Here is a 115,343-nt window from a genome sequence, read left to right as displayed (position 1 = left end):
TAATTTTGGATGATTGTTTATCAGCGGTAGATGCAAAAACAGAAGAGACGATTTTAAGTGCCTTAAAGAGGGAGAGAGCAGGGAAAACGACGATTATTACTGCACACCGATTAAGTGCAATTCAGCATGCCAATCTTATTCTTGTTGTTGATGAAGGTAGAATTGTACAAAGAGGTACACATGAGGAATTAATGAAGGAAAACGGCTGGTATAAGGAAATGTATGAAAGCCAGCAATTAGAAGCTTTAGTCGAGAAAGGAGGCGTATGATGGTAGAGAAGAAGCGAAGTGATTTAAGTAGATTGCTTTCCTATATGAAGCCATATAAAGGGTTACTATCTTTAGCATTTATCTTTTTAGTTGGTGCGACAGTAACGGAAATGATGGGTCCTTTTTTAATTAAACAATTCCTCGATGAACACCTAGTACCGCGGGATTTTGAACGATCAGCGCTCGTTACTTTATTTGTAATTTACATAGTTGCTCATTTATTAAAAGTACTATTTACGTATTTAAATCTATTGTACTTTCAGAACATTGCTTTTAAGATTGTTCAAGATATGCGAGTTGAAGTATATGAACATGTTCAAAAGCTATCATTAAGTTTCTTTGATCGTACGCCGATTGGTACACTTGTATCGCGTATAACAAATGATACGGAAGCGATTAAAGATTTTTATGTCAGTGTATTATCAACATTTGTAAAAAATGTAGTCTTTTTAGTAGGTATTTTAGTAGCGATGTTTTTATTAGATGTAAAATTAGCGCTATTTTCTCTCGTATTAATTCCGATAATGTTTGCGATTATGGTATTATATCGCCGGAAAAGTGCAGCTTTTTATTTAGAAGTACGTAATCAACTAAGCGTGTTAAATGCAAAGTTGAACGAGTCCATACAAGGAATGAATATTGTTCAAGTGTTCAGACAAGAAAAACGTATGAGAAAAGAGTTTGAAGAAGTGAATAATAAACATTATAGTGCAGGGCGACGTACTTTGAAGTTAGACGCATTACTTTTACGACCAGCTACGGATTTAGTACATATTGTAGCTATTGCGTTAGTACTAGGTTTATTTGGGATTGATGCTTTAAAGAGCCCTGTTGAAGTAGGAGTTTTATATGCTTTTGTTAACTATATACATCGTTTCTTCCAACCTGTAAATGAGATGATGATGAAATTGTCCTTCTTCCAACAGGCACTTGTTTCGTCATCACGTGTATTTCATTTAATGGACGAGAAAGATTTAGCACCGGTTCAAAAAGGCAATGAGAATCCTCAAATCGTGGATGGAGATATTGAATTTAAAAATGTTACTTTTTCATATGATGGAAAGCGTGACGTTTTAAAAAATGTATCATTTCACGTGAAACAAGGGCAAACGGTTGCTTTTGTTGGGCATACTGGTAGCGGAAAAAGTACGATTATGAATTTGTTAATGCGATTTTATAATATTAAGTCAGGAAATATTGTAATAGACGGTGTAGATTTAGAAAAATTTGAAGAACGAGAAATTAGAAAGAAAATAGGACTCGTATTGCAAGATGCATTTTTATTTGCTGGAAATGTAAAGCAAAATATTCGTATGTATAATGAAGAAATTACGGATGAAGAAGTAAAAGAAGCTGCTCGATTTGTGCAAGCGAATACGTTTATTGAAAAGTTACCAAAACAGTATGAAACAGAAGTAGTAGAAAGAGGTGCAGCATTTTCAAGCGGTCAACGACAATTAATTGCTTTTGCTAGAACGATAGCAACGAATCCGAAAGTATTAGTATTAGATGAAGCAACAGCTAATATCGATACAGAAACAGAAGAGGCTATTCAAACAGCGTTGCAACAAATGCGAAAAGGTAGAACGACGATAGCCATTGCGCATAGGTTATCTACAATTCAAGATGCGGATCAAATTTTTGTGATGCATGATGGAGAGATAGTAGAGAGAGGGACACATCAAGAATTATTAAGTGAGCAAGGTTTGTATTATAATATGTATTTGCTACAAAATAAAGTGAGTTTGCAAAAGGCCTTGTAATACAAGGTCTTTTTTATTTTGTATACAAAATATGTTTACTCTTTGTTTCTATAGCATAAATGTCGTGTCCTCTTATGAAACTTGTACATATTGTATGTATACGAAGTAAAAAAATGATAGGAGATTTTATATGCAAAACAGATCAAGTTCAAATGTTACGTTTATTGATGTGTCTCATTGGGAAGGGAATATTGATTGGAATGCAGTGAAGGCATCTGGAATTCCAGCAGCGTATGCAAAAGCGACAGAAGGTGTAAACTACATTGATCCTACTTTTACTAAGAATGTACAAGCAGCACGAAATGCGAATGTATTAATTGGTGCATACCATTTTGCGCGCCCAGAACAAAATGATGCAATTTCAGAGGCAAAATATTTTGTGAGTATATTACAAAATAACCAGACAGACTTAATGCCAGTTCTGGATTTAGAATCACCAACAGATCCGAGTAACAATAATTTAACTGGTAACGCTATATCGAATTGGGCAAGAAGCTTCATAAATTATGTGAAACAGGCTACTGGAAAAGATGTAATGTTATATACAGGAGTTTGGTATATTAATGAGTTCGGAATTAGCGGATTAAGTGATATACCGCTTTGGATTGCTAAATACTCGAGTACACCGCCTGCTGATGCTGGTGGATGGACAACGTGGACAGCGTGGCAGTACACAGATTCTGGACAAATTTCAGGCGTAGGAAATTGTGATGTATCAGCTGCAGTTTCATTAGAAGCTTTAAAAGGGAATGGAGCAAGTGGTGGAGGTAATGTTTCCCCGCCTAATAATGCAACTCCAGTGTACGGGGTTGCTATAATTAATGGAGATAATGTGAATTTGAGAAGTGGACCATCTTTGCAGTCTAGTGTAATTCGCCAATTGAATCGTGGCGAAACATATGAAGTTTGGGGAGAACAAGATGGATGGCTTTGTTTAGGGACAAATCAGTGGGTATATAATGATCCGAGTTATATTCAGTATAAACATTATGTGGCGACTATTACTGGTGATAATGTAAATTTGCGTGATGCTCCATCATTAAATGGAAATGTTATAAGACAGTTACATCATGGTGAATCGTATCGAGTATGGAGTAAGCAAGATGGATGGCTTTGCTTAGGGACAAATCAATGGATATACTACGATCCAAGTTATATTCAGTATGGTGTACAATAGAGTGAAAATAAAAGGTGCCCCGTCAGAGGTGCCTTTTATTAAAAATATACAACTTTTACAAAGTCTATATCGAAACCATAGTATACTATAATAGATATATTTATAAAAAATAATCGATAATGAAATAAAGGGGTAAAAATATGAATTATGTGCTAATAGGTACGGTTTTAATATTATTAGCTGTAGTATTTGTGCTGTTTTATAAAAATAAACAGTTAGAATCAGAGAGTCAGCAAGTAGAATTTGAAAAGAAACAAGCGATTGAAACGTATAAAAATGAAATTGCAGCTACGGTGATAGAGCATAAAGAACAACAAAATAATTTGAAAAATATGGAACAGAAAAAATACAATGATTTACAAGTAAGTGCAAATAGAGAAATTGAAAATATGCGTATGATGAAAAATCAATTAGCTGTGCAGCATAGTAAAGAACGTAGTGAAATGCAAAATAAGCATAATAACGAAATACATATGTTTCAAAAACTAATTGCAAATCTACGAGAATATACTAAAAACGGCGCTGAAATGAATACGTACGAAACATTACATTATATGAAACGAGGATTCATAGAGCAAGGCACCATATTAGATGCTGAAATTCAAATCATGCCGAATGTTTTTATTAAAAATAATAGTGAAATAAACGATAATCGAATCCATCATCTCATCTTGTGCAAAACTGGTATTTATCTACTTGAGACGAAAGAATGGGAAGAGAAATTAATTCATGGTTTAACGAAAGAAAATGCTGGTATATATTCATTTATGATTGATGAAATGGGTAAGTATCAACAAGAAGTTGAAAAAGAAGAGACATTTGAATATATAGTAGGTAAAGATTCGTCAACTATACAAGTGAAAAATGAAGGGAATCCAGTATATAGGGCGAAGAAACTATCTCAAATTTTATACAGTGGTTTGAAAGAAATGCAGGCTAATAGTATAAAAGAAAAAGTAAAACCAGTTGTATATTTTTATAATAAAAATGGAAAAGAAATAGTAGACCTTTCTAGTGAGGAAACACCTAGATTAAAAGATCGGGAGCAAATTGTAACGTTCTTTAGAAATGAAATATTAGCAGGGGAAGTAGTATATACAGTGCAAGAATTAGAACAGATTCAAGAAATGATTAGCCGGATGAATTATATAGTGAGTTAAAAGGGGAGATCTTTCTGAACGCTATGCTACGTGGCATTTTGTATGTCTCTTTTTGTTTATATATAGTAATGTACATTGTATTTATATTCGTCATTGATATGGTCCATATACCCTTAAGTGTAAGTAGCATTTTTGTAGTATTCATACCATTTGTTTTATTAGTCATGATTCAAAGGGCTATTTTATATGTTTCTAAAAATCGTAATGAAGAAAAGAAGCAAATGTTGGGGGGGTTAATAGTAGCACTCATACCATTAATAGTGTGCACTGTACAACTAAGTGTAAATGAATATACATCAAAGTTTAATCAAAATAGATGGTTAAATCATGCAGATAAGCGGGTACATATGGTAGATGATCTATTACAAAAATATAAATTAATAGGGAAATCAAATGAAGAAATTACACAATTGTTAGGAGCCCCAACGGAAACGAGAAGTGGGGAAGAAGGAGTCATCACTTTGTATTATCTTGGGACTGAACGTGGCTTTATTCCAATAGATAGCGAACAGCTTATTTTACAATTTGATAGAGATGGTAAAGTCATGGAATATACGGTGCATAAAGATTAAAGAAACGTGGAGGGAAGCTATATGTTATAGCTTCTTTTTTATTTTTCAATATGTCAAGGAAGGGGGAGAAGGTTTTTGAGTGGAATAAGGAATGAAAGCGGAGGTGATGCATATATATAGATGCATTGGGCGATTATTCGCCCGATTGGTGAGGGTTAATAATCAATAAGTACGGACCAAAACCCCACTGATGAAAGTTTCACTTTATCATATTGTATAAATGAAAAGGAGGTAAGACGGTGAAAGCAATCCCGACTGATGTCCTGAGTAAAGAATTGATGGAAAGAGAAGGAGTTATATCTATTACAGTAAAGGAATTTGAAAAAATAGAAGTAGCTGGAGTAGTAGTAGCTGGTCCAGCGGTTATTTTGATTAATCAAGATTAAGTACATATCATTGAAATAAAAAGCATCCATCTAGGATGCTTTTTATTTGTATGTAAGCATAAATATGATGGATAATTGTGTTACTGGAGGGAAAGTCTGTGGCAATAATTATAACAATGTTAGTAATGGGTATTTTATTAGGATTTGTTGGAGCTGGAGGAGCTGGGTTTATTATCGCGATACTCACTTTAGTATTCCAAATTCCTATTCATGTTGCTCTTGCAACATCTTTAACTGCAATGGCATTTACGACATTATCAGGTGTTGTAAGTCATTACCGTGAAGGCAATGTTGCACTTATTATAGGCGGGATTGTTGGGGGATTTGGCGCAATTGGCTCTTATATTGGTTCTAAATTTGGTTCACTTATACCAGCACATCTTCTTCATTGGTTTACAGCTGGGATGTTATTTTTATCGGCAATTTTTATGTTTATTAAATTAATTATGTTCCAAAACAAAGAAAAGTCGTCTTTATATAAACATAAAGAGTTTTCCGTGAACTACTTGTTGAAATGTGTATGCCTTGGATTAGTTACTGGAATGATGGCTGGTTCATTTGGGATTGGTTCTGCACCGTTTATTCAACTTGGATTAATAGTTCTATTGGGATTAACGATTCAGCAATCTGTAGGGACAACAATGCTTGTTATATTACCGATTGCAATTGGAGGCGGGATAGGATATAGTTCGGAAGGATATTTAGATTATATATTGTTATTGCAAGTATTAATTGGGACCATGTTAGGGGCATACATTGGCGCGAAGTTTACAAATTATGCACCGCGAACGCTTTTGAGGTTTTCGATGATTATGACACCGGTTTTAGCTGGGTGTATGCTATTGATGGAATAAAGTGAAATTATAATCAGTAGGGGGTTACTGCTTACAAATAGCGGGATAAAATTAATATAGCAAACTATTAATATATTTTACGAATGAATTATGTAGGTAATTCATATTTCCCATATAAAAGGATTTGTTTTAATATTATGAGTGTAAAGTTCGAGTATTCGAAGTACTACTTGAATTATATCCCTATCCCTTTTCTAAAAATGCGAACAAGTTTTGCCCTATTCTATTCAATAGTTAATTGCATAGAAATATATTGTTCGATGACCATTATGGAACGTACATAATGGGAAAATCCCGATCCTTAAAGAGGATGCCCCTAATCTTCATGTGAAAATATGATCGGATAAGAAAGCTGACCAATTTATGGTCGGCTTTCTTTTTGTTCAAAAACAATTTTTTCTTTAATTTCTGTTTGTAATAATACAGTTTTTCCGAAGCGACGTTTGCATTCCGCACGCACTTTTTCAATGGCTAGTAGCTGAGTAGTCGCGGGAACTGTGACAATAGCTTGGCGAGCCTTTCGATTTTCTTCACAAAAGACACATTCCACAACATAATTAGAAATCATATTTTCATCCTTCCAGTTTTAATTTCTAAAAAAGGATTGTCTATGAAGTTGATGTAATTTTTCGTCATTGTTTTATTATTTTCCTCTTTTTTCAAGGGGAAAATAAAAAAGAGGGCGAATTTTAGTAGGGGAGGGATGTTTATGGAGAGATGGATAGGTAGTGCAGCGGTATGTGTAAATGAAAGAAATGAAGTTTTAATGGTACTGCAGGGCAAAGAGGGAGAAGAAAAAAGATGGTCTGTCCCAAGTGGAGGACTTGAAAAGGGAGAGACACTAGAAGAATGTTGTATCAGGGAAGTTTGGGAAGAAACAGGTTACAATGTGGAAGTGGTAAATAAAATATATGAAAAAGAGGGTATTACATACGGTGTTCCAGTGTATGTCCATTATTATTTTGTTAAACAAATAGGCGGTAATATGAAAATCCAAGATCCTGATGAGTTAATACATGAAATTGCTTGGAAAGGGATACATGAAGTTGAACAATTGTGTTTAGCTTTTCCAGAGGATTATGAATTGCTGTGCCAATATATAGATAAAGAAGCAAGTATGTAAATACTTGCTTCTTTAATGTATCCAAGACAAGAAAAGCGGAACGATAACTAAACTAGCGCCTGCTGTTAAAAGCATGGATAAACTTGCAATTGTTCCTTCCACAGGACCGATTTCGAATGCTTTTGATGTACCGGTTCCATTTGCGCTCGTTCCTAACATAATACCTTTTGCGATTGCTGTTTTAATGCGGCAAATGCGTATGAGAGAAGGACCGAGCAATGCTCCTGTTAAGGCAGTTAAAACGACAAATACAGCAGTTAATTGTGACATACCACCAATCATTTCTGAAATAGCCATTGCGATTGGTGTTGTTACGATATGTGGCGCTAAACTATGTTCTAGTGATGAATCAATTTGAAAATAATTTGCTAGTAGTGCTGAAGTAATGACTGATAAAAACGAACCGACAATGACATTAAGTAAGATAGCCATTCCATGTTTCTTTAATAAATCAAAATATTTATAGATTGGCCATGCAAAAGCAACTGTTGCGGGCTTTAATAATTCAGTTAACCAGTGACCACCAGATTCATATGTTTCATAAGGTGTATCTAATCCGAGCAATAAAGCAATTAAAATAATGGGACAGACGAGAAGAGGAGAAAGTAGACTCCAATTCCAACGTTGATACATTTTTTTTGATATCCAATATGTGAATAGTGTTAATAGTAAACAAAGAAATCCGATCATTGCGTTGATCCTTTCCGCTTTAGTAGCAATTCTGTTAAAAGTCCTGTAACTAAGGTAACGCAAAGAGTGCTAATCATAATAATTAAAATGAGATCGATTCCATATTGTGTTAGTGTATCTCTGTAACGTATGACAGCGACTGCAGAAGGGATGAAAAATAAAATAAGTTCTTTTAATAAAAAATCTGCTCCGTCCTGTATCCATTCTTTTTTAACTAGGTTAAATTTTAACGAAATTAATAATAAAAAAATACCGATTATACTTCCTGGAACTGGGAGGTGTGCCTGTTTTGCAATCCATTCACCTGTCCAAGCGAAACAAAATAGTAATAAAATTTGTCCGCTTAACTTCCACCATTTCATACAGTAACCACCTCTTTCTTTTTTTACATAAAAATTGTAAAAAAGAATTAACAATTTCTACTATACGTTCATTCAAAATATTTGTCTAATATATAAATTATATGTTATTAATATATTAGACATATTAATCGAAAGTGAAAAGGGTGTCCAAAAATGGAATTACGGCATTTGCAATATTTTGTTGTTGTGGCAGAAGAGTTACACTTTGGACGGGCAGCTGCTCGTTTACAAATGACACAACCACCACTTAGTCAACAAATACAGCAATTAGAAAAAGAAATGGGAGTTACATTATTTTCAAGAACGAAAAGAAAGGTTGAACTAACAGAAGCAGGAGAAATGTTTTTAAAAGAAGTAAAAAAAGCGTTTGAACAAATTGAAAAAGCAGTAGAAGTTGCACAAAGTGCGCAAAGGGGAGAAGTAGGATCACTTTCAATTGGTTTTGTAGGTGCGGCGATATATGATATTTTACCATCAATTGTTAGGGAATATAGAAAGAAATTTCCGAGAGTGTCTGTTGCATTACATGAATTGTCAACACCAGATCAAGTTCATGCACTTCATGATAACCGTATTGATATTGGCTTTTTACGTCCACCAATTCCAACACAATTATTAGAATTAGAGCCAATTCAAAGGTTATCTTGTACCTTATGTTTACCAAAGGCACATCCACTTGCAGAGAAAGATGAAATACATATAGAAGATTTACGAGATGAGCCGTTTGTATTTATTACGAGACCAGTATGGCCAGCTTTGTATGATACAATTTTATCTCTTTGCAGAGAAGTTGGATTTAGTCCACGTATTGTACAAGAAGCAACAGAGTATCAAACAGTTATGGGGCTTGTAGCGGCAGGGATTGGAATTACAGTAATACCCGTATCGGCAAATAAGTTATATAAAACAGAAGTTGTATATAAAGAATTATATGATTCTAATTTTGTGGCAGAAATGTCAGTGGCTTACAAAAAAATGAATAGTAATCCAGAGCTGCTAGAGTTTTTAAAAATTGCAAGAGAGAAGAAAAGAATAGAAGTAGAGGATGAGCAATAGTAGTAACAGAATATGGATTTAATTCAAATCCATAAAAGTACACCTTATTAAACAATAAAGCGGAAATGCAACTTAAGTTGCATTTCCGCTTTATTGTTCTTTTTTTAGCTCGATACTGAATAGATAAACGTGTTCATTTTCTTTTAAGAGTAGATCAATACCTGTTTCTTCACCAATGGTAGGAACGCTTACAGTTTCTTTACTTGTTTGGATTACAGCAGCTAAAATTGTTTTTTGATTGTATTTTAAATTTTTTATAGATTGGATTGTAGTAGTTGCGGAGCTATTTACGCTTGGTGGTGCTTCTTCATGAACAAGCGTTGAAGCACCTTCAATATTCATATACCACTGCCTTTTTTCTTGTATATCTTTATCGAATTGGAAATGTGGTGGTAAAAAAGAAAGCTTTACTTTCTTTTTTGAAAAATGTGAGGTAGCTATATTAGCAATTTCTTTTGTTTTTTTACCATTGTTATAATAATCAATTGTAGCATTTATTTCATCTTTATCATTTTTAAGCGTAACGTTATAAAACATGCTATTTCCTTCTTGAAAAGGAGTCATTTGTAAAATAGAAGCTTGCTCTTTTGTTAATTTGTATGGCTCAACAATGGCAACTTCATTGTTTTTTATTTGGCTACAACTTGTGAGTAATAATAAAAACAAGATTGATAGTAATTTTATACGCATGCAATCTCCTCCTTTTTACAATTATATTCTAAATGTGATTTTTTATCATTTCGTTTTCTAGGACTAAAGACTTAGAAGAAATTCCGATTGTAGTGCGATGTTTAAAATGTCATATTTTTATACACTAGTAGTATAGAATGCGTATGTAATAAGGTAGGGGAAGAATTTTATGTCTTTATGTCGGTTAGCGAGAAAAAATATAAGAACATTTGCTACCAAAAGGATGAAGCAATTTATGTGGATTGCTATGAGTATTATGATTTTGTTTTTTATGATATCGTTACAATTTAATGAAGGAGCTATTTTGAAAGTAGGGGATGCATTTGTATTTCAAATGTATTTTTACACACTGTTTATTGTACTAATTTTCATATGTATTTTTACTACATATAAAATGATGTACTCCCTTTTGCTAGTGAGGAGAGAGGAGTTTACATCTTATGTAGCAGAAAATATAAAAAGAAAAGAAGTACTATGTTTATTATGTCAGGAGCAATTATTCATTTATGGAGCAGCGTTTGTTTTTGGATTAGTTAATGGGATGTTATTTTTAAAATTATTTACGATTATTTTTATAAGAATAGCAGGAATACAAGGGATAAATAGTGCACCGATTACAATATATGCAATAGTAGTAGTGAGTATAATTATGATTGTTATCCTTCTATTATCGATGGTGCAATGTTTTCGATTTGTTCAAAGTTTACAAGATAAAAATTCGTTGCATTTCAAGAAAAAGGCATGAGAAATCATGCCTTTTTCCATTTTACACATAAAAATAATCATGTTACAGTGAAAAGACCTGACAAAGAATGGGAAGGAAAGGTTGTATAGAATGACAAATGAACAATCAATTGTAAAAGTCGATCGGTTAACGAAGCGAATCGGATCAAAGACACTTGTACAAAATATTAGTTTTGAAGTGAAAAAAGGCGAGGTTGTCGGTTTACTCGGACCAAACGGTGCTGGAAAAACGACTTTAATGAGAATGATGGTTGGTATGATCCGTATGACAGAAGGTGAAGTATGGATTGATGGTCAATCTGTGAAACAGCAATTCGAAAAAACAGCTGCGAAAATTGGAGCGGTAATTGAGACACCTGAATTTTATCCTTTTTTGAGCGGCTATGAAAATTTAACATATTTCGGACGAATGAATGGTAATGTGACCGAAGAACGTATCGATGAAGTAGTGAAATTGTTAGGGATGGGACAAGTAATTGATCGCAAAGTAAAAGCGTATTCACTCGGCATGAGACAACGTTTAGGAATCGCTCAGGCACTTATTCACGATCCAGACGTGTTGATACTAGATGAACCGACAAATGGATTAGACCCTAGTGGAATACATGAAATGAGAATGTACATAAAAAAAATTGCACATGAACAAGGAAAAGCTGTACTTGTATCAAGTCACTTACTTTCAGAAGTTGAATTAATGTGTGACAGAGTTATCATTATTCAGCACGGGGAATATGTGGCTACGCAAAATATTCAGCATAGCCAAAGCGAAGAGATGGAGACGATCCGTATACGTGTAGATGATGCGAATAAAGCAGCAGAAATATTAGGGCATGATGTTTTAGTAAAAGATAATGAATTACTTATTAATGTAAAAGATGAAGAAATCCCAAATGTTATTCGTACATTGCTTGAGAAAAATATTCAAGTGTATCGTGTATATGAAGAAAGAAAAACGTTAGAAGAGCAATTTTTAGAATTAACAGGGGGAAAAGATATTGTTTAATTTAGTATATAACGAACTGTATAAAATATTTAAGCGGAAGCGAACGATTATTCCATTTGCAGTTATTGCAGTATTAATAATCGGATTAGGATGGGTTACGGTAAAGTATTTTGAACCGGAAACAAAAGGATGGAAAGTAGATTATACAGAACGAACTGTAGAAATTGAGAAAAAGCTTGGCATGAAAAAAGAAGCTATTTTAGCAGAAAAATCAGGGGATGAGCTTGTAAAAGAATACCAGCTTAAGATGAAGCATTTAGATACGGATACAGCACCGGCAAGCAGTTCTCCACTTTCTTTCATGAGAGATACAGGTTTTATCGTATTTCCAATTTTGCTCCCATTTATCCTCGTGTATGCAAGTACAATTTTTGCGAATGAATATAGCTGGGGAACATATAAATTTTTAACGATACGACCAGCGAGTCGCTTTAAAATTTTAACAGCAAAATTTTTAGCAATCGTTATATTTGCAGCTTTATTATTTATATTTAATATGATCTTCTCCGCTTTATGTGGACTTGTTATTTATAAATTCCAACAGCCTGCATGGAGTGAGTTTATTTTCCAAGATGGAAATATAATAAAACAAAACATTTTTGTAGAAGCAAGTAAATATTATGTTTTATCGTGGTTACCAACGGTTGTGTACGCATCGTTTGCATTTATGATTTCTGTGTTAACGAGATCTAGTGGAGGTGCAATTGGTATTTCACTATTCCTTGCTTTATCAGGCAATATTGCGTTATTAGCAGCCACTAGATATAACTGGGCGAAATATTTATTGCCAGCAAACACAGATTTATATAGTATTTCAAAGAACGGAAGTTTTATTGATGGAGTAACATTCCCGTTTGCATCATGTATGTTGCTACTTTATTTGTTCGTATTTTTATGTATTTCATATACTGTGTTTTTAAAACGTGATTTAACTTAATAAGAAAAGCCGTTCAGGGTGCTGAGATGCACTTTGAACGGCTTTTTTTTATGAGAATTGTTTAAGTGCTCTTTCGGCTAGTAAAGCAAAGTATTCTGCACTTATAGGCAGTGCCTCTTCATTAATTGTAAAAGCAGGATGATGCCATTCATGTGTACCGCTCGTTCCCATAAAGACGAATGAACCTGGTATTTCCTGTTGGTAAAATGAGAAATCTTCTCCAGCCATTGATAGACTAGGCGAGATGATATTAAGATTCATCTTTGTGGCAACTTGAGTAGATAAGTCTGTAAGAGCTTTATCGTTGTGAACAGCAGGAGGACCTGAATAAAAACGGAATTTCGTTTTTACACCTAATGCATCAGATACACCTTTAATAATACGCTCCATGAGTGCTGGAATCTTTTCACGTGTTTCAGCTTGGAACGTGCGAATCGTTCCTTCTAACGTAGCTTTTTCAGGAATCACGTTCCACGTATTTCCTGCGTGAATATTTGTAACACTAACAACTGCATTATGAGATGAACTTATATTTCGGCTTACAATTGTTTGCAGTGCCATCACAATTTGAGAGGATGCAACAATAGGATCTACGCCAGCATCTGGTACAGCCGCGTGTGTACCAACTCCGTGAATTTCAATTTCAAATCGATCAACTCCAGCCATCAGTGGACCATCTTTAATGCCAATTGTACCTACTGGTAAATCAGGTTTATTATGCATGCCGAAAATCGCTTGCACATTACGTAAATGTCCAGCATCAATAACTTTGCAAGCGCCATTACTACTTTCTTCAGCTGGTTGGAATATGAAGCGAACCGTTCCATTTAGGGAAGATTCTCTTTCTTTTAATAAGAAAGCAGTACCTAAAATGGCAGCTGTATGAAAATCGTGTCCACAAGCATGCATTTTCCCTCGTACTTTAGATGCATAGGACAAATGTGTTTCTTCTTGAATAGGAAGGGCATCAATATCAGCACGAACTGCTACAATTGGCCCGTTTTTATTACCAGACACTTCAGCGATAATTCCTGTTTCTAAATTGGAGTCAATGATAGTAATGTTTTTTTCTTCTAACCAATTTTTTATTGCTTTTGTTGTTTCGAACTCTTCATATGATAGTTCTGGATACTCATGTAAATGTCGACGGATGGAAATAAGTTTTTCTTTTAGTTGATTTGAAATAGATACCATGTAGTATGCCTTCTTTCTTCAGCAAAATATTTATCATAAGTATACAACAATAAAAGAGAGGATTCTCAAATGAAAATCCTCTCTCGTTTATCCCGTATTAATGGGCAGTCCGATTGGTTCAACTAATTAAAGTTTCACTTTATGCTGCGACTTTTTTATGCGTATGATGTTTACGATAACGTCCACGCATTGCGTATGCAATTTGCGGGATTGCAATCCCGATTAAAATAAGTGATACACCGAACCATTGTGAAGATAGTACAGCCTCTTTTAAAACGAATACGGACATAATTGTTGTAACTGGTAGTTCCGCTGCACCAAGAATAGTTGCTAAGCCAGAACCGATTTTTGGAATACCGATTGTAAAGGCAATAGATGGAATTACGATACTAAATGTTCCTAATCCTAAACCGTATTTCCAAAGACCTTGAGAAATGGCACCATTAAAAATAAATGTTGGTGGGAATACAATCATGACTAAAGTTAAAGCACCAGTCATTAAGAGAACACCGCGCGGTAATGAAGGTACTTCAACAGCAACTTTTCCGCTCACGAAAATGTATGTTGCGAATGTAACAGCAGATAATAAACCTAAAATGATCCCAGTCGTATCGAAAGCACCTGCTGATTGTTCAAGTAAACCACTTGATAAAAATGTCCCTACAAGTAAGAAAATAACAGAAATAACTTTTTCTCTTGAAGGTAATGTTTTTGTTGCGACTGCTTCAATGATAATTCCGACCCAAACAAATTGGAATAAAAGAATAATTGCAATAGAAGCTGGTACAGTTTTTAATGAAGCATAATAAAAAATTCCGGTAAAACTTGCAGATGTTCCTGCAACGAATAAAAGTAATGCTTGCTTTAAAGGAACGCGATGTCTAGAAAATAGAAGTGTAATAGCAAGCAAAATAATCCAACCGAACAAATATTGGCTGCCAATTACCTCTCCAAGTGAAAATCCTTCTGCATATGCAAGCTTAACAAAAATAGCTAAAATTCCATAACTACACGCTCCTAATAAAACTAAAAGAGAATAACGAAGCATGAAAAATTCCTCCCATCTATATGAAGTTGTTCCGTATCGAAAATATATAACTAGAGGGAAGTATACAAAATTAGAAATAAAGGGTCAAATGAAAGAAAAGTATGACATTTTATAGAATAATAATAAAAGTATGATATTTATGCATAATCTTGAAATTATTAATAATAGAAGTATTATAAAATCAACTTTGCATTGTATAGAGCCAGCATTTGAAAAAAATATTTTTTAAACCAATATGTATATAGACGTACTAGTAACGTGCTAATTATTTGAGAAACTATGTTACCTTTGTTATGGTAATGACAATTAAAGGAGTTTCATAATCCATTTGAGTTTTTTCTATATAATAGAAGGAAATGAAAACGTTTTATTAGAAACTGTGAGGAAGTACTTTTTTCTTATTGCCACGTTGTAAAAGTGATTTCACGAATTGTTCATAGTATTTTTATGTGTTTTTGTTACAATATTTAGGGAGAGGAGTGGAATGATGCAAGATATTAGTATTTTTTTAGCGTTTGGCGCCGGGTTCTTATCATTTATTTCCCCATGTTGCTTACCGCTTTATCCGGCATTTTTATCGTACATAACAGGTATGTCGGTTTCTGAATTGAAAGAAGAAAATGCAATGCTTCGCAAAAGAAGTATGATACATACAGCGTTTTTCTTACTTGGATTTTCAATTATATTTATTGCAATTGGATTTGGTACAAGTTTTATTGGAGGAATCTTTACTGACTATAAAGATTTAATCAGACAGTTAGGTGGTATATTTATCATCGTGTTCGGCTTAATTATTGTCGGGGTGTTTAAGCCGAAATTTTTAATGCAAGACCGTAAATTTACATTTAAAAATCGTCCAAGTGGCTATTTTGGATCAGTACTAATTGGATTAGCCTTTGCAGCAGGGTGGACGCCATGTACCGGACCAATTCTAGTGTCGGTAATTGGATTAGCAGCAACAAACCCAGAATCAGCAATGATTTACATGATTGCTTACATACTTGGATTTGCTATCCCGTTTTTCGTACTGTCATTCTTTATTACGAAAATGTCTTGGATTAAAAGAAATAGTATGGCCTTCATGAAAGTCGGAGGATATATTATGATTGTTATGGGGGTCTTCCTATACTTTAACTGGATGACGAAAATTATCGTATATTTCTCAAGTTTATTTGGTGGTTTTACCGGTTTTTAGTATTATTCTGCGAAAATGTTGGAAATACTAACGGAAAAGCATATAATGAAAGTATATTTTGCATATAGCCACAAAAAAGGATGAGAAAATATGAACATAGTTCTTTTATCAAGTATCGTTGCTGTTTGTATGGCTGTCGGTGCGATGTTTATTCGTTTAAAAGCAGCTAAGAAACCTGCAACATTGAAAAAAATTATACTTCCGCCATTTTTTATGAGCACGGGAGCATTGATGTATGTTTTTCCTGAATTTCGATTAACTCCAGCGGAAATGTTAGAAGCAATTGGCGTCGGTTTGTTTTTCTCTATTTTTCTTATTAAAACATCTAAATTTGAAATTAGAGGACAAGAGATTTATTTGAAGCGTTCAAAAGCCTTTGTTTTTATATTAATTGGATTACTTGTCGTGCGGATTGTATTTAAAACATACTTAAGCCAATCTCTTGATTTAGGACAACTTAGTGGCATGTTCTTCTTACTGGCGTTCGCGATGATTGTGTCATGGAGAATTGCCATGTACCGTTCCTTTACGAAATTACAAAAGGAAATGGAAAAAGAAGATGGTTTTTATAATGAAAAAGATATGAAGCTAACTTAAAAACTGTATATGTACCAAATAAAAAGACAGCGTCAAAGGCGCTGTCTTTTTTATCGAAAATAATATGAAGTTACTTTGCGAGTAAAGATCGATAGTTAGAATAATCAATCTTTTTTTCTTGTAGTTTTTTAATTAAAAATTTATGATCACGCTTTGGTGTGGCAATGATATATCCTTTAATAATTAAGTCTTGTGTAATTTGAGAGGCATTTTCTTGTAATGCAAGTTCCCCGATTTTTCCAGCAATCTTTGATTTTGCAACATCGCGAAATAGTTCTGGAACAGGACTTACAAGCTCTTCTAACAATTGTTTTTGTTCGTCAGCCCATAAATGTCTCGTTTTATTTATGTAGTGTTCTTCCCAATCCAAAATGGACATGCCGTCTTCTTTTGGTAAACGTTTTAAAAATTTTCTGAACATAAAGTATCCACCGATAGACATAAGCCCTAATAAAATAACCGTCCATAATACAATGAACCAACTGAACCATCCTTCGAGCAAGCATATCCCCCCTTAATGATAGCGGTTTTCTTTTATTCATATTATATACAGTGAGATTCATAGAAAGCAAGAACGCTTGGTCATTTTGACCAAGCGTTATCATTTAAACAAAGTATAGTTGTTCCACATGTAAATTATTATTATCATCTTCTACATATTCAATGATTAATGTGCCAACTTTACGATCTTTATCTTCAGTTGTGAAAATAGAGTAAGAAGTAAAACGTGTTTTTGATAGGCCGCTTATGTGTGTAGGTAAAGAAATGTAGTCGTTATCGCGGAAGAATTCCATCAGTTCAATATCCTCAAATTCTTTTCGGTCAACTTGTTTGTTTGTATAGCGGCGTTGAAGTTGTTTTAAAGATTCATTCCAAGAAATTGCTTTTGTGTCGTATACCATTGTTCTATCTCCTTACTGTATGTAATTATTAAGAACATACGTTCTAATCTAGTATACTCTTTTTATTAGAAAAGGGAAAGCAAAAAATAATGTAAGCTTGGATTTCCAAGCTTACATTATTGATGCGTCCGTCATAATCTCTATTTTTCATTATAAGTTAGATAAGAATAAGAAACAAGATGATATATATAATGTTGAGAGTTTTCAAGATTCTGTATATTATAGGTGTACTAAAGTGTAAGGGAATGAGAGGTGTGACATACGTAATTTCACTGCAAGGGCCGATGGCTAGCGGAAAAACAACATTAGCAAAAAGGTTAGAAAAGAGAGGGTTTCGAGTTATATATGAAAATCCATATCCAATTGTAGAGAAGCGAAAAAAATTGAATTTAGATATGAATTCAAAAGTAGGGTTTATTATGAATCAAAAAATGTTTATGGAAGCAAAAATAAAGGAGTTTCAAAATGTGAAAGATTCAGTCGTAATTTTTGATCGCGGACCAGAAGACATTGAGTTTTTTACACTCTTTTATCCAACGATTATAGGAGAAGAGTGGGATATAGAAACTGAATTGAAAGATGAATTATATAAATTAAGAGAATGCCGTTCGGATGTGATTTTTTACTTAGATGTTACGAAAAAGAATGTATATGATAGAAAAAATAATGATAGAACAAGAAACAGAAGTACATTTGAGGAGCAATTTAAATTAGCAGAAACTGAAAAAGACTGGTATAAACAATTTCCTGTAACTTATGTGGACACAAATAGATTAACAGTTGACGATTTAGAGGTATATTTTATGGACTGGTTAAAGGAGAGAGGGCTATGAAAAAAATACTTTTATTTGTATACCCAACATTTGCGGAGTTTGAAATAACAGTAGCGACGGCGTTGCTGAAAAATAAATTTGAAATCATTACAGCGGGCTTAACAAAAGAATTGATTATAAGTGAAACAGGTTTGCAAGTGCAACCACATATAGAAGTAAGTGAAGTACGTGTAGATGAGTATGAGGGGGTACTTATTCCAGGTGGAGAAGAAGTACAGTTGAAAGATGCGAAATCTCTTTTTTCAGTCATTCGTCAATTTCACGAACAAGAAAAATTAGTGGCGGCAATTTGTGCTGGACCGTATGCGCTAGCAAAAGCAGGGTTATTTAAAGGGATTTCTTATACTGCGACTATAGATTATCAAAAATTCGATTGTTTTCCAGTAGAAAATTTCGTGTATGAAGAAGTTGTGCAACACTCAAATATCATTACAGCACAAGGGCATGCATTTGTACCATTTGGAATAGCGATTGCCTCTTATTTTGGAGTGGCAGACGAACATAATACAGATTTTTATTGTGGTAAAGGCAATGTAGTAATGGAGAAACTTTTACGAGAAAACGTGTAAAAGCTAGCAAATGCTAGCTTTTTTACACCGATAAATTACTAACGTTTTTGGATCGCGCCATATACCGTTATGGAGCGATAATTCCTTGTTGATTTCTTCTGTTAGCCATTCTTTCATCTCGGCTTGAAGATACATATTATCGGGTATATTTAACGATGGAAACATGCTGGAAATATAGTTTACTATTGGGGTAGCATGATGAAAAACGAGCGCATTATGAATAACTGTTTCTTCAACCGTTGGAAAAGCAGATGCTACTATCTCTTTACCATTTTCTAAACAAAATGGAGAGACTGCTGGTGATGTTTTCGGTAGATCAAATGCGTCAAGCATGTTGTTACACATTTCAACTATACGAGGTAATGAAACTTTAGAATTTGTTGTAGCTAAAAGTGTTCCGCCAGAACGAATGACTTTATAAAAGCCTTGAATTGTTTTTTCAACATCTTTCACATGGTATAACATATGTCTTGCAATTATTAGGTCATAACAATTTGTTTCGAAAGGAAGTTTACTAGCGTCCCCTCGTTTCCATTCTATTAAGTTATTTATTTTAGCAGCTTCAGCAAGCATAGATTCGGATTGATCAAACCCGGTTAATGGGCCTTTATGACCATTTGTTTGTAAAAGGGAAAGGAATTTTCCACTAGCGCACCCAACCTCTAATATGTTTTCATCCCCTTGAAGGTGTAAATGTTCAATGACGATCTTATCTAAATCTACGTGTTTTTCTTCGTAATGTGTATGTGTGTCGATGCGTGTTTGTAAATGGTTGCTAACGTTATATTGTCGTTTTACATCATTCATTTTGTCACATTCCACCTTTGTGCAAAATTGTTGGATTGCATGTGTTAATACATCTGTTTTCTTTAAACCTTCGTAATGGAGTGCTGATTCAAACCTTTCAAGTAATTTCTCTTCAATTCGAAAATGAATATCTTTTCGTTTTGTCACTGAAATTTCGCCCCTTTGCATCTGTTAGTGAGACTATAGCACGTCTGGAAATTTTGTGTAAATCATTTGTGTACACAAAATTAGGGGGATGAAAAAAATGTTTGAATATGATTTTAAACTATTGACGATTTAACCGTTTTCATATATTCTTAAATTAAGTAATATTCAAATAATTCAAAAGAAATGAGAGAGTCACATGCTTCTTCAAGGAACACATCGAATTGGTCGTATGGCCATGCTGTTGGCACTTGCGGATGAGAATGAAAGTCCTGTATTATCCATTCCAAAAGGTTGGAAGTATTGTACGGGGAAAGTGGGTTCGATGAATTCGCAAAAGGTTGTCGCAGCAATGGAAACAGCGGCTAAAAGCAACCAAGTTATTGAAACAGACGTTTACAGAGAAACACATGCACTTTATCATGCAATTATGGAAGCTTTGTACGGAGTGACGAGAGGTCAAATTCAGTTAGCAGACGTTCTTCGTACAGTAGGACTTCGTTTTGCGATTGTGCGCGGTACACCATACGACGGGAAAAAAGAAGGCGAATGGGTTGCTGTTGCATTATATGGAACGATTGGTGCACCTGTAAAAGGATCTGAGCATGAGGCGATTGGTTTAGGAATTAATCACATATGATTTGCCCATAGTCTATTAGTTAGAAGGGGGCCTTACTTTTTTAGGACAGAAGTCTGTCTTAAAAAGATAAGGTCCCCTTTTGCCTTTTTAAGGAGGAAAAATGATGATTACGTTAACAGGACATACATTGACAGTTGAAGAAATGAAGAGGTTATTACTGGAAGGAGAAGGTGTAACAGCTTGTCCAACTAGTATGCAAAAGGTAGCGGAGTGCCGCGAAGTAGTTGAGAAAATTGTAGAGGACGGAAAAGTCGTTTACGGTATTACAACTGGATTTGGAAAGTTTAGTGATGTGCTTATCCAAAAAGATGATGTAAAGGCACTTCAACATAATTTAATTCAGTCACATGCATGTGGGATAGGTGATCCATTCCCGGAAGAAGTATCGCGCGGAATGTTAATTTTACGAGCGAACACGATGCTTAAAGGAGTATCAGGCGTAAGGCCGCTTGTTGTAAATATGCTTCTTGAGTTTGTAAATCGTAAAATTCATCCAGTCGTTCCGCAACAAGGTTCACTTGGTGCAAGTGGAGATTTAGCACCTTTATCTCATCTTGCGCTCGTATTATTAGGCGAAGGTGAAGTGTTCTATAAAGGGAAACGCGTTCATGCAATGGTTGCTCTTACAGAAGAAGGGCTTGAGCCAATTGAACTTGAAGCGAAAGAAGGTCTTGCGTTAATTAATGGTACGCAGGCGATGACAGCACAAGGAGTTCTTTCTTATATAGAAGCAGAAGCAACGGCGTATCAAGCTGAACTAATTGCTTCGATGACAATTGAAGGGTTACAAGGCATTATTGATGCATTTGATGAAAATGTTCATAAAGCACGTGGCTATAAAGAGCAAGTGGATGTAGCAAGCAGAATTCGTGACATTCTTCATGATAGTAAGTTAACAACAAAACAAGGAGAACTACGTGTACAGGATGCCTATTCACTTCGTTGTATCCCGCAAGTACACGGTGCTTCTTGGCAAGTTTTGAATTATGTGAAAGAAAAATTAGAAATTGAAATGAATGCCGCAACAGATAATCCGCTAATCTTTGATGGCGGGGAAAAAGTAATTTCAGGTGGTAATTTCCATGGTCAACCGATTGCATTTGCGATGGACTTCTTAAAAGTAGGAATGGCGGAACTTGCAAACATTTCAGAGCGTCGTATTGAGCGTTTAGTAAATCCGCAGTTAAACGATTTACCGCCATTTTTAAGTCCAGAACCAGGACTTCAGTCTGGTGCAATGATTATGCAATATGCTGCAGCGTCACTAGTTTCTGAAAATAAAACGTTAGCACATCCAGCGAGTGTTGATTCAATCCCGTCATCAGCTAACCAAGAAGATCACGTAAGTATGGGAACAATCGCTTCACGTCATGCACATCAAATTATTCAAAATGTAAGACGTGTTCTTTCAATTGAAATGATTTGTGCGATGCAAGCGGCAGAATATCGTGGAATTGAAAACATGAGTACAGTGACGAAGAGCTTCTACCATCAAGGGCGTCAGCAAGTACCATCTATTACAAATGATCGCATCTTCTCAACGGATATTGAAAATATTGCACATTGGTTAAAAACGAATTATTCGATAAAAGAAAGATTGGATGTAAACGCAGCACTATAAAATGAGAAAAGGGAGAGATTGAAATGGAAAAAGTACAACAAACAATTCGCGCGCCAAGAGGTACAGAGTTACAAACGAAAGGGTGGGTGCAAGAAGCTGCACTTCGTATGCTAATGAACAATTTAGATCCGGAAGTTGCTGAAAAACCAGAAGAATTAGTTGTGTATGGCGGAATTGGCCGTGCAGCTCGTAACTGGGAAAGCTATCAGGCGATTGTAGATTCATTAAAAACGTTAGAAAGCGATGAAACGTTACTTGTTCAATCAGGAAAACCAGTTGCCATTTTTAAATCACATGAAGATGCACCTCGCGTTCTGTTAGCGAACTCAAACTTAGTACCAAAATGGGCAAACTGGGATCACTTCCGAGAACTAGAGAAAAAAGGTCTTATGATGTACGGACAAATGACAGCTGGTAGCTGGATTTACATTGGAACACAAGGGATTCTACAAGGAACATATGAAACATTTGGTGAAGCAGCTCGTCAACATTTCGACGGTTCATTAAAAGGTACATTAACACTTACTGCTGGTTTAGGTGGTATGGGTGGTGCACAACCTCTTGCTGTAACGATGAACGGCGGTGTTGTCATTGCTATTGATGTTGATAAGCGTAGCATCGATCGTCGTATTGAAAAGAGATATTGTGACATGTATACAGAATCATTAGAAGAAGCATTAACTGTTGCGAACGAGTATAAAGAGAAGAAAGAACCAATTTCAATTGGCTTGCTAGGAAATGCGGCAGAGATTTTACCAGAACTAGTGAAGCGTGATATTACGCCAGATTTAGTTACAGATCAAACATCTGCTCATGATCCATTAAACGGTTATATTCCAGTAGGTTACACATTAGAAGAAGCAGCGAAACTTCGTGAAAAAGATCCAGAACGTTACGTACAATTATCAAAAGAAAGTATGACAAAACATGTGGAAGCGATGCTTGCGATGCAAGAAAAAGGTGCAATTACATTTGATTATGGAAATAACATTCGCCAAGTTGCTTTCGATGAAGGTTTGAAAAATGCTTTCGATTTCCCAGGATTCGTTCCAGCATTTATTCGTCCATTATTCTGTGAAGGAAAAGGGCCATTCCGCTGGGTAGCACTTTCTGGTGATCCAGAAGATATTTATAAAACAGACGAAGTAATTTTACGTGAGTTCGCTGATAATGAACATTTATGTAACTGGATTCGTATGGCACGTCAACAAGTTGAGTTCCAAGGACTTCCATCACGTATTTGTTGGTTAGGTTACGGTGAGCGTGCGAAATTTGGTCGCATCATTAATGAAATGGTTGCAAATGGTGAATTATCAGCACCGATTGTTATTGGTCGTGACCATTTAGATTGCGGATCAGTAGCATCTCCAAACCGTGAAACAGAAGCGATGAAAGACGGTAGTGATGCAGTAGCTGACTGGCCAATTTTAAATGCATTAATTAATAGTGTAAACGGTGCGAGCTGGGTATCTGTTCACCACGGTGGTGGCGTTGGTATGGGTTATTCACTTCACGCTGGAATGGTTATTGTTGCAGATGGAACAGAAGCAGCAGCAAAACGTATTGAGCGCGTATTAACTTCTGACCCTGGTATGGGTGTTGTTCGTCACGTGGATGCTGGATATGACTTAGCTGTGGAAACTGCGAAAGAAAAAGGCGTTAACATTCCAATGATGAAATAAGGAGGAGAAAACATGCTGGACACTTTACTAATAAATATCGGTCAATTACTAACAATGGATCAAGAAGATGGCTTGTTAAGACGAGAAGCGATGAACACGCTTCCTGTTATCGAAAACGGTGCGGTTGGAATTGAAAATGGTGTAATCACTTTCGTTGGAACAGCGGAAGAAGCGAAAGGATTACAAGCGAAAGAAGTTATTGATTGCGGGGGGAAAATGGTTTCTCCTGGTCTTGTTGATCCGCATACCCATCTTGTATTTGGTGGATCTCGTGAAAATGAAATTGCGCTAAAATTACAAGGAGTTCCGTACTTAGAAATTTTAGAACAAGGCGGAGGTATTCTTTCAACTGTAAATGCAACGAAACAGGCGTCGAAAGAAGAACTTGTTCAAAAAGCGAAATTCCATTTAGACCGTATGCTATCTTTCGGCGTTACAACTGTAGAAGCGAAGAGTGGTTACGGATTAGATGATGAGACGGAATGGAAACAATTAGAGGCAACTGCACAATTACAAAAAGAGCATTCAATCGATTTAGTTTCCACATTTTTAGGTGCTCATGCAGTTCCGAAAGAATATAAAGGTAGATCGAAAGAATTTTTACAATGGATGTTAGACCTATTACCAGAAATGAAAGAGAAACAATTGGCGGAATTCGTTGATATTTTCTGTGAAACAGGTGTGTTCTCAGTAGAAGAATCAAAAGAATTTTTATTAAAAGCGAAAGAGCTTGGCTTTGATGTGAAAATTCATGCAGATGAAATCGACCCTCTTGGTGGTGCGGAAGCAGCGGCAGAAATCGGTGCAGCATCAGCAGACCATCTAGTTGGCGCTTCTGATAAAGGGATTGAAATGCTTGCAAACTCGAATACAGTAGCAACATTATTACCAGGAACAACTTTCTATTTAAATAAAGAAAGCTTTGCTCGTGGTCGTAAAATGATTGATGAAGGTGTTGCAGTTGCGTTAGCTACAGACTTTAACCCAGGTAGCTGTCCAACTGAAAATATTCAGCTTATTATGAGCATTGCGATGCTAAAACTGAAAATGACACCAGAAGAAGTTTGGAATGCCGTAACGGTTAACTCATCATATGCCATTAACCGTGGTGATGTAGCTGGGAAAATTAGAGTTGGTCGTAAGGCAGATTTAGTTTTATGGGATGCTTACAATTATGCTTACGTACCGTATCATTACGGCGTAAGTCATGTGAATACAGTATGGAAGAATGGTAATATTGCATATACAAGAGGTGAACAATCGTGGAGCACGGCCACTATTTAAAGAAAAACGCAAAGTTTATTGATCGTGAAGTGACAAAATGGAGTGAGATGATTAAAGATTGGGAGGAAGGTGTAGAAATATTCGGTGCTGCCTTAATTGGAGCACCCCTTTCTAAACCATCTATTAGTCATTCAGGAGCGAGTTTTGCTCCAAAGACAATTCGTGCGATGTTAGATGCATACAGCACATATGCAATTACAGAAGAACACGATATGAAAGAAAGTGTCTTATATGATTGCGGCGATATTACGATGCATGTGACGGATATAAAAGAAAGTCATAACCGAATTGCGAAAACAGTTGGTCATGTAACGAAAGTAAATCCGAACATGATACCAATCGTTCTTGGTGGTGACCACTCGATTAGTTTTCCGAGTATAACAGGCTTTGCAAACAGTAAAGGAAAGGTCGGGATTATTCAATTTGATGCTCATCATGATTTACGTAATTTAGATGATGGAGGCCCGTCAAATGGTACACCATTCCGTAGTTTACTAGAAAATGATGTCATTACAGGGAAACAACTTGTTCAAATTGGAATTCGTAATTTTTCTAATGCACGTGCGTACCATGAATATGCAATAGAGCATGGTGTAACAGTGTATACAATGAAAGACGTACGAGAGCGAGAAATAAAAGATATTATCACGGAAAGTATTGAATTATTAAGAAATCAAGGTGTGACTTCTATTTATATTTCTCTTGATATGGATGTGCTAGACCAAGCGTTTGCACCAGGTTGTCCAGCAATTGGGCCTGGTGGAATGGATAGTACGACTTTACTAGATGCGATTGAATTCCTTGGTAAAGAACCGCTCGTTCAAGGGATGGATATAGTAGAGATTGATCCAACTCTTGATTTCAGAGATATGACGAGTAGAGTAGCAGCGCAAGTGATTATGAGTTTTCTTTTAGCGAGGGAAACGGTTAGTAAGCAAGTTAGTATATAGACGGAAAAGTAGATCTTTATTTATGCCTTAACAAAAACACATCACTACTTAAATGTAGTGATGTGTTTTTGTATTAAAAGAGAATGAATGTGTGTGGAACCGTTAATGGAATTGCGATTTTTATAGTTTATTGTGTAAATTTAATTTCTTGCTTCTGAAGTGTTGACGTGTAAAATAATTTTATGATAAAATAAAAATTTTTGCTAAAAAACTAAAAGTATGTTAAGCTTGAGAAGGTTACCATATATGGAGGTGGATTATTTGTTTCAAATTGGCGATAACATTGTTTATCCAATGCAGGGAGCAGGTATAATTAAAGCCATAGAAGAGAAGGAAATCTCAGGAGAAAAACAACAGTATTATGTTATAAAAATGTCGGCTAGTAATATGGAACTAATGATTCCAGCAGGGAGAATATTGAATTCGAATATACGTCCAGTTACGGATATAACCGCATTAGCACACATAATGGATATTTTTCAACATGGGGAATCAGATAGATTACTTACGTGGAAACAAAGGTATAAATTGAACACTGATAAAATAAAGACGGGTAAAATGCAAGAAGGTGCTGAAGTTGTGCGTGATTTAATGCGTATACAGAAAGAAAAAGCACTTAATGCAAGCGAAAAGAAGATGTTAGATAACGCATATGAATTTTTGATTAGTGAACTGGGATTAATTGAAGGTATCACAGAAAATCAGATAAAAAGCTTTTGTTAAGGTTCATTACAAATAATGTATTATATCCCAAAAAAGATCTTGAATTTTTTGGGAACATAATTATAGAAAATTTATCATTTCAAAGACATTCAACTCTTTCAAACCACTTTTAGAGCATTACCTCTATTGTTATTACTACAATCAAATCCATTTTTATTTTTTAATTTCATTTATGAATGTTCGAAGTTTAATTGAATACTTCGATAAAATAGTTACTTGATTTTTGCAATCCTGATTCACACTGGCACGGACGAGGAGCCGTAAGGATGAAAGAGAGGTAGGGCTTTCATTGTTTTAGGTATATAAGTTATTATTTTTAGAAGAATACTGAACCATTTTCACTTCTATTGATAAGGTGCTTTTTTATTAAAGAGATAAACGAATTGACAGCCATATATGGTCAACAAAAAAGGTTTCCTCCTAAGGAAACCTTTTTAATATTATTTATAGCGTTTTGTTTTTTGAATATTCGAATTTTTTATTTTAAAGTCGTAAAAATTGACGTTACTATCTAAAAGTAAGTATGATGCGATTATAGTAAGATTTTTTAGGGGGAAGAAAAATGACAAGTTCAAGTAATAAAGCAGCGAGTATTTATGAAGGAACAAATGTAAATGCTGGGGGATTTTTTGAAAACGTTGAAGAAACAAAGTTGTTTGATCCAATTCAAGTTGGAGCTTGGTCTCTTCGTAATCGTATAGCGATGGCACCGATGACAAGATGCTTTGCAGATAATGAGACTGGAGTAGTTGGTGCGGATGTAGTGGAGTACTACAGAAAACGTGCTGCGGATGGAATTGGACTAATTATTACAGAAGGAATTGTCATTAGTCCGAGAGCAAAAGGAAACCCAGGAGTACCAGGTATTTATACACAAGAACAAATCGATTCTTGGAAACCTGTTACAGAGGCAGTACATAAAGAAGGCGGGACGATTATTGCTCAAATATGGCATGTTGGGCGTATGAGTCATCATGAAATAATTGGTGGTCAAATGCCACAAGCGCCGTCGGCTATCGCTGCAGAGGGAAATGTTCCACGCTTTCGTAAACCGTTTGATATGCCAGAAGCAATGACGTTAGAAGAAATACAAGAAGTGATCGATCAATACGCACAAGCTGCGAAAAATGCGATCGAAGCTGGATTTGATGGAGTAGAAATTCACGGTGCACACGGATATTTAATCGATCAATTTACGTATGAGTTTGCGAATAAGCGAACAGATAAATATGGCGGTGATTTAAAACAAAGGTTAACGTTTATGAAAGAAGTAACGGCAGCTGTAATAGAAGCTGTTGGAGCTAATAAAACACTTCTTCGTTTCTCTGCTTTCAAAGGTGATAATCCTACTTATATGTGGGAAAACCCTGAGTTTGCAATTGAAACGTTCATAAATATGTTTAAAGAGGTTGGATTAACGATGATCCATCCTTCAACGATGAATTATACCCAAGAGATTGCTGACGGAAAGAATTTTCATCAACTAGTAAGAAAATATTGGGATGGTACGATTGTTGGGGTTGGTAATTTAAATCCGAAAGAGGCCGAAGAAGCGTTGCAAGAAGGAACGATTGATGTAGCGGCATTCGGAAGACCGTTAATTGCTAATCCAGACTTTGTTCATCGAATTAAACACGCTGAAAGTTTAGTTGAATATGACGCGAAAGAGCATCTTGTTACGTTAGTATGAATAAAGATAAAAGGAGAACACATCTAGTGTTCTCTTTTTATTATGGAATTTCATAGGGGGAAGCGGGATGAGTGAAACGCTACTCGTTATTATTAGTATATTACTATTTTTAATGTTGCTTTTAATCGTCTTTTTTATCATTACATTTTTTATAAAAAAACGAACACATCATTCTATTTTAAAATTACATCCGTACTTAGGAAGAATGCGCTACTTACTGGAAAAGATAGGGCCTGAATTTCGACAATATTGGTTTGATCATGATACGGATGGAAAGCCTTTCTCACGTTATGATTTTCAAAGTGTTATGTTTTTAGCGAAATATCGCTCTGAAATACTTGGTTTTGGATCAAAACGAGATTTTGAAGCTTCTGGATATTATATTGCTAATACATTATTTCCGATATTAACGGAGGAATTAAGTGTGAATCTCACGCAAGAGCGAGAAGGTAAAAAGTACGTGATTCATAAAGAAGGGTTATTTTCAAGAAGAGAAAAATTGACAGCGGATACAACGAATCTTTGGCTGTACGAAGAAGATGATGCAATTATAGTCGGTGAGAACCGTAAATATCCGTGGAAGCTACATGGCATGTTTGGTGCATCTGCGACTTCTTATGGTGCGATTGGAGAAAATTATATTTTAGCGAGTGGTCTTGGAGCAAAAATGGCAGGCGGGTCGTGGATTAATACGGGTGAAGGTGGCGTTATTCCAGAACATTTACATACAGGAGCGAATATCGTTGCGCAAATTGGTCCAGGGTTATTTGGATACCGTGATGAAGACGGTAATTTTTCAATGGGAAAATTCATGGAGAAAGTGAAAGAAAGTAATATTAGAGCATTCGAATTGAAATTTGGGCAAGGTGCTAAAATACGTGGTGGTCATTTAGAGGGGCAAAAAGTAAATGAGAAAATTGCGTTTGTTCGCAACGTCCGAAAGGGAGAGACGATTAATTCACCGAATCGATTTTCATTTTTAAAGAATGCAGCGGATACACTTTATTTTATTCAACAGTTGCAAGAAAGCGGCGGTAAACCAGTTGGAATGAAAATTGTAATTGGTCAGCAGAAGCCTTTGGAAGATTTAATAAAAACAATGAAAGAACTAAACATTTATCCAGATTTTATTACAATAGACGGTTCAGAAGGCGGGTCAGGGGCAACGTATAAATCGATGGCAGATTGTATGGGACTGCCGCTTATTCCAGCATTACTTACATTTATTGATACAGCAAACCATTATGGTGTTCGTAACAAGTTTAAAGTATTTGCATCGGGTAAATTAATCACACCAGATAAAGTAGCGATTGCTTTAGCGATTGGGGCGGATGCTGTAAGTTCAGCCCGCGGATTTATGATGGCAAGCGGCTGTATTATGGCCCTTCAATGTAATTCTGGCCAATGTCCATCTGGTGTAGCCACGACGAATCCGCATTATCAAAAAGCGTTAGATCCGTATGAGAAGAAGTGGCGAGTCATGAATTATATTATTAGTATGAGATATAGTTTATTTTCATTAGCGGCAGCGGCGGGAGTGAAGAGCCCGCGCCATTTAACTAGAGAGCATATTGTGTTTAAAGACGAGGTGGGGAGAGTAGTTCCTCTTTCGGAATTGTTTCCTATAGTAAATCAAACCTAAAAGTATATTTGATATGTAAGATTTTTTTAAGGAATAATCATATTTTTGGAAAAATTAGGAGTATAATAGGGAAGTATTTTTAAAAATGACTATTTTTAGGGAGAGATTCACTTGCAACAAGGTTCTTACAGTATTACAATTTTTTTACTCGTCATAGGGCTCGTTATATTTAGACGCATGCGCTCTATGAATCGACCAATTAATAATAAAGGAAGACGACTACTATTGCCATTATTTTTCTTATTACCAGGTTTTTCTTTATACGCAGCACCGATACAACTTGCTGGTTGGCAAATTTGTATAGCTGCTGGGATCGGACTGCTATTGTCAATTCCACTTATTATTTTAAGTGGGTATGAAGTCAGAGAAGATGGTCAAATTTATGCAAAAAAAAGTATCGCTTTTATTGCTACATTTTTAGTTATCGTTCTTTTACGTGCTTATTTTAGAAGACATTTACAAGGTCTAGATCCAAAGTCAATCGGCATTCTTTTCTACACTCTTGCGGTTTGTTATATAGTACCTTGGCGTATTGGATGTTATATGAAATTTCGTAAAGTATATGTAGAGAAAGAGAAAATTGAGACGTCAATAAGCTAAAAGTCATACATTTGTATGGCTTTTTTCTTTTAAAATTTATCGGGTAAACGAATGAAAATAAGGTGTGAAAAAACACCGTTTAATTTTCTGAATATTATTACTTTAATTCCTTAAAAAATCATTGTAATCCACTGGGATAAAGGCGTTTATAAAGGTTTTCACATGTAATAAAAAGTGCTCGTTCACTTGAAAGAACAAAAAATGTTTGTTAAGGTAGGGAACCATAAGCGAAAACAAGAAAATAGAAAAAGTCATTTTTCGAAATTTTGAATGGCTTATGGACTAAGGGAGAGATTTGGTGAAGATTGAAATTATGGTATCGCTTGCTATTTATATGGCAGGTATGTTGTATATCGGATATTGGTCTTATAAGAAGACATCCGATTTATCAGATTATATGTTAGGCGGGAGGGGACTCGGTCCAGCAGTTACAGCTTTATCAGCTGGTGCTTCTGACATGAGTGGTTGGATGCTAATGGGATTACCTGGTGCGATGTATGCAACAGGATTATCAAGTGTATGGATTGCGATAGGTTTATTAATAGGTGCGTATGCAAACTATTTAATCATTGCCCCGCGTTTACGAACGTATACAGAAGTGGCAAATGATTCAATTACGATTCCAGACTTTTTAGAGAATCGGTTTAAAGATCGTACGAAAATACTTCGTTTTGTCTCCGCTATCGTCATTTTAGTATTTTTCACATTTTATGCGTCGGCTGGTTTAGTTTCAGGTGGACGTTTGTTTGAAAATTCTTTTAACCTTGATTATAAAATTGGTTTATTTGTAACAGTGGGTGTCGTTGTTGCGTATACACTATTCGGTGGCTTTCTAGCCGTAAGTTGGACGGACTTTGTGCAAGGTTGTATTATGTTTATTGCGCTTGTATTAGTGCCAATTGTTGCTTTTACGGATGTCGGTGGTGTAACAGAAACATTTAATACGATTAAGCAAGTCGATGCATCGCATTTGGATATGTTTAAAGGGACTACAGTATTAGGGATTATTTCCTTTTTAGCATGGGGCCTTGGATATTTTGGTCAACCACATATTATTGTCCGCTTTATGGCAATTACCTCTATTAAAGATTTAAAAACTTCTCGTAGAATCGGTATCGGTTGGATGACGATTTCAATTATAGGTGCAATGCTTACTGGTCTAATTGGTATCGCCTATTATGCTAAAAATAATGCGATATTACAAGACCCAGAAATGGTCTTTGTAACATTCTCAAATATTTTATTCCATCCATACATTACAGGATTTTTATTATCAGCTATTTTGGCTTCGATTATGAGTAGTATTTCCTCACAATTACTTGTTATTTCAAGTGCAGTAACGGAAGACTTTTATAAAACATTTTTCCGTCGTAACGCAAGTGACAAAGAACTTGTATTTATCGGTAGATTATCAGTATTAGTAGTGGCTATGATAGCAGTTGTTTTAGCGTATCATCCAAGTGATACAATTTTAACACTTGTAGGTTATGCTTGGGCAGGATTTGGTTCAGCATTTGGACCCGCTATTTTATTAAGTTTATATTGGAAGAGAACGAACAAATGGGGCGTTCTTGCTGGTATGATTGTCGGTGCAGTAGTTGTTATAGCATGGGTACAAATTCCAAGTTTAAAAGCAATTATGTATGAAATGGTACCTGGATTCTTCTGTAGTTTATTAACTGTTATCGTTGTAAGTTTATTAACGAAAGAACCCGTTAAGGCAGTTCATCGTGAATTTAATGAGATGGAAGCAGTACTGGAAGAAGAAACGAAATGATTTGAAAAGAGAGTAGACGGTGAATAACGTTTACTCTCTTTTCTTTTTAAATGAAATAAGTAACTTATTGACAAAGAAAAGTAAGTAACTTATAATAAGTATTGAGGTTGAGATAAATGACATTCTAAATCAAGTTTTATTATGATTTTAGAGTGAGTAAATGTTTTTTGGAAACTATCTTGAAATCGAGATAATCCCGATAAGTTAGACGCTAATGTGTAATTTTGTAATTAATATCTCGAATTCGAGATAAAATTATTATAACGGATTTTACTTTGTAGCATGGACAAAATGAATAATGAATTTAAATGTAAAAGAATTTTTATAATGAAATAAAAAAGGAGTGGAAGAAATGGAAAAGAAAACAATGGGAATCCATCACATTACAGCGATTGTAGGGCATCCACAAGAAAATGTAGACTTTTATGCTGGTGTATTAGGGTTACGTTTAGTGAAACAAACAGTGAATTTTGATGATCCAGGTACGTACCATCTTTATTTTGGAAATGAAGGAGGAAAGCCTGGAACAATTATTACGTTTTTCCCATGGGCAGGTGCTCGTCAAGGTATTATTGGGGACGGTCAAGTAGGAATTACGTCTTACGTTGTACCAAAAGGTACAATGGAGTTTTGGGAAAATAGATTAGAAAAATTCGATGTTTCGTATACAAAAATGACTCGTTTTGGAGAGCAGTATTTAGAATTTGATGATCCGCATGGTTTGCATATAGAATTAGTTGAAAGAGAAGCAGGCGAATTAAACAATTGGAGTTTTGGAGAAGTTACACCAGAAGTAGCAATTAAAGGGTTTGGAGGTGCTGTTCTTTTATCTGCACAGCCTCAAAAAACAGCTGAATTGTTAGAACATATTATGGGTCTTGAAAAAATTGGAGAAGAGGGCGAATTTGTTCGATTCCGTTCTTCTGCTGACATTGGAAATATTATTGATTTGAAATTATCAACAATCGGTCGTGGCCAAATGGGCGTTGGCACAGTTCATCATATTGCCTGGAGAGCGAGTGATGATGCTGATCAGCTAGACTGGAAAGAGTATGTGTCGCGTTTTGGATATCACGTAACTCCTGTACAAGATCGAAATTATTTTAACGCGATTTATTTTAGAGAACATGGTGAAATCTTATTTGAAATTGCAACAGATCCTCCTGGTTTCGCTCATGATGAATCGTTAGAGACGATGGGTGAGGAATTAAAGTTACCGGAACAATATGAACAACATAGAAAACAGATTGAACAAACGCTTTTACCATTTGAAGTGAGAAATTTAGATTAAAGTGATTGGAGGGGGAACAGGATTATGATGAAACATGTTTTTCAAAAAGGAAAAGATACGTCAAAACCAGTGTTGTTATTACTTCATGGCACAGGTGGTAATGAATTAGATTTACTACCACTTGCAGAAATAATTGATCCGGAAGCGTCGGTATTAAGCGTTAGGGGAAATGTGTTAGAGAATGGGATGCCGCGTTTCTTCCGCCGATTAGCAGAGGGCATTTTTGATGAAGAGGATTTAATTTTCCGTACGAAGGAATTAAATGAATTTTTAGATGAAGCGGCTAAAGAATATAAATTCGATAGAAATAACATTGTAGCTATCGGTTATTCGAATGGGGCAAATATCGCAGCAAGCTTATTATTCCATTACGAAAATGCATTGAAAGGTGCTGTGCTTCATCACCCAATGGTACCAAGAAGAGGAATTCAATTAGCAAATTTAGCAGGGAAATCTGTGTTTATTGCTGCTGGGACAAATGACCCAATTTGTTCATCAGCAGAGTCAGAGGAATTGAAGGTACTATTAGAAAATGCAAATGCGAATGTAACAATGCATTGGGAAAATCGAGGGCATCAATTAACGATGGGTGAAGTAGAAAAAGCAAAAGAGTGGTATGACAAAGCATTTTAAAAAAGAAGCATCTGCTAACGATTAGCAGATGCTTCTTTTTTATTTAAGACTGGATTGCAAGATGAGATGAAGAAAGTGGTAGCTCAATATCAACAATCGTACCTTTATTTAATTCGCTTGAAATGTGTAATCTACCATGATGTTCTTCAATTATTTTGTAACACATCATTAATCCTAGTCCTGTGCCTTTTTCTTTTAAACTATAAAAAGGTTCGCCTAGACGGGAGATACGATCTTCAGGAATGCCGCAACCTTCATCGATAATTCGTATTAAGATGAAATTATCCTCTAATGGTTTTGTTTGGATGAAAATATTTCCGCCATTTGGCATTGCTTCTATCGCATTTTTTAATATGTTTATAAAAACTTGTTTTAATTGGTTACCGTCACATTGAATATCATATACGTAATCAAAATGATCCATGATGATATGAACGCTATGCATAATTGCAGTCGGTAAAATAAATGTAACTACCTCTTCAATTAAAGTTTGTATGTTACAAGTTTGGATAGATAATACTTGTGGCTTAGACATCGCCATAAATTGACTCGTGATGGATTCCATTTGTGAAATCTCACTTAACATAACATCGATATACCATTTCTGCTCCTCACTTATTTCAGGGAGGAGCAACGTTAGAAAACCTTTTAGAGAAGTGAGTGGATTTCGAATTTCATGGGCAATTCCAGCTGTCAGTTGTCCGACTACTGCGAGCTTCTCTGATTTTCGTAGTAACTTTTCAGTTTCTTTTAGCTCAGTAACATCTCTCCCCATCACGATAAGACCTTTGCGAGAACCATCAGGATGATAAAGCGGAACTTTTGATATACTTAAGATTAGATCGAAATCATCTCTATGTATAATAAATTCCTCGCCATGAAGAATTTGTCTTTGTTGCCATGCTAGTTCATCGATTTCTTCACAATGTAAAAAAGCTTCTCGGTATGCTTCATTATATTGAATGAGTTCGCTATCTTTTTTCCCGTGGTAAGGTACATGATGGAAATTGAAGCAAGAAAGTGCGTAATCATTTGCCTCAAGCCAGCGCCCTTCATGATCTTTAAAAATAACAAACGCAGGCATGGAGTTTACTAATGTACGTAATCTCTTCTCACTTTCTTTTAGCATATTCTCAATTCTTTCTGATTTTTCAAGCGGCTTCATAATAGCATATACGCCAGTAAGACGATTTTGAACAAAAATAGGAACTAGTTTTGTCACAACATCTAATAAGAATCCATTTTTATGATAAATAGATAAGATATACTCTTGTTGATTATCCGCTTCAGTATTCTTTATATTTTGTAATACTTGCTCAGAAATATGGGCTTCTAAAATAGAGGTAATATTTTTCTGTTCTAATTCTAAAGAAGTGTAACCTAATATTCTTTCGGCAGAAGGATTTATATGTAGAATAACTCCTTCTAAATTTAATGAAATAATACTATCAGGATTGTGTTCGAACAGAGATGCGTACATTTCTGTTAATGAACGATCTTGTATATGGTTTCGCAAACGTCTAGAAATGTTCGGATGACGTTTGTTTTGAGTTGGTGAATATTTTTTACGACTCATAATAGTTCCTCCGTACAAATAGCATCTAAAAAGATTTGTCTATTCATAACTATAATATAGATGTAATGTGTATTTCTATAAAAAATGGAAGTTATAGAATAAATTTTGTTTTTTTTATTTTTTGCAAGGTGAATGCAGGATGGTAATAAGGGGAGCTTATATTGTTTTATAAACCTTTTGTAAGTTACAGACGGCTGTTTTCCGTATAACATTAGGGTAGAGGAGGGGGAGAGAAAATGAAAAATTATATTCAAGGGATTGATCACGTGCAAGTAGCTGCACCTGTAGGGTGTGAAGAAGAGGCGCGTGATTTTTATGGGAATACGATTGGTATGGAAGAAATTCCAAAGCCAGAAGAGTTGAAAAAACGAGGTGGATGTTGGTTTAAATGCGGAAATCAAGAAATCCATATTGGTGTCGAGCGGAACTTTACACCAGCTAAAAAGGCTCATCCAGCTTTTTATGTGAATGAAATTAATGAATTTAAGCAAACACTTATAGAGCAAGGTGTTAAAGTGATTGATGATTATGCACGGCCAGATGTAATTCGATTTTACGTGTCAGATCCATTTGGAAACCGAATTGAATTTATGCAAAATAAAGACTAGGTGGATTCCCACCTAGTCTTTAACTTCTTCTGAAAAGTCCTAACACTTCTACAGTTTCTGTAATATTAACGAATGCATTCGGGTCGATTTCAGAAATTGTTAGTTTCATACTTGCTAATTCTTCACGAGAAACGACGGTCATAAGTACACGCTTTTTCTCGCTTGAATAAGCACCTTCGCCATCAAGTAACGTTATTCCACGTACAACAGTTGAAAGAAGTTGTTTTTTCATTTTTTCTGCTTCATTTGTTACAATCATAAGTGTAACTTTACGATGTTTTGTATGAACAGCATCAATTACTTTACCAGTTACATAAATTGAAAGTAAGCTTGTAAGTGCAACATCCCAGGTGAAGAAGAATCCTGCGATTATTACAACGACTGCATTTAAAATAATAAGGAATCCGCCAAGTTTAATGTCTCGCTTGCGGGATAAAAGCATACCGATAATATCAAATCCACCAGTGGATCCATTACAGTTAAAAACAAGACCAATACCAGCTCCAGCGATTACACCTCCGAAGATAGAAGATAACAATGGATCTGTTGCTACGACTTTTACTGGAACGTAGTATAATGCAACAGATAATACAACTACAGAGACAACTGTGTTAAAAATTACTTTTTTTCCAAGACCTATGTACCCTAAAATAAGGATAGGTAAGTTTAATACAAAGTTAATAATGCCTGTGTTTACAGGGGTTACAATCCCTAAAATAATAGCAATTCCGCCAATTCCACTACTTAAAATTTTGTGGGGGATAAGGAAAAGATTAAAGGCAACCGCAATAATAATAGAACCGATAATAACACCAAGGAATCTGACCATTTCTTTCCCGTCCTTCACTGAAAAATTCATATTATTTCAAGATTATATATGATATTGAAAGTTTTGGGTAAAAACAGTTTATTTAGGTAAATTAGATTAATCAAAAGAATTTGAGTATTTTATCATTTGAAAGGGGATACAGTTGTGAAGATAAAAACATATCAACAGAAAAGCCCGTTGAAGCAAGAATGTGAGGATTCTTATTTTTGTAATAAAGAAAAAAAGATTTATGGTGTATGTGACGGTGCAACACCACTTGTCCCGTTTCGTGATGAAAAGGGACATAATGGAGCATACATCGCTTCGCATTTATTTGCAAGTTATTTTACTGCATTACGAGAGAATCATAGTTTACAATTTGCAGTTGCCAAAGCAAATGAAGCATTGCAAAGCAAAATGTTAGAATATGAAGTAGACACGAGAAAAAAAGAGCATTTGTGGTGCACATGTATCGCGGCAGTCCAAATAGTTGGTGAGAAAATTGAATATGCGCAGCTTGGGGACTGTATGATTGTCGCAACTTTTCAAAATGGAACGATGCAAGTATTAACGAAAGACACAGTTGAAGGAATTAGTAAAAGAGCAAAAAAGAAGAGGGAAGAAGATCGTAAAAAAGGGTTATCTGTACCAGAAGAATATGTTTTTCAAGATGTTCGAGAACAGTTAAAATACAATCGTTATCTTGCAAATATGCCAAATGGTTATTCAGTTGCAAATGGAATGAAAGAAGCGATACATTATTTACAACATGGTGAATTACATACAGATGAAGTGAGTGGGATTTTTATTTGTTCAGACGGGTTATTTCACCCAGATTGGTCATTAGAACAAACTGTTGCATATATAAGAAAGAATAGTATAAACGAATATATAGCAATTATTGAAGAGCTAGAAGCGGAAAAGAGAATAAGGCCAGATGATAAAACGATTATTATGATTGATTTTTAAGAGGAGGCAGTTCAAATGGAAATTAAACGTGTCAATCTAACATTTCAAGATGAATTAGTTCCTTTAGAAAAAGTAAACAAACTGATTATTCACCATACAGCTGAAGATGGATGGGACGTGTATAAAACGCATGAATTTCATCAAACTGTAAGGGGGTGGAGCGGAATTGGTTACAACTATTTTATCGAAAAGGATGGAACTGTAGTGGAAGGGCGAGGTTTACATATTGGAGCGCACGCGAAAGACCATAACCGTCATACAATTGGAATATGTATGACGGGAAATTTCGATAAATACGATCCCACTCCCCCGCAAGTGAATGCATTATATTCTTTATGCAAAATGTTTATGAAGCAATTTGCTATAAAGAAAGAAAATATACTAGGTCATAGGGAGTTAGAAGGAGTTACAAAAAGCTGTCCTGGTAATCGTTTTTCTATGGTAGAGTTAAGGAAGATATTATCTTAAATATAGAGGAGTAACAACGATGATGAATATAAAAATACCAAATGATAAAAAAGAAGAGCTTGTAGCACAAATTCAGCAATTTTTCATGGAAGAAGATCTAGATGAAATTGGACGTTTCCAAGCAGAGCGTTTAATAGAAGAAATGATTAAATTAGTTGGACCATTTGCATACAATCAAGCAATTGGAGATGCAAGAAAGCTTGTAAGTGAGAAATTAACGAATATGGAAGAAGATTTATACGTGTTAGAGAAAAATGAAGGGAAATAAAAAAAGAGCCGATGGGCTCTTTTTTATTTTTCTTTCTTATGTTCCTTATATTCATGTACTTTTTCTTTCACATTACCAACTGTATCTTTAGCAGTGCCTTTCACCTTATCCCATTTTCCTTCAGCTTGTAATTTCTTATTGTCAGTTACTTTCCCAACAACTTCTTTTACTTCACCTTTTACCTTATCAATGGCACCTTCTACTTTTTCTTTTAAACCATGATCATGTTTAGTCATACATTTCTCCTCCTTGTAGTTTGATTAGAATTCTCTTTTCATATTGCAAGTTGAATGATGTATCTAGTAATATCGTAACAAATCTAGTTTGAATATTCAAATTATTAATAGGATAGAAAAGGAATTGTCATAAAATGTTTAAAAATGTAACGGAAGGAGAAATAAAGTAAATTATAATATGTCTTTTGCGGTCCATATTGATTTTGTATAAGCGATTTTCATGTGAGCACGTTCCATGTTATTTTGACTGCCGCTACCGAACCTTGCTTGTCCAACTATTAAAGTACAATTGGATTCAATAGCTGTCTTAATTCGTTTTTGAATTAATGCAGTATGACAGCCTTTACGCTGAAATTCTGGCAAAGTAGCAGAAGCAGCTAATGATGCGACACCCTTATTTATATACAGGACACCAATACCAGCAGGGATATTTTGAACTTCAGCTATGAAAAAATGCCACCCTGGTTCATTGTAAAGAATTTCATTATTTTGGCGCACGCTATCTTTTGTAAAGGATGGCATATTAAATCCACGTACATAAATGTCTGCAAAAATATCAAACTCATTTTCTTTTAGTTTTCGTATTGTAATATTAGAAGGAAGAAGTGATGAACCCTCTCTCGGTATACTATACAAAGCAGTATGGAAGCTAGATTGATAAAACCCTTTTTGAGATAAGTATTGAAATAATTCAGTTGTACCTTGTGCTGGGGTAATTTCAAAACGACAAGGGATTTGTAGTGATTCATAATAAGAAATGATTGCATCAATCGCATCTGCATTTGTAATACCTTTTACTGTATTAAAAGCAGGACCAGCAATTATTTTTGATGAAAAGGCAGTGGCGCTACCGAATTTTTTCATTTGCACTTGCATTGGGTTTCCGCTTATTGTTTGTAGTCTCTCTAATCTAGAAGAGAGCATGTCAATTTCTGCATTTTCAATTTCTGTTGCTATATCGAGTGTCATAACAGTAGTCATAAAATTCCTCCGTTAATAAATATATTTCATAGTACATATACGATTTTTGTTTTGAGATTCCTGTTGAAATGTGAGAGAATAAGAGTTTTTTTGGAAGGGAAATGGAAGTGAGCTGTCGAAGGGAGTGGAAACAGATTAAAGGTGGTGCTCTCATGAAACAAAAAACCGTGCAGACATGCTCTAATTGTGGTTCTCAAAACATAGGAGAAGGTGAGTTTGTCGGATATGCACAAATACGGAAAAAGGAAACGATGTTCACATCTTCACCGGTGGATGCGTATATTTGTACAGATTGTGGGAATATCCTTCTATTAAAAGTACGACATTATGAAAAGTTTAAGCAGAAGCCGTTATGATCATTGAGAAATGGTCATATCCAACGTTGTATACGAAACGACTTATGTTAAGGAAAATGAATATGAGTGATAGTTTACATATATATGAGTATGCTACAGATAAAGAGATGACAACTTTTACTGTATGGGATGCTCATCGATCGTTATGTGACACATATAACTATGTAGAAGAGATTGTGGGGCAATATAATGAAGGGCAAGTAGCACCTCTTGGAATTGTATTAAAAGAGGAGAAAAAACTTATAGGCACGTGTGGATTTATAAAATATGATTTGGTCACACATACAGCAGAAATTGCATACGCCTTATCTCGAAAATATTGGGGAAGAGGATTAGCCACGGAGGCTGCATTAGCTTTTTTCTACTATGGTTTTCATGAGTTGCATCTTAATAGTATTGAAGCGGGATGTGATTCAGAAAATGAAGCATCTGAAAAATTAATGAAACGTTTGAATATGGAGTACAAATATACAATTCAGAAGGATATGTTTATTAAAGGTAAGAATCGCGATACAAAAAGATATTGTATATCTAGAGAAGGATATATGAATCAATGAAATATCTTACATTGAAAAACTCCTTTAAATAAATCAAGGAGTTTTTTTATTTTGATAACAACAAATCGGAGTTTATCTTTTTGTTCGTGTGTTAGGAGTATGGGAGATATATCGAATTTTAGTAGAAAATAAGGAATACAGTAATCGTTTTATTTTTAAACTGAAAAAGAAAGTAAGAAAAAAGGTAGATAGTTTATCGTTCTGAATTATTTCCAAAGAAATAATTCAGAAAATACAGAAAAATGTCGTAATCATTTGCGGAAGTCTGTTATAATAAACGAAAAAATGAAAACGCTTTAAAGGGGGATGTAACCAATATGATGATGAATGTACCGCTAACAATTAGTTCTATGATGGAAAGAGCAGAAAAGTTATTCTCAAAGAAAGAAATTGTTTCTCGTACACATGATACCATTACGACATTAACGTATAAGCAGCTAGGAGAAAGGACGAGAAGACTTTCTAGTGCGTTAAAAAAGCTTGGGATTAAGGAAGGCGAACGTGTAGGAACGTTAGCGTGGAATCATCATCGACATGTGGAGGCGTATTTTGCTATTCCTGGTATTGCTTCCGTTTTACACACAATTAATATTCGTTTATCTCCTCAACATATTTCATACATTATTCAGCACGCAGAAGACCGAATTCTACTTATAGATGAAGATCTCGTACCGCTTGTTGAAAATATTCAATCACAATTATCAACTGTACAAGCTTACATTATTATGACTGATAAAGATGAACTCCCAAACACTACGCTGAAGCCTGTATATCATTATGAAAAGCTATTAGAAGAAGGCGATCCCAATTTCCAATTTGTAAAAGATATTGATGAAAATACACCAGCTGGTATGTGTTATACGTCAGCGACTACAGGAAATCCGAAAGGTGTTGTATATACGCATCGTAGTACTGTACTGCATTGCATGGCACTCGGTTTAGCGGATACAGCTGCTTTATCGGAAAGTGACGCGGCGATGGCAATTGTACCGATGTTCCATGTGAATGCTTGGGGACTTCCTTTCGCTGCTACTTGGTTTGGATCAAAACAAGTTCTTCCAGGACCGATGTTTACGCCGAAAATTTTATTAGAAATGATCCAATCTGAAAAAGTGACGTTAGCTGCCGGTGTGCCGACAATTTGGCTCGGTGTATTACAAGAGTTAGAAAATAATAGTTATGATTTATCTAGTATGACGAGAATACTATGTGGTGGTGCAGCCGCACCGAAAAGTGTTATTAAAGCATTTGAACAGAAACACAATGTTCCTTTCATCCATGCATATGGTATGACCGAAACAAGCCCACTCGTAACACTTGCACGTTTAAAAAGTTATGAAACAGAATTATCGTATGAAGAGCAATTAGAAATTAGATCAAAGCAAGGGTATCTTGTCCCTGGTGTAGAGATGAAAGTAGTCGGTACAAATGGTGAAGTGAAGTGGGACGGTACGGAGATGGGAGAACTATGTTTACGAGCACCTTGGATCGCTGAAAGCTATTATAACGATGATCGTACTGTCGAAGGTTTTCGCGATGGATGGTTATATACTGGTGATGTTGTCACAGTGGATGAGGAAGGTTGCGTGAAAATTGTTGACCGTACGAAGGATGTTATTAAAAGCGGGGGAGAATGGATTTCTTCGGTCGATCTTGAAAATGCTTTAATGGCACATGATGCTATATTTGAAGCGGCTGTCGTTGCAGTTCCTCACCCTCAGTGGCAAGAGCGACCAATTGCCTGCGTTGTTCAAAAGAAAAATAGTACGGTTACAAAAGAAGAAATATATGAGTTTTTAAAACCACAGTTTGCGAAGTGGTGGTTGCCAGACGATATTGTCTTTATGGAAGAAATACCGAAAACATCTGTTGGGAAGTTTTTAAAACAGGCGCTTCGGAAAGAACTGGAGCATTTGCATAGAGAGAAATAAGTGAACTTCTATTTGTAAACTCTAATACATTAATGGTTGACAAAAGAAGAATGGAAAGATAATATGATTTTTGTGATATGTTACCTAAAATAAATTTTAAGTTTACAAATAGGAGAAGCAAATATGAATACAAAAAACTTAGTTTTTGTCGCTTTATTTAGTTCTATTATGGGAGTGTTAGGGTTAATACCTCCGATTGCTCTTTCTATTACACCAGTTCCAATTACATTGCAATCACTCGGTGTTATGCTTGCGGGTGGGTTGTTAGGATCACGTCTAGGTGCGTTAAGTCAGCTTATTTTCTTACTTATTGTAGGAGTTGGAGCACCATTGCTTGCTGGTGGACGCGGTGGCCTTGGTGTATTTGTTGGACCAAGTGCAGGATATTTACTTGGTTACATCATTGGGGCGTTTGTTATTGGTTATTTAATTGAGCGTTTACGTGAAGTTTCTATTATAAAAGTATTATGTATTAATATAATTGGTGGTATTTTCGTAGTTTATGTATTTGGTATTACTGTACAAGCGTTCTTAATGGATGTTTCTGTATGGGAGACAATGAAAGTGAGTGCTGTGTTTTTACCAGGGGATTGTATAAAAGCAATTATTGCGGCAGTTCTCGTAACAAAATTACATCGTTCATTGAAACATATTATTACGCCCGCTTTAAAGAATGGAAAATATACAAATGCGGGATGATAAAGGGAAGAAACACGTTAATTGCGTGTTTCTTTTTATTATTATTGTAAAGAAAGGACGTCTCATATGGGGATTACAAAAGAATATAAAAAGCATGCCTCTTTACAACCAAATAAAATAGCGATAAAGGAAAATGATAGAGTTTTAACATATAAAGAGTGGTTTGAATCAGTTTGTAAAGTAGCAAGCTGGTTAAATGAAAAAAAATCGAAGAATAAAACGATAGCAATCCTATTAGAAAATCATATAGAGTTTTTACAACTATTTTCTGGTGCCGCTATGGCCGGGTGGGTTTGTGTTCCGTTAGATATAAAGTGGAAACAAGATGAGCTCAGAGAAAGAATTGAAATTAGTAATCCGGATATGATTGTGACAGAACGATATAAGGTGAATGATCTATTGGATGAAGAAGGAAGAGTAATTGAAATTGATGAGTGGAAAAGAATGATAGAGAAATATCTTCCTACATATTCCACTGTAGAAAGTGTACAACATGCTCCTTTTTATATGGGATTTACATCAGGATCAACAGGAACAGCAAAAGCATTTTTACGTGCACAGCAATCGTGGGTTCATAGTTTTGATTGTAATGTACATGACTTTCATATGAAAAGGGAGGATTCAATTTTAATAGCTGGGACGCTCGTTCATTCTCTTTTCTTATACGGGGCAATAAGTGCATTATATGTAGGACAAACAGTGCACATTATGAGAAAGTTCTTTCCAAATCAAGTATTAGATAAGTTAGAAACTGAAAATATATCAGTTATGTATACAGTTCCGACAATGCTTGAATCTTTATATAAAGAAAGTAGATTAATAGAAAATAAAGTGAAAATTATTTCGTCAGGAGCGAAATGGGAAGCTGAAGCGAAAGAAAAAATAAAGAATATATTTCCTTATGCGAAAAGATATGAATTTTATGGTGCATCAGAGTTAAGTTTTGTAACAGCACTAGTCGATGCAGAAAGCGAAAGAAGGCCAAATTCAGTAGGAAAACCTTGTCATAATGTGCAAGTTCGAATATGTAATGAAGCAGGCGAAGAAGTACAAAAAGGTGAAATAGGAACTGTTTATGTGAAAAGTGATCAGTTTTTTATGGGATACATAATAGATGGGGTTTTAACACGGGAGTTGAATGCAGAAGGTTGGATGACAGTGCGAGATGTAGGCTATGAAGATGAAGAAGGCTTTATATATATTGTTGGTAGAGAGAAGAATATGATTTTATTTGGAGGAATCAATATTTATCCAGAAGAAATAGAAAGTGTATTACATGAACACCCAGCTGTTGATGAAATAGTTGTAATTGGTGTGAAAGATAGTTACTGGGGTGAAAAGCCCGTCGCGATCGTAAAAGGAAGTGCTACGAAACAACAATTAAAGAGTTTTTGCTTACAGAGATTATCCTCTTTTAAAATACCGAAAGAATGGCATTTTGTAGATGGAATACCTTATACAAATAGTGGGAAAATCGCTCGTATGGAAGCAAAAAGTATGATTGAAAACCGGGAGAAAATATATGAATAGAGCAGTCATTGTAGAGGCGAAAAGAACACCTATTGGTAAGAAGAATGGGATGTTAAAAGAGTATGAAGTTCAGCAATTAACAACGCCGCTTCTTACGTTTTTAAGTAAAGGGATTGAGAGGGAAATAGATGATGTCATATTAGGTAATGTTGTTGGGCCAGGAGGGAATGTTGCGAGACTATCTGCTTTAGAGGCGGGACTTGGCTATCATATTCCTGGTGTAACGATTGATCGGCAATGTGGTGCTGGTTTAGAAGCAATTCGAACTGCGTGTTATCTCATTCAAGGCGGGGCAGGTAAGTGTTATATCGCCGGGGGAGTAGAGAGTACAAGTACGTCACCTTTTCAAAAAAGAGCACGATTTTCACCTGAAACAATTGGTGATCCTGACATGGGAGTAGCGGCTGAATATGTTGCAGAACGTTATAACATCACGAGAGAAATGCAAGACGAGTATGCTTGCCTCAGTTACAGACGAACACTGCAAGCATTAGAAAAAGGATTTATATATGATGAAATATTGTCTTTTAATGGAGTATTAGATGAATCTATAAAGCTAGAAATGAATTATGAACGAATGATTAAAAGAACAAAACCTGCATTTTTACAAAATGGTACAGTAACGGCGGGGAATTCATGTGGTGTAAATGATGGAGCATGTGCCGTTCTTGTAATGGAAGAGGGGCAAGCTCGAAAGTTAGGTTATAAACCTGTCCTTCGTTTCGTTCGTAGTGCTGTAGTGGGAGTGGATCCCAAGCTTCCAGGGACTGGTCCGATATTTGCGGTGAACAAATTATTAAACGAAATGAATGTAAAAGTAGAGGACATCGATTATTTTGAAATAAATGAAGCATTCGCCTCAAAAGTTGTTGCTTGCGCAAAAGAGTTACAAATTCCGTACGAAAAAGTAAATGTAAATGGTGGAGCAATTGCGCTCGGTCATCCGTACGGTGCATCTGGTGCTATGCTTGTAACACGTTTGTTTTATCAGGCTCAAAGAGAGTCTATGAAATATGGAATTGCTACATTAGGAATTGGAGGCGGGATAGGGATGGCGCTATTATTTGAGAAAATAGAAGACTAGCGAGGTAACTAGTTTTCTACTTTTTGAGGAACATAAACATTACTACCAGGCTTCGCTTTCATTTCGTTCCAAGCAGCAATCGCATCAGCTTTTGCTTTCCCTTTATTATTTGGATCTTCGAAAAAGTCACGAGTAAAGCGATTGTATTCAAATTGTGCACCGATAGTTGTTTTGTATGTAGGGTCTTTTTTTCGTTCGTTTTCTTCATGCCAAAAAGCTATCGCGTCTTCATATGTTTTTCCAACATTCTCTTTGAAAAATTTTTGAAGAGCTACTGTAAAGCTGAAGTTTGTTCCGATTTTTTCTTTGAAAAAAGCACGAACATCTTCGCTACAGCGGTGATTGTTAGTAATAATCGTTTGAAGAGAAAGGTCTTTATAGGATAGGGAAGCTTTACTCACCTTTTGAACAGAGCTGTTTTTTAATATTTTACCAGTAGTTAAATAATGTGAGATACAATCGGTTATTTCGATCTTAGAGCCACTAGCTGGCAACCCATTCTCACGACAAAATGTTTGGAGTTCTGCTTTTAGCCAATAATAGTTTTGGAAATCTTCAATTGCTATAGACTTTGTTAAAGGTGGACGCATGAATGTAACAACTACTTTCTTCCATAATTTTCTTCAATTATAAAACATATGTTCTTTTTATGGAAGGGTTAATTTGTAAATATAATGGGAAGAGGAGATTGCATATGGAAAATGTAATGCAAGTTCGTGTTACAGGAATTTTAATTGAAGATGAAAAGGTATTGCTAGTAAAGCAAAAAGTGGCTAATCGAAATTGGTCTTTACCTGGAGGAAGAGCAGAGAATGGCGAAACGTTAGAGGAAGCAATGATTCGAGAAATGAGAGAAGAGACAGGGTTAGAAGTTAACATTCAGAAGCTACTCTATGTTTGTGATAAACCAGATGCTCGCCCGTCTTTATTACATATAACGTTTTTGCTTAAAAGGATTGAAGGTGAAATTATGCTACCTTCTAACGAGTTTGATCATAATCCAATTCATGATGTGCAAATGGTGCCGATTAAAGATTTAAGTCATTATGGTTTTTCGGAAACTTTTATCAATCTTATAAGTGAAGGTTTTGTAAATGCAGGGAGTTATCAAGGTTTGAAACAAAATATAGGTCTGTAAATATAGGGGAAGGATAGCCGTTCGCTATCCTTCATAACATGTTTTAAACTGTTGACTGTAAAGAAGAAACAAGCTGATTTAAAAATTCATCTCCGCTCATAATTGCTTTCCCGCCACCGCGAGCACTCTTCTTATTTCCGCCACCTTTTCCTTCGATTGTAGGAAGAGCGTCTTTTAAAAGAGCATTCATATCGAGTGATACTGATTTTCCGCAAGCGAGAATACATTGTAGTTTGTCATCATTTTCGATGACGAAATACGTAATTGCATGCTCTTGTTGTTCTGTAATAATAGCGGAAAGCTTTGCGATTTCTTGCATAGAACGATTTGTAAATACTTTAGAAATAAGTATGCCGGCATGTATTTCCGTAGGGTGTTGAAGTAGTTCATTTGCCTCTGCAAATAATAATTTTTCATTCATTGTTTGTATTGCTTTTTCGTTTTCTTTTTGAGAAGTAAGCAGTTGCGCCACTTTTGTTGGAATATCAGTTTCGCTACTGTTTAATTGTTTGGAGACATTCTTCATAATTTGTTGTTGCTGCCCTATTAATTTAAGTGTGCGCCAGCCAGCGATAAACGTTAGTCGTATGCCACCTTTATTGCGTTCCCAGCTAAGAACTTGAATAGGACCTACTTCACCAGTACGTTTCGGGTGTGTTCCGCCACAGCCGTTATAATCAAAGTTTTCGATCATAACAACGCGTATATTTTCTGTCATAGTCGGTTCTTTACGAAGGGGCAACGTTTTCGCTTCTTCTAAGTTCATCCACTGGATGCGGATTGGATGGTTTTCAAAAACAATTTTGTTTGCAATTTGTATTGCTTTTTCAACCGTTTCTGCATGAAGATTTTCTGTTTCTAAATCAATTGTTACTGTTTCTTTACCAAGATGGAATCCAATTGTAGGCATGTTAAAATGGTCCCAAAAGGCAGCAGATAAAATGTGCTGAGCCGCATGTTGCTGCATATGATCAAAACGGCGCTCCCAATTGATTTTACCTTCTACGTCTTCTGTATGTAATTGTTCTGCAATGTAATGACGAATTTCTCCGTTTATCTCTTCTACATTGATTACATTGATATCATTTAATGTACCAGTATCATATGGTTGTCCGCCACCTGTCGGATAAAATGCTGTTTCATTCAAAACAACGTATAAGTTACCGCCTTTATCATAATCTTGCTTTATAATTTTAGTAGTAAAGTCTTGCTTATAAGCGTCAGTGTAATATAATTTGTGCTCCAATTTTCTTTCTCCTCTCGCATTAACTAGTTTCATTGTAAAGCAATTGAAATTAGTTTCCTAATATTTCAGAAGAAAGAAACTATTTTTAGAATTTTCTTGCTATAATAAGAAAAAGAAAATGCGGGGGTGGAATGAATATGTTATATGAAAACGGCGTAGATAAACTGCTTAGTTTAAGTAGAAATATTTCCGAATTATATCGAGAATTAAACGAAATGACCCGGATTTTAACGGATTGTAATCGAGAAAGTGTGAAGTTTGATCGATTATATGTAAAAGAGTTACTTTGGAAGAAAGAAGATGTAATAGAGAAATATGACCAGCTACTTGTACAACTTTGTATTAACGAATGCTTTGATCTAAAAAGTGTCATTACAGGGGAATATAAGTATACATATGAAGAAGTAGAAAACATAGTTTTACAATTTAATGAAAAGTATAATGTCGCAATCTTAATTAAAGATGTGTGTAAAGAATTACAGTTCACATATGGAATTGATATGGACATAACGAGAACAACTCGGGTATCAACAGCTCAAGTATAGAAAAAGGAAAAGAAAGCAGATCCTTTGCTTTCTTTTTTTGTGAAAATAGAGAGAGTAGGTTTAACGATGAAGGGGAAGTTACAGCATATTCATCCGCTTGGAATGAGTATTATTTTAGGGACATTGTTTGCTAGGTTTGCAACTTCAATGAGTATCCCTTTTTTAGCGATTTATTTAACGACTGTTAAAGGTGTATCAGCTGGAATGACTGGTGCTATTATCGGAACGAGTGCACTTGTTGGTGTTTTTGCTAGTTTTATCGGAGGGAATTTATCAGATCGATTTGGCCGGAAAACGATTATGCTCTGGTCCATGATCGTTTGGATTTTTGTGTTTATAGGTTTTTCACTTGCGGATCATGTTTTAATTTTCTTTTTATTAAACGCTTTAAATGGATTATGTAGGTCGTTTTTTGAGCCAACATCAAGAGCATTATTATCAGATTTAACAAAGCCTGAGTATCGGTTACTCGTCTATAACTTACGATACGGTGCAATAAATGTTGGAGTTGCTATTGGACCAATTGTTGGATTACAGATTGGAAGTGCAAAATCAACAATTCCTTTTTTAGTAGCAGCTGGGGTATATATTCTATATACAGCTATATTAGCGTTCCAATTTAAGAAGTATCCAATGGAAAAAAAGAAAGTGAGTACAGAAAAACCTGTTACAATGTTAAATGCAATGCGTATATTGCGAAAAGATATAGTATTTTTAGTTGCTTTAGTCGGTATTATTTTGAGTAATTGCGGTTTTTCACATTTAACGACGACAGTATCTCAATATTTTGCAAATGCACATATATTTGAGGATGGAGTGAAGCTATTCTCATATATGCTCGCTTTAAATGCAATTGTTGTAGTGATTATCCAATACCCTGTTATTCAAATGTGCAAAAAATACACACCATTAGCATCCATTATGGTTGGAACTTTATTTGTGAGCGGAGGATTGTTTGGATTTGGAGTAGTAGAATCTATGCTAGGTGCTGCCGTCTGTACAATTATTTTTACAATTGGAGAAGTCTTAATGTTTTCAATGACGGATGTATTTATTGATGATATTGCTGTTGCGCATCTAAAAGGAACATACTTCGGTGCGATGGGTTTTTCGGGAATTGGAGCAGTAATAGGTCCGTGGTTTGGAGGAGTACTTCTCGATTACTACGGGTACCAAAATGGGTTTGCAATATTTTCAGCACTAGCTATATTTTCAACTGTGGCATTTCCTGTGCTTTTAGTTACAAAAGGTTTATCGAAAAAAAGATATGATAGAAATTCTAATATAGAAATGCATGCGAAATAACATAAGCCCCAGTAACCAACTGGGGCTTAGTGTGTATTATATTAACTCTTAATTTGAAAAAAGAACTTTCTTTTCATGCTTATCAGCAACTTCATTTTTGGAAATATGAATGGCTAAATATCCATTTTCTAAGCAGGCTAGCATCTTCTTATAAATAATATTATCGGGTAAAGGAATGATCCGCTGTAAAGAAATATTATTATGAAGTATGCAAATGGTTAGGCCTGTCTTCATCTTTTTAATGACTACATTTTGTTCAGTTACATTTGGTACATCTGTTTCCAAAATGTATTCTTGTTCCGTTTCGCAAAGGTCAATATGAATTTGATTTGGGAAACTAAAGTTACTACAAGAGTCAGAACAAAATTGATCCATCCATTCTTCGAAACCATCAACATGAAAAAGACAATCCTTCTTTTTCTTGCCCATGTAAGACACCCTCCGTGAAATCTCAATTCATACTATGTTATGCATGAATGAAGTAGGGGTGAAGAATAAATGGAAAAATATAAACATTGTATGTGGAAAAGATAGCTAGTGTGCACTTTTTGTTTTACATATCATGATGCGCATGATGTTTTTGGCGTGAATGGTTACGGTTTTTTACTTTATGAGATCCGCTTAATGGTTCAGGTTGTCCTTTTTTTTCTTTCGCTTCACGATTGTTTTTTCCCATTGTATGTGACACCTCCTCTTCCTCTTTAGAATGAGAGAAGTTTGCAAATTTATACGAGAATGTTTTTAGAAAAAAAGGTAAAGATAAATGGGACTAACTATTATGGAAAGGGGATTATATAATGCCATATCATAAAGATAAACAACAAGCGTTTCAAGCAGCTCAGCAAGGTGTTACACAAGCAGAAAATGCATTTAACAACATTGTAAAAAATGATCCAAACTACGGTCATGATTTAAAAGAATTACGCCAAGAGGTTCAGGAAGCGTATGAACAAATTCAAAATGCACTAGAAGTAGCTTCAGAAACACAACGCCCACAACTTGAGCAATACGAAAATAACCTTCAAAATATTATGCAGCATGTAGATCAATTAGAAAAGTAAATGAGGTTGTTGTGTATTCGACAACCTCATTACTTTAACGAATATTATGCTAAAACAGAAAATTTTTCTACTCGTTTTTTCTTTATTATGCGCAGTACATATATTTCAAGTTGAAAAAGTGGAAGCGAAAATGTTGCTCAGAAAAGAGCTAGAACCAACTGGCTATGTAACATGGGAAGTACCTAATAATGAAAAGATTATTGCTATTACATTTGATGATGGACCGGATCCAACTTATACACCACAAATTTTAAATTTATTACGTCAATATAAAGCAGAAGCGACATTTTTTATGATTGGATTTCGGGTTCAGCGTAATCCATATTTAGTGAAACAAGTGTTAAAAGAGGGACATGAAATTGGAAATCATACGATGAATCATTTGTATGCGAGTAATTCATCAGATGAAAAATTAGAAAATGATATTTTAGATGGAAAGAAATTTTTCGAAAAATGGGTGAAAGAACCTTTGCTATTCCGTCCACCGGGTGGATATATTAACGATGCTGTATTTAAAACAGCGAAAGAAGCTGGTTATCAAACTGTTCTATGGTCGTGGCATCAAGATCCACGTGATTGGGCAAATCCAGGGGTTGAATCCATTGTAAATCATGTAGTGAAAAATGCAAAAAGTGGTGATATTGTATTGTTACATGATGGTGGAAATAATCGTAGTCAAACAGTAGCAGCGCTAGCAAAAATTTTACCTGAACTGAAAAAGCAGGGCTATCGATTTGTAACGGTTTCGGAATTGTTACGTTATAAACATTAGAAAAAATCCCAAAAGGTGAATGCTCCTTTTGGGATTTTTCGTTACTGGTTCTTTTTGCGTTTCTTATTATTTTGTCGTTCTGCAGCAGTTAAGTTTTCATTTGCAAACTCTTCGTTATAACCAGCACCTTGTCCTTGTGCAGATGCCGCATTCATTCCTGAAATAGTATGATTTGCTTTTCTTTTACCCATTTTATTTCACCTCTATAACTTTTTTTGTAAGTTGCATGATGAGCAGTTCATAGTATGTATGAACTGTAAAGAAAGCGCTAATAGAGCACTTTACTTTATGGTAATAGTATTCATAAGGAACATGAACACTATTCAAATTTAGAAACATAAAGAAAACTTATGATAATCTATAAGTTTCTTATTATTTACTTATTTAGAAAGTTGTAATAAGATATTATCGTAAGGTATTGAAAAGTTTGTCTACATTTTATATTCAGACAACTTAGTCACGTTTAACAGGGGGGAAACATAATGGTCAAACATAATCCATTTCAATCACGCGCAACTTTTGAAGTAGATGGAAAAACGTATCATTATTATGATTTGAAAGCGCTTGAAAACGCAGGGGTTGGCAACGTATCTCAATTACCATATTCCGTGAAAGTTTTACTTGAATCAGTACTTCGTCAAGTAGACGGACGTGTAATCACAGAAGAGCATGTTACAAATTTAGCGAAATGGGGAACGAAAGATGTGCAAGATATCGATGTTCCATTTAAACCATCTCGTGTAATTTTACAAGATTTCACTGGTGTTCCAGCTGTTGTTGATTTGGCTTCGCTTCGTAAAGCAATGGCAGACATGGGTGGGGATCCTGATAAAATTAATCCGGAAATTACTGTAGACCTTGTAATCGATCACTCTGTACAGGTTGATAGAGCGGGTACGGCAGACGCGCTTGCATTCAACATGGACTTAGAGTTTAAACGTAATGAAGAACGTTATAAATTTTTAAGCTGGGCACAGAAATCATTTGATAACTACCGCGCAGTTCCACCAGCTACAGGTATTGTACACCAAGTAAACCTTGAATATTTAGCACCAGTTGTTCACGCGGTGAAAAATGCTGAAGGTGACTTAGTTGCATACCCAGATTCATTAGTTGGAACAGACTCACATACAACAATGATTAACGGTATCGGCGTTCTTGGTTGGGGCGTTGGTGGTATTGAAGCAGAAGCAGGAATGCTTGGACAGCCTTCATACTTCCCAGTACCTGAAGTAATCGGTGTAAAATTAACTGGTACACTTCCAAGTGGTACTACAGCAACTGACGTTGCATTAAAAGTAACACAAGTATTACGTCAAAAAGGTGTAGTTGGTAAATTCGTTGAGTTCTTCGGTAATGGACTAAAGAGCATGCCTTTAGCTGACCGTGCAACAATTTCAAACATGGCACCAGAATATGGCGCAACTTGTGGATTCTTCCCAATCGATGATATTTCATTAGAATACTTACGTTTAACAGGTAGAGATGAAGAACAAATTCGCGTTGTTGAAGAATACTGTAAAGCGAACGGCTTATTCTATACAGCAGACAGCAAAGATCCAATTTACACTGATCTTGTTGAAATTGATTTAAATACAATTGAATCTAACCTTTCTGGACCGAAACGCCCACAAGATTTAATTCCACTTTCAGATATGAAAGATGCGTTCCACAAAGCTGTTGTAGCACCAGTTGGAACACAAGGACTTGGATTTAATGAGCAAGAGTTCGATAAAGAAGTGAAGGTTACATTAGAAGATAAAGAAGTAACGATGAAAACAGGTGCAATTGCAATCGCAGCAATTACAAGCTGTACAAATACATCAAACCCATACGTATTAATTGGAGCAGGTCTAGTTGCGAAGAAAGCAATTGAAAAAGGACTTGTAGTACCTGAGTACGTAAAAACATCATTAGCACCAGGATCTAAAGTTGTTACTGAGTACTTAGATAAATCAGGTTTAACAACATATTTAGACCAATTAGGTTTCCAAACAGTTGGTTACGGCTGTACGACTTGTATCGGTAACTCTGGTCCATTAGCGCCAGAATTAGAAGAAGCAATCGCAGCAAACGACTTATTAGTAACATCTGTTTTATCTGGTAACCGTAACTTTGAAGGTCGTATTCATCCACTTGTAAAAGCGAACTACTTAGCATCACCACCACTTGTTGTGGCATATGCACTTGCAGGTACTGTTGATATTGACCTGAAAAATGATGAAATCGGTAAAGATGCAAATGGTAATGCTGTTTACTTCAACGATATTTGGCCATCAGCTAAAGAAATTGAAGATGTAGTTCAAAGCGTTGTTACATCTGAGCTGTTCAAGAAAGAATATGCACAAGTATTTAATAGCAATGAGCGTTGGAATGAAATCCAAACTTCAAACGAAGCTTTATATACTTGGGATAATGATTCAACATACATTCAAAACCCACCATTCTTTGAAGGTTTATCTAAAGAACCAGGTGAAGTTGAAACGTTATCAGGCTTACGCGTAGTTGGTAAATTTGGTGACTCTGTAACGACAGACCACATTTCACCAGCAGGTTCAATCGGTAAGCACACACCAGCTGGACGCTACTTATTAGAAAACGGCGTACAACCAGTTGACTTTAACTCTTACGGTTCTCGTCGTGGTAACCATGAAGTTATGATGCGTGGTACATTCGCGAACATCCGTATTAAAAACCAAATTGCACCAGGAACAGAAGGCGGATATACAACATACTGGCCGACTGGTGAAGTAACATCAATCTATGATGCTGCTATGAAATATAAAGAAGATGGCACAGGTCTTCTAGTTGTTGCTGGTAAAGATTATGGTATGGGAAGTTCTCGTGACTGGGCTGCGAAAGGTACTAACTTATTAGGTATTAAAGCAGTAATCGCAGAAAGCTTCGAACGTATTCACCGCAGTAACTTAGTGTTAATGGGTGTATTACCACTTCAATTTAAAGATGGCGAAAGTGCTGAAACGTTAGGTCTTGTTGGTAACGAGTCATTTGAAATTCAAATCGACAAATCAGTTAGACCACGTGATCTTGTAAAAGTAGTTGCAACTGATTTAGATGGCAACGAAAAACAATTTGAAGTAGTAGCTCGTTTCGATAGTGAAGTTGAAATTGATTACTACCGTCACGGTGGTATTCTGCAAATGGTTCTTCGTGAGAAAATTGAAGAGTCAAAAGTGTCAAACTAAATAATTGAAATGAACGAGAAGGAAGCTAACAACTGTTAGCTTCCTTATTTTATGGAAAGGGATGAAACCATTTGGTTTCATCCCTTTCTTTTTACTGTGAAAAAATGGAGGAAACGTCATGAAAGAATATAAAAGAATTTTGTTACCGTTACAGAAAGAAAAAATATTAGTAATAGCAGCTGTATGTAGTGGGCTTTTTGCAGCGATTTTAAATTTATCTCGGCCACTATTCATGGGACTAATTGTAGATAATTTGATTCAACGGGAGTTGAAGGGAGCATATTTTTACATTACTTTGTTTACAGTTTGCCGCTTGTTGATGTGGGTGAACAACCTCTCATTTGATTATATAAGCTCAAAAGCGAGTCAGCGAATATTACGAGAGAAGCGTATAGATGTATTGCGCCATTTTTTCCTATTACCGTTTGAAGAGAGTGAGAAAATTAAACAAGGAGAGTTAGAGACGCTAGTTGTATCTGATATTCCGAATTGGATTAGGTTATATAGTTCTATATTAATAGAATATATACATGCCATTGCGCAATTTATAGGTGCGTTCATAGCACTACAACATATAGATATACAGTTCATATTGTGGATAACTCCGTTTTTATTTTTAAGTGCAACAGTTCCGATGTTGTTTGGGGAAAAGGTAAGAAATATCGCAAGCATTGCTCAAAAAAATCAGTCAAGTGTCGTAGAGATGGTGTCACAGTTTGTAAAAGGAGTACAAGATTTACGTAGTTTACAAAAAGAAAAATGGGCAATTCGCTTATTTAAAAGAGTAACGGCACAATCGTATAAATCGGAAGTAAAGAAGACGATGATGCAACATTGTATTGGAGTAGTTGGAACGGTGATTGAAACAGGAGCATATATCCTTGTTCTCATTATAGGTGCACAAAAAATAATGAGGGGAGAAATAGAAGTTGGTTCACTCATTGCAGTGTTAGCGACAATTGAGATGCTCTTTTTCCCTGTCCGTTATGTAGGCGATTTATTAATAATGACACAAGTTGCAGTCGCTTCGGCAAATAGAACTTTTTGCTTTTTAAATAAACGAGCAGCAGATAACAATGTAGAAAGAGCGATGGGTATCAGGATAACAAATGTTTCATTTCAGGAGAATGACGAAGAGAAATGCAGAATTCGTAATATTGATTTGCAAATTCGTCCTGGTGAACTCGTTATTATTGTGGGAGAAAGCGGTGCAGGAAAAACAACGCTTTTAAAGTTAATAACGGGCTTGTATAAACCATCTAACGGTAGCATTGCTTATTATGGTAATGAAGCTCGTATGACTACAGTTTGGCAAGAACCACGTTTTTTCCGAACGACGGTAACAGAGAATATGTATTTCGGGGAAGAGTGTTTAGAAAATCAGTTAGAAAAAAATAGTGAACTTATAAATGTAACGCCGATTATTAGAGGGTTACCTGAAGGGAGTCAAACTGTGCTACATAAAAGCGGTGAAGAGCTTTCAGGAGGCGAAAGAAAACGTCTCGCATTATTGCGAGCGATTGTATCAAATCCAACTCTTATTATTTTAGATGAACCGACGGCTGGGTTAGATCCAGGCAATCAAGAACTGGTTTGGAATATAATTGAAGGGATAGGGAGAAATGTAACGAGAATTGTGGCAACACATGATGTAGAGAGAGCGATGATAGCAGATTGTGTTGTTGTCATAAAGAATGGGACTATTGTGGAATGTGGGAATCCTAGAGAATTATTAAATTGCAACTCATTGTACAAAGAGTTGCAAACAAAAAGATAAGAGATATGTAATGCCCTTATCTTTATTCCGCTATTTGCCGGGCAGCCCGATTGGTGAGGGCTGATTAAAGTTTCACTTTATTCGTTCTCATTAAGTTGATAAGTATAAGAATTCGGATCACTAGAATTAACTTCTTTGACGAGAGTAAGTTGATTTGTATCTGGATTATATTTGAAAATCTTAATTGTATGTTCGCTACTTAGTAATGGATTATATTCTTGAATAGCGAATGTATTTTCCGCAATTTGTGTCATATTACTGGTGGGAACATTTTCTATGGAATCATGATTTGTAGAAATTTCAACGACTTTTTCACTGTTGAAAAATAAAAGAACGATTACTAAAATAACTAAGCATATTCGTATATAGCGTAGCTCTTTGGTGATAGGGTGTTCTCCCAAAATAATCATCCTTTCTATAACTATTCTATAGTAGTAATGGTAGTCATCGTGAAAAAAGTAATAATGCCGAGGCCTGCCCAAAGGATAAATGAGATTAATGCGATATAGAGACAAATACGTCCAACTTGTTTTTTTTCAGGATCTTTACTAAATAGTGAGATAATCCATGTGATAATTCCGATTGGGGAAAATATAAAACTAAGAATATATAGAAGTATTTTTTCAAATAAATTCATGAGAGCTCCTTTCATTGTAAAATATTATATTTATTTCTAATTATATGATGGAAAGGTAAATATTTCATCATAGTTATAAAAATTCTGATTATTTAGAATGTGAATATTTCCAAGCTTGTCCGTATAAGCTAAAATAAGGTATATAGTATTTTGATGAATGTGTTAAAAGAAGATAATACGTTAGGGTGATATAAAATGTGGCGGAAGCTTACGATTATTGTAGTGTTACTTTGTTTAGCGGGATATGCAGCTTATGAACAGTTTGGTAATAAAGAGCAGGCGGTAAAAGTGAAGCAAGAAAAAAGTGAAGCTGCGATGAAAGAGATTATCGCAAGGAATGGTATTGAAATAGGGAAGAGTGCGCCAGACTTCGAATTAACGAAGTTAGATGGAACGAATGTAAAGCTATCAGATTTAAAAGGAAAGAAAGTGATTTTAAACTTTTGGGCAACGTGGTGTGGACCTTGCCAACAAGAAATGCCTGATATGGAGGCTTTCTATAAAGAACATAAAGAGAACGTAGAAATTTTAGCGGTCAATTATACGCCTTCAGAAAAAGGTGGGGGGGAAGAGAAGGTAAGCAATTTTATTAAAGAAAAAGGAATTACTTTTCCTGTTTTATTGGACAAGAACATTGATGTGACAACAGCGTATAAAGTAATTACGATTCCAACTTCGTATTTTATAGATACAAAAGGTGTCATTCAAGATAAGTTTATTGGGCCGATGACACAAAAAGAGATGGAGAAAAGAGTTGCTAAATTAAAATAATGGTGAAAAGGTAGAGGTGGAGAGTTCCCATTTCTGCCTTTTCTTTTTCAAGTAGTAATCACTTCATGATATGATGTAAGAAATATAACCGTTTAGAGATAAAGGAGTGTATGGAGTGGGGAATGTATCCTTACCGTTAGATTATGTTGTAATTGATTTTGAAACAACAGGATTTAACCCTTATAATGATAAAATTATTCAAGTTGCAGCAGTGAAATATCGTAATCATGAATTAGTAGATCAATTTGTTTCATACGTGAATCCAGAGCGGCCAATTCCGGACCGAATAACGAGTTTAACAGGTATTACTAATTATCGCGTTTCAGATGCTCCGACGATTGAAGAAGTGTTACCTTTATTTTTAGCATTTTTACATACAAATGTTATTGTGGCCCATAATGCTTCTTTTGATATGCGCTTTTTGAAAAGTAATGTAAATATGCTTGGGTTGCCTGAACCTAAAAATAAAGTAATTGATACTGTATTTTTAGCGAAGAAATACATGAAGCATGCGCCTAATCATAAACTTGAAACGTTAAAACGAATGCTTGGAATTCGTTTAAGCTCTCATAATGCATTTGACGATTGCATTACGTGTGCTGCTGTTTATCAAAAGTGTGCAGCTATTGAAGAAGAAGGGAAACGAAAAGTAAATAAGGCTATGCTTGATGAAACTGCGGTATATGAAGCGGTGAAAGAAATACTTGCATGTAATAAACGGAATGTAGAATGGCTACGTTGTATGAACGTAGGAAGTTATTTAGATATAAAAGCTTTTTATCCAGTTATGAGAGTAAAGGTAAAAGGGCGAAAGAAATATGTATTAACAGAGATATTAGAAGAAGATGTGAAAGAAATATGTACAAGCTTAAAATGTGAACCAGCGTTAAAAAGTGAAGTTGGTAATACGAGAATTATGCTTAATAGCTTAGAGGATGTTATGAGATTAGAAAGTTATATTTTAGAACAGTATGATTTTGTATTACAGGCGCTTCATGATTATAAAGAAAATGAAATGAATGCAGATGAAAAGTTGAAAGAGTATTTAAATATTATGGTATGAAAAACTCCGTGTGCAATATATTGTACACGGAGTTTTTTTAGGAGTACTAAAACATAAAATTTTCTTGCAAATCTGATTAAAGAGTTTTTTGTTTGCTCATACTATGTAATAAGAAAGCGAAGGAGAGAGGGTGAACAACATGAGAAGAAGTCGCCGTAAATCGTTTGAAGAACTTGTAAATGAAAATAAACAACAATTATTAAGCGATCGTGAGGCAATTGATCGCATTGAAGAGCGCATTGAAAAACGTTATGAAATGAAACTTTTTAAGCAAGCTGAATAATTCTTAACACTAGTACGATACTAGTGTTAAGGAGGCGATAGTAATGGGTAATCCGAAAAAAAATTCAAAAGACTTTGCACCGAATCATATTGGAACACAATCAAAAAAAGCTGGTGGAAATAAAGGAAAGCAAATGCAAGATCAAACAGGTAAACAACCGATTGTTGATAATGGTTAAAGAAAAGGAGAATATTACATTCTCCTTTTTTATGTATAAATTTGAGGAAAGATAGGTAATTTAAGATGGTGTGTATATACAATATTAGGAGGGAAGTACATGCCAAATCCAGATAATCGAAGTGACAACGCTGAAAAGTTACAAGAAATGGTGCAAAATACAGTTGATAACTTTAATGAAGCAAAAGAAACAGCGGAACTTTCTAATGAAAAAGATCGTGCTGCTATTGAAGCAAAAAATCAAAGACGTTTAGAAAGTATTGACTCATTAAAAAGTGAAATCAAAGATGAATCTTAACAAAATATACAAAAAGGGCTGACTTTTGTCAGCCCTTTTTCGTAATCGTAAAGTTTTCAACAAGTAAACGCCAATTTTGTGGGAATGGTAAACCGATTTTCCAGTAACTAATACCACCTATACCTTGTTCTTTCATTAAATTGAATTTACTTTGAACAGACCGTGAATCTTCAAACCAAACTTCGTGTTGCACGCCGTTTTCATCAAAATAATTAAAATGAGGAGCTTGGGCTGTGAAATCATAACGAATAGGGACATTATATTTACGAGCTAGTGTAACAGCTGCGACAGAGCTAATTGCTTTTGCGGGTGGATTTCCTTGTTTAAATGGAAGCTTCCAATCAAACCCGTATAAATTTTGCCCCATCATAATTTTTTGGGGAGGCATTTGAGATTTTGCATATTGAAGTACTTCTTTCACCGGACCGATAGGAGAAATCGCCATCGGTGGCCCGCCCTGCCATCCCCAGTCATATGTCATAATGACGACGAAATCAACAATTTGCCCTTGCGCTTTATAATCGTGAGCTTCGAAAAATTTTCCCTTTTGATTTGAACTTGTTTTCGGTACGAGAGTTGTGCTCAATGTGTACCCGCTAGGTAAGCGTGTTTTTACATTTCGTAAAAAGCGATTATACGCCTCGCGGTCTTCAGGTGCTACACTCTCGAAATCGAAATGAATGTCTCGCATGCCATATTTTTGAGCTGTTTGCAAAATGTTAGTAATAAATTTGTTTTGAATCGTTGCATCGCGTAAAATAACCGATGTTAGATCGGCACTGAAATTACCATTTTCAATATTTGTAATAACGAGCATAGGGATTGTTTTACCCTGCGTTGCAATATTAGCGATTTTAGCTGTTTCAGTAGGTTCTTTTAATGTGCCATCTCTTTTTGCCTCAAAACTAAAATAAGCTAAGTATGTTAAAAATGGATTGATGGCACGTGTAGCATTAACTAAACTCTCTTTAATCGGTATAGTGGAAGGCTGTAAATAAGCGATGGATTCTACAGTTCGTTTTGTACCTTTTGGTACGTATAATTGTTGTCCGACATGGAGAATAGATTTTAAAGATAAATTATTAACTTTAGCTAAACTAGCGAGGGGGACATTATATGTTTGAGAGATTCGATATAGGCTGTCACCAGGCTGTACATAATAATTATTCCCTTTCGTATTAACGATAAGTGCCTGACCAACAACGAGCGTTTCAGCTGGATTTAATCCATTGTCTTTTACTATTTCGTCAGGTGTTGATCCATATTTTGATGCCAAGCTATATACGCTATCACCACTACGAACCGTTACAATTTGAATCATATGCTTGCTCCTTTCGGGAAAAGATTCACTATTTTTATTTTATTTTTGATGTCACTGTATTATGATTAAATGTATGCAAGGTAGCAGAAGTGAAAGAAGGCGAATACATATGTTTGTAGCAGAACATGAAGTTGAAATCCGTTATGCGGAAACAGATCAAATGGGTGTTGTTTACCATTCAAACTACTTAGTGTGGCTTGAGTTAGGTCGCACGAAACTTATACAAGATTTAGGTTTTTCATATGTTGAAATGGAGAAAGAAGGAATTATTTCTCCTGTGTTAGATTTACAAATTTCATACCGTAAAGCGATGCGTTACGGAGAAAAAGCAAGCGTAAAAACATGGGTAGATACTGTGAGCCCACTTCGCGTTGTATATGGATATGAAATATATAATGGTGATGGTGAACTGTGTATTACTGCAAGCACAACGAATATTTGTGCGAAAAAAGAAGGGTTCCGCCCTGTATCATTTAAAAAGTTATATCCTGAGTGGTATGCGAAATATGAGGAAATTAAGAAAAAATAAAAAAGCGTGGCAGAAGCCACGTTTTTTTATTTTTCATAATTAAATTGTGGGAAGTCGTCACCTTCGTTAAGTGTAACAGATAAATTATGTCCATCGAAGAACCATTCATCATCGCCTTCAATAAAGAAATTAATACCTTCTTCTTGAATTTGAACAGCAGGATGTGCAGGATCATCTTTACGAATACCTAAAGAAAGTCCTTTTTGCACAGTACTGCAACCACCGTATTGTACGAAAAAGCGTAGTGTTTCATTTGATTGTAAGTTTAATTCAGTTTTATACCATTGTGCTGCTTCTTTTGTTACGGAAAGATTCATGTATAGTTCCTCCAAATTATGTTGCTTTTTCTTTAGTATAAAAAATAACGCAAAAAGACGCTATTAATATGCTTCACGTTTTCTTTTTGCGTTATGTGGGTTACGATCTTATTTTTGCTTTTTTGAAAAGTTTGCTTTTGGTTCAGTTTTATTTATAATTCGTCCGATATTTGCACGGTGTTTATAAATAACCATACCTGCTAATAAACACATCGCAATAATGAAGATTTTATCCCCGCTAACAATGGATGCAATAACAGCAACAACTGCTGTTACCATAGAAGAAAGTGATACGTATCTTGTTGTAAATAAAAGGGTGAAAAATACAACAGCCAATATTGCAAAAACAACTGGTGAATAGCATAATAGCACCCCAGCAGAAGTTGCAACTGCTTTACCACCGCGGAATTTCGCGAAGATTGGATAGACATGTCCAAGAACAGCCGCTAACCCGAACCATAGTGGATGAATATCTAATCCGAAAATCATTGGTAGACTTGTTGCTAATGTCCCTTTTAAAATGTCAGCAATTGTAACGGTAAAACCTGCTTTTTTCCCTAATGTGCGGAATGTGTTTGTTCCGCCTAGATTACCGCTCCCGTGCTCACGAATATCGATTCCGTAGCCGATTTTTCCAACAACTAGTGCAAATGGAATCGAGCCAAGTAAGTAGGCAACGATAAATAAAAGATATGTAGTAACCATAAGTTCAGTCTCCTTTATTCAAATGTGTTGATAAAGGGTAAAAAGAGTTTTTCCCGTATATTGTACCATACATTTGTAAAGAGCACATTTCTTTTTTGTAAATGAAAAATTCATTATTTCGTGAAAAAAATTTCACAGTAATGTTACATTTCTCACAGAAACAGTAAGACTATATGTAGTAACATTTTAATCAAAAGATAACAACATATTGGTGGAGGGTTATAAATGTTACAAAATAATACACGTGGAGAAGAAGAATTAATGAAAGTGTTTGAGACAATAGTCCACGGCAATGAACAAGATTTGATGCAAGAAAATGCAAATGTAGACGGCCGCTCTCCAATGGGCGTAATGGGAACGTTCGCATCTGAGAGTGCAAAATATTATGCTGTTGAGAATTTATTGTCAGATCAAGTGAAAAAAGCGATAAATGAAAATATATTATATCCACATGATTTAGATTTTTATGCAACAGGAACGACGACTTGTTCACAAATTCCGTTAGCGCAAATGCTTGCTAATGGTTTTCATACTGGACATGGACATATGAGACAACCGCAAGACATTAAAAGTGCATTGGCTCTTTCGTCTATTATTTTTCAAGCGAATCAAAATATGCAGCATGGTGGTCAATCGTTTGCACTCTTTGATATTGATTTAGCACCTTATGTACGAAAAACAATTGAGAGACATAAAAAACGATTACAATCATATCCGCTTACGAAAGAGCAAATAGAAGAATTTTCATGGAAAGAAACGGAAAATGATACGTATCAAGCGTGTGAGGCTTTCGTTCATAATTCGAATAGTATGCATAGTAGGGGCGGAGGACAAGTACCGTTTATTTCTATTAATTATGGAACAGATACATCGAAAGAAGGAAGAATGTTAATTAAACAACTTTTAAAAGCGACACAAGCTGGACTTGGTAAAGGAGAGACACCGATTTTTCCGATTCAAATTTTCAAGATGAAAAAAGGTGTGAATTTTGAAGAAAGTGATCCGAACTACGATTTATTTGAATTAGCATTAGAGACAACCGCAGAGCGATTATTCCCTAACTTTTCATTTTTAGATGCTCCGTTTAATGCAGTGCATTATGATGGAAGACCAGAAAGTGAAGTATGTTACATGGGATGTCGTACTCGTGTTATGTCTAATATACATGGAGGAGAAACAGCGATTGGTAGAGGGAATTTATCATTTACGTCTATTAATTTAGTGAAATTAGCGTTAATTAGTGGTTCAAAAGAAGCGTTTTTTGAAGCGCTAAACTATTATTTAGATTTAGGAATTAAGCAGTTATTAGAAAGATTTGCGTATCAATGTACGAAGCGAGCAAGAGATTTTCAGTTTTTATATTCACAAGGTGTATGGCGTGGTGGAGAAACGTTGCAGCCTGAAGACTCCGTAGCCTTGATTTTAAAACAAGGGACGTTAAGTATTGGTTTTATCGGTCTTGCGGAATGTTTAGTAGCTTTAACAGGAAAGCATCATGGGGAAGATGAAGAATCATGGAAACTTGGGTATGAAATTATTTCCTTTATGAGAGATAGAATGGATAAAGCGACAGAAGAACATCAACTGAATTTCTCAGTAATTGCAACTCCAGCAGAAGGATTATCAGGGAAGTTTGTGAAAAAAGATAGAAAAGAATTTGGCGTGATTAGCGGTATAACGAACCATAATTACTATACGAATTCATTCCATATTCCAGTTTATTATAACATTCAAGCGATAAATAAAATCCGTTTAGAAGGCCCGTTTCATGCTCTATGTAACGGGGGACATATTACTTATATTGAACTAGACGGAGCAGCAATGCATAACAAAAAGGCATTAAAACAAATTGTACAAGCCATGGCAGAACATGGCGTTGGATACGGTTCAATTAATCATCCTGTTGACCGTTGTAAGTGCTGTAGTTATCACGGGGTTATTGGGAATGAATGTCCAAGTTGCGGGAATGAAGATGAGGCTAATATAGAAAGAATTCGCCGTATAACAGGCTATCTTGTAGGAGATATGTCAAAGTGGAATAGTGCGAAACGTAGTGAAGAGATAGATCGGGTGAAACATAAATGAAAGTGATGAATATTATTCATGATAGTGTAGTAGATGGAGAAGGATTGCGGACAGTCGTGTTTTTTGCGGGCTGTCCGCATCGTTGCGTTGGTTGCCACAATCCGAAATCGTGGAATATTTGCAACGGAACGGAAATGACAGTAGAAGAAATTGTGAAAGAGATTGCAAGTAATCCATTAACTGATGTAACATTTTCAGGTGGAGATCCATTTTTTCAAGCTGCTGAAGTGAAAATGGTAGCAAAAATCGTGAAAGATTTGAAAAAAAACCTATGGATGTATACAGGTTATACGTTAGAAGAGATACAGAGTTCTCAAAATAATGATATGATAGAGTTGTTACATTATGGGGATGTTTTAGTCGATGGAAGGTTTGAAATTGAGGAAAAAGATTTAACACTTCCATTTCGCGGAAGCTCCAATCAACGTATTATTCGATTGAAAGAGTAAAAAGGCGGGATAGATTATATGAACAAAACGGTATTGCTTGTTGAAGATGAAAGAAGATTACGTGAAATTGTTAGTGATTATTTTCGTAATGAAGGCTTTGAAGTAATCGAAGCAGAAGATGGAAAAAAAGCGTTAGAGTTATTTGCAGAGCATGAAATTGATTTAATTATGTTAGATATTATGTTACCGGAAATAGATGGATGGTCTGTTTGTAGAAGAATTAGAAAAGAATCAGCAGTACCAATTATTATGTTGACAGCACGTTCGGATGAGGATGATACATTGCTAGGTTTCGAATTAGGTGCAGACGAGTATGTAACGAAACCATTTAGCCCGAAAGTATTAGTAGCTCGTGCAAAGACGTTATTGAAACGTGCGGATGGTGCGGTAGGAGTAGCGGAAGAAAATGCTATGTCTTTAGCTGGAATAGAAGTGAATCGTCTATCTAGAACTGTTTTAGTAGATGGAGAAGAAATTATATTGACACATAAAGAATTTGAACTTCTTGTGTATTTAATGGAGAACAAAGGAATTGTGTTATCACGTCAACATTTATTAGACCAGTTATGGGGATATGACTATTACGGTGATGACCGAACGGTTGATACCCATATTAAAAAACTTCGAAATAAGCTAGGAGATAAAGCGAAGCATATCGGTACTGTTATTCGAGTTGGTTATAAATTTGAAGAATAATCTAGAACGATTTGTGTAATTTAGCCTAGGGAAATGGTAATTTTATACTCTCTTTTGAAGGTAAAATGTACAAAAAATACTTTTTTTGTCTACAATGTTAGATAAGTGTATTTTTTTAATTGGATTTCACGATGAGTTCACAAGAAGGACACAAAACGTGACTATACTGAAAATACGAATTCACCAGAGAGGGGAAATAAAACATGGGATATTACGACGGACCAAATTTAAATGAAGAGCATAGTGAAACGAGAGAAGTGAGAAAATCAGGTAGTAAAAAAGGCTATTTCTTCACAGGTTTAGTGGGAGCTGTAGTCGGAGCGGTTTCGATTAGTTTTGCAGCACCATATATGCCATGGGCTCAAAATAATGGAGCGCCAGTATCATCATTTAGTTCGGATTCAAAAGTAGAAGGTACTGTAGTTCCTGTTGTAAATAAAGCGAAAAATGAAACTGATTTACCTGGTATGATTGAAGGGGCGAAAGATGTTGTTGTAGGTGTTATTAATATGCAACAAAGTGTTGATCCATTTGCAATGCAACCGACAGGTCAAGAACAACAAGCCGGTTCAGGATCAGGTGTTATTTATAAAAAAGCAGGAAATAAAGCATATATTGTAACAAACAACCACGTAGTAGATGGAGCAAATAAACTTGCTGTGAAGCTGAGCGACGGAAAGCAAGTTGATGCGAAATTAGTTGGTAAGGACCCTTGGTTAGACTTAGCGGTTGTTGAAATTGATGGATCTAATGTAAATAAAGTTGCCACTTTAGGTGATTCAAGTAAACTTCGTGCGGGTGAAAAAGCCATTGCAATCGGTAATCCACTTGGATTTGATGGAAGTGTAACGGAAGGTATAATCAGTAGTAAAGAACGCGAAATTCCGGTTGATATTGATGGGGATAAACGACCAGATTGGCAAGCACAAGTTATTCAAACGGATGCAGCGATTAATCCAGGTAATAGTGGTGGTGCATTATTTAACCAAAATGGTGAAATAATTGGGATTAATTCAAGTAAAATTGCACAACAAGAAGTTGAAGGAATTGGATTTGCTATTCCAATTAACATCGCAAAACCAGTTATTGAATCTCTTGAAAAAGATGGAGTAGTAAAACGTCCAGCTCTTGGAGTAGGTGTTGTTTCACTAGAAGATGTGCAAGCTTATGCAGTCAATCAATTGAAAGTACCGAAAGAAGTAACAAACGGCGTTGTATTAGGTAAAATTTACCCAATATCACCAGCTGAAAAAGCTGGTTTAGAGCAATATGATATTGTAGTAGCATTAGATAATCAAAAAGTAGAGAATGCTCTTCAATTCCGTAAATATTTATATGAAAAGAAAAAAGTAGGCGAGAAAGTAGAAGTTACATTCTACCGTAACGGTCAAAAAATGACGAAATCGGCTACTTTAGCAGATAATTCAGCTACAAAGAATCAATAATCGAAATAAAAGAAAGTCTCTTTCATATTGAAAGAGACTTTCTTTATCGGCTATACTAAAGGAATAGGAGGGATTAATTATGACAATTGAAAACCCAACTCGTACGGAAATTGGTGAAGTGTTAAAGAAAAGCAAAATAATTGCGGTTGTTGGATTATCAGATAAGCCAGAACGTACATCGTATATGGTTTCAAAAGCAATGCAAGATGCTGGATACCGCATTATTCCAGTTAATCCGACAGTAGATGAGGTGCTCGGAGAAAAGGCAGTTTCTTCACTAAAGGATATTAAGGAACACGTTGACATTGTAAATGTATTTCGTCGCTCAGAGTTTTTAATGGATGTTGCAAAAGAATTTGTAGAGATTGATGCAGATGTTTTTTGGGCACAATTAGGAGTACAAGATGAGGATACATATAAACTTTTAAAAGAAAAAGACTATACTGTAATAATGGATCGTTGTATTAAAGTAGAACATGCGATGACAAAATAGTATAGATTTAAAGGTAGAAAGATTGATTCAGCCCTCATTATAGATAAGTAGGGCCGATGAACGAGGTGTTCATCATGAGATTTTTTAAAGGCTGTTTTTGGGGATTGTTATTTGTAATCCCATTTTGGATCTTGATCATTTGGATCATAATAAAGGTTTGGAATGTGTAATCTTGGAATACATATCCATTTCTCGTTGACAAACGATTATTTTTCTGAAATAGTAGCCTAGAGGAATCCTTGTGAGAAAACAAGGATTTTTCTATTGAAGATGGTATATAAAAGAGATAAGATAACTTGCCAAAACGATAGTCGAGGCGTTATTCTATAATAGAAACATATGTTCTGATTTTGGATTAGGAAAGGGGCAAGGAGTTTGGCGAAGCATCAGTTCCAATATAATGAAGATGCGATTCAAGTGTTAGAAGGACTTGAAGCCGTTCGAAAACGCCCGGGTATGTATATCGGGAGTACGGATAGCCGTGGATTGCATCATTTAGTATATGAAATAGTAGATAACTCCGTTGACGAAGCGTTAGCGGGATTTGGCGACGAAATTTCAGTCGTAATACATAAAGATAATAGTATTAGCGTTATAGATAAAGGGCGAGGAATGCCTACGGGAATGCATAAACTTGGGAAACCTACACCTGAAGTTATTTTAACTGTACTTCATGCAGGTGGTAAGTTTGGTCAAGGTGGCTATAAAACGAGTGGTGGTTTACACGGTGTTGGGGCATCAGTTGTAAACGCTTTGTCAGAATGGTTAGTAGTAACAATTAAGCGTGATGGTAACATTTATGAACAACGTTTTGAAAATGGTGGCGTTCCTGCAACAACGTTAGAGAAAATCGGGAAAACAAAAGAGTCTGGTACGACAATGCACTTCAAACCAGATACAACGATTTTCAGCACGACAAATTACAATTATGAAACATTATGTGAGAGATTACGTGAATCTGCATTCTTATTAAAAGGAATGAAAATCTCGATAAAAGACGAACGTAATGATTTAGAAGATATATTTCATTATGAAACAGGAATCGAAGCTTTCGTTTCATATTTAAACGAAGAAAAAGATTCAATTCACCCGGTTGTATATTTCACTGGTGAACAAAACGGGATTGAAGCAGAACTAGCATTCCAGTTTAATGATGGTTACTCAGAAAATATTCTTTCGTTTGTAAATAACGTACGTACAAAAGATGGTGGAACACACGAAGCTGGATTTAAAACAGCGATGACGCGTGTGTTTAACGAGTATGCTCGTAAAGTAGCACTATTAAAAGAAAAAGATAAAAACTTAGAAGGTACAGATATTCGTGAAGGTGTAGCGGCTATCGTTTCGGTACGTGTACCAGAAGAAGTGCTTCAGTTTGAAGGGCAAACGAAAGGGAAACTAGGTACAAGTGAAGCGCGTTCTTCAATTGATGCCATTGTATCTGAGCATTTAGCATACTTTTTAGAAGAAAACCCTGATGTAGCTACACTTCTTGTGAGAAAAGCAATTAAAGCAGCACAAGCCCGTGAAGCAGCCCGTAAAGCAAGAGAAGAAGCGCGTAGTGGTAAGAAAAAGAAAAAATCAGAAGGTACGTTAAGCGGGAAATTAACACCTGCACAATCACGTAACCCGCAAAAAAATGAACTGTACCTAGTAGAGGGTGACTCTGCCGGTGGTTCTGCGAAACAAGGACGAGACCGACGTTTCCAGGCCGTATTACCGTTACGTGGTAAAGTAATTAATACAGAAAAAGCAAAGCTTGCTGATATCTTTAAAAATGAAGAGATTAATACAATCATTTATGCGATTGGCGGCGGTGTAGGAAATGAATTTGATGTTGAAGATATTAACTACGATAAAGTTGTAATTATGACCGATGCCGATACGGATGGGGCTCATATTCAAGTATTGTTATTAACGTTCTTCTACAGATATATGAAGCCACTTATCGAAGCTGGTAAAGTATTTATCGCACTTCCTCCTTTATACAAAGTAAGTAAAGGAAAAGGTAAGAGTGAGGTAATTGAATACGCTTGGTCAGATGAGGAATTAGACGGTGTAACGAAAAAAGTTGGAAAAGGCTATATGTTACAACGTTATAAAGGACTTGGTGAAATGAATGCGGATCAATTATGGGAAACAACAATGAATCCTGAAACGCGTACATTAATTCGCGTGAAAATTGATGATGCAGCAAGAGCAGAGCGTCGCGTTACAACATTAATGGGCGATAAAGTAGAACCGCGCCGTAAATGGATTGAACGTAATGTACAGTTTGGTATGCAAGAAGAAGGAAATATTTTAGAAAATGAAATGATTATGGAGACGGAGGTGGAATAACATGCAAGCAGAGAAGTTTCATGACCTCCCGCTTGAAGACGTGTTAGGTGATCGCTTTGCACGTTATAGTAAATATATTATTCAAGATCGTGCACTTCCAGATGCACGTGATGGCTTAAAGCCAGTACAAAGACGTATTTTATATTCTATGTATGTAGAAGGTAATGTACATGATAAAGCGTTTCGTAAATCAGCTAAAACAGTAGGTAATGTTATCGGTAATTATCATCCACATGGAGATTCCTCTGTATATGAAGCAATGGTACGCTTAAGCCAAACTTGGAAAGTACGTAATGTTTTAGTTGAAATGCATGGTAATAACGGTAGTGTTGATGGGGACCCAGCGGCAGCGATGCGTTATACGGAAGCTCGTTTATCACCAATCGCATCTGAATTATTACGTGATCTTGATAAAGAAACAGTTGAATTCGTGTCAAACTTTGATGATACGAGTGAAGAACCAGTTGTATTACCAGCAGCGTTCCCGAATTTATTAGTGAACGGATCTACAGGGATTTCCGCTGGTTATGCAACAGAAATTCCTCCGCATCATCTTGGAGAAGTTATTGATGCTACAATGATGCGTATCGATAAGCCAAATAGTACTGTTGACGATTTATTAACAGTTATGAAAGGACCAGATTTCCCAACAGGTGGTATTATTCAGGGGATTGATGGTATTAAAAAGGCGTATGAAACAGGTAAAGGTAAAATTATTATTCGCGGAAAAGCAGAAGTTGAAACAGTGCGCGGTGGGAAACAACAAATTGTAATCACTGAAATTCCTTACGAAGTGAATAAGGCAAACCTTGTAAAGAAAATGGATGAATTACGTCTAGATAAAAAGTTAGATGGTATTGCTGAAGTGCGTGATGAGACAGATCGTACTGGTTTACGAATTGTTGTTGAATTAAAGAAAGAAGCAAACTCCGAAGGTATTTTAAATTATTTATATAAAAATACAGATTTGCAAATTCCATATAACTTTAATATGGTAGCGATCAATAATCGTCGTCCAACACTTATGACATTACCGAAAATTTTAGATGCTTATATTGGACATCAAAAAGAGGTTATTACGAGACGTTCGCAATATGAATTAAGAAAAGCAGAAAATCGTCAACATATTGTAGAAGGTTTAAAGAAAGCATTATCGATTTTAGACCAAGTAATTGAGACAATTCGAGCTTCAAAAGATAAACGTAACGCGAAAGATAATTTAAGTGCAAAATTTGGCTTTACAGAAGCACAGGCAGAAGCAATTGTTTCCTTGCAATTATATCGCTTAACGAATACAGACATTACGGCGTTACAAGAAGAAGCAGATGAGCTTAATAAGAAAATTATTGAGCTACAGGCAATTTTACAAAGTGAAAAAAGATTGCTTCAAGTAATTAAAACTGATTTAAAGAGAGTTAAGAAAACGTATAGTGATGATCGACGCGCTATTATTGAAGATCAAATCGAGGAAATTAAAATCGATGTAGAAGTGATGATCCCACAAGAAGATGTCATCGTTACTGTAACGAAAGAAGGATATGTGAAACGTACTGGATGGCGCTCACATAATGCCTCAAACGGCAAAGACTTCGGTATGAAAGAGGGTGACATCTTACTTGAACGATTCGATACGAATACGACAGAGACAGTCCTCTTATTTACGAATAAAGGAAACTATATATATCTGCCAGTATACGAAATGCCAGATATTCGTTGGAAAGATTTAGGTCAGCACGTTGCTAATATCGTTTCACTCGACCGGGATGAAACAATCATTTGGGCAACGGTTGTACCGAACTTTGAGGAAGAAAAACGATTTATCGTATTTGTAACAAGAAATGGTATGATAAAGAAAACAGAATTAAATCAATATAAAGTTCAGCGTTATTCAAGAGCATTCGTTGCTGTAAACTTGAAAAAAGATGATGAAGTTGTCGATATATTTGCGACAGATGGAACGAGTGATATCGTTCTTGCTACACACGGTGCATATGCACTTATTTTCCATGAAGAGGAAGTAAGTCCAGTCGGTGTAAGAGCTGCTGGAGTGAAAGCAATTAATTTAAAAGAAGATGACTATGTCGCTTCTGGTAAACCGTTAAATGGTGACAAAGATCAACTTATTCTCGTAACACAGCGCGGTGCTGTAAAACGCCTAAAAGCATCAGAAATTGAGAAATCAACGAGGGCGAAGCGAGGTCTTGTTATTTTCAAAGAATTAAAACGTAATCCGTACCGCATTGTCGGTATTGAAATCGTTCGGGACGATGAATTAGTTTACATGAAGACAGAGAAAAACATTGTAGAAGAAATTGATCCGAAAGCGTATCGAAATAAAGACCGGTATAGTAATGGTAGCCTTGTGCTAGATGTTAATGATACTGGTGAAGTAGTAGAAACGTGGACGAAGAAAAGACCAGAATAAAGAGGGCATCTTGCTATGAATAGTAGCAAGATGCTTTTTTCTAGGCAATTTATTATGTAAATAATAATAATCTTGTTATAATAACTGAATGAAATCGTTCTCATAAAGTTCAACTAATCGGGCTTTAACAAGCAGTTGATTCCTCACCTAATTCCTTAGCTTTCACTGAATTTTGGGTTAGGAATCTTACTGCTCGTTAAAGCGGCACAAATGGAGGGGCAACATGAAAAAAATAGGTGTAGGGATTGTAGGATTTGGTTTTTCTAGTACGACATTTCATATCCCACTATTACAAACAATAGAAGAATATGATATTCGTGCTGTATTATCCTCAAAAGAAGAGGTAGTAAAAGACACATTACCAAACGCTAATGTTGTTAGTACAATTGATGAATTGGTGAAGCGAGCTGATGTTGACTTAGTTGTTATTACATCACCTAATACAACTCATTTTCCATATGTAAAAGAAGCAATTTTAAAAGGTAAGCATGTTGTTGTAGAAAAACCATTTGTTGTCTCAATTGAAGAAGGGGAAGAGCTTATTTCATTAGCAGAGCAGCATAATGTAATGTTAAGCGTATATCATAATCGTCGTTTTGATAATGATTTCTTAACAATTAAGAAATTGTTAGGAGAAAACAGAGTAGGGAATGTATACGCATATGAATCGAATTTTGATCGTTTCCGTCCACATGTACGTGATCGATGGAGAGAAAAAAATCTACCAGGCTCCGGTATATTATACGATTTAGGATCGCATTTAATTGACCAAGCGTTATCAATATTCGGGAAACCAGATGCGATAAGTGCAGATGTAATAAAACAACGACCAGGTGCAGAGGTGGATGATTATTTCCACATAGTGCTTCATTACGGAGTTAAACGTGTCATTTTACGTAGTAGCAGTTATGTGAAAAAAGCTGGACCACATTTTATAGTGCATGGAGAGAAAGGTTCTATCGTGAAGTACGGTATGGATTCGCAGGAAGAGCAATTAAAAAATGGAATGAAGCCAGGTGATAACGGTTATGGAGTAGACGATGAAGAGAATTTTGCTACTTTAGAAACAGAAGAAAGCTTAGAGCGTATTCCAACAGAAGTCGGTTGTTATGACAATTATTATAAAGGTGTACGAGATAGTATATTAAATGGTGAGGAACTACCTGTAACAGCAAAAGAAGGTTTAGATGTTATTAAAATGATTCAATTAGCGATTGAAAGTAGTGAAAAGGGTAGAGTCATTTCTATAAAATAAAAAGACACGAAATTCGTGTCTTTTTTATTAGGAATATGTGAATATGATTAATTAATTAGTTTAGTCGTTTATCATACATTAATTGGATTTGTATGCCATAAGGATCTTCAATAATACCATATGCTTCACTAAATATATTTTTTTCTAGCGGAGAGATTATTTTCACATGCTTATCGGAAATTAAATTATTATAAAACCGTTGTATTTCTTCTAAATTAGCGCTTTGAATGCAAAGTGACATGTTATTTCCAACGTTATAACGTTCATTATGCTTCATTGTATCTTCTGCTATCATTAGCTTTGTATTCCCAATTTGTAAAACAGAGTGAGCAATATGATCTTTATTTTCACTTGTAATTTTAAAAGAACTATCTCTTTTCGCCAGTTCTTCATACGTAACAATCATTAATTTTTTGGCTTCTAAATTACGTGTATAAAAGTTAATCGCCTCCTTTGCTTGCCCGTTCATTGAAAGAAAAATAGCTATCTCTAATGTCATAAATATATAACTCCTTTATTAGTTGATAATTATAATATAGATTAAAAAGGTTTCAATACATGATACCTTTTTGGGAGGGAAATATGAAAAAAACTGAACGAATAAATGACATGCTTATTTTCTTAAATAATAAAAGATATTTTAATTTAAAAGATTTAATGGCTAGATATGATATTTCTAAAAGTACTGCGTTGCGAGATATTCAATCATTGGAAGAAATAGGTGTACCCATATATTCTGAATTAGGTAGAAATGGAAGTTATAAAATTATAGAAAATAGTGTGTTATCGCCAATTTATTTTAGTGTGGATGAAATGTATGCGTTATACTTTTCAATTCTTACGCTAAATGGATACAAGACAAAACCATTTAATGTAGAAAGTATTGCGCTTGAAAATAAATTTAAACATGTATTACCTGATAATGTGAGTAAAAATATTTCAATTATGGAACGAACGCTTTCCTTTGAAGTAACAAATCATAGTAATTTTAGTCCGTTCTTAAAAGAAATTTTACAGGGAATTTTTGCTGAGCAAGTTTATCATTTAACATATTTAAAAAAAGGTGAGGAGAAAGCATTGGTTGCCCAATTTATTCGAATAGAATCTAAATTTGGCCAGTGGTATGCTAAAATCTTTAATTTTGAGACAAATCATGTTCAAATAATTAGATGTGATAAAATTCTTTCTATTGTGGAAACAAGCAATGTTCATCCAAAAAATCTTGAAGAATTATTAAGTTATCTTACTACCTTTCACAGAAAGTCTGATGCAATTGATTTTAGCGTCATTGTTAATCAAAAAGGAAAAGACATTTTTGATAAAGAGAATTACCCTTCCATGAGGTTGCAAAAGGAAAATGACATTATAACAGGCTATTTTAACAAGCAAGAATCTGATTTTATTTCAAATTATTTTCTGAATTTCGGTGAAACGATTATTTCAATTCAGCCTGTTATGCTAAAAGAGTTAATCTATAATAAGGTGTTATCTATAAAGCAGCATTTAACTTCTTTAAGATAAAGTTAGTTTTAGCTATTTATTTGATATGAAAAAGCCCTTGAGATTTAAATATCCAAAGGGCTTTTTGGTGATTGTATTTGTTTTTTAGAAACAATTATTTTTCTGGGACGGACAGTCCATAAAAGAACATCGTAACGATATCTTTTATATGTTTTTCCCGATCTCCTTCAAGAAGTTGTGCTCCAAATTCATCACCTAATTTTGTAAACATTTGAATGTAAAGTAACATCATTTCTTTAGTAAGGTGTGGATTAATTTCGTTTTTGCGCTGAGCTTGTTCTAATATTTCTAAATACCAGGGTAGGATTTTTTCATTTTGATAACTATAAATAAACTTACGGAGTTCTTCGTCCCTTTGCATCATTTGTAGTAACATATCAGGTTGAAATAATCCGCCAGTATTCATTTTTCTTACAATCATTTTTTGCATCATATCATGAAAAGGTAATTTTTCTTCTGCAAGCTCTTTATAATATTGAAATTCAGATATGATAAATTCTTGTATAAGCTCCCTAAATAACGCATCTTTACTTCCGAAATGATTATAAATTGTAACTTGAGAAACGTTTGCTTCTTTTGCGATATGTTCTATTTTCACTTCATTAAATCCACGTTCTGAAAATAATACGAATGCTGCTTCTTTAATGGCACGCTTTTTCTTTTCTTTTACTCTTTCAAAGCCGTTCAATGCAATCACCTCACTTAAAATATACAAGAAAAAATAATGGAAAACAATAATTTTGAAATATGGACTAATAAATATTTCAAAAAGTTGTTGCGAATATGGAAGATGAGGAGTACAATAATTTTGAAATATCAAACATTAAATATTTCAAAAAATGAGGTGGAATTATGATTTCAGTTCAAGATGTCACAAAACAGTTTTCGAATGGAAAAGGTTTGTTTCATATTACATTTGATGTAAAAGAGGGAGAAGTATTTGGTTATTTAGGACCGAATGGTGCCGGAAAATCAACGACGATTCGTAATTTAATGGGATTTATAAAACCGACAGCTGGTAAAGCGACAATTTTTGGATTAGATTGTTGGAATGAAGCAGCGAAAATTCAAAGGGAAGTTGGTTACTTGCCAGGTGAAATTTCTTTTATTGAAGGAATGAATGGATTAGAGTTTTTAAAATTAATGCAGGGAATGCGTGGATTAAAGGATACGAAAAGACGAGATGAACTGATAGAGCGTCTGCAATTTGATGTGAAAACACCGATTCGCAAAATGTCTAAAGGAATGAAGCAAAAAGTAGGGATAGTCGCTGCATTTATGCACGATCCAGAGGTGTTAATTTTAGATGAACCAACATCTGGACTTGATCCACTTATGCAACAAGTGTTTATAGATTTAATATTAGAGGAAAAGCAAAGAGGAAAAACAATCCTAATGTCATCACATATTTTTACTGAAATTGAGAGAACTTGTGACAGAGTAGCTATTATTAAAGATGGTCGACTCGTAACGGTTGAAAATATTCACGATTTACAAAGTATGAGAAGACAGGTGATAGATGTAACAGTATCATCACAAGAAGAGATTGAGTCCCTTACAAAGTGTAATTTGCAATTTGAAGCGGTAAAAGGTAGAGAGGCATCTATCATTGTACAAGGAAACTATCAAACTGTTTTACAAACACTTTCAAACTATAATGTAACGGCACTTCAAACGAGAGCGATGGATTTAGAACATTTATTTATGCATTATTACGATAAGGAAGAAGGGGTAACGCATGAATAAGCAATTATTTTTAGCTAGTTTGAAAGAAACACAAAAAAGTATTTTGAGTTATGCGTCTGGTGCAGCTTTATATCTGTGGTTATTAATTTGGATATTCCCGTCAATGGTATCAGCGAAAGGGCTAAATGAATTAATAGCTGCCATGCCTGATAGTGTGAAAAAAATCGTTGGTATGGAAAGTCCGATTCAAAACGTAATGGATTTTCTAGCGGGCGAATACTATAGTCTATTGTTTATTATCATTTTAACAATTTTTTGCGTAACAGTTGCGACACATTTAATTGCTCGTCATGTAGATAAAGGAGCAATGGCATACTTGCTAGCAACACCTGTATCTAGAGTGCAAATTGCGATTACACAAGCTGCTGTTCTCATATTGGGACTTCTAATTATTGTATCTGTTACGTATGTAGCTGGGTTAGTAGGTGCAGAATGGTTTTTACAAGATAACAACTTAAATAAAGAATTATTTTTGAAGATAAATGTAGTCGGAGGGCTCATATTTTTAGTCATTAGTGCGTATTCATTTTTCTTTTCTTGTATATGTAATGACGAAAGAAAAGCACTAAGTTATTCAGCGAGTTTAACTATTTTATTTTTCGTATTGGATATGGTAGGGAAGTTAAGTGATAAGTTAGAATGGATGAAAAACCTATCATTATTCACGCTGTTTCGTCCGAAAGAAATTGCTGAAGGATCATATAATATATGGCCGGTAAGTATAGGTTTAACTACTGTAGCGCTTTGTATTTTTATCGTAGCGATTGTATTATTTAGGAAGAGGGATTTACCGTTATAGAGTAGAAAGTCCACTGAGAAAGTGGGCTTTTTTTATTTGTAAATTTAAACTAGTATGTTTATCGCATAACACTTATAAAGGATATTTATCTTTTTAATTAAGAAAATATTCAAAAAAATGAACCTTTTTCTAGGTTCATACGTCTAATACATGTAAAGTTAAATTGGAAGTGATGAAGTGAGGATGAAACAGGAGGAGCAATTGTGAAAGTAATCCCTTTATATAAAATGATTGTAAAAGAAGAAACGGATGTTTCTTTAGCGAAAAAAGGTGATCATGAAGCCTTTATAGCGCTTATACATACAGAAAAAGCGAAGATGTATCGAATAGCAAAGGCGATGTTACGTGATGAGACAAATATAGAGGATGCGATACAGACAACAATTTTAAAAGCCTATGAAAATATAAAAAAATTAAAAAAAGAAGAATTTTTTCAAACTTGGTTAATTCGAATACTAATAAATGAGTGTAACAATATTATTAGAGCGTATAAAAATGTAATTGTGACAGAAGAGAATGATTACATTATGAGTGCGTGTGATCAGTATGAAGATATAGATTTGTGTAATGCGATTCAATCGTTACATGAAGAATTAAGAGCTGTTACGGTGCTTTATTACTATGAAGACATGCATCAAGAGAGTATAGCAAAGCTGTTAGAAATACCGAAAGGAACAGTGAAATCAAGATTATCACGTGCGAGGGAACAACTACAAAAACGATTAAAGATGGAATAGGGGGTGTAAAGGATGGATAATGAAAAATTATTTGATGAGAAATTAAAAAAGAGAATAAAAGATGAAAATGTTATAGTACCTCCAGAGTTAAATGAAAAGATTAATAGCACGCTACATAATCTTAAGGTAAAAAAGAAGAGTTACAAAATTCATATGATGATAATTAGTGCAGCGGTTTGTATACTTTCAGTGGTATCTATGTCTGAGTTTTCTATACAAAGTTTTGCGCAAAATGGTGGAGTATTTGAATATGTAAAGAAAAAAGCGTTTTCTGATTATGAAAATGAAGAAGAAATAAAATCGAATGTACATTATCCAGATAAAGAAAAGATTCATCAAAAAATGCTAGATTCTATTGATTATTTTAAAAATATTTCAGGACAATTTGAGGAATATTCTAGCTCATCAAGAATTGCTACAACATATAAGTATGCGATTGATACGGAGAAACAAAGAGGTATCTCTTCGAAAGAAGATAAACTAGCCAAAAAACGAACAATTATATATAACGAGGAGAAGAAAAAAGAGTTTGATGATGAGAAGTATACCTATAAAGAGACAAAATGGAACCCGAAAGAAAGAAACAATGAACTATTAAAATTAAATCCTACGGAAAGGTTAGTGAGAAAATCAGATGAGAAAAAGAGATATGATGATGAATATGTAGGGCTAGCTAAATATAGTATTCAATCAGAATTCGCAGATTTATTAATTCGATATAAAGATTGGAATTATAAAGAAACGAAATATCTTGGATTAGATTGTTACAAAATTGAAGGAGTTATAAACATAGAGATGCCTGTTAGCACCTCTGAAGATTTAAGAGGGAAATTCGAAATGGTTGTGGAGAAAAATACAGGGATTATGTTGAAATTTCTTAGTTTTCAAGAAGGCTTGATTCAATATTCAGTTACGACTGAATGGATACAAATAGATAAGGGATTGAAAGAAAGTATGTTTCAAAAGGATAGCGCTAAATATGAAAAAATGAAAAACATATTGGATGAATAGAAACAGGAGGAGAGTAAATGGGGAATCATTCATCTTTAAGAGAAGAGAAAAATAAGCAAAAATATAAAAAGAAAAAGATAATAAGTTTACTACTGGCGGTATTACTATTTGGTGGAATTGGCTATGGGGCCTATGTATATATGAAAACTTCTAGTCTTGTACAAAAATCTAATTTGAATTTAGCACGAGGTGAAAAATCCAATTTACGTGAGAAATCTGTAAAGCCAATTGCAAATCATGTTTCACTTTTAATTATGGGAATTGATGAAAATCAAGAACGACAAAAGGAATATAATGGTGCATTTCATACAGATGCATTATTGTTAGTGACTTTTAATAAAGACGATAAAACAGTGAAATTAACGAGCATACCGCGTGATACATATACATATGTTCCAGTTGAAAAGAAAAAAGATAAAATAACCCATGCATATGGAAGTGGTTTCGTTAAAAATGGTAAAGATGGAGGACCGCAAGCTTCTGTGGAAGCGGTAGAAAAATTGTTACAGGTGCCTGTTGATTATTTTGTGAAATTTAATTTTGGTTCCTTTACTAAAATTATTGATGGGTTAGATGGTATTGAAGTGGATGTCCCAGTTGAATTTACGGAGCAAAATAGTAAAGATGAACCTGATGCGATTCATTTGAAAAAAGGATTACAAAAATTAAATGGGGAAGAAGCACTTGCACTAGCAAGAACGCGCCATATTGATAGTGATGCAATGAGAGGACAGCGCCAACAACTTGTTATTGAAGCGATTTTAAGTAAATTAAAAAGTGTAGGATCGATTACGAAGCTAGAAAAAATAGTTGAGGCGGTTGATGGTGATTTTAAAACAAATTTAGTAATGGATGATATTTTATCTTTTTATAAATACGGTTTAAACGGTTCAGTTGAAAAAATACAATTAGCTGGTGATGATTTATACTTACCTAATGGCCCAAACGGGCAACGTGTATATTATTATAATCCTAATAAAAAAGATCTACAGAGTTTGAGTAATACTCTTAGAACACATCTAGGATTAAGTGAAAAACAGATTGAGGAGAATTAAAGCAGATGTAATGTCTGCTTTTTTATTACGTTAAATAGTATGTCTTTTATTCGTAAATATTATATACTATTTTAAATTTTAAGATAATAGTGTAACATAAAGTTATAGTTTAAGTTAAATAACAGGGGGCTATTACATAGAATATATCATTAGCAATTATTGAAATAGTATGGGAGAAATGAAAATACAGGGGAGTATCAAAAATGAGAATCGTAAAGAATTTAACATTCCAAGTTATTGTGGCCATTATTTGTGGTATTGCAGTAGGGGCAATTTGGCCGAGTGTTGGACAACAAATGAAGCCAATTGGTGAAACATTCATCAATATGATTAAAATGGTTATTGCACCGATTATCTTTTTAACAATTGTGCTCGGTATTGCAAGTATGGGAAGTATGAAAAAGGTAGGCCGTGTTGGTGGGAAGGCACTATTATATTTTGAAATTGTTACAACAGCGGCTTTAATTATTGGTATCATCGTAGCGAATGTTGTACGTCCAGGAGATGGATTAGATCCCTCAAAACTAAAAGGCGGAGATGTTTCACAATATGTACAAAGTGGGCAAGAAATGAAATGGATGGATTTCTTTTTACATATCGTGCCGTCTAACATGTTTGAAGCATTTGCCAAAGGTGATATTTTACAAGTTCTGTTCTTCTCCATTTTATTCGGAGCAGGGTTAACGATGTTAGGAAAAAATGGACAACCGGTTATTGACTTTTTTGAAAGATTATCGAAAGTATTTTTTAACATTTTATCAATTGTAATGAAATTAGCACCAGTTGGAGCATTCGGTGGGATGGCATTTACAATTGGGAAGTATGGTTTAAGCACGCTCATACCACTTGGTAAATTAATGATTTGTGTATATGCGACAATGGCATTATTTGTTTTTATTGTTTTAAATTTTATTTGTAAATTGTATAAATTTAGTTTGTGGAAATATTTAGCGTATATTAAAGAAGAATTACTTATTGTTCTCGGGACATCATCGTCAGAATCAGTACTGCCGCGGATGATGACAAAGATGGAAGACTTCGGGTGTTCGAAGCCGGTAGTAGGTTTAGTCATTCCAACAGGTTACTCTTTTAACTTAGATGGAACAACGATTTATTTATCAATGGCAACTATATTTTTAGCGCAAGTTTTTCACGTCGATCTTTCACTAGGTCAACAATTAACTATAATAGCTATTTTGTTAGTTACATCTAAAGGAGCAGCAGCAGTAACCGGCGGGGGATTCATTGTACTAGCATCTACCCTATCGGCAATGAATGTTATCCCATTAGAAGGTTTAGCGTTATTACTTGGTGTAGATCGTTTCATGTCAGAAGCACGTGCTATCGTCAATTTAATTGGTAACGGTATTGCAACTGTAGTTGTTGCGAAAAGTGAAAATGAATTTGATGATGAGAAGTATACGAGAGTAGTAGAGGAAATGAAAAGAGAAAAAATGGTCGGGTAAAAAGTCAGCTTTGCTGACTTTTTTATTTTTGTAGAAAAGATGTTTTTAGATATATGCATTATTTATTAGCAATAATTAACAAGTATTCAAGTGGTAAATGAGATGAAAGTGATTAAAACAACGAATGTGTATGAATGCGAAATAAGGTTTGAACAAAATATGGAATTTTTATGAATATTACTGTAAAAAAATAATTTTTTAAAAATTTTCAATAATAATACTTTACAAAAATTAAAAAATTAGTAGAATAAGAATTAGTAAGAATCGTCTGATAAATATATAGAGAAAAACAGAATTATCAGAAAATTCTTTAATAGCTATCGTTAAGAATTAGGGAGGGTACAAAATGAAAAAGAAACAAATGAAAAAACTAACAGCAGTTGTAGCACCGGTTTTAGCAATGAGCATGGCGTTAACAGCATGTTCTACATCAGGTGGAGATAAGAAGACAAGCACAAATTCTAGCTCTAGTGGAGATAGTAAATCAGGGGAAAAATTAGCAGCAAAACAAGTGTTAAATCGTACAGAAACAAATGAGATCCCAACAATGGATACTTCAAAAAATACAGATACATTAGGTTCTCAAATTTTAGGGAACACAATGGAAGGGTTATATCGATTAGATAAAGATAATAAACCAATCCCAGCTGCAGCAGAATCTAGTACGAAAAGTGAAGATGGTAAAAAATATACATTTAAACTACGTAAAGATGCAAAATGGTCAAATGGTGATCCTGTAACAGCAAAAGACTTTGCTTATGCATGGCAACGATTATTAGATCCAAAAACAACTGCAGAATATGCGTTTATCGCATTCCCAATTAAAAATGCAGAGGCGATTAATAAAGGTGAAAAACCAGTAACTGAACTAGGAGTTAAGGCGGTAGATGACTATACATTAGAAGTTGAATTAGAACAAGCGGTACCATACTTCTTAAACTTAGTAGCGTTCCCATCGTACTATCCATTAAATGAGAAGTTCGTAAAAGAAAAAGGTGATAAATACGGTTTAGAGTCTGATACAACAGTATATAACGGACCATTCGTTCTTACTGATTGGAAGCATGAGCAAGGCTGGAAACTAAAGAAAAATGATCAATATTGGGATAAAAAGACTGTAAAATTAGATGAAATCAACTATAGTGTAGTAAAAGAAATAAATACAAGGGTTAACTTATTTGATACAGGTGCAATTGATTTCGCACTTCTATCAGGTGAATTCGTTGACAAATATAGAAATAACAAAGAGGAGTTTGGCACATACTCACAAGTAAGTACATTCTTCTTACGTATGAATCAAAAACGTGGTGGACAAGATACACCATTAAAGAGTCAGAAATTACGTGAAGCAATCGCGCTTTCTATCGATAAGAAAAACTTAGCAAACGTTATTTTAAATGACGGATCTAAACCAGCAGACTTCTTAGTACCGAAAGGGTTAGCGACTGGACCAGACGGAAAAGACTTCCAAGAAACATTTAAAAATGGTATCAAACCAGATGCGAAAAAAGCTGCTGCAGCCTGGGAAGAAGCGAAAAAAGAACTTGGTAAAGACCAAGTTACAATTGAGTTATTAAACTATGATACTGGTAATGCGAAAAAAGTAGGGGAATATGTAAAAGACCAAATTGAGAAAAATTTAAAAGGTGTAACAGTTAATATTAAACTTCAGCCATTCAAACAAAAACTAAAACTAGAAACAGAGCAAGATTATGATTTATCATATGCTGGTTGGGGACCTGACTATGCTGACCCAATGACATTCTTAGATATGTTCCAGTCTAATCATTCTCATAACCAAATGAGCTTCGCTGATTCTAAGTATGATGATATGATTAAAAAAGCTGGCACTGAATTAATGGGTGACGCGAAGAAACGTTGGGAAGAGCTAGGAAAAGCTGAGAAATTACTTCTTGAGAAAGATGTAGCACTTGTACCTTTATATCAACGTGGTGATGCATATGTTCTAAAACAAAATATTAAAGGTATTGTAAAACATAATATCAGTCCGGAATATAGCTTTAAATGGGCATATGTAACTGAAAAATAATAGAGTTAAAAAAGCATTTCAAAGTAGCTAAGCTACTTTGAAATGCTTTTTTGTGAGCTTAAAATACTAATTTTTAGTATGGTTAAATAGAGGAGAATAAGGTGTATAGTATGTACATATAGTAGATGGGGGATAAATCCTACTAAAATAAAAAAGTAAGAATATTTAAAGTTAAACTATTTACAAATGTGAAAAAAAGAGTAGAATAACATTAGTTGCAATTTTCAGAAAAATTAATCTTTAGTAAGGGGTCTCTCAAGGGTTGGTAATGTACATATAATTAGGGAGGGTACAAAAATGAAGAGAAAAAAGATGAAAAAGTTAACGGCTGTTGTGGTACCAGTTTTAGCGATGAGTGTTGCATTGACAGCATGTTCTGGGTCAGGTGGGGAAAAGAAAACGACTACTACATCAAATAGTGGGGAAGAAAAAAAATCTGATATTAAATATGCAGCGAAACAAGTATTAAATCGTACGGAAAACCAAGAAATTCCGACGATGGATACTTCTAAATCTACTGATACATTAGGTGCGCAAATTTTAGGGAACACGATGGAAGGCCTATATCGCCTTGATAAAGATAATAAGCCAATTCCTGCTGCTGCAGAGTCTAGTACGAAAAGTGAAGATGGTAAAAAGTATACGTTTAAACTGCGAAAAGATGCAAAATGGTCAAATGGTGATCCTGTAACAGCGAAAGATTTCGTTTTCGCATGGCAGCGCTTACTTGATAAGAATACTGCGGCAGAATATGCATTTATTGCTTACTATATTAAAAATGCAGAAGCGATTAATAAAGGAGAAAAACCTGTAACTGAATTAGGAGCGAAGGCGGTAGATGATTACACGCTAGAAGTAGAATTAGAAAAACCGGTACCTTATTTCTTAAATTTATTAGCATTCCCATCATACTATCCATTAAATGAAAAATTCGTAAAAGAAAAAGGTGATAAGTACGGTTTAGAAGCAGATACAACTGTGTATAACGGTCCATTCGTTATGTCTTCATGGAAACATGAACAAGGTTGGCAGCTGAAGAAAAATGATAAGTACTGGGATAAAAAGACTGTGAAATTAGAAGAAATTAACTATAGTGTAGTAAAAGAGGTTGCAACGAAAGTAAACTTATATGATACAGGATCAATTGATTTTACATTACTATCAGGAGAGTTTGTAGATAAATATAAATCGAACAAAGAAGAATATGGTGAGTATGCGGAATCAAGTACATTCTTCTTACGTTTAAATCAAAAACGTAACGGACAAGATACGCCTTTAAAGAGCAAAAAACTACGTGAAGCAATTGCATTATCGGTTGATAAAAAAGGATTGGCAAATGTAATTTTAAATAATGGATCAAAAGCAACAGATCAATTGGTTCCAAAAGGACTTGCGACAGGGCCAGATGGTAAAGATTATCAAGATACATTTAAAAATGGTCTGAAATATAATCCGAAAAAAGGAGCAGCAGCGTGGGAAGAGGCGAAAAAAGAACTTGGAAAAGATCAAGTTACAATTGAATTGCTAAGTTATGATGATGGAACTGCGAAAAAGATTGCTGACTATGTAAAAGATCAAATTGAGAAAAATTTAAAAGGTGTAACGATTAATACAAAAATTCAGCCGTTCAAACAAAAATTAAAATTAGAAACTGCGCAAGATTATGAAATTTCTTATGCAGGTTGGAGTCCAGACTATGCGGATCCAATGACATTTATTGATATGTTTGAATCGAAGAGCCCGTACAACCAAATGAGTTATTCAAATCCAAAATACGATGAAATGGTAGGAAAAGCAGGTAATGAATTAATGAGTGATGCGAAAAAACGCTGGGAAACGTTAGGGAAAGCTGAAAAGTTATTCCTTGAAGAAGATGCAGGGTTAGTTCCTTTATATCAAACAGGAAGATCGTACGTAATGAAACCGAATGTAAAAGGAATTGTGAAACATAACATCAGTCCAGAATATAGCTTTAAGTGGGCGTATGTAACTGAGGATGGCGGAAAAAAATAAAGTGAAAGCATTTCAAAAGTGGCTGAGCTGCTTTTGAAATGCTTTTTAGTATGCATAAGGGAATAAATCTCGTTAGCCTATTGAGAATCGGGTAGGTAATTAGGAAGGTTCTATCGGAGGAAAATAGAGAGGTCAGTAAGTAGTAAGACAGATGAATGATAGTAAGAGACCTCATGCTAATAAGAAAAATATAGAACGTAGTAATAGATTGGAATAAGGGAAGGGATGTTTACATATAGTAGACGGGGGATAATTCATATAGTAGTTAAAACAGCAAGTTACTATAATAAAAAAATAAATATTTAGAAAATTTACAAAAATACTTTACAAAATTTTAAAAAACAGTAGAATATTAATTAATAAGAATTTTCTGATAACAAAAGTTAGTAGAGAATTTCTAAATGTTAATATCGTACATATAATTGGGGAGGGTAAAAAAAAATGAAGAGAAAAAAGATGAAAAAATTGACAGCGGTTGTAGCACCAGTTTTAGTAATGAGTATGGCATTAACAGCTTGCTCTGGATCAGGAGATAAAGAGAAGGCAAGCACAACACCAAAAAGTGGTGAAAAAGAAGGCGGAAAGCTAGCGGCGAAGCAAGTGCTTAATTTAACAGAGTCTCAAGAGATTCCATCTATGGACTCTGCTAAAGCGACAGACCAAGTATCGTTTCTAGCTTTAAACAACGTAATGGAAGGTTTATATCGACTTGATAAAGATAATAAAGCAACACCAGGAGTTGCTGAATCATATAAAAAGAGTGATGATGGTAAAAAATACACATTTACATTAAATAAAAATGCAAAATGGTCAAATGGAGAGCCTGTAACAGCGAAGGATTTCGTGTTTGCTTGGAAACGTGCGGTAGATAAAAATACAGCAGCAGAATATGCATACATTATGTTTGATTTGAAAAATGCACAAGCGATTAATGAAGGAAAAGCTGAACTAGATACGTTAGGAGTAAAAGCTGTAGATGACTATACGTTAGAAGTAGAATTAGAAAATCCAGTTCCTTACTTTGTAGAATTAACTTCATTTGGAACATTTTATCCATTAAACGAGAAATTTGTAAAAGAAAAAGGAGAAAAGTACGGTTTAGAATCAGATACGACGTTATACAACGGACCGTTTACATTAACAGACTGGAAACATGAAGAAGGATGGAAGTTAAAGAAAAATGCACAATATTGGGATAATAAAACAGTTAAGTTAGATGAAATCAACTTTAACGTAGTAAAAGATAGCGGTACACGTGTTAACTTATATGAAAGTGGACAAATCGATCGTTCAGGACTTACATCTGAATTTGTTGACAAATATAAATCAAGCCCCGACTTCTTTACACAAAAAACACCGTCAACGTACTTCTTACGCTTAAACCAAAAACGTGGTGGGCAAGATACAGTGTTAAAGAGCAAAGATCTACGTTTAGCGATTGCAAAAGCGTACGATAAAAAAGGCTTAACGAATGTAATTTTAAATGATGGTTCTACACCTGCAGATTATTTAGTGCCAAAAGAATTTGCTAAGAGCCCAGATGGAAAAGACTTCCGTAAAGAAAATGGAGATATTTTAAAAACAGATGTGAAAAAAGCAAAAGAGCATTGGGAAAAAGCGAAAAAAGAGCTTGGAAAAGATGCAATTACAGTAGAACTATTAAACTATGATGGTGATGGTGCGAAAAAAGTAGGAGAATTCTTAAAAGGAGAACTTGAGAAAAACTTACCAGGTTTAACGGTGAATTTGAAAAACCAGCCATTTAAACAAAAGTTAAAATTAGAATCAGATCTAGATTATGACTTATCTTACGCTGGTTGGGGGCCTGACTACTTAGATCCAATGACATTCATTGATATGTTTGTTACAAATGGCCCTCATAACCAAACAGGATATTCAAATCCTAAATATGATGAAATTGTACAAAAAGGTAAAGGTGAGCTATTAACGAAAACGAAAGAGCGTTGGGATAGCTTACTGAAAGCGGAGAAAATGTTATTGGAAGATGCAGCAATTGCACCATTATATCAACGTGGTGATGCTATCGTTCAAAGACCTAAAGTAAAAGGTATTGTTCACCATCCAGTTGGTGGAGACTACAGCTATAAATGGGCATATATTACAGAGGATAAGTAAGATGAGGGGCGTACAATACGCCCCTTTTTCTATGCACTTTTCTTCCGTCCTCGAATATATAAAATAAAAAAGGGAGAATCCCATGAAACGAAACACATACATCGATTTCCTAGCTTATTACGGAATAGGAAGTGCTCATCCTGGTGGTTTTACGTTAACAAAACAATTGTTAGCACAACTGCCTTTTAAATATGGAGCGAATGTCCTTGAGATAGGTTGCGGTACGGGGAAAACAGCGGCATATATGACAAGGGAATTTGGTTATAAAGTAACAACGGTTGAAAAGAATGAAATTATGATTCAAAAGGCAAAAGATAGATGGTTGTTTGAAGGGTTAGATATACAATTAATTGAAGGAAATGTAGAGCAATTACCGTGTTTGAATAACTCATTTGAGTTCGTACTTGGAGAATCAATCATCGCTTTTACAGACAAAGAAAGGGTTATCTCGGAGTGTTATCGTGTATTACAGCAGGACGGTAAGCTTGTTGTCATTGAAATGATTATTGATAGGCACATTGATAAGGGTGAGGAAGAAAAAATCGCCCAATTATATGGTATGAAAGAATTATTAACTGAGAATGAGTGGGTACAATTATTTCAGAAAGCAAATTTTAAAAGAATTACAATTGCTGGCGGTGGCACGATTGCAGAAACGATCTCTGGCTATGTAGAAGAGCCAGAATGGAATGTATCCTCACATATTCCGAATGAGTTATATGAGGCGTGGGTACAGCATGAAAATGTACGGCTTATGTACCAACACATTTTAGGGCATCGTATTTTTATATGTGAAAAATAAAGAAAAAGAGTTGGCTAAAGGTAGCCAACTCTTTACTATGTTAAATGAAAAATAATGCAGCTAATGTAATTCCGAAGATGAAACCAAATCCGAGTTCAACACCCCAGCCACAACCGCCGCCTCCCCAGCCGCCGCAACCACAACTACTACAACCACGACCACCACATCCGCAGCTGCTGAATCCACCACCGCATCCGAATCCACAACTATCACACCTGCTAAGGCCTCCACAAAGGTCACAACCACCGTTTGCATAAGCGTCATAGTAGCCGAATCCTGAATCAAAAGATGAGCGCTGTTGCACCGGTTCAATCCATACAGAGCTTTGTGTCACATCGATTATTTTTCCTAAATGTATACGGCCATCACGGTCTTCAATCCGAACAACTTTTCCGAAGTAACGTCGGCATGTATCATAACATTTTTGTCTATGCATGTTCTTTCCTCCTTCCGCATTACAGTAATACGATATGTAAGGGGGACAAGTGCGGCTTGTACGAATGCCCTATCTATCATAATTGTTATAGGAAAGGGGAAATATAAGAAGAGGATATATAAGGAGGAAAAGGCATGAAATCTACAGATCAGTTTCAGACATACGAAGTACCGTGGGAAGAATTTATTGAAGCGTTGCGAGAGGAAATGAAGAAGCAAGTAGGGGCAGATATTATTGATACAGTAGTTTGCAATTTAGAAGATGGTTTTGAAGTGTATACATATGTGCAGGGGGATTTAGATTTTGAATATAAGGAAGCGCTTGAGAGAAAATACGGAAGTGATGCGAAGACACCTAATGTGTTAACGATAATGTTATTAGCTAGTATTTATAATACAGGTGAAGAGAATATACGCTTGCATGCGGATCATAAAGAGAATCCGATTGTTGAAGTGTATGTAAAGCAATGAAACACGCTGTGAAAGGCGTGTTTTTTAATTGTATGATAAAATGTTAGAAAATTAAGAAAGAAGGTGATGAGTTGGGAATTAAACATCTTAATTTAACAGTTGCAGATGTAGTAGCTGCAAGAGAGTTTTTAGAAAAGTATTTTGGCTTAACTTGTAGTGGAACAAGGGGGAATGCCTTTGCAGTTATGCGTGATAATGATGGATTTATACTAACGTTAATGAAAGGGAAAGAAGTTCAGTATCCAAAAACATTTCATGTAGGATTTCCACAAGAAAGTGAAGAACAAGTAGACAAGATAAATCGAAGATTGAAGGAAGATGGATTTTTGGTCGAGCCTCCTAAGCATGCCCATGCGTATACGTTTTATATTGAAGCACCTGGTGGATTTACAATAGAAGTGATGTGTTAAGTCAAAAATCAAACTTTTTGTTGTGTGTTTTTAAAATAAAAAGTAGGAAAAGTCTGTTTTAAGTGTGGAGCTTAAACAGGCTTTTTTACTTATATAATTGGATAGAGAATGCTAGAAGGAATATTACCAAGTGTCTGATCTGTTTACATAATAAAGTTATGGTGGGTTAGTTGTCCTAAAATACAAGTCATATATCTTGTTTCCTCTCATAAATTTAAACATAGGAATTTGTCTACAAAGGTGGCGAAGCCTCATCATGAAAATCCGAATTTGTGCCACGTTCATGTTGTTTCTATTTATATGTTTACCTTTATCAGCTTTTGCAAAAGGAGAGGAGGCAAAGGAAAGGGTCGTTTCACTTGTATATGACGATTCGGGCAGCATGAGAAATAACGATCGCTGGAAATATGCCAATTATGCTTTGCAAAGTTTAGTTGCGCTATTGGATGAAAAAGATAAATTTTCTTACGTTCCAATGAGTAAGCCGAATGATCCATTAAACATTTCGTTAACGAAGGATAAAAGGCAAACAGAAATTGAGGGAATTGGAGCGTGGAAAACGTATTTAAATACTCCATTTAGCGCGGTAGAAACGGCGATGCAATCTATAAAAAAGGAAGCAGATATAGATGGAAAACGTGAATTTTGGCTTATTGTATTAACTGACGGGGCATTTAATGATTTAGAAAAAGATAAGGTTGGCGGAAAAGAACAAATTTTGTGGAAATTAGCCCAGTTTAAGAAAGAAATGGATGCAAAAAAGATATCGTTACATCCAGTCTTAATTACGATGGAAGAAGATTTAGGACAACAAGAAAAAGAACAACTAAATACGTTCAAGGAAATATGGAAGAAAGAGATAAATGGCGTTACGATGCCGTCAAGCGGAGAAGATGGCATTGTAAAAAGTGTAAATCAAGTGGCAGCATTAGTTGCAAATCGTGATCCATTCTCCTCTGTTGAATCGATTGTAAAAACGAAAGTAGTGGGGAAAAGAGTAGAGATTACAACACCATTTCCGTTAAAGCGTATGACGCTTGTACGACAATCGCCTTCTCTGCCCGATTATCAAGTCACACAAATTTCTAAACCATTACAATTACAATCTTCTTTTTCCATACATGCACCAGGAGAAGCAAAATTGTTCGGAAATATAGTTCATATAAGTACGGAAAATGAGGAAGTTATTAAACCAGGAACTTATACGATAGAAGTGGACCAGGACATTGAGAAAGAAGGACTACAAGTATTAGTTGAACCAGCGCTTAATTATACGGTTTCTACTTATGACAAAGATGATAGTAGTCAAAAAAATGTAGAGAAAATGTACGAAGGTGTTACTGCTGTTATTGAAGCAAAGCCTACGGAGTTGCCAGTTCAGTCTTCTTACTTTCAGGCAGAAGTAGAAATAGATGGAAAACAATATGCAATGAAGTGGAACGATAAAAGGCATGTGTTTTATTACGAAACGAAGCTTGGTAAAGGATTAGTACGCGGGAAAGTTCATATGAATATAAAGGGGTTTTATAGACAGACGAAAGAATTTAAAATTGAAACAGCTGAGAAACCGAAATTATCACTTCAAACTGTTACAAAAGATTATGAAGAAAAAGTGACAAATTTAGAGAATAGTAAACCATTTGTTTTACAACCACAGTTAGATGGTAAGTTAATGACAGAAGAAGCTGTAAAAAAACTATTAAAATCTACTGGTGTCACATCTAAACAATCAATCAATTATGAAATAAAGCAACATGGAAATCAAATCTATGTTTATCCTCGTCCCTATTACTCCGACACATTTAATTTTACAGATACCGGCACCGTAGAAGCTACCATCGTAATGCAGGATTCAAAGTTACAAGAAGTAAAGAAAAACATAACATTCCATATTCAAGATGCTCCGTTTTATGAAAAATATGCGCTTATTTTTAAGTTTGTCATTCCTATCACTTTATTACTGCTAGTAGTAGGAATCATTGTTTTAGGATGGATTGTTCGGCCAAGATTTCACCGGAAAGCACTACTGTATTATGAATGGGATCAAGAGGTAGCGAAAGATTGGCTATATCAATCTGAACCAGAATTACTTCGAAATAAATGGTGGAACCATTATTTTGGTATCCCATTTAGAGCAGAAAGAAAAACCGTGCAATCCGTTACGTTTATAGCGAAGAAAGGTTCGAAATCTGTCTTTGTAGCGAAAGAATCACAAGTAGTTGGAATGATTATTGATGGAATGTTTATAGCAGAGGATGAAGTAGGAATGGAACATAAGACACTATATCCAAATGAACTTTTACTAATTGATAGGGGATATGGTAAAGAGATTTACAAGTACGAATGTGAATAGTAGGTAGGGATAAGAAGGGGATGGAGTATTGATCCTCTTTCCCTTTTTTCAAACAAGCAAGAATAGGAAGGTGGTTCACATGACATTACAAGTTCCAACAATATTAATTGGTTTAGGTGGAATCGGTAGTACTGTGACGCATCAAATATATGAAAAACTGCCTGAAGAGCGCCGGAAAAAGGTAGCAATGCACGTATTTGATACAGATGTGAATACATTAAGTAAATTCGATCATATTCGAAAGTTTAAGACACAAACAAGTTCTAGTAAAACGCCTAGGGAGTATATTGCGGGAGATCCAACGATCCCAGAGTGGTTTCCGATGGATCCGACTATACTTGATAAACCATTAACAGAAGGAGCAGGACAGTTACGCGTCATTTCACGTTTAGCGTTACGTGCTGCGATGAAAGAAGATAAATTGACGTCTTTTTGGCAAGAAATCGAGAAAATTTTTCCGGTTACAAGTGATCAAACGGAATATGGTGTGCGTGTCATTATAGTAACATCACTAGCAGGCGGAACAGGTTCAGGGATGTTTCTGCAAATTGCTTTATATTTACGTGAAATGCTTCGGAAGAAATTACAGCATCATAACATTTTAATACGCGGTGCGTTTTTAATGCCGGATGTTTTAGTAAAGACGAGAACGGTTAGCGCGAAAGAATTTGAAACGGTGCAAGCAAATGGCTATGCATCGTTAAAAGAATTACATGCTATTACGCTCGGGTCTACTGGAGAATTATCAAAACGCGGCGGTGTAACAATTGAATTAGAGTATCGCCCTGATCAAGTAGATGAAGACGGAAGAACGAATCATACAATTAAACAACATCATTTACCGTACAATTATTGTTTCTTATACGATTACGAAAACCTACATGGACACCATTTACACAATTTATCAGACTATATGGAACAGATGGCAAATACAATTTATTTACAGTTATTTAGCCCGATGTCCACAAGTCATTTTGCACAGGAAGACAATCAAATTCAGCAATTAGCAGAATCAAGCGGAAAAGGACGATATTGCGGGGCAGGAACGGCAAAACTCATTTATCCATATGAACATGTGTTAAAATATTGTGCTTTAAAATGGGCCGTGCAAGGTTTAGATGAATCGTGGCTTCATTTAGATCAACTGTTTCAAGAGAAGAAGCAAAGATACGATCAAGATGTAAAACGTGGGATGCAACGTGAAAAGCCGGAGAGAGGTAAAAGTTATTTAGAGGACTTGGAGCATCTTGCTACCCGTCCAGAGCAAGCTCATATTTTCTATAGACAAATGTACAATGAAACACGTGAAGGAGCAGAGGGTGGTAAGCTCGGAGTTGCGAAATCAAAACTGTTTTTAGAAGCTGTAGAAAGTTATGTACAACGAACGGTGCAAAAAGATGAGGAATTAAATCGTCTGCAACATGAGTGTAAAATTTCAGCTACGAAACTGAAAATGATGGAACAGATGAAGGGTGAAGTGGCAAGAGTGGATCATGCGGTGCGTTTATATGCGTATGCGATTCCGAGCCGGGTACATGAACATGTAACGACACTTTTATATGACATGATTGAATCAGACCGCTTTTCACCAAGTGGTTCTGAAGGGCAGTCCTATCAATTAAATACATGGTTTTTAAAGAAAACAGATCCCGTTCACCCAGTAGCAGCGCGTTTTATGTTATATGAAATTCGAAAGAAGTTAGTAGAAAAAATGAATCGACTACATGAAAATAATGAACAAAAGCGTAATGTAATTCAAAATTACGATAAAAAATTTAATGTGGGTAATATTGATGGAACGGTAACGGCTGTACGCCGAGTAGAAATTGCTCAACAACAAGGCTGGTTCGGAAAAATGATTAATAATCAGCAACGTTTATTCAAAAGAGAATTTGAAGACATCGTAACGCAATATGTACACAAATTAAATGAATATCGAAAAGAAATGCTATTAGAACTTGTATATCAATCGCTATATCAAGCAGTTAATAAAATGATTCAATATTGGGAAAGATTTTTTGATAATTTACATGAAACACGTGAAAATTTACTGTTTGAAATCCAAAAGCGCAGTAAGGAATTTGAAGGGAAAACAAACCCGACGAATGTATATGTATTAGCTGAGGAACAGCTGCAAGAAAAGATATGGCAAGATATGCAGCAACATTTAAATTTAGGTGTACTACCGAAAGATATATCAGCGGAAATTTACATGAGTTTGTACGGGGAATATTGTCGTGATGCGAAAACAGAAGAGATTCAGTCGAAAAAGGTAGAGGATTTCTACCGAGAACATATACTGAGCTATTGTTATGACGAACTGCAAGTACGCTATCGTGATAAATTAGAACTGAATATTATTGAAGCGTTGCGAAAAGAAGCAGATTATAAGAAACGTGATCGCGATGAATACGTTCGTGAAAAAATTGAAGACCTGTTCCATTTAGCGAGTCCATTCGTTCCGAAAGTTGCTCATCATAGGGAATTACAATATTGGGGTATACATCCTTCTTTAAAGAAAGAGTTGCAAGAGGAATTAATTCAAGCAATGTTTAAAGAAAAAGATACAGTACATGAAGCCTTTTCGCCATTTGAAGTGATCTGTTATCGAGCGCATTACGGCTTATCGCTGCAAGACTTTCCTAAATTATCATCAGGACATATTTCAAATGGATTTATGAATGATAAAGGTGACTATTTCCAATCGTATTATCGCCGTGTAAACAAATTAAATAGTAAAAAATCTAGTTTAACGCCGCATTTAGATAAGTATTGGCACTTACCAGCCTTTATGCCAGATTTAAATGCGACTCAAACAAAATTAGATTATGATAAATGTAATCGTGCATTACTATACGCATATATGTATCGCTGGATTAGTTTAGTTGCTGTTGATGGACAGTTTGTGTATCAATATAACGGTGTAGGACGTAGCTTTTTAATTCAGTCAATGGGGAAAAATATTTCAAGCGAAAGTTATAAATTACACAGAGCGTTGCTTCATAATCCGTTTATTTATGAAAACATCTTGTCACGATTTGAAGAAGAGCAAGAAAAGGCGATGATACAAGGTGGACATTTATATACACATCCGTTCGTATTAGGAGCCCAAGATGTAAGATGGCTTAGAAAAGAACATGTCCACAATCTTTTAGATATGATTTTAATGTATGATCGTGAAGCGAAGTATGATCCGACGTTAGAAGAAACATCAGATGAATTATTAAGACTATTCCTTGATGAAATCGAGTTGTATTTCCAGAACTATTACGGTACAGGTGCCGATATGGTGGCAAAGAAAGAGAAAGAAATGTTTATTAAACAATTGTGGGATCGCTCGCATGCGAAAGGATATGTAGATCCAAATAGCGCTCCGTATAAAAAATGGCAAAATTTATTAGGTGTTCAAGATGAAGAAGAAACGTCAAAAACGAATGTATAATGAATGAAAAGGGAATCCTTAAAAGTGGCAATACAACTTTAGAAAAGAGGGATTCTGATGCCGTTTTTAGGAAGTGTATATCAAATATTTGGGTTATATCCGGAACTTTATTATGGGATGATTTCAGCGGAGCTGCAAGAGGAAGCTCAGAAGGAGCATCTTGGAAATAGTAGTGCAGAAGCTGAAGCGGAAGAATAAAAAAAGTGCAGATGAAAATCTGCACTTTTTTGTTAGTATTAAAATGGTAAAATAACCTCAAATGAATTATTATTTTTAAATAATAATTCATTTGAGGTTATTATAATTTTTATTGCATTGTATGTAATGAAAATTGTATGAAAATCAATGTAATAAAATGTGTATGAATATTAAGGTGGAAAACAACAATGTTTTTGAGAAAATAATTATGTATAAAAATAACATTTGATACATAATCAACCGATTGTTTTTGATTGATTTATTATTGACAATATAATTAATTGTATGATAAATTCAATCAGCATTCTTAATGGTTTTTTGGTACGATTAATATTTTGAAAATTCAATACGGCATAAAGAGATTGATTTTTCTGTTTTTTTTGAGGTGGGTTACTAAGTCTATAGGGGAAGTGAACTATGTATATTTTTATTTTTAAAATAGAACAGTAATAAAGAATGTAACAAGTAAGAGATAAACTTGAAAAAGAGGTTTCAAAGAATGAGTCTTTTCATAAAGAAAGCAATGGATGAAGAAAAGAAAAAAGTATTGAATCAAACTTTAGGAGCGATTGATCTAACTCTTTTAGGGATTGGAGCAATTATTGGTACAGGTATTTTCGTATTAACTGGTATTGTAGCAGCGAAACATGCTGGTCCGGCGATTGTATTATCTTTTGTATTAGCGGCAATTATATGTGCATGTGTAGCTTTCTGTTATGCTGAATTTGCATCTACAGTTCCAGTTTCGGGAAGTGTATATTCATATACATATATGACACTAGGTGAGATTTTTGCATTTATAGTTGGCTGGTGTGTTATGCTGGAGTATTTATTAGCGACTTCTGCGGTTGCAGCAGGCTGGTCAGCATATTTTCAGTCATTGCTACTAGGTTTTAATATTCACATTCCTACGATTTTTGCTTCGGCACCAGGAATGGGGAAGGGTGGAATCATTGATTTACCAGCAGTTCTTATTATTTTAGTTGTTACATTTTTATTAAGCCGTGGTGCAAAAGAAAGTGCACGAATAAATAATATAATGGTTATTATTAAACTGGCTGTTATTGTAGGGTTTATTGTTGTAGGGACACAATATGTAAGACCAGAGAATTGGCAACCATTTCTACCGTTTGGTTTTCACGGTGTGGTAGGAGGCGCTGCTACTGTATTTTTTGCTTTTTTAGGATTTGATGCAGTTGCAACAGCCGCAGAAGAAGTGAAGCGTCCACAACGTAACGTGCCAATCGGGCTACTTGTTTCCTTGTTCATTTGTACGGTTCTATATGTAGGTGTTTCATTCGTGTTAACTGGAATGGTTCCGTTTACGGAATTAAATGTTGCTGATCCTGTTGCATATGCGTTGCGCACTGTAGGAGAAGATAGAATTGCTGGGTTGTTATCGGTGGGAGCGATAGCAGGGCTAACAACAGTTCTGTTAGTAGCTATGTTTGCATTTGTTCGTGTATCTTACTCGATGAGTCGAGATGGATTGTTACCAAAAAGACTTTCAAGTGTCCATAAACGTTTACAAACTCCATTTTTTAATACATGGGTTACAGGTATACTAGCAGCTTTATTAGCGGGATTAGTGGATTTGAATTTATTAGCTAATTTAGTGAATATGGGAACGATAACAGCATTTGTGTTTGTATCTATAGCTGTCATTGTATTAAGAAAGACACATCCTAATATGAAGAGGCCATTCCGTGCTCCTCTAGTACCTTTTTTACCTATCGTTTCGATAGTAAGTTGTATATATTTAGCTTTGAACCTTTCTAAGCTTACTTTAATTAGTTTTGTGGCATGGATTATAATAGGTGTTTTCATATATTTTGTATATGCTAAAAAACATAGTAATGTTAGAAATAGAAATAGAAATAGAAATAAAGTATAGTCCATTGAAATAATACTTGTAATGGAAATGAAAACACGCTACTTATTCATATAAGAACAAGTAGCGTGTTTTTTCTATTTAATAATCCCATTTTCTAAAATTTTAATAGTTGGTGCCACTTTCACATTAGCTTTTGAAAAGGCACTCGGCCAATCATCTTCGACTTGTTTCCATTCTTTATATTGAAACGCTCTCGCATAATCACCAAATCCGAATGGATCAAGTTGCTGTTTTTGAATGTTGTGGATTAAATCGTTCAAATCTTTGTTTAGTTGTTTTGTAATAAGAGAAGTTAATTTCTTTCTATCTTTGTCTATATCCATATTGAATGTAAGTTCAGAGACAGCAATTTTCAAATCCATTTTAACATGAAATTTGAAGTGGTTATCGCTATAATCTGTATGGATATCACGATTCATGCTAAGAACATTTATTGTTACGAAATCGCCGCCATCGGTATCTTTTAAATCACTATTACTTTCAACTGAAGTAGAAGGGATTTTCAATGTAAGCGAAACCGGTGTATTCGCTTTCTTTTGTAACAAAAGAAGAAGGGCGCTTTCATAACGATTTAATGACATTTTATAAATTCCGCGAGAAGTTAATAGCGCGGAACCAGTAACGATAACATCCTTTTTACCTTTTTTTATTTCTGAAATAGCAGGTGTTATACCTTTATTAAACGTTTGCCTGTGAAATTCATGGAATGTCGTAAAAACGGTCCGATTGTACAGTTTGTTCGTATTAATTAAATCTGTTAAATACTCGGGAAGGGCAGGCTTATCTTTAAAGTTATTATATATAACTGAAGAAATTGGACCGTCTACTGCAACCATGCGCATGTTTCCAGTGTTTTTAGGATCACGATACCAAACATCAAGGTAAGGCATAGCCCCTTCTTGTTTTAAAAAATTTGTGCTAAATAAAATGAGCTGTAACTTTTCTGTAGATACTAAACCGCCACTTGAGCTATTAAACGTTGCTTTTGCTTCTCGAGGTGTACGTACTTTCGCTTCATGTGTTTCGTACTTTTTTTCTACGTCTTCATTAAAAATAGGATTCACGTGGTACACAATTAATTTTCCTTTTGCTTTTGCGTCAAAGCCGTAAATTAATGAAATCGATTGTTTTTCTAAGTCGAGTCGATCTCCACAGCCTGTTAAAAAGGTTATGAGAAAGTAAAGTATAGTGAAATGAATAAAGCGCCTCATTTAAACTCTTCTCCTTTTCCAATGCTGATAAAGTGTCATGTATAAGAGAAATACGACTGGGAATAGAAAAACGATAAAATAACTAGCAGTTCCCCAAAATTCCCGCAACGCACTTATCTGATAAGAAGAAGGGATATAAAAGAATAAGATGAAAATACACCCGAATAATAAAACATAAATAGGTAATGAACTGCCTTTTTTGTTAAGAAATTGATTAATTCCATCTGAAGCAGTGAAAATATAAGGAATACAGGAATCAAAAATAATAAAGAGATAAAATGACAAAAAGATAATTTCAAATCGCTCAAGAAATGAGAAGTGAAACGGTGTAACAAGAGAAAGAGTCGGCCATAAAAACTTTGTTATACCATCTGGACTAAAATAAACAAAAGAGACAAAGGTGACTTGAAGATAAATAAATAGCGTAATCAAATTCGCAAGAACAATTCCTTTTTTTGCAGATGATTTATTACTGAGATAAGGATAAAGGACAAATGCAAACTCAAATCCGAGAAACGCAATGATAGTTGATTTTACTGTGTTTAAAACTGGTATCCAGCCTTCTTTAAGAAGAGGAAGAAGATAAATCCAATGCCCATCTTTAAGCGGAATAAACAATAGAAAAGGCATCCATAGTGTGAAAAATACAGTGAAAACAGCATAGCGACTTATAATAAGAACGCCTTTACATGCTAGCATTAACATTGGAATAGATAGTAAAATCATAATTAAAAACATTGGAGTTCTAGGTAAAATCCAAATGTGAATAACGTATAAGAGGGAAAAAATTAAGGAAATAGCTGCAAGGACAGCATATAAAATCCAAAAAATCATTCCTACTCTTCCTAGCCACTTACCAAGATAACGAGTTAGCACATCGAGTAAAGTATATCCAGGATGCTTTTCCATAATTTTCACAATACATAAACTGACTAAAGTAGTGAGAGCACATCCAATAATAATAGACATCCAGCCATCTGTATTTGCCCCTTGTGCAACTTCACGCGGAAGTGTAAGGACACCGAATCCTACTTGAACACCACTAATCGTTAAAATGTATTGAAATAAACTAATCTCCCTCTTTGCACGTTTTGTCACTTATTATCCTCCTTTTCCTCAACATCTCTTTGCCGGTTATCTTGTTTTAATTGTAGAGATAGTGGCCGTTTCTTCATAAATTTCCATGGGAAACGTACAAGGGTATCTTTTAAATCCGAAGCAAATAACGGAGAAAAAGGACTACCATAAGGAACACCGAGAGATTCCATAGAAAGTATATGAATAATAATGATTGCCATCCCAACCATAATTCCAATGACGCCAAATAAAGAGGCGGCTATCATCATTGGGAATCGAAGAAGCCGAATTCCTGCTGACATTTCTAAGTTAGGAATAATGAAGGAGGCAACCGCAGTAATTGATACGACGATAACCATAACGTTACTAACAATCCCAGCTTGAACGGCAGCTTGTCCAATTACAATTCCTCCTACGACGCCGATTGTTTGCCCAACAGGTCCAGGAAGCCGAATCGCTGCTTCTCGGAGCATTTCGAGAACTAATTCCATTAATAAAGCTTCTAATATGGGAGGAAAAGGAATTTTGGCTCGAGATTCTCCAATCGTTAACAACAATTTGAGCGGAATCACTTCATAATGGAAGGAAATCATAGCAATATAAAGAGCAGGAGCAAATATTGCAATAAATAGCCCAGTGAAACGAAGGAGTCGTATAAAAGATGGAATCATAGGTCTGAAGCTGTAATCATCTATCGTCTGAAAAAAGGATGAAAAGGTCATAGGTCCTATTAATACGCCTGGTGAGCGATCTACAACAACGGCAATTCGCCCATCAAGAATATGATGTGCTGTTGTGTCGGGGCGTTCAGTTATTGATAATTGCGGAAAGAGAGTAAATGAATTATCTTCAACAAACCCCTCTAATTCACCAGTAGTAAGAATCGCATCAACTTTTACTGACTCGATACGGGATGCCATTTCTTTTACGACATTTTCGTTCGCAACATCTGCTAGATAAAGCAAAAAAACCTTTGAAGTAGCTCGTTCACCAACAGTGAATTCCTTCACTTTCAGTTCGCGATTTGGAATATATCGACGAATAAGTGCAAGGCTGTCGCTCGCTACTTCATTAAATCCTTCGTGTGAGCTTTTTATGGAGCTCTCTGTTGTAGGTTCTTCAATACTCCTTTTTGGTGCCGCTTGCGTATCGAGCTCTAAAGCGGATAGTTGTCCGTTTATAAATAAAATACTTTTGCCGTGTAAAAGAGATTGTTCAATGTCTGTCCACTGTTGAACTTTTTTAATATTTCCGATAGAAACAGAGGCTTTCCAAAAATCGTCTTCATTCCAATCTTTAAATAAGAGAGGACGAAGAATGTTTACGTTAATAACAGTTTTGTCTACAAGTCCTTCCATATATATGAGTGCAGCTTCCTGTCCGTTTTTTAATGGAAAAGTGCGTGTTATTAATTCTGGAATACCGCTAAACAGTTTGGACAAGTGCTTTAAATTAAGGGAAAGGGAAGAAGAGATAGATTTATTTAATGCGTAATCAGCTTGCTCTTGGGTAGAAAGAGATTTTTCACCACGAATCCATTTATTAAAAGACCCCATTTGTTCGCTTACTCCTTGTTATGTTTTATCCCGATTGGTGAGGGCTGATAATCAGTGGGGGATGAAGAAAACCCCCCACTGATTAAAGTTTCACTTTATATGGGTTATTATGGATAGTTACAAGCTGACATATGCGTAGTTTAAATTTTATATTGTATATTTTTAACTTTAACGCTATAATTATAGTGTTAAAGATGGAATCGTGATATGACCTGTTATGACTCTATCGTTTTATTTATGAATAAATGGATTGGTATTTTAGCAAGATGTGCTAATAAACTACTCCACCATGATAATAACGTGCCGAAATGTGGTGCGTATATTTTCGTGGTGGAGTTTTTTTATTCTCAAAAAGGGGGAAAGACCATGAATAACAACATGGTTCATATTACAATTGACGGAAAAAAGTATACAGCGGAGCCCGGTTCAACGATATTGGGTGTTATTAATGAGAACGGGATTGAACATCCGCAAATTTGTTACGTGCCAGAAGTAGATCCTATTCAAACATGTGACACTTGTATTGTAGAAGTTGACGGAAAGTTAATGCGTTCTTGTTCGACGATAGCAACGGAAGGTATGAACATTGAACGTGCTTCTGTTCGCGCAAAAGAAGCACAAACAGAGGCGATGGATCGGTTACTAGAAAATCATTTATTATACTGTACAGTATGTGACAACAACAATGGGAACTGTAAACTGCATAATACAGCAGAATTAATGGAAATTGAACATCAAAAATATCCGTATGAACCGAAAGTAGATGTAAGTGAAGTTGATATGACGCATCCGTTTTATCGCTATGATCCTAATCAATGTATTGCATGCGGTCAATGCGTTGAGGTGTGTCAAAACTTACAAGTAAATGAAACGTTATCGATAGACTGGGAAGCGGAACGCCCACGAGTTATTTGGGATGAAGGAGTAAATATTAATGATTCTTCATGCGTTAGCTGTGGTCAATGTGTAACGATTTGTCCTTGTAACGCTTTAATGGAGAAAACGATGCTCGGTGAAGCTGGATTTATGACGGGATTAAAACCAGATATTCTTGAACCGATGGTAGATTTAATTAAAGAAGTTGAGCCTGGATATAGCGGTATTTTTGCGGTATCAGAAGTGGAAGCGGCCATGCGTGATACTCGTACGAAGAAAACGAAAACAGTATGTACATTTTGTGGTGTAGGTTGTTCGTTTGAAGTGTGGACGAAGGGGCGTAAAATTCTTAAAGTACAGCCATCTTCAGATGCACCAGTTAACGCAATTTCCACTTGTGTAAAAGGGAAATTTGGTTGGGATTTCGTAAATTCTAAAGAACGAATAACAAAACCTTTAATTCGTAAAAATGGAACGTTTGTTGAATCTACATGGGAAGAAGCACTGAATGTAGTTGCAAATAAATTAGGCGCTATTAAAGAAGAGTACGGTAAAGGTTCTATCGGATTTATTTCTTCCTCTAAAATTACAAATGAAGACAATTATGTAATTCAAAAATTAGCTCGACAAGTATTTGGAACGAATAATATTGATAACTGCTCACGTTATTGCCAATCACCAGCAACGGATGGTTTGTTCCGTACAATTGGTATGGGCGGTGATGCCGGAACGATTAAAGATATTGCGCAATCTGGTCTTGTTATTATTGTAGGATGTAATCCGACAGAAGGTCATCCTGTTCTAGCTACACGTATTAAACGTGCACATAAATTACACGGACAAAAGTTAATTGTAGCTGATCTTCGTAAAACCGAAATGGCAGAGCGATCAGATGTCTTTATTAGTCCAAAACAAGGAACAGATCAAGTTTGGTTAATGGCTGTTACGAAATATATGATTGATCAAGGTTGGCATGATCAGGAATTCATTAATGAGAATGTAAACTTCTTTGAAGATTTCAAAGAAAGCCTAGAGGAATATACACTTGAATATGCAGAAGAAGTAACAGGCATTTCAAAAGAAACGCTTATTCAAATGGCTGGAATGATTCGTGATGCAGATGGTACATGTATCCTTTGGGGTATGGGGGTAACGCAAAATACAGGTGGTTCTGATACTTCCGCTGCAATTTCAAACTTACTTCTTGCAACAGGGAACTACCGTCGTCCAGGAGCAGGCGCATACCCACTTCGAGGCCACAATAACGTACAAGGTGCTTGTGATATGGGTACTTTACCAGGATGGCTTCCAGGATATCAGCACGTTACTAACGAAATGGAACGTGCGAAATTTGAAACTGCTTACGGAGTGAAAATTGATAGTGAACCAGGTCTTAATAATATCGAAATGCTTCACGCAATTGACGAAGGAAAAATGAAAGCAATGTATCTTGTCGGAGAAGATATGGCTCTTGTAGATTCTAATGCAAATCATGTACATGAAGTGTTATCGAGCCTTGATTTCTTCGTTGTGCAAGATGTTTTCCTTTCTAAAACTGCTCAATATGCAGATGTTGTATTACCAGCAGCGCCATCTCTTGAGAAAGAAGGTACTTTCACAAATACAGAGCGCCGTGTCCAAAGATTATATCAAGTTCTTCCTACGCTAGGAGATGCGAAACCAGACTGGTGGATCGTCCAGGAAGTTGCGAATAAACTAGGTGCAAACTGGAATTATAGCCACCCAAGTGAAATCTTTGCTGAGATGGCAAGTTTATCACCATTGTTCTCGCAAGCGAACTATGAAGTGCTTGAAGGATGGAACAGTTTCCATTGGGGAAGTTTTGATGGAACGAATACACCACTTCTGTTCCAAGACGGATTTAACTTCCCAGATAAAAAGGCTCGTTTTGCGATTGCTGACTGGGTACGTCCAGCTGAATTTCCAGCTGAGTTTGACCTTCACATTAACAACGGTCGTATGCTTGAGCATTTCCATGAAGGGAATATGACAAATAAATCAACAGGTATTCAAACGAAAGTACCTGGTGTTTTCGTTGAAATCTCTCCAGACCTTGCAAAAGAACGTGGCGTAAAAACAGGTTCGTTAGTTCGTCTTGTCTCTCCTTTTGGAGCATTAAAATTACGTGCACTCGTTACAGATCGTGTAAAAGCGAATGAGTTATATTTACCGATGAACTCTACAGATAACGAAACGGCAATTAATTTCTTAACAGGTCCTGCTGTGGATGTACGTACGAATACACCTGCGTATAAACAAACAAAAGTACGTATGGAAGTATTAGAAGTTGATGGCGAAAATCCGATGCCAAAAGCGAACCCACGCAATAAAAAACGTCACCCTCAAGCTGGAATTGAGGTACATCGTAAGTGGGCACGTCCAGGATATGTGCATTTAACGGATAAGTAGGAGGAGAAAACTATGGCTGCACCTATAAAAATGATTCAAAAACAAGAATTAACTGAGGAAGAAATAAAACAGCAAAAGTTAGATGATTTAAAAGAGCTTCTAACTAATAATGAAGAAGCTCTAAATCAGATGTTTAATATAGTAGGGGAATTAAATGACATTGGAATGCTAGAAGCTGCAAATTCAATGCTAAAAGCGAAAGAACCAATTGCGAAAATTGTTCTAGGTCAAGTAACTCGTGAGCCTGTTACAAATTTAATTAATAATATGATGGGCGCTGCAGGTGCGTTAACTGAACTTGACCCAGAACTTACGAAAAAGCTTATAGGTAGTTTATTAGTCGGGCTAGAAGAAGGTAATGAACATCTAGAAAGTAATAAAAAAGTAGGGGTATTCGATCTTATGAAAGTATTGAAAGACCCAGATATTAACCGTGCTATCGGGTTTGGGCTTCATTTCTTAAAAGGTATGGGGAAAGGGTTAAAAGACGAATAAACTTCATGAAGTGAACCTTTCCGCCCAAATATTTGTAGGAAATAGTTTGGGCGGAAGGCTCATTTTGGTAAAATATATAATAGAGTAAAATGAGGCTTTTGGGAGGTATAATTGTATGTCAAAAAAAGTACATGAATTTAATGATATGATACGAAAACTTCGAAAGGAACTTTTCGGAAAAGGACCAGAACGAATTCATACTGTTTTTGCGGAAAATATGGCTATAGCGACTCTTTATGGAAACTTAACACCTACTGAAAAATTTATTTCAAGTACGATGGACGGTGCGGAAATGGTTCATATGGCTAGAACGAAAATGATTCAAGAAGTGTATGCTGCGAATTCCCGTGAACATTTGGAGGAACTTGTTGGAGCGAAATTAGTGAATTTGTTTTCAGATATGAAAGTAGAAGAAGATATTGCAGTTTCTGTATTTGTTTTTGATAAAAATATAACGTGAGAGAAGGATACTGATCGTGAAACCGATACAGGTAGAAAGAGAAATCTTTCGTTATGAACAAGGAGCATTTAAACATATAGAGGACAGCATTGTAACAGAGTTTCCTGTCACCATTAAAATGAACGGACAGGAGTTTGTTACAATGGTTAGTACTCCAGAATATATAGAAGATATGGTAATAGGCTTCTTAGCGTCTGAAGGAATCATTCGGAAGTATGAAGACATTGATAGTGTATGGGTGCAGGAGAAAGAAGGATTTGTGCATGTAACAACGACAAAAGTAAATCCGTATTATGAACAAATGCAAAATAAACGCTATATTACGTCTTGTTGTGGTATGAGTAGGCAAGGGTTTGTTTTTGCAAATGATGCACTAAGTGCAAAAAAAATGAGGGGTGTCCATGTACAGGTTGCTGCCGATGATTGTTTTCGGTTAATGAAAGAAATGCAGCAATCTGCGGATACGTTTCATCGTACTGGTGGGGTTCATAATGCAGCTTTATGTGATGTTAATGGTATTATTTTAAGCCGAATGGATATTGGTAGGCATAATGCACTAGACAAAATTTACGGTTATTGTTTAAGAAACGATATTTCTATAAAAGATAAAATCATTGTTTTTAGTGGTCGTATTTCTTCGGAAATATTATTGAAAGTTGCAAAAATCGGTTGTGAAATTATACTATCAAAATCAGCTCCAACTGAGTTAGCTTTGCAACTAGCGGAAGATTTAGGTATTACGACAATAGGATTTATTCGTAATCACTCCTTAAATGTATATACCCATCCAGAACGTGTTTTAAATATAAAATAAAAGTGAGGCAATGAAGATGAAATCAGTTACATTAGACAAGTTGCAACGTCCGTTAAAGGATTTACGTATTTCAGTTACTGATCGCTGTAATTTTCGCTGCCGATATTGTATGCCAGAAGAAATATTTGGTCCTGATTACTCGTTTTTGTCTAATGATAAAATTTTATCTTTTGATGAAATTGAAAGGATAACACGTATTTTCGTTTCTTTAGGTGTGAGAAAATTACGGATTACAGGCGGAGAACCGTTACTTCGAAGAGGGCTTCCAAAGCTTATTGAGCGCCTTAATAAAATTGATGGTGTAGAAGATATCGGTTTAACAACCAATGGATCGTTACTTAAAAAGTTTGCTCCTGATTTATATAAGGCGGGACTATCACGTGTAACAGTTAGCTTAGATTCCTTAGAAGAAGAGCGGTTTTTCTATTTAAATGGTAATAGGAGCAAAGTGCAAAGGGTTCTGGAAGGAATACAGGCTGCAGCTGAAGTTGGAATGAAAATTAAAATAAACATGGTCGTTCAAAAGGGAAAAAACGAACAGGACATTTTGCAGATGGCGCAATATTTTAAGGAAAATAAGCATATTCTTCGTTTTATTGAGTATATGGATGTTGGAAATTATAATGGTTGGGATTTAAAAGAGGTCGTCTCTAAACAAGAAATAGTAGATACGATTCATCAAGTTATGCCGTTAGAACGGATAGAAGCAAATTATTCTGGTGAAGTGGCTACTAGGTATCGTTATATAGGAAGCGATGAGGAAATAGGTATTATTTCATCAGTAACAGATTCTTTTTGCTCATCATGTACGAGAGCTCGTATTTCTGCAGAAGGAAAATTATATACTTGCTTATTTGCTTCTAAAGGAAATGATTTAAGAGAATTGCTTCGTTCTGAACATACAGATGAGGACATTACAGATGTAGTACGCGATATATGGAATAATAGGGAAGATCGTTATTCAGATGAACGCTTAAATCATACAAATAAGAAAACAATACCTAAAATTGAAATGTCACATATCGGTGGTTAATATATAAAGCTAGCGTCATAGTGAAAAATGGAAAATTTACAAGAGTTGTGGATTTTCTATTTTATAGTAAAAGTGATGATTGATATCTCTGTAAAAGATGTGCAGAGAAATTAAGCAGCATTCAAAAACCTTTATTTTGAGGAGGTTTTTTGAAGCTGCTTTTTTATTTGGAGAAAATGGAGGAATGGGTAATGGCATTTCATAAGCCGGAACAAATTGCTGAGCTTGTCATTGAGGCCGGTGTTCAAAAAGTAAGACAGACATTGCCAGCGATGCTTATTCTCGGTTTTTTAGGAGGAGCGTTTATTGCGATAGGTTTTTTACTTAACATTCGAGTTTTAGGGAATTTACCTGAGCGCTGGGGAAGTCTAGTGAATGTTTTAGGAGGAGCAGTATTTCCTGTTGGACTCATGCTCGTAGTATTAGCAGGAGGAGAATTAATTACGGGAAATATGATGTCACTGTCTATGGCGCTTTATGCAAAGAAAATTACATTAATAAGTGTACTGAATAACTGGGTTTGGATTACTCTCATGAACTTTATTGGGGCAATTTTCGTTGCGTATTGCTTTGGACATCTTGGCGGATTAACAGAGGGAGAGTATTTAAATAAAACGGTAGCGATAGCGGAAGGGAAGTTACATGAATCATTTGGGAGAACTTTAATTTTAGCAATTGGTTGTAATTGGCTCGTTTGTCTTGCTCTTTGGCTCGCTTACGGGACGAGTGATTTTGTCGGGAAAATCATCGGAATTTGGATTCCAATTATGGCATTTGTAGTGATTGGATTTCAGCAAGTAGTAGCAAATATGTTTGTCATTTCCGCTGTTATTTTTGCTGGTCATCTAACGTGGATGGATCTGGCTAAAAATTTTGTTCCTGTTTTTATCGGAAATGTAATTGGAGGAGCTGGGTTTGTTGGTTTTGCTTACTTTGCTTGTTATCAGAAACAACATTCTAATATGAAATAGAGTTCTTGAGAGGAAGGGTATGTAATGGCTGATCGGTATTCACGACAACAGTTGTTCAAACCAATTGGGAGTAAAGGACAAGAAAAAATTCGAAATAAACATGTGTTAATTGTAGGGGCAGGCGCATTAGGAAGTGCAAGTGCCGAAAGTTTCGTACGTGCAGGTGTTGGTAAGTTGACGATTATCGATCGTGACTACGTTGAATGGAGTAATTTACAAAGGCAACAATTGTACTCTGAACAAGATGCGAGAGAGAAAATGCCGAAAGCAATTGCTGCAAAAAATCGGCTAGAACAAATTAATTCGGAAGTACAAATACATGCTTTCGTAATGGATGCAACTTCAGAAAATATGGAAGGTCTATTAAAAAATGTAGATGTAATCATTGATGCAACAGATAATTTTGATATTCGATTTGTAATAAATGATTTATCACAAAAACATAATATTCCGTGGGTATATGGTTCTTGCGTTGGATCATATGGTATGAGTTATATAATTATTCCGCAAGAGACACCGTGTTTACATTGTATGCTGAAAAATATCCCTGTTACAGGTGTGACGTGTGATACTGCTGGGATTATTAGCCCGACTGTTCAAATCGTCGCAGCATATCAAGTGGCAGAAGCGCTCAAAATTTTAGTGGAAGATTTCTCAGCAATTAGAAAAACATTTTTCATGTTTGATATATGGAGTAATCAAAATCATTTTATAAAATTAGGGAAAATAAAAACAGACGCTTGTCTCTCATGCGGTTTGAATCGAACTTATCCTTATTTATCATACGAAAATCAAACGAAAGCAGCTGTTTTATGCGGAAGAAATACAGTTCAAATTAGAACAGTAGACAATAGGAAATACAATTTTGATGATATAGAAAAAGTATTAAAAAAACTGGGAAAAGTAGATCGGAATCCGTATTTACTATCTTGCCAATTCGATGATTACCGCATCGTTTTTTTTCGGGATGGTCGTGTTTTTATTCATGGTACAAATGATATTTCGAAAGCGAAACAACTATATTATCGCGTATTCGGTTAATAGAGAGGGTGTCAACAATGGAAAGAAGAGTGCCAATTACGGTTGAAGAAGCTGTTCGTAAAGTGATGGGATTTGCTGATAAGGGCTTAAAGGAGCTATTACCAATTGAATTAGCTTATGGACGTATATTAGCAGAGGATTTAGTAGCTGACCATGATGTACCGTCATTTAATCGTTCGCCGTATGACGGATTTGCTATTCGAGCAGAAGATACTAATTTAGCAAGTTATGAAACGCCAATTGTATTTGAAGTAGTGGGTGAAATTGGTGCAGGATCGCTATTCCATGAGAAAGTAGGTCCATTTCAAGCAGTTCGAATTATGACAGGAGCACAAATTCCGAATGGGTGTGATGCGGTTGTTATGTTAGAGCTGACTCGTCAATATGAGAAGAATGGCAACAATTATATGGAAGTGAAGCGATCATTCAAAACGGGCGACAATATTTCTTTTCAAGGTGAAGATGCTCGTAAAGGAACAGTTCTTGCAAAGAAGGGATCGTACATTAATCCAGGTATTTCAGCTCTTCTTGCTACATTCGGTTATAGTGAAGTACCAGTTGCGAGAAAGCCTGTAATTGGACTGTTAGCGACTGGGAGTGAATTACTGGATGTCAATGATTCATTACAGCCAGGGAAAATCCGAAACAGTAATACGTACATGATATTGTCTCAAATTCGAAGAGCGGGCGGAAGAGTAAAATATTTTGGGAAGTTTAGTGATGATTTTAATACGTGTTTTACAGCTGTGAAAGAAGCGCTTGGCCAAGTAGATATGTTAATTACAACGGGCGGTGTATCAGTAGGAGATTATGATTATTTACCAGCTATTTACGAAAAGTTAGGTGCATCTGTTCTTTTTAATAAAGTTGCAATGCGACCAGGAAGTGTTACGACTGTAGCACAATTAAATGGCAAGTTATTATTTGGTTTATCAGGGAATCCATCAGCTTGTTACGTAGGGTTTGAATTATTCGTAAGACCGTGTATTCGGACGTATATGTTTAGTGAAAAAGTACATTTAAAAAGAGAAAAAGCGTTATTAGGAGAAGATTTTCTAAAACCGAATCCATTTACAAGATTTGTACGAGCAAAATTGCAATATGATGAGGGGAAATTAATCGCTTATCCATCAGGGTTTGATAAATCTAGCTCAGTTTCTTCATTGGCAGAATCCAACGCGTTTATCGTATTGCCGGGCGGGACAAGAGGATATAAAAAAGATATGTTTGTCGATGTTCTTTTATTAGAAGATAACGAAGGTAGTGAATGGCCTTGGACATTTCATAAAGTGAGAGGTGGTTTTAATGGGACAAGTGCTATTTGAGATTGTAGATAAACCGATTTTAGTTGAAGAAGTAACGAATAAAGTCGCAAGAAGGGAAGCAGGTGCGATTACAACATTTATTGGTACGGTGAGAGAATTAACAAAAGGAAAACGAACGCTACATTTAGAGTATGAAGCATATAAACCGATGGCAGTAAAACAACTTATGAGAATTGGTGAAGAAATTAGTGAAAGATGGCTGGATGCAAAAGTAGCAATTACGCACCGTGTAGGGCGACTAGAAATAATGGATATTGCGGTAGTCATTGCAGTTTCATCACCGCATCGTAAAGTAGCTTATGAAGCGAATGAGTACGCGATTGAACGTATAAAACGAATCGTTCCAATTTGGAAAAAAGAATTTTGGGAAGATGGAACGATGTGGGTTGGAGATCAACTTGAAAACACACCTTATCCAGAAGGAAAACCAAAGAAGGAAGAATGAGAAAATGATTACAATTTTACTGTTTGCAAATTTGCGTGAGGAAGTTGGATCGGATCGATTAGTAATTTCAGAAAAGCAAGAAATGACAGTGCAGCAATTAAAAGAATGGCTCAAAGCCAGCTATTGTTTACAATCGCTGGATAAAGTGATGGTGGCTGTTAATGAAGAGTTTGTAATAAATGAAGAGATGATAAAAGCCGGAGATATAGTCGCATTAATCCCACCCGTTAGCGGGGGATAATAAGCTTTTTCACCAGATGAAGTGCCAAGAAAATGTTGTATATAAATTAGAATAAGAGAAGGGATGAGTTCTATGCTTACTCAAGAACAAATAATGAATGCATTAAAACATGTAGAGGATCCAGAGTTACACAAAAGTGTTGTAGAATTAAATATGGTTAGAAATATACAAATGAACGGAACAGAGGTTAAACTTGAAGTAGTACTAACAATCCAAGGTTGTCCGTTAAAAGCAAAAATTCAACAAGATATTGAAGAATCGCTTCACGCAATTGGTGCCTCTAAAGTGGAGGTAACATTTGGTTCTATGACACAAGAAGAACGTGCAGCTTTAACAGAGAAGTTAAAGCGAAATACTAGAACAGAAACTGGTATGCCGAGCATGCTTCGCCCGGATTCAGGAGTACGTTTTATTACTGTAACGAGCGGAAAAGGCGGAGTTGGAAAATCAACGGTGACAATTAATCTTGCAACTGCACTAGCTCGTATGGGCAAAAAAGTGGGGATATTAGATGCAGATATATATGGTTTTAGTATTCCAGCTATGATGGAAACGAATAAGAAACCAACGATGATTGATCAAACGGCAATTCCAGTCATTAGTCACGGTGTTAAAATCATGTCGATGGGATTCTTTACAGAAGGAAATAACCCAGTGATGTGGCGCGGACCGATGCTAAATAAATGGATTCAAAATTTCCTTGCGAATACGCACTGGGGAGAATTAGATTATTTATTACTTGATTTACCACCAGGTACAGGAGATGTTGCGATTGATGTTGCAGCGATGATTCCGCAAGCGAAAGAAATAATTGTTACAACTCCGCACAATATAGCTTCATTCGTTGCTTCAAGAGTTGGTGTAATGGCAAAACATACGAAGCATGAGATTTTAGGTATTGTGGAAAATATGGCTTATTATGAAGAAGAAGATGGATCGAAAAATTATCTCTTCGGAAAAGGCGGCGGCGAAATGCTTGCAGAACAATTGCAAACAGAAGTAATTGTCAAAATACCTTTTGCGAAACGTGAAGAAAATAATGGTTCATCTGTATATGATGAAGATTCTCTTGTTGGAGAAGTGTTTACATCGTTAGCTGAGGATATTATTTATAGAGGATAGAGGGGGAAGTTTAGTATGGTATGTAACATTGATCATTCTATTGAAGATGTGATGAATAAGCTTGAAAGTCAAAAGAATTTTTTACCTGAAGGGATCTTTAAAGAGTTAAAGAGTTTTTTGCAAGGTATTCATTCACAGAAATTATTAAATGATGTTTTTCACCTCCTAAAAAAGTATGATTTAGTCAGTGAGGAAGAACGAGAGACGAGAAACGCACAATTGTTGTACATTTTGAATTAAGTACTCTTTGGCTTTAGAATTTTTTCAGAAGGGGTGAATGTGATGGATATGAAAAAGATGATTGAAACGATAGAAGTAACTAGAGTGACTGACGAGGAATTATCGATTTCGAATTTACATCCAAAGCTTGTGAAGTTGTATAGTCAAAAAGATAGTGCAGAGTATACGAAGCTATTAAAATATATTTTATCATTATCCGTACAGCTGAAGCTGAATCTTGTATTGAAATATTTTGGTGTACGTCACATTGTTGCTGCAGACGAGCGGGTGCAATTTCAAGAGATATTTAAATGCTTAGCTAAGAAAGATGAGAATGGGGAATGGTTTTTAAATTTTGTTTCTTTATATGTAGGGCTAATTGTAGTTCTTCGTTTTGATGAGAAAGTGATTGAGAGCAATTTTTTTGATGATATGGTAGTGGATGAATGTAATGAAATATAAGATTCTAC

The 115,343-nt window shown here is 35.3% G+C and carries 118 protein-coding genes and 2 pseudogenes (1 of these 120 running past the window's edge); 91 read left to right on the top strand and 29 right to left on the bottom strand.

Annotation, left to right across the window (positions count from 1 at the left end; all coding sequences use genetic code 11):
• The 7 genes from ACTL4X_RS18715 to ACTL4X_RS18685 form a co-directional block, all read left to right on the top strand.
• Positions 1–269, top strand: the 3' end of a protein-coding gene (locus ACTL4X_RS18715; protein ID WP_000862455.1) for an ABC transporter ATP-binding protein. Its footprint begins 1,483 nt before the window's first position; 269 of the gene's 1,752 nt are visible here — the last part of the coding sequence; its start codon lies off the left edge, out of view; it ends in the stop codon at positions 267–269.
• On the top strand, positions 269–2,032 hold the full coding sequence (locus ACTL4X_RS18710; protein ID WP_000229520.1) for an ABC transporter ATP-binding protein: 1,764 nt from the start codon (positions 269–271) through the stop codon (positions 2,030–2,032). Before ACTL4X_RS18715 ends, ACTL4X_RS18710 begins: the two co-directional genes overlap by 1 nt.
• 130 nt (positions 2,033–2,162) lie before the next feature.
• The gene (locus tag ACTL4X_RS18705; RefSeq protein WP_001181396.1) at positions 2,163–3,209 is read left to right on the top strand and encodes a GH25 family lysozyme; all 1,047 of its coding nucleotides are present in this window, start codon (positions 2,163–2,165) and stop codon (positions 3,207–3,209) included.
• Positions 3,210–3,349: 140 nt separating this feature from the next.
• A complete protein-coding gene (locus tag ACTL4X_RS18700) occupies positions 3,350–4,369 on the top strand; it encodes an NERD domain-containing protein (RefSeq protein WP_001110284.1) in 1,020 nt (339 codons plus the stop codon).
• A gap of 23 nt (positions 4,370–4,392) precedes the next feature.
• On the top strand, positions 4,393–4,941 hold the full coding sequence (locus ACTL4X_RS18695) for a hypothetical protein (RefSeq protein ID WP_074555573.1): 549 nt from the start codon (positions 4,393–4,395) through the stop codon (positions 4,939–4,941).
• A 239-nt stretch (positions 4,942–5,180) separates the two neighbouring features.
• Positions 5,181–5,327, top strand: coding sequence for a BC1881 family protein (locus ACTL4X_RS18690; protein WP_000644411.1), 147 nt, complete (start codon positions 5,181–5,183; stop codon positions 5,325–5,327).
• Positions 5,328–5,425: 98 nt separating this feature from the next.
• Complete coding sequence (locus tag ACTL4X_RS18685; RefSeq protein WP_000974666.1) at positions 5,426–6,181, top strand: sulfite exporter TauE/SafE family protein; 756 nt, start codon at positions 5,426–5,428, stop codon at positions 6,179–6,181.
• Positions 6,182–6,542: 361 nt separating this feature from the next.
• Here ACTL4X_RS18685 and ACTL4X_RS18680 read toward each other — a convergent pair whose 3' ends face one another.
• Complete coding sequence (locus ACTL4X_RS18680) at positions 6,543–6,749, bottom strand: DUF3903 domain-containing protein (protein WP_000625222.1); 207 nt, start codon at positions 6,747–6,749, stop codon at positions 6,543–6,545.
• Between the two features lie 141 nt (positions 6,750–6,890).
• On the opposite strand from ACTL4X_RS18680, the gene ACTL4X_RS18675 reads away from it, so the two are divergent.
• The gene (locus ACTL4X_RS18675; RefSeq protein ID WP_000442982.1) at positions 6,891–7,304 is read left to right on the top strand and encodes an NUDIX hydrolase; all 414 of its coding nucleotides are present in this window, start codon (positions 6,891–6,893) and stop codon (positions 7,302–7,304) included.
• Positions 7,305–7,316: 12 nt separating this feature from the next.
• Here the strand turns inward: ACTL4X_RS18675 and ACTL4X_RS18670 are convergent, their stop codons facing one another.
• Both ACTL4X_RS18670 and ACTL4X_RS18665 read right to left on the bottom strand, forming a co-directional pair.
• On the bottom strand, positions 7,317–7,994 hold the full coding sequence (locus ACTL4X_RS18670; RefSeq protein WP_000578954.1) for an LrgB family protein: 678 nt from the start codon (positions 7,992–7,994) through the stop codon (positions 7,317–7,319).
• Entirely contained in the window at positions 7,991–8,356 is a 366-nt protein-coding gene (locus tag ACTL4X_RS18665) for a CidA/LrgA family holin-like protein (protein WP_000872365.1), read from the bottom strand. The genes ACTL4X_RS18670 and ACTL4X_RS18665 overlap by 4 nt, the downstream gene beginning before the upstream one ends.
• A 153-nt stretch (positions 8,357–8,509) precedes the next feature.
• On the opposite strand from ACTL4X_RS18665, the gene alsR reads away from it, so the two are divergent.
• Positions 8,510–9,412, top strand: a complete 903-nt coding sequence (gene alsR / locus ACTL4X_RS18660; protein WP_000423235.1) for an acetoin biosynthesis transcriptional regulator AlsR — start codon at positions 8,510–8,512, stop codon at positions 9,410–9,412.
• 90 nt (positions 9,413–9,502) lie between these two features.
• On the opposite strand, the gene ACTL4X_RS18655 is transcribed toward alsR, so the two are convergent.
• Positions 9,503–10,102: a histidine kinase gene (locus ACTL4X_RS18655; protein ID WP_151639676.1), complete on the bottom strand. Its 600-nt coding sequence runs from the start codon at positions 10,100–10,102 to the stop codon at positions 9,503–9,505.
• Positions 10,103–10,271: 169 nt separating this feature from the next.
• On the opposite strand from ACTL4X_RS18655, the gene ACTL4X_RS18650 reads away from it, so the two are divergent.
• The 3 genes from ACTL4X_RS18650 (at position 10,272) to ACTL4X_RS18640 (ending at position 12,786) form a co-directional block, all read left to right on the top strand.
• A complete protein-coding gene (locus tag ACTL4X_RS18650; protein WP_000050617.1) occupies positions 10,272–10,847 on the top strand; it encodes an ABC transporter permease in 576 nt (191 codons plus the stop codon).
• Between the two features lie 90 nt (positions 10,848–10,937).
• Positions 10,938–11,849, top strand: coding sequence for an ABC transporter ATP-binding protein (locus tag ACTL4X_RS18645; RefSeq protein WP_000180622.1), 912 nt, complete (start codon positions 10,938–10,940; stop codon positions 11,847–11,849).
• Complete coding sequence (locus tag ACTL4X_RS18640) at positions 11,842–12,786, top strand: ABC transporter permease (protein ID WP_000482759.1); 945 nt, start codon at positions 11,842–11,844, stop codon at positions 12,784–12,786. Before ACTL4X_RS18645 ends, ACTL4X_RS18640 begins: the two co-directional genes overlap by 8 nt.
• Positions 12,787–12,834: 48 nt before the next feature.
• Here the strand turns inward: ACTL4X_RS18640 and ACTL4X_RS18635 are convergent, their stop codons facing one another.
• Both ACTL4X_RS18635 and ACTL4X_RS18630 read right to left on the bottom strand, forming a co-directional pair.
• Entirely contained in the window at positions 12,835–13,980 is a 1,146-nt protein-coding gene (locus ACTL4X_RS18635; RefSeq protein ID WP_000253675.1) for a M20 peptidase aminoacylase family protein, read from the bottom strand.
• Between the two features lie 139 nt (positions 13,981–14,119).
• Positions 14,120–15,028, bottom strand: a complete 909-nt coding sequence (locus tag ACTL4X_RS18630; RefSeq protein ID WP_000947043.1) for an EamA family transporter — start codon at positions 15,026–15,028, stop codon at positions 14,120–14,122.
• 322 nt (positions 15,029–15,350) lie between these two features.
• On the opposite strand from ACTL4X_RS18630, the pseudogene ACTL4X_RS18625 reads away from it, so the two are divergent.
• From ACTL4X_RS18625 to ACTL4X_RS18615, 3 genes and pseudogenes are all read left to right on the top strand, one after another.
• Positions 15,351–15,499: pseudogene (locus ACTL4X_RS18625) on the top strand (peptidase T).
• 16 nt (positions 15,500–15,515) lie between these two features.
• Positions 15,516–16,223 carry a cytochrome c-type biogenesis protein CcdA gene (gene ccdA, locus ACTL4X_RS18620; protein WP_001152676.1) on the top strand — a complete coding sequence of 236 codons (708 nt, stop codon included), beginning with the start codon at positions 15,516–15,518 and terminating at the stop codon, positions 16,221–16,223.
• A 90-nt stretch (positions 16,224–16,313) separates the two neighbouring features.
• Complete coding sequence (locus ACTL4X_RS18615) at positions 16,314–16,820, top strand: CcdC family protein (RefSeq protein WP_001028439.1); 507 nt, start codon at positions 16,314–16,316, stop codon at positions 16,818–16,820.
• A gap of 70 nt (positions 16,821–16,890) precedes the next feature.
• On the opposite strand, the gene ACTL4X_RS18610 is transcribed toward ACTL4X_RS18615, so the two are convergent.
• Complete coding sequence (locus ACTL4X_RS18610; RefSeq protein WP_000889373.1) at positions 16,891–17,322, bottom strand: DUF2621 domain-containing protein; 432 nt, start codon at positions 17,320–17,322, stop codon at positions 16,891–16,893.
• Between the two features lie 103 nt (positions 17,323–17,425).
• Positions 17,426–17,722 carry a hypothetical protein gene (locus ACTL4X_RS18605; protein WP_000262401.1) on the bottom strand — a complete coding sequence of 99 codons (297 nt, stop codon included), beginning with the start codon at positions 17,720–17,722 and terminating at the stop codon, positions 17,426–17,428.
• 245 nt (positions 17,723–17,967) lie between these two features.
• Here ACTL4X_RS18605 and ACTL4X_RS18600 point away from each other — a divergent pair, with 245 nt between their 5' ends.
• A complete protein-coding gene (locus ACTL4X_RS18600) occupies positions 17,968–18,555 on the top strand; it encodes an AAA family ATPase (protein ID WP_002041639.1) in 588 nt (195 codons plus the stop codon).
• Positions 18,552–19,124 carry a DJ-1/PfpI family protein gene (locus ACTL4X_RS18595; protein WP_000722200.1) on the top strand — a complete coding sequence of 191 codons (573 nt, stop codon included), beginning with the start codon at positions 18,552–18,554 and terminating at the stop codon, positions 19,122–19,124. The genes ACTL4X_RS18600 and ACTL4X_RS18595 overlap by 4 nt, the downstream gene beginning before the upstream one ends.
• Positions 19,125–19,127: 3 nt before the next feature.
• Here the strand turns inward: ACTL4X_RS18595 and ACTL4X_RS18590 are convergent, their stop codons facing one another.
• Positions 19,128–20,078, bottom strand: coding sequence for a class I SAM-dependent methyltransferase (locus ACTL4X_RS18590; protein ID WP_441394939.1), 951 nt, complete (start codon positions 20,076–20,078; stop codon positions 19,128–19,130).
• Between the two features lie 196 nt (positions 20,079–20,274).
• On the opposite strand from ACTL4X_RS18590, the gene hutP reads away from it, so the two are divergent.
• From hutP to ACTL4X_RS18530, 12 genes are all read left to right on the top strand, one after another.
• A complete protein-coding gene (gene hutP / locus ACTL4X_RS18585; RefSeq protein WP_000926516.1) occupies positions 20,275–20,715 on the top strand; it encodes a hut operon transcriptional regulator HutP in 441 nt (146 codons plus the stop codon).
• 103 nt (positions 20,716–20,818) lie between these two features.
• Positions 20,819–22,336, top strand: coding sequence for a histidine ammonia-lyase (gene hutH / locus ACTL4X_RS18580; RefSeq protein WP_000631874.1), 1,518 nt, complete (start codon positions 20,819–20,821; stop codon positions 22,334–22,336).
• A 23-nt stretch (positions 22,337–22,359) separates the two neighbouring features.
• The gene (hutU, locus tag ACTL4X_RS18575) at positions 22,360–24,018 is read left to right on the top strand and encodes a urocanate hydratase (protein ID WP_000416944.1); all 1,659 of its coding nucleotides are present in this window, start codon (positions 22,360–22,362) and stop codon (positions 24,016–24,018) included.
• 12 nt (positions 24,019–24,030) lie between these two features.
• On the top strand, positions 24,031–25,302 hold the full coding sequence (gene hutI / locus ACTL4X_RS18570; RefSeq protein WP_000887531.1) for an imidazolonepropionase: 1,272 nt from the start codon (positions 24,031–24,033) through the stop codon (positions 25,300–25,302).
• A complete protein-coding gene (hutG, locus tag ACTL4X_RS18565) occupies positions 25,281–26,252 on the top strand; it encodes a formimidoylglutamase (RefSeq protein ID WP_000399838.1) in 972 nt (323 codons plus the stop codon). The genes hutI and hutG overlap by 22 nt, the downstream gene beginning before the upstream one ends.
• 261 nt (positions 26,253–26,513) lie before the next feature.
• A complete protein-coding gene (locus ACTL4X_RS18560; RefSeq protein ID WP_170317877.1) occupies positions 26,514–26,975 on the top strand; it encodes a CarD family transcriptional regulator in 462 nt (153 codons plus the stop codon).
• Positions 26,976–27,537: 562 nt separating this feature from the next.
• Positions 27,538–28,665, top strand: coding sequence for an alkene reductase (locus ACTL4X_RS18555; protein ID WP_000204580.1), 1,128 nt, complete (start codon positions 27,538–27,540; stop codon positions 28,663–28,665).
• A gap of 67 nt (positions 28,666–28,732) precedes the next feature.
• Positions 28,733–30,307 carry an FMN-binding glutamate synthase family protein gene (locus ACTL4X_RS18550; protein ID WP_000005167.1) on the top strand — a complete coding sequence of 525 codons (1,575 nt, stop codon included), beginning with the start codon at positions 28,733–28,735 and terminating at the stop codon, positions 30,305–30,307.
• Positions 30,308–30,418: 111 nt separating this feature from the next.
• On the top strand, positions 30,419–30,907 hold the full coding sequence (locus ACTL4X_RS18545; RefSeq protein WP_001183921.1) for a CcdC family protein: 489 nt from the start codon (positions 30,419–30,421) through the stop codon (positions 30,905–30,907).
• Between the two features lie 298 nt (positions 30,908–31,205).
• Positions 31,206–32,684: a sodium/proline symporter PutP gene (gene putP, locus ACTL4X_RS18540; protein WP_000687595.1), complete on the top strand. Its 1,479-nt coding sequence runs from the start codon at positions 31,206–31,208 to the stop codon at positions 32,682–32,684.
• Positions 32,685–33,036: 352 nt separating this feature from the next.
• On the top strand, positions 33,037–33,975 hold the full coding sequence (locus tag ACTL4X_RS18535) for a ring-cleaving dioxygenase (protein ID WP_000412739.1): 939 nt from the start codon (positions 33,037–33,039) through the stop codon (positions 33,973–33,975).
• A 24-nt stretch (positions 33,976–33,999) separates the two neighbouring features.
• The gene (locus tag ACTL4X_RS18530) at positions 34,000–34,608 is read left to right on the top strand and encodes an alpha/beta hydrolase (RefSeq protein WP_000975454.1); all 609 of its coding nucleotides are present in this window, start codon (positions 34,000–34,002) and stop codon (positions 34,606–34,608) included.
• Between the two features lie 43 nt (positions 34,609–34,651).
• On the opposite strand, the gene ACTL4X_RS18525 is transcribed toward ACTL4X_RS18530, so the two are convergent.
• Positions 34,652–36,184, bottom strand: coding sequence for a BA3702 family sensor histidine kinase (locus ACTL4X_RS18525; RefSeq protein ID WP_000087662.1), 1,533 nt, complete (start codon positions 36,182–36,184; stop codon positions 34,652–34,654).
• 236 nt (positions 36,185–36,420) lie between these two features.
• Between ACTL4X_RS18525 and ACTL4X_RS18520 the strand changes: the two genes are divergently transcribed.
• Positions 36,421–36,792 carry a VOC family protein gene (locus tag ACTL4X_RS18520; RefSeq protein WP_000800772.1) on the top strand — a complete coding sequence of 124 codons (372 nt, stop codon included), beginning with the start codon at positions 36,421–36,423 and terminating at the stop codon, positions 36,790–36,792.
• 19 nt (positions 36,793–36,811) lie between these two features.
• Here the strand turns inward: ACTL4X_RS18520 and ACTL4X_RS18515 are convergent, their stop codons facing one another.
• Positions 36,812–37,651, bottom strand: a complete 840-nt coding sequence (locus tag ACTL4X_RS18515; RefSeq protein ID WP_002005544.1) for a YitT family protein — start codon at positions 37,649–37,651, stop codon at positions 36,812–36,814.
• Positions 37,652–37,747: 96 nt separating this feature from the next.
• Here ACTL4X_RS18515 and ACTL4X_RS18510 point away from each other — a divergent pair, with 96 nt between their 5' ends.
• Genes ACTL4X_RS18510 through ACTL4X_RS18500 form a run of 3 tightly spaced genes read left to right on the top strand, consistent with a single transcriptional unit; the run spans position 37,748 to position 39,305 of the window.
• A complete protein-coding gene (locus tag ACTL4X_RS18510; RefSeq protein ID WP_002041632.1) occupies positions 37,748–38,569 on the top strand; it encodes a protein phosphatase 2C domain-containing protein in 822 nt (273 codons plus the stop codon).
• A gap of 15 nt (positions 38,570–38,584) precedes the next feature.
• Positions 38,585–39,037 carry a peptidoglycan recognition protein family protein gene (locus tag ACTL4X_RS18505; protein ID WP_000404002.1) on the top strand — a complete coding sequence of 151 codons (453 nt, stop codon included), beginning with the start codon at positions 38,585–38,587 and terminating at the stop codon, positions 39,035–39,037.
• 19 nt (positions 39,038–39,056) lie between these two features.
• Positions 39,057–39,305, top strand: coding sequence for a DUF2164 domain-containing protein (locus tag ACTL4X_RS18500; RefSeq protein WP_000981066.1), 249 nt, complete (start codon positions 39,057–39,059; stop codon positions 39,303–39,305).
• A 23-nt stretch (positions 39,306–39,328) separates the two neighbouring features.
• Here the strand turns inward: ACTL4X_RS18500 and ACTL4X_RS18495 are convergent, their stop codons facing one another.
• The gene (locus tag ACTL4X_RS18495) at positions 39,329–39,541 is read right to left on the bottom strand and encodes a CsbD family protein (RefSeq protein ID WP_000160410.1); all 213 of its coding nucleotides are present in this window, start codon (positions 39,539–39,541) and stop codon (positions 39,329–39,331) included.
• A gap of 171 nt (positions 39,542–39,712) precedes the next feature.
• Complete coding sequence (locus ACTL4X_RS18490; protein WP_000214343.1) at positions 39,713–40,522, bottom strand: GNAT family N-acetyltransferase; 810 nt, start codon at positions 40,520–40,522, stop codon at positions 39,713–39,715.
• A gap of 152 nt (positions 40,523–40,674) precedes the next feature.
• On the opposite strand from ACTL4X_RS18490, the gene ACTL4X_RS18485 reads away from it, so the two are divergent.
• The 7 genes and pseudogenes from ACTL4X_RS18485 to ACTL4X_RS18455 all read left to right on the top strand — a co-directional run bounded on the left by ACTL4X_RS18485 (position 40,675) and on the right by ACTL4X_RS18455 (position 46,679).
• Entirely contained in the window at positions 40,675–40,878 is a 204-nt protein-coding gene (locus ACTL4X_RS18485) for a hypothetical protein (RefSeq protein WP_000810948.1), read from the top strand.
• Positions 40,875–41,435: a GNAT family N-acetyltransferase gene (locus tag ACTL4X_RS18480; RefSeq protein WP_000582845.1), complete on the top strand. Its 561-nt coding sequence runs from the start codon at positions 40,875–40,877 to the stop codon at positions 41,433–41,435. Before ACTL4X_RS18485 ends, ACTL4X_RS18480 begins: the two co-directional genes overlap by 4 nt.
• A 64-nt stretch (positions 41,436–41,499) precedes the next feature.
• Positions 41,500–41,640: pseudogene (locus tag ACTL4X_RS18475) on the top strand (helix-turn-helix domain-containing protein); the annotation flags it as partial.
• Positions 41,641–41,752: 112 nt separating this feature from the next.
• The gene (locus ACTL4X_RS18470; RefSeq protein WP_000980172.1) at positions 41,753–43,366 is read left to right on the top strand and encodes a long-chain fatty acid--CoA ligase; all 1,614 of its coding nucleotides are present in this window, start codon (positions 41,753–41,755) and stop codon (positions 43,364–43,366) included.
• Between the two features lie 123 nt (positions 43,367–43,489).
• The gene (locus tag ACTL4X_RS18465) at positions 43,490–44,065 is read left to right on the top strand and encodes a biotin transporter BioY (RefSeq protein ID WP_001093334.1); all 576 of its coding nucleotides are present in this window, start codon (positions 43,490–43,492) and stop codon (positions 44,063–44,065) included.
• Between the two features lie 66 nt (positions 44,066–44,131).
• The gene (locus ACTL4X_RS18460; RefSeq protein WP_000513152.1) at positions 44,132–45,595 is read left to right on the top strand and encodes an acyl-CoA synthetase; all 1,464 of its coding nucleotides are present in this window, start codon (positions 44,132–44,134) and stop codon (positions 45,593–45,595) included.
• Positions 45,588–46,679, top strand: a complete 1,092-nt coding sequence (locus ACTL4X_RS18455; RefSeq protein ID WP_086401145.1) for an acetyl-CoA C-acyltransferase — start codon at positions 45,588–45,590, stop codon at positions 46,677–46,679. Before ACTL4X_RS18460 ends, ACTL4X_RS18455 begins: the two co-directional genes overlap by 8 nt.
• Positions 46,680–46,687: 8 nt before the next feature.
• On the opposite strand, the gene ACTL4X_RS18450 is transcribed toward ACTL4X_RS18455, so the two are convergent.
• On the bottom strand, positions 46,688–47,269 hold the full coding sequence (locus tag ACTL4X_RS18450) for a DUF6434 domain-containing protein (protein WP_086401146.1): 582 nt from the start codon (positions 47,267–47,269) through the stop codon (positions 46,688–46,690).
• A 104-nt stretch (positions 47,270–47,373) separates the two neighbouring features.
• On the opposite strand from ACTL4X_RS18450, the gene ACTL4X_RS18445 reads away from it, so the two are divergent.
• The gene (locus ACTL4X_RS18445; protein ID WP_000432568.1) at positions 47,374–47,817 is read left to right on the top strand and encodes an NUDIX hydrolase; all 444 of its coding nucleotides are present in this window, start codon (positions 47,374–47,376) and stop codon (positions 47,815–47,817) included.
• A 43-nt stretch (positions 47,818–47,860) separates the two neighbouring features.
• Here the strand turns inward: ACTL4X_RS18445 and ACTL4X_RS18440 are convergent, their stop codons facing one another.
• Entirely contained in the window at positions 47,861–49,063 is a 1,203-nt protein-coding gene (locus ACTL4X_RS18440; RefSeq protein WP_151639600.1) for an alanyl-tRNA editing protein, read from the bottom strand.
• Between the two features lie 137 nt (positions 49,064–49,200).
• Between ACTL4X_RS18440 and ACTL4X_RS18435 the strand changes: the two genes are divergently transcribed.
• Positions 49,201–49,608, top strand: coding sequence for a hypothetical protein (locus tag ACTL4X_RS18435; RefSeq protein WP_000965149.1), 408 nt, complete (start codon positions 49,201–49,203; stop codon positions 49,606–49,608).
• Positions 49,609–49,674: 66 nt separating this feature from the next.
• Entirely contained in the window at positions 49,675–50,913 is a 1,239-nt protein-coding gene (locus tag ACTL4X_RS18430) for an MDR family MFS transporter (protein ID WP_000676808.1), read from the top strand.
• A 48-nt stretch (positions 50,914–50,961) separates the two neighbouring features.
• Here the strand turns inward: ACTL4X_RS18430 and ACTL4X_RS18425 are convergent, their stop codons facing one another.
• Complete coding sequence (locus ACTL4X_RS18425; RefSeq protein WP_000516748.1) at positions 50,962–51,342, bottom strand: Hsp20 family protein; 381 nt, start codon at positions 51,340–51,342, stop codon at positions 50,962–50,964.
• 124 nt (positions 51,343–51,466) lie between these two features.
• On the bottom strand, positions 51,467–51,589 hold the full coding sequence (locus ACTL4X_RS18420; protein ID WP_000517649.1) for a small acid-soluble spore protein P: 123 nt from the start codon (positions 51,587–51,589) through the stop codon (positions 51,467–51,469).
• Between the two features lie 121 nt (positions 51,590–51,710).
• Between ACTL4X_RS18420 and ACTL4X_RS18415 the strand changes: the two genes are divergently transcribed.
• Complete coding sequence (locus ACTL4X_RS18415) at positions 51,711–51,974, top strand: hypothetical protein (RefSeq protein ID WP_001146294.1); 264 nt, start codon at positions 51,711–51,713, stop codon at positions 51,972–51,974.
• Positions 51,975–52,020: 46 nt separating this feature from the next.
• Entirely contained in the window at positions 52,021–52,746 is a 726-nt protein-coding gene (gene pdaB / locus ACTL4X_RS18410) for a polysaccharide deacetylase family sporulation protein PdaB (protein ID WP_002041622.1), read from the top strand.
• A gap of 41 nt (positions 52,747–52,787) precedes the next feature.
• Here pdaB and sspO read toward each other — a convergent pair whose 3' ends face one another.
• Positions 52,788–52,937 carry an acid-soluble spore protein SspO gene (gene sspO, locus ACTL4X_RS18405; protein ID WP_000518051.1) on the bottom strand — a complete coding sequence of 50 codons (150 nt, stop codon included), beginning with the start codon at positions 52,935–52,937 and terminating at the stop codon, positions 52,788–52,790.
• A 291-nt stretch (positions 52,938–53,228) separates the two neighbouring features.
• On the opposite strand from sspO, the gene acnA reads away from it, so the two are divergent.
• Positions 53,229–55,952 carry an aconitate hydratase AcnA gene (gene acnA, locus ACTL4X_RS18400; RefSeq protein ID WP_000238564.1) on the top strand — a complete coding sequence of 908 codons (2,724 nt, stop codon included), beginning with the start codon at positions 53,229–53,231 and terminating at the stop codon, positions 55,950–55,952.
• A 118-nt stretch (positions 55,953–56,070) separates the two neighbouring features.
• Entirely contained in the window at positions 56,071–57,729 is a 1,659-nt protein-coding gene (locus ACTL4X_RS18395) for an ABC transporter ATP-binding protein (protein WP_033695656.1), read from the top strand.
• Between the two features lie 77 nt (positions 57,730–57,806).
• Here ACTL4X_RS18395 and ACTL4X_RS18390 read toward each other — a convergent pair whose 3' ends face one another.
• Positions 57,807–58,139: a YmzC family protein gene (locus tag ACTL4X_RS18390; RefSeq protein WP_074555548.1), complete on the bottom strand. Its 333-nt coding sequence runs from the start codon at positions 58,137–58,139 to the stop codon at positions 57,807–57,809.
• An 11-nt stretch (positions 58,140–58,150) separates the two neighbouring features.
• Complete coding sequence (locus ACTL4X_RS18385; protein ID WP_001047912.1) at positions 58,151–58,366, bottom strand: hypothetical protein; 216 nt, start codon at positions 58,364–58,366, stop codon at positions 58,151–58,153.
• A gap of 195 nt (positions 58,367–58,561) precedes the next feature.
• Here ACTL4X_RS18385 and ACTL4X_RS18380 point away from each other — a divergent pair, with 195 nt between their 5' ends.
• The 5 genes from ACTL4X_RS18380 (at position 58,562) to tlp (ending at position 60,958) form a co-directional block, all read left to right on the top strand.
• Positions 58,562–59,137, top strand: a complete 576-nt coding sequence (locus ACTL4X_RS18380) for a redoxin domain-containing protein (RefSeq protein WP_000269085.1) — start codon at positions 58,562–58,564, stop codon at positions 59,135–59,137.
• Positions 59,138–59,252: 115 nt separating this feature from the next.
• Positions 59,253–60,200 carry a 3'-5' exonuclease gene (locus ACTL4X_RS18375; RefSeq protein WP_000528757.1) on the top strand — a complete coding sequence of 316 codons (948 nt, stop codon included), beginning with the start codon at positions 59,253–59,255 and terminating at the stop codon, positions 60,198–60,200.
• Between the two features lie 139 nt (positions 60,201–60,339).
• Positions 60,340–60,483, top strand: a complete 144-nt coding sequence (locus ACTL4X_RS18370) for an FbpB family small basic protein (protein ID WP_001254703.1) — start codon at positions 60,340–60,342, stop codon at positions 60,481–60,483.
• 43 nt (positions 60,484–60,526) lie between these two features.
• A complete protein-coding gene (gene sspN / locus ACTL4X_RS18365; protein ID WP_000527987.1) occupies positions 60,527–60,661 on the top strand; it encodes an acid-soluble spore protein SspN in 135 nt (44 codons plus the stop codon).
• A gap of 99 nt (positions 60,662–60,760) precedes the next feature.
• Positions 60,761–60,958, top strand: a complete 198-nt coding sequence (gene tlp / locus ACTL4X_RS18360; protein WP_001133511.1) for a small acid-soluble spore protein Tlp — start codon at positions 60,761–60,763, stop codon at positions 60,956–60,958.
• Between the two features lie 28 nt (positions 60,959–60,986).
• Here tlp and ACTL4X_RS18355 read toward each other — a convergent pair whose 3' ends face one another.
• On the bottom strand, positions 60,987–62,279 hold the full coding sequence (locus tag ACTL4X_RS18355) for a glycosyl hydrolase family 18 protein (protein ID WP_000614866.1): 1,293 nt from the start codon (positions 62,277–62,279) through the stop codon (positions 60,987–60,989).
• A 109-nt stretch (positions 62,280–62,388) separates the two neighbouring features.
• Here ACTL4X_RS18355 and ACTL4X_RS18350 point away from each other — a divergent pair, with 109 nt between their 5' ends.
• Positions 62,389–62,808, top strand: coding sequence for an acyl-CoA thioesterase (locus tag ACTL4X_RS18350; RefSeq protein ID WP_000495817.1), 420 nt, complete (start codon positions 62,389–62,391; stop codon positions 62,806–62,808).
• Positions 62,809–62,834: 26 nt separating this feature from the next.
• Here ACTL4X_RS18350 and ACTL4X_RS18345 read toward each other — a convergent pair whose 3' ends face one another.
• Together ACTL4X_RS18345 and plsY are read right to left on the bottom strand one after the other, a co-directional pair.
• A complete protein-coding gene (locus ACTL4X_RS18345; RefSeq protein ID WP_001054455.1) occupies positions 62,835–63,125 on the bottom strand; it encodes a HesB/YadR/YfhF family protein in 291 nt (96 codons plus the stop codon).
• A gap of 108 nt (positions 63,126–63,233) precedes the next feature.
• Entirely contained in the window at positions 63,234–63,830 is a 597-nt protein-coding gene (gene plsY, locus ACTL4X_RS18340) for a glycerol-3-phosphate 1-O-acyltransferase PlsY (RefSeq protein ID WP_000258974.1), read from the bottom strand.
• A 225-nt stretch (positions 63,831–64,055) separates the two neighbouring features.
• Between plsY and ACTL4X_RS18335 the strand changes: the two genes are divergently transcribed.
• The 8 genes from ACTL4X_RS18335 (at position 64,056) to ACTL4X_RS18300 (ending at position 75,018) form a co-directional block, all read left to right on the top strand.
• Positions 64,056–65,915 carry an anaerobic ribonucleoside triphosphate reductase gene (locus tag ACTL4X_RS18335; RefSeq protein WP_086401149.1) on the top strand — a complete coding sequence of 620 codons (1,860 nt, stop codon included), beginning with the start codon at positions 64,056–64,058 and terminating at the stop codon, positions 65,913–65,915.
• The gene (gene nrdG / locus ACTL4X_RS18330) at positions 65,912–66,364 is read left to right on the top strand and encodes an anaerobic ribonucleoside-triphosphate reductase activating protein (RefSeq protein WP_000867081.1); all 453 of its coding nucleotides are present in this window, start codon (positions 65,912–65,914) and stop codon (positions 66,362–66,364) included. Before ACTL4X_RS18335 ends, nrdG begins: the two co-directional genes overlap by 4 nt.
• Positions 66,365–66,382: 18 nt before the next feature.
• Entirely contained in the window at positions 66,383–67,060 is a 678-nt protein-coding gene (locus ACTL4X_RS18325) for a response regulator transcription factor (RefSeq protein WP_001044679.1), read from the top strand.
• Positions 67,061–67,263: 203 nt separating this feature from the next.
• Positions 67,264–68,505: a S1C family serine protease gene (locus ACTL4X_RS18320; protein WP_000542646.1), complete on the top strand. Its 1,242-nt coding sequence runs from the start codon at positions 67,264–67,266 to the stop codon at positions 68,503–68,505.
• A gap of 79 nt (positions 68,506–68,584) precedes the next feature.
• The gene (locus tag ACTL4X_RS18315) at positions 68,585–68,998 is read left to right on the top strand and encodes a CoA-binding protein (protein WP_000151376.1); all 414 of its coding nucleotides are present in this window, start codon (positions 68,585–68,587) and stop codon (positions 68,996–68,998) included.
• Positions 68,999–69,373: 375 nt separating this feature from the next.
• The gene (parE, locus tag ACTL4X_RS18310) at positions 69,374–71,338 is read left to right on the top strand and encodes a DNA topoisomerase IV subunit B (RefSeq protein ID WP_001062194.1); all 1,965 of its coding nucleotides are present in this window, start codon (positions 69,374–69,376) and stop codon (positions 71,336–71,338) included.
• A gap of 1 nt (position 71,339) precedes the next feature.
• Positions 71,340–73,763 (top strand): DNA topoisomerase IV subunit A, encoded by a 2,424-nt coding sequence (gene parC / locus ACTL4X_RS18305; RefSeq protein WP_001147471.1) that lies wholly within the window; start codon positions 71,340–71,342, stop codon positions 73,761–73,763.
• A gap of 223 nt (positions 73,764–73,986) precedes the next feature.
• Complete coding sequence (locus ACTL4X_RS18300; RefSeq protein ID WP_000719747.1) at positions 73,987–75,018, top strand: oxidoreductase; 1,032 nt, start codon at positions 73,987–73,989, stop codon at positions 75,016–75,018.
• A gap of 55 nt (positions 75,019–75,073) precedes the next feature.
• Here the strand turns inward: ACTL4X_RS18300 and ACTL4X_RS18295 are convergent, their stop codons facing one another.
• A complete protein-coding gene (locus ACTL4X_RS18295) occupies positions 75,074–75,517 on the bottom strand; it encodes a VOC family protein (protein WP_000171342.1) in 444 nt (147 codons plus the stop codon).
• Positions 75,518–75,576: 59 nt separating this feature from the next.
• Here ACTL4X_RS18295 and ACTL4X_RS18290 point away from each other — a divergent pair, with 59 nt between their 5' ends.
• Positions 75,577–76,539, top strand: coding sequence for a helix-turn-helix transcriptional regulator (locus ACTL4X_RS18290; protein ID WP_441394938.1), 963 nt, complete (start codon positions 75,577–75,579; stop codon positions 76,537–76,539).
• A 94-nt stretch (positions 76,540–76,633) separates the two neighbouring features.
• Here the strand turns inward: ACTL4X_RS18290 and ACTL4X_RS18285 are convergent, their stop codons facing one another.
• A complete protein-coding gene (locus tag ACTL4X_RS18285) occupies positions 76,634–77,236 on the bottom strand; it encodes a TetR/AcrR family transcriptional regulator (protein WP_002041614.1) in 603 nt (200 codons plus the stop codon).
• Between the two features lie 155 nt (positions 77,237–77,391).
• Here ACTL4X_RS18285 and ACTL4X_RS18280 point away from each other — a divergent pair, with 155 nt between their 5' ends.
• The 10 genes from ACTL4X_RS18280 to ACTL4X_RS18235 all read left to right on the top strand — a co-directional run bounded on the left by ACTL4X_RS18280 (position 77,392) and on the right by ACTL4X_RS18235 (position 90,354).
• Complete coding sequence (locus ACTL4X_RS18280; RefSeq protein WP_086401151.1) at positions 77,392–78,285, top strand: ABC transporter ATP-binding protein; 894 nt, start codon at positions 77,392–77,394, stop codon at positions 78,283–78,285.
• Positions 78,278–79,084 (top strand): ABC transporter permease subunit, encoded by an 807-nt coding sequence (locus ACTL4X_RS18275; RefSeq protein WP_001041427.1) that lies wholly within the window; start codon positions 78,278–78,280, stop codon positions 79,082–79,084. Before ACTL4X_RS18280 ends, ACTL4X_RS18275 begins: the two co-directional genes overlap by 8 nt.
• Before the next feature lie 203 nt (positions 79,085–79,287).
• Positions 79,288–79,821: a sigma-70 family RNA polymerase sigma factor gene (locus tag ACTL4X_RS18270; protein WP_000864729.1), complete on the top strand. Its 534-nt coding sequence runs from the start codon at positions 79,288–79,290 to the stop codon at positions 79,819–79,821.
• A 12-nt stretch (positions 79,822–79,833) separates the two neighbouring features.
• Positions 79,834–80,832, top strand: a complete 999-nt coding sequence (locus tag ACTL4X_RS18265; protein WP_086401152.1) for an anti-sigma factor — start codon at positions 79,834–79,836, stop codon at positions 80,830–80,832.
• Between the two features lie 17 nt (positions 80,833–80,849).
• Positions 80,850–81,887, top strand: a complete 1,038-nt coding sequence (locus tag ACTL4X_RS18260; protein ID WP_086401153.1) for an LCP family protein — start codon at positions 80,850–80,852, stop codon at positions 81,885–81,887.
• A 203-nt stretch (positions 81,888–82,090) separates the two neighbouring features.
• Complete coding sequence (locus ACTL4X_RS18255; RefSeq protein ID WP_001223629.1) at positions 82,091–83,353, top strand: dicarboxylate/amino acid:cation symporter; 1,263 nt, start codon at positions 82,091–82,093, stop codon at positions 83,351–83,353.
• 346 nt (positions 83,354–83,699) lie between these two features.
• Positions 83,700–85,403, top strand: a complete 1,704-nt coding sequence (locus ACTL4X_RS18250) for a peptide ABC transporter substrate-binding protein (RefSeq protein ID WP_000730163.1) — start codon at positions 83,700–83,702, stop codon at positions 85,401–85,403.
• A gap of 297 nt (positions 85,404–85,700) precedes the next feature.
• A complete protein-coding gene (locus ACTL4X_RS18245; RefSeq protein WP_000823467.1) occupies positions 85,701–87,416 on the top strand; it encodes a peptide ABC transporter substrate-binding protein in 1,716 nt (571 codons plus the stop codon).
• 441 nt (positions 87,417–87,857) lie between these two features.
• Complete coding sequence (locus ACTL4X_RS18240) at positions 87,858–89,552, top strand: peptide ABC transporter substrate-binding protein (RefSeq protein WP_000823448.1); 1,695 nt, start codon at positions 87,858–87,860, stop codon at positions 89,550–89,552.
• Between the two features lie 82 nt (positions 89,553–89,634).
• Complete coding sequence (locus tag ACTL4X_RS18235) at positions 89,635–90,354, top strand: class I SAM-dependent methyltransferase (protein WP_000828251.1); 720 nt, start codon at positions 89,635–89,637, stop codon at positions 90,352–90,354.
• A gap of 40 nt (positions 90,355–90,394) precedes the next feature.
• Here ACTL4X_RS18235 and ACTL4X_RS18230 read toward each other — a convergent pair whose 3' ends face one another.
• On the bottom strand, positions 90,395–90,790 hold the full coding sequence (locus ACTL4X_RS18230; RefSeq protein WP_000555000.1) for a hypothetical protein: 396 nt from the start codon (positions 90,788–90,790) through the stop codon (positions 90,395–90,397).
• A gap of 134 nt (positions 90,791–90,924) precedes the next feature.
• Between ACTL4X_RS18230 and ACTL4X_RS18225 the strand changes: the two genes are divergently transcribed.
• From ACTL4X_RS18225 to ACTL4X_RS18200, 6 genes are all read left to right on the top strand, one after another.
• On the top strand, positions 90,925–91,260 hold the full coding sequence (locus ACTL4X_RS18225; protein WP_000842900.1) for a hypothetical protein: 336 nt from the start codon (positions 90,925–90,927) through the stop codon (positions 91,258–91,260).
• 71 nt (positions 91,261–91,331) lie between these two features.
• Positions 91,332–91,670 (top strand): VOC family protein, encoded by a 339-nt coding sequence (locus ACTL4X_RS18220; protein WP_000511518.1) that lies wholly within the window; start codon positions 91,332–91,334, stop codon positions 91,668–91,670.
• 256 nt (positions 91,671–91,926) lie between these two features.
• Entirely contained in the window at positions 91,927–94,023 is a 2,097-nt protein-coding gene (locus ACTL4X_RS18215) for a vWA domain-containing protein (protein ID WP_000702069.1), read from the top strand.
• A gap of 79 nt (positions 94,024–94,102) precedes the next feature.
• Complete coding sequence (locus ACTL4X_RS18210) at positions 94,103–97,465, top strand: tubulin-like doman-containing protein (RefSeq protein ID WP_441394937.1); 3,363 nt, start codon at positions 94,103–94,105, stop codon at positions 97,463–97,465.
• Positions 97,466–97,522: 57 nt separating this feature from the next.
• A complete protein-coding gene (locus tag ACTL4X_RS18205; RefSeq protein WP_001116195.1) occupies positions 97,523–97,663 on the top strand; it encodes a hypothetical protein in 141 nt (46 codons plus the stop codon).
• 499 nt (positions 97,664–98,162) lie between these two features.
• Positions 98,163–99,557 (top strand): APC family permease, encoded by a 1,395-nt coding sequence (locus tag ACTL4X_RS18200; RefSeq protein WP_000051654.1) that lies wholly within the window; start codon positions 98,163–98,165, stop codon positions 99,555–99,557.
• Between the two features lie 74 nt (positions 99,558–99,631).
• On the opposite strand, the gene gerSC is transcribed toward ACTL4X_RS18200, so the two are convergent.
• From gerSC to ACTL4X_RS18185, 3 genes are read right to left on the bottom strand one after another with little or no spacing between them, the layout of a single operon-like run.
• Positions 99,632–100,768 carry a spore germination protein GerSC gene (gene gerSC / locus ACTL4X_RS18195; RefSeq protein ID WP_001252213.1) on the bottom strand — a complete coding sequence of 379 codons (1,137 nt, stop codon included), beginning with the start codon at positions 100,766–100,768 and terminating at the stop codon, positions 99,632–99,634.
• Complete coding sequence (locus tag ACTL4X_RS18190) at positions 100,769–101,866, bottom strand: endospore germination permease (RefSeq protein WP_000166517.1); 1,098 nt, start codon at positions 101,864–101,866, stop codon at positions 100,769–100,771.
• On the bottom strand, positions 101,863–103,401 hold the full coding sequence (locus ACTL4X_RS18185) for a spore germination protein (protein WP_000534523.1): 1,539 nt from the start codon (positions 103,399–103,401) through the stop codon (positions 101,863–101,865). The genes ACTL4X_RS18190 and ACTL4X_RS18185 overlap by 4 nt, the downstream gene beginning before the upstream one ends.
• 366 nt (positions 103,402–103,767) lie before the next feature.
• Here ACTL4X_RS18185 and fdhF point away from each other — a divergent pair, with 366 nt between their 5' ends.
• The 13 genes from fdhF (at position 103,768) to ACTL4X_RS18120 (ending at position 115,335) form a co-directional block, all read left to right on the top strand.
• Complete coding sequence (fdhF, locus tag ACTL4X_RS18180) at positions 103,768–106,707, top strand: formate dehydrogenase subunit alpha (protein WP_001063638.1); 2,940 nt, start codon at positions 103,768–103,770, stop codon at positions 106,705–106,707.
• Positions 106,708–106,719: 12 nt separating this feature from the next.
• On the top strand, positions 106,720–107,202 hold the full coding sequence (locus ACTL4X_RS18175) for a DUF1641 domain-containing protein (RefSeq protein ID WP_000729897.1): 483 nt from the start codon (positions 106,720–106,722) through the stop codon (positions 107,200–107,202).
• Between the two features lie 115 nt (positions 107,203–107,317).
• A complete protein-coding gene (locus tag ACTL4X_RS18170) occupies positions 107,318–107,662 on the top strand; it encodes a DUF2294 domain-containing protein (RefSeq protein ID WP_000039582.1) in 345 nt (114 codons plus the stop codon).
• Positions 107,663–107,678: 16 nt separating this feature from the next.
• Positions 107,679–108,476, top strand: a complete 798-nt coding sequence (gene fdhD / locus ACTL4X_RS18165) for a formate dehydrogenase accessory sulfurtransferase FdhD (RefSeq protein ID WP_000802690.1) — start codon at positions 107,679–107,681, stop codon at positions 108,474–108,476.
• 16 nt (positions 108,477–108,492) lie between these two features.
• Complete coding sequence (moaA, locus tag ACTL4X_RS18160; RefSeq protein WP_000844124.1) at positions 108,493–109,509, top strand: GTP 3',8-cyclase MoaA; 1,017 nt, start codon at positions 108,493–108,495, stop codon at positions 109,507–109,509.
• Positions 109,510–109,700: 191 nt separating this feature from the next.
• The gene (locus ACTL4X_RS18155) at positions 109,701–110,480 is read left to right on the top strand and encodes a formate/nitrite transporter family protein (RefSeq protein WP_000863998.1); all 780 of its coding nucleotides are present in this window, start codon (positions 109,701–109,703) and stop codon (positions 110,478–110,480) included.
• A gap of 24 nt (positions 110,481–110,504) precedes the next feature.
• Entirely contained in the window at positions 110,505–111,521 is a 1,017-nt protein-coding gene (locus ACTL4X_RS18150; protein ID WP_000785259.1) for a molybdopterin-synthase adenylyltransferase MoeB, read from the top strand.
• 17 nt (positions 111,522–111,538) lie between these two features.
• Positions 111,539–112,846, top strand: coding sequence for a molybdopterin molybdotransferase MoeA (locus ACTL4X_RS18145; RefSeq protein ID WP_000442200.1), 1,308 nt, complete (start codon positions 111,539–111,541; stop codon positions 112,844–112,846).
• Positions 112,827–113,291, top strand: a complete 465-nt coding sequence (gene moaE / locus ACTL4X_RS18140) for a molybdopterin synthase catalytic subunit MoaE (RefSeq protein ID WP_000531881.1) — start codon at positions 112,827–112,829, stop codon at positions 113,289–113,291. The genes ACTL4X_RS18145 and moaE overlap by 20 nt, the downstream gene beginning before the upstream one ends.
• Before the next feature lie 4 nt (positions 113,292–113,295).
• Positions 113,296–113,532 (top strand): molybdopterin converting factor subunit 1, encoded by a 237-nt coding sequence (moaD, locus tag ACTL4X_RS18135; protein WP_000628499.1) that lies wholly within the window; start codon positions 113,296–113,298, stop codon positions 113,530–113,532.
• Positions 113,533–113,604: 72 nt separating this feature from the next.
• The gene (locus ACTL4X_RS18130; RefSeq protein WP_242228550.1) at positions 113,605–114,654 is read left to right on the top strand and encodes a P-loop NTPase; all 1,050 of its coding nucleotides are present in this window, start codon (positions 113,605–113,607) and stop codon (positions 114,652–114,654) included.
• Between the two features lie 15 nt (positions 114,655–114,669).
• Positions 114,670–114,894 carry a hypothetical protein gene (locus ACTL4X_RS18125; protein ID WP_000227056.1) on the top strand — a complete coding sequence of 75 codons (225 nt, stop codon included), beginning with the start codon at positions 114,670–114,672 and terminating at the stop codon, positions 114,892–114,894.
• Positions 114,895–114,936: 42 nt separating this feature from the next.
• Positions 114,937–115,335, top strand: coding sequence for a hypothetical protein (locus ACTL4X_RS18120; RefSeq protein ID WP_000367296.1), 399 nt, complete (start codon positions 114,937–114,939; stop codon positions 115,333–115,335).
• The last annotated feature ends 8 nt before the right edge of the window (positions 115,336–115,343 follow it).

The sequence above is a fragment of the Bacillus sp. RE35 genome (assembly GCF_052146655.1).
GTDB classification, from domain to species: domain Bacteria; phylum Bacillota; class Bacilli; order Bacillales; family Bacillaceae_G; genus Bacillus_A; species Bacillus_A cereus.
Note: the sequence above shows the minus strand (reverse complement) of the source record. Positions and strands in the feature narration are given on the sequence as shown.

What these genes read in the sequence shown, in the direction of transcription:
- pdaB (WP_002041622.1), top strand. Translation starts at nt 52,021, where the DNA reads ATGCTAAAACAGAAAATTTTTCTACTCGTTTTTTCTTTATTATGCGCA.
- parC (WP_001147471.1), top strand. Translation starts at nt 71,340, where the DNA reads ATGCAAGCAGAGAAGTTTCATGACCTCCCGCTTGAAGACGTGTTAGGT.
- ACTL4X_RS18665 (WP_000872365.1), bottom strand. Translation starts at nt 8,356, where the DNA reads ATGAAATGGTGGAAGTTAAGCGGACAAATTTTATTACTATTTTGTTTC.
- ACTL4X_RS18425 (WP_000516748.1), bottom strand. Translation starts at nt 51,342, where the DNA reads ATGGGCAAGAAAAAGAAGGATTGTCTTTTTCATGTTGATGGTTTCGAA.
- ACTL4X_RS18445 (WP_000432568.1), top strand. Translation starts at nt 47,374, where the DNA reads ATGGAAAATGTAATGCAAGTTCGTGTTACAGGAATTTTAATTGAAGAT.
- hutH (WP_000631874.1), top strand. Translation starts at nt 20,819, where the DNA reads ATGATTACGTTAACAGGACATACATTGACAGTTGAAGAAATGAAGAGG.
- ACTL4X_RS18185 (WP_000534523.1), bottom strand. Translation starts at nt 103,401, where the DNA reads ATGGGGTCTTTTAATAAATGGATTCGTGGTGAAAAATCTCTTTCTACC.
- acnA (WP_000238564.1), top strand. Translation starts at nt 53,229, where the DNA reads ATGGTCAAACATAATCCATTTCAATCACGCGCAACTTTTGAAGTAGAT.
- moaA (WP_000844124.1), top strand. Translation starts at nt 108,493, where the DNA reads ATGAAATCAGTTACATTAGACAAGTTGCAACGTCCGTTAAAGGATTTA.
- ACTL4X_RS18345 (WP_001054455.1), bottom strand. Translation starts at nt 63,125, where the DNA reads ATGAATCTTTCCGTAACAAAAGAAGCAGCACAATGGTATAAAACTGAA.
- ACTL4X_RS18415 (WP_001146294.1), top strand. Translation starts at nt 51,711, where the DNA reads ATGCCATATCATAAAGATAAACAACAAGCGTTTCAAGCAGCTCAGCAA.
- ACTL4X_RS18470 (WP_000980172.1), top strand. Translation starts at nt 41,753, where the DNA reads ATGATGATGAATGTACCGCTAACAATTAGTTCTATGATGGAAAGAGCA.
- ACTL4X_RS18155 (WP_000863998.1), top strand. Translation starts at nt 109,701, where the DNA reads ATGGCATTTCATAAGCCGGAACAAATTGCTGAGCTTGTCATTGAGGCC.
- ACTL4X_RS18385 (WP_001047912.1), bottom strand. Translation starts at nt 58,366, where the DNA reads ATGAATTTATTTGAAAAAATACTTCTATATATTCTTAGTTTTATATTT.
- ACTL4X_RS18300 (WP_000719747.1), top strand. Translation starts at nt 73,987, where the DNA reads ATGAAAAAAATAGGTGTAGGGATTGTAGGATTTGGTTTTTCTAGTACG.
- hutI (WP_000887531.1), top strand. Translation starts at nt 24,031, where the DNA reads ATGCTGGACACTTTACTAATAAATATCGGTCAATTACTAACAATGGAT.
- ACTL4X_RS18615 (WP_001028439.1), top strand. Translation starts at nt 16,314, where the DNA reads ATGAACATAGTTCTTTTATCAAGTATCGTTGCTGTTTGTATGGCTGTC.
- ACTL4X_RS18150 (WP_000785259.1), top strand. Translation starts at nt 110,505, where the DNA reads ATGGCTGATCGGTATTCACGACAACAGTTGTTCAAACCAATTGGGAGT.
- ACTL4X_RS18355 (WP_000614866.1), bottom strand. Translation starts at nt 62,279, where the DNA reads ATGATTCAAATTGTAACGGTTCGTAGTGGTGATAGCGTATATAGCTTG.
- ACTL4X_RS18240 (WP_000823448.1), top strand. Translation starts at nt 87,858, where the DNA reads ATGAAGAGAAAAAAGATGAAAAAATTGACAGCGGTTGTAGCACCAGTT.
- moaD (WP_000628499.1), top strand. Translation starts at nt 113,296, where the DNA reads ATGATTACAATTTTACTGTTTGCAAATTTGCGTGAGGAAGTTGGATCG.
- gerSC (WP_001252213.1), bottom strand. Translation starts at nt 100,768, where the DNA reads ATGAGGCGCTTTATTCATTTCACTATACTTTACTTTCTCATAACCTTT.
- ACTL4X_RS18170 (WP_000039582.1), top strand. Translation starts at nt 107,318, where the DNA reads ATGTCAAAAAAAGTACATGAATTTAATGATATGATACGAAAACTTCGA.
- ACTL4X_RS18535 (WP_000412739.1), top strand. Translation starts at nt 33,037, where the DNA reads ATGGAAAAGAAAACAATGGGAATCCATCACATTACAGCGATTGTAGGG.
- plsY (WP_000258974.1), bottom strand. Translation starts at nt 63,830, where the DNA reads ATGGTTACTACATATCTTTTATTTATCGTTGCCTACTTACTTGGCTCG.
- ACTL4X_RS18315 (WP_000151376.1), top strand. Translation starts at nt 68,585, where the DNA reads ATGACAATTGAAAACCCAACTCGTACGGAAATTGGTGAAGTGTTAAAG.
- sspO (WP_000518051.1), bottom strand. Translation starts at nt 52,937, where the DNA reads ATGGGTAAAAGAAAAGCAAATCATACTATTTCAGGAATGAATGCGGCA.
- ACTL4X_RS18335 (WP_086401149.1), top strand. Translation starts at nt 64,056, where the DNA reads ATGTTACAAAATAATACACGTGGAGAAGAAGAATTAATGAAAGTGTTT.
- ACTL4X_RS18380 (WP_000269085.1), top strand. Translation starts at nt 58,562, where the DNA reads ATGTGGCGGAAGCTTACGATTATTGTAGTGTTACTTTGTTTAGCGGGA.
- ACTL4X_RS18325 (WP_001044679.1), top strand. Translation starts at nt 66,383, where the DNA reads ATGAACAAAACGGTATTGCTTGTTGAAGATGAAAGAAGATTACGTGAA.
- ACTL4X_RS18230 (WP_000555000.1), bottom strand. Translation starts at nt 90,790, where the DNA reads ATGCATAGACAAAAATGTTATGATACATGCCGACGTTACTTCGGAAAA.
- ACTL4X_RS18370 (WP_001254703.1), top strand. Translation starts at nt 60,340, where the DNA reads ATGAGAAGAAGTCGCCGTAAATCGTTTGAAGAACTTGTAAATGAAAAT.
- ACTL4X_RS18430 (WP_000676808.1), top strand. Translation starts at nt 49,675, where the DNA reads ATGAAGGGGAAGTTACAGCATATTCATCCGCTTGGAATGAGTATTATT.
- ACTL4X_RS18235 (WP_000828251.1), top strand. Translation starts at nt 89,635, where the DNA reads ATGAAACGAAACACATACATCGATTTCCTAGCTTATTACGGAATAGGA.
- ACTL4X_RS18245 (WP_000823467.1), top strand. Translation starts at nt 85,701, where the DNA reads ATGAAGAGAAAAAAGATGAAAAAGTTAACGGCTGTTGTGGTACCAGTT.
- ACTL4X_RS18595 (WP_000722200.1), top strand. Translation starts at nt 18,552, where the DNA reads ATGAAAAAAATACTTTTATTTGTATACCCAACATTTGCGGAGTTTGAA.
- ACTL4X_RS18550 (WP_000005167.1), top strand. Translation starts at nt 28,733, where the DNA reads ATGAGTGAAACGCTACTCGTTATTATTAGTATATTACTATTTTTAATG.
- alsR (WP_000423235.1), top strand. Translation starts at nt 8,510, where the DNA reads ATGGAATTACGGCATTTGCAATATTTTGTTGTTGTGGCAGAAGAGTTA.
- ACTL4X_RS18650 (WP_000050617.1), top strand. Translation starts at nt 10,272, where the DNA reads ATGTCTTTATGTCGGTTAGCGAGAAAAAATATAAGAACATTTGCTACC.
- ACTL4X_RS18670 (WP_000578954.1), bottom strand. Translation starts at nt 7,994, where the DNA reads ATGATCGGATTTCTTTGTTTACTATTAACACTATTCACATATTGGATA.
- ACTL4X_RS18120 (WP_000367296.1), top strand. Translation starts at nt 114,937, where the DNA reads ATGGATATGAAAAAGATGATTGAAACGATAGAAGTAACTAGAGTGACT.
- ACTL4X_RS18490 (WP_000214343.1), bottom strand. Translation starts at nt 40,522, where the DNA reads ATGACTACTGTTATGACACTCGATATAGCAACAGAAATTGAAAATGCA.
- ACTL4X_RS18465 (WP_001093334.1), top strand. Translation starts at nt 43,490, where the DNA reads ATGAATACAAAAAACTTAGTTTTTGTCGCTTTATTTAGTTCTATTATG.
- ACTL4X_RS18480 (WP_000582845.1), top strand. Translation starts at nt 40,875, where the DNA reads ATGATCATTGAGAAATGGTCATATCCAACGTTGTATACGAAACGACTT.
- ACTL4X_RS18200 (WP_000051654.1), top strand. Translation starts at nt 98,163, where the DNA reads ATGAGTCTTTTCATAAAGAAAGCAATGGATGAAGAAAAGAAAAAAGTA.
- ACTL4X_RS18515 (WP_002005544.1), bottom strand. Translation starts at nt 37,651, where the DNA reads ATGAATTTTTCAGTGAAGGACGGGAAAGAAATGGTCAGATTCCTTGGT.
- ACTL4X_RS18250 (WP_000730163.1), top strand. Translation starts at nt 83,700, where the DNA reads ATGAAAAAGAAACAAATGAAAAAACTAACAGCAGTTGTAGCACCGGTT.
- ACTL4X_RS18225 (WP_000842900.1), top strand. Translation starts at nt 90,925, where the DNA reads ATGAAATCTACAGATCAGTTTCAGACATACGAAGTACCGTGGGAAGAA.
- ACTL4X_RS18500 (WP_000981066.1), top strand. Translation starts at nt 39,057, where the DNA reads ATGATGAATATAAAAATACCAAATGATAAAAAAGAAGAGCTTGTAGCA.
- fdhF (WP_001063638.1), top strand. Translation starts at nt 103,768, where the DNA reads ATGAATAACAACATGGTTCATATTACAATTGACGGAAAAAAGTATACA.
- ACTL4X_RS18680 (WP_000625222.1), bottom strand. Translation starts at nt 6,749, where the DNA reads ATGATTTCTAATTATGTTGTGGAATGTGTCTTTTGTGAAGAAAATCGA.
- ACTL4X_RS18700 (WP_001110284.1), top strand. Translation starts at nt 3,350, where the DNA reads ATGAATTATGTGCTAATAGGTACGGTTTTAATATTATTAGCTGTAGTA.
- ACTL4X_RS18350 (WP_000495817.1), top strand. Translation starts at nt 62,389, where the DNA reads ATGTTTGTAGCAGAACATGAAGTTGAAATCCGTTATGCGGAAACAGAT.
- ACTL4X_RS18605 (WP_000262401.1), bottom strand. Translation starts at nt 17,722, where the DNA reads ATGGTATACGACACAAAAGCAATTTCTTGGAATGAATCTTTAAAACAA.
- ACTL4X_RS18505 (WP_000404002.1), top strand. Translation starts at nt 38,585, where the DNA reads ATGGAAATTAAACGTGTCAATCTAACATTTCAAGATGAATTAGTTCCT.
- ACTL4X_RS18260 (WP_086401153.1), top strand. Translation starts at nt 80,850, where the DNA reads ATGGGGAATCATTCATCTTTAAGAGAAGAGAAAAATAAGCAAAAATAT.
- ACTL4X_RS18520 (WP_000800772.1), top strand. Translation starts at nt 36,421, where the DNA reads ATGAAAAATTATATTCAAGGGATTGATCACGTGCAAGTAGCTGCACCT.
- ACTL4X_RS18205 (WP_001116195.1), top strand. Translation starts at nt 97,523, where the DNA reads ATGCCGTTTTTAGGAAGTGTATATCAAATATTTGGGTTATATCCGGAA.
- ACTL4X_RS18125 (WP_000227056.1), top strand. Translation starts at nt 114,670, where the DNA reads ATGGTATGTAACATTGATCATTCTATTGAAGATGTGATGAATAAGCTT.
- ACTL4X_RS18455 (WP_086401145.1), top strand. Translation starts at nt 45,588, where the DNA reads ATGAATAGAGCAGTCATTGTAGAGGCGAAAAGAACACCTATTGGTAAG.
- ACTL4X_RS18525 (WP_000087662.1), bottom strand. Translation starts at nt 36,184, where the DNA reads ATGAGTCGTAAAAAATATTCACCAACTCAAAACAAACGTCATCCGAAC.
- ACTL4X_RS18435 (WP_000965149.1), top strand. Translation starts at nt 49,201, where the DNA reads ATGTTATATGAAAACGGCGTAGATAAACTGCTTAGTTTAAGTAGAAAT.
- ACTL4X_RS18645 (WP_000180622.1), top strand. Translation starts at nt 10,938, where the DNA reads ATGACAAATGAACAATCAATTGTAAAAGTCGATCGGTTAACGAAGCGA.
- nrdG (WP_000867081.1), top strand. Translation starts at nt 65,912, where the DNA reads ATGAAAGTGATGAATATTATTCATGATAGTGTAGTAGATGGAGAAGGA.
- ACTL4X_RS18635 (WP_000253675.1), bottom strand. Translation starts at nt 13,980, where the DNA reads ATGGTATCTATTTCAAATCAACTAAAAGAAAAACTTATTTCCATCCGT.
- ACTL4X_RS18280 (WP_086401151.1), top strand. Translation starts at nt 77,392, where the DNA reads ATGATTTCAGTTCAAGATGTCACAAAACAGTTTTCGAATGGAAAAGGT.
- tlp (WP_001133511.1), top strand. Translation starts at nt 60,761, where the DNA reads ATGCCAAATCCAGATAATCGAAGTGACAACGCTGAAAAGTTACAAGAA.
- ACTL4X_RS18630 (WP_000947043.1), bottom strand. Translation starts at nt 15,028, where the DNA reads ATGCTTCGTTATTCTCTTTTAGTTTTATTAGGAGCGTGTAGTTATGGA.
- ACTL4X_RS18495 (WP_000160410.1), bottom strand. Translation starts at nt 39,541, where the DNA reads ATGACTAAACATGATCATGGTTTAAAAGAAAAAGTAGAAGGTGCCATT.
- moaE (WP_000531881.1), top strand. Translation starts at nt 112,827, where the DNA reads ATGGGACAAGTGCTATTTGAGATTGTAGATAAACCGATTTTAGTTGAA.
- hutU (WP_000416944.1), top strand. Translation starts at nt 22,360, where the DNA reads ATGGAAAAAGTACAACAAACAATTCGCGCGCCAAGAGGTACAGAGTTA.
- ACTL4X_RS18695 (WP_074555573.1), top strand. Translation starts at nt 4,393, where the DNA reads ATGCTACGTGGCATTTTGTATGTCTCTTTTTGTTTATATATAGTAATG.
- ACTL4X_RS18320 (WP_000542646.1), top strand. Translation starts at nt 67,264, where the DNA reads ATGGGATATTACGACGGACCAAATTTAAATGAAGAGCATAGTGAAACG.
- ACTL4X_RS18265 (WP_086401152.1), top strand. Translation starts at nt 79,834, where the DNA reads ATGGATAATGAAAAATTATTTGATGAGAAATTAAAAAAGAGAATAAAA.
- ACTL4X_RS18210 (WP_441394937.1), top strand. Translation starts at nt 94,103, where the DNA reads ATGACATTACAAGTTCCAACAATATTAATTGGTTTAGGTGGAATCGGT.
- ACTL4X_RS18390 (WP_074555548.1), bottom strand. Translation starts at nt 58,139, where the DNA reads ATGATTATTTTGGGAGAACACCCTATCACCAAAGAGCTACGCTATATA.
- ACTL4X_RS18420 (WP_000517649.1), bottom strand. Translation starts at nt 51,589, where the DNA reads ATGGGAAAAAACAATCGTGAAGCGAAAGAAAAAAAAGGACAACCTGAA.
- ACTL4X_RS18130 (WP_242228550.1), top strand. Translation starts at nt 113,605, where the DNA reads ATGCTTACTCAAGAACAAATAATGAATGCATTAAAACATGTAGAGGAT.
- ACTL4X_RS18655 (WP_151639676.1), bottom strand. Translation starts at nt 10,102, where the DNA reads ATGCGTATAAAATTACTATCAATCTTGTTTTTATTATTACTCACAAGT.
- ACTL4X_RS18395 (WP_033695656.1), top strand. Translation starts at nt 56,071, where the DNA reads ATGAAAGAATATAAAAGAATTTTGTTACCGTTACAGAAAGAAAAAATA.
- ACTL4X_RS18675 (WP_000442982.1), top strand. Translation starts at nt 6,891, where the DNA reads ATGGAGAGATGGATAGGTAGTGCAGCGGTATGTGTAAATGAAAGAAAT.
- ACTL4X_RS18555 (WP_000204580.1), top strand. Translation starts at nt 27,538, where the DNA reads ATGACAAGTTCAAGTAATAAAGCAGCGAGTATTTATGAAGGAACAAAT.
- hutP (WP_000926516.1), top strand. Translation starts at nt 20,275, where the DNA reads ATGCTTCTTCAAGGAACACATCGAATTGGTCGTATGGCCATGCTGTTG.
- ACTL4X_RS18275 (WP_001041427.1), top strand. Translation starts at nt 78,278, where the DNA reads ATGAATAAGCAATTATTTTTAGCTAGTTTGAAAGAAACACAAAAAAGT.
- ACTL4X_RS18530 (WP_000975454.1), top strand. Translation starts at nt 34,000, where the DNA reads ATGATGAAACATGTTTTTCAAAAAGGAAAAGATACGTCAAAACCAGTG.
- ACTL4X_RS18295 (WP_000171342.1), bottom strand. Translation starts at nt 75,517, where the DNA reads ATGACATTAGAGATAGCTATTTTTCTTTCAATGAACGGGCAAGCAAAG.
- ACTL4X_RS18215 (WP_000702069.1), top strand. Translation starts at nt 91,927, where the DNA reads ATGAAAATCCGAATTTGTGCCACGTTCATGTTGTTTCTATTTATATGT.
- ccdA (WP_001152676.1), top strand. Translation starts at nt 15,516, where the DNA reads ATGCAAGATATTAGTATTTTTTTAGCGTTTGGCGCCGGGTTCTTATCA.
- ACTL4X_RS18600 (WP_002041639.1), top strand. Translation starts at nt 17,968, where the DNA reads ATGAGAGGTGTGACATACGTAATTTCACTGCAAGGGCCGATGGCTAGC.
- ACTL4X_RS18290 (WP_441394938.1), top strand. Translation starts at nt 75,577, where the DNA reads ATGATACCTTTTTGGGAGGGAAATATGAAAAAAACTGAACGAATAAAT.
- ACTL4X_RS18255 (WP_001223629.1), top strand. Translation starts at nt 82,091, where the DNA reads ATGAGAATCGTAAAGAATTTAACATTCCAAGTTATTGTGGCCATTATT.
- ACTL4X_RS18485 (WP_000810948.1), top strand. Translation starts at nt 40,675, where the DNA reads ATGAAACAAAAAACCGTGCAGACATGCTCTAATTGTGGTTCTCAAAAC.
- ACTL4X_RS18450 (WP_086401146.1), bottom strand. Translation starts at nt 47,269, where the DNA reads ATGCGTCCACCTTTAACAAAGTCTATAGCAATTGAAGATTTCCAAAAC.
- sspN (WP_000527987.1), top strand. Translation starts at nt 60,527, where the DNA reads ATGGGTAATCCGAAAAAAAATTCAAAAGACTTTGCACCGAATCATATT.
- ACTL4X_RS18705 (WP_001181396.1), top strand. Translation starts at nt 2,163, where the DNA reads ATGCAAAACAGATCAAGTTCAAATGTTACGTTTATTGATGTGTCTCAT.
- ACTL4X_RS18145 (WP_000442200.1), top strand. Translation starts at nt 111,539, where the DNA reads ATGGAAAGAAGAGTGCCAATTACGGTTGAAGAAGCTGTTCGTAAAGTG.
- ACTL4X_RS18710 (WP_000229520.1), top strand. Translation starts at nt 269, where the DNA reads ATGGTAGAGAAGAAGCGAAGTGATTTAAGTAGATTGCTTTCCTATATG.
- ACTL4X_RS18175 (WP_000729897.1), top strand. Translation starts at nt 106,720, where the DNA reads ATGGCTGCACCTATAAAAATGATTCAAAAACAAGAATTAACTGAGGAA.
- ACTL4X_RS18460 (WP_000513152.1), top strand. Translation starts at nt 44,132, where the DNA reads ATGGGGATTACAAAAGAATATAAAAAGCATGCCTCTTTACAACCAAAT.